The organism is Bacteroides sp. 1001136B_160425_E2, assembly GCF_015559655.1.
GTDB classification, from domain to species: Bacteria; Bacteroidota; Bacteroidia; order Bacteroidales; family Bacteroidaceae; genus Bacteroides; species Bacteroides luhongzhouii.
The window spans coordinates 181,742-297,084 of record NZ_JADMQH010000006.1 but is presented as its reverse complement, the minus strand read 5'-3'; the positions used below and the strand labels follow the sequence as shown (position 1 = coordinate 297,084).

The 115,343-nt window shown below is 39.8% G+C and carries 89 protein-coding genes and 4 tRNA genes (2 of these 93 running past the window's edge); 30 read left to right on the top strand and 63 right to left on the bottom strand.

From position 1 onward, the window contains the following. Positions 1-26, top strand: partial view of a GtrA family protein gene (locus I2I04_RS08295; protein WP_143258523.1) — the 3' portion only. It extends 364 nt beyond the left edge of the window; 26 of the gene's 390 nt are visible here — the last part of the coding sequence; its start codon lies beyond the left edge, outside the window; it ends in the stop codon at positions 24-26. 173 nt (positions 27-199) lie between these two features. Here I2I04_RS08295 and I2I04_RS08290 read toward each other — a convergent pair whose 3' ends face one another. The 10 genes from I2I04_RS08290 to I2I04_RS08245 form a co-directional block, all read right to left on the bottom strand. Further along, positions 200-1,084 carry a carbon-nitrogen hydrolase gene (locus tag I2I04_RS08290; protein ID WP_143258522.1) on the bottom strand — a complete coding sequence of 295 codons (885 nt, stop codon included), beginning with the start codon at positions 1,082-1,084 and terminating at the stop codon, positions 200-202. Positions 1,085-1,113: 29 nt separating this feature from the next. Continuing rightward, positions 1,114-2,229: an agmatine deiminase family protein gene (locus I2I04_RS08285; RefSeq protein WP_143258521.1), complete on the bottom strand. Its 1,116-nt coding sequence runs from the start codon at positions 2,227-2,229 to the stop codon at positions 1,114-1,116. Between the two features lie 77 nt (positions 2,230-2,306). After that, on the bottom strand, positions 2,307-2,849 hold the full coding sequence (locus I2I04_RS08280; protein ID WP_195654770.1) for a ferredoxin domain-containing protein: 543 nt from the start codon (positions 2,847-2,849) through the stop codon (positions 2,307-2,309). Positions 2,850-3,291: 442 nt separating this feature from the next. Next, entirely contained in the window at positions 3,292-3,819 is a 528-nt protein-coding gene (locus I2I04_RS08275) for a GIY-YIG nuclease family protein (RefSeq protein WP_195654769.1), read from the bottom strand. A gap of 92 nt (positions 3,820-3,911) precedes the next feature. Next, positions 3,912-4,274 (bottom strand): hypothetical protein, encoded by a 363-nt coding sequence (locus I2I04_RS08270; RefSeq protein WP_229126954.1) that lies wholly within the window; start codon positions 4,272-4,274, stop codon positions 3,912-3,914. A 41-nt stretch (positions 4,275-4,315) separates the two neighbouring features. Then, complete coding sequence (locus tag I2I04_RS08265) at positions 4,316-5,422, bottom strand: CFI-box-CTERM domain-containing protein (RefSeq protein WP_195654767.1); 1,107 nt, start codon at positions 5,420-5,422, stop codon at positions 4,316-4,318. Positions 5,423-5,437: 15 nt separating this feature from the next. Then, the gene (locus I2I04_RS08260) at positions 5,438-6,538 is read right to left on the bottom strand and encodes an SPFH domain-containing protein (protein ID WP_195654766.1); all 1,101 of its coding nucleotides are present in this window, start codon (positions 6,536-6,538) and stop codon (positions 5,438-5,440) included. Between the two features lie 4 nt (positions 6,539-6,542). After that, the gene (locus I2I04_RS08255; RefSeq protein ID WP_195654765.1) at positions 6,543-7,031 is read right to left on the bottom strand and encodes a hypothetical protein; all 489 of its coding nucleotides are present in this window, start codon (positions 7,029-7,031) and stop codon (positions 6,543-6,545) included. A 384-nt stretch (positions 7,032-7,415) separates the two neighbouring features. After that, a complete protein-coding gene (locus I2I04_RS08250) occupies positions 7,416-7,607 on the bottom strand; it encodes a hypothetical protein (protein WP_229126953.1) in 192 nt (63 codons plus the stop codon). Between the two features lie 70 nt (positions 7,608-7,677). After that, the gene (locus I2I04_RS08245) at positions 7,678-8,589 is read right to left on the bottom strand and encodes a helix-turn-helix transcriptional regulator (RefSeq protein ID WP_195654763.1); all 912 of its coding nucleotides are present in this window, start codon (positions 8,587-8,589) and stop codon (positions 7,678-7,680) included. Positions 8,590-8,744: 155 nt separating this feature from the next. Here I2I04_RS08245 and I2I04_RS08240 point away from each other — a divergent pair, with 155 nt between their 5' ends. From I2I04_RS08240 to I2I04_RS08205, 8 genes are all read left to right on the top strand, one after another. Continuing rightward, positions 8,745-9,365 carry an ATP-binding cassette domain-containing protein gene (locus I2I04_RS08240; protein WP_195654762.1) on the top strand — a complete coding sequence of 207 codons (621 nt, stop codon included), beginning with the start codon at positions 8,745-8,747 and terminating at the stop codon, positions 9,363-9,365. 51 nt (positions 9,366-9,416) lie between these two features. Next, positions 9,417-10,211, top strand: coding sequence for an ABC transporter permease (locus I2I04_RS08235; protein ID WP_143258514.1), 795 nt, complete (start codon positions 9,417-9,419; stop codon positions 10,209-10,211). Then, positions 10,208-10,486 carry a hypothetical protein gene (locus I2I04_RS08230; protein WP_195654761.1) on the top strand — a complete coding sequence of 93 codons (279 nt, stop codon included), beginning with the start codon at positions 10,208-10,210 and terminating at the stop codon, positions 10,484-10,486. The genes I2I04_RS08235 and I2I04_RS08230 overlap by 4 nt, the downstream gene beginning before the upstream one ends. A 410-nt stretch (positions 10,487-10,896) precedes the next feature. Next, a complete protein-coding gene (locus I2I04_RS08225; RefSeq protein WP_143258512.1) occupies positions 10,897-11,991 on the top strand; it encodes a Nif3-like dinuclear metal center hexameric protein in 1,095 nt (364 codons plus the stop codon). A gap of 5 nt (positions 11,992-11,996) precedes the next feature. After that, the gene (locus tag I2I04_RS08220; RefSeq protein ID WP_143258511.1) at positions 11,997-12,827 is read left to right on the top strand and encodes a zinc ribbon domain-containing protein; all 831 of its coding nucleotides are present in this window, start codon (positions 11,997-11,999) and stop codon (positions 12,825-12,827) included. A gap of 168 nt (positions 12,828-12,995) precedes the next feature. Continuing rightward, positions 12,996-14,393 carry an efflux transporter outer membrane subunit gene (locus I2I04_RS08215; RefSeq protein ID WP_195472783.1) on the top strand — a complete coding sequence of 466 codons (1,398 nt, stop codon included), beginning with the start codon at positions 12,996-12,998 and terminating at the stop codon, positions 14,391-14,393. 32 nt (positions 14,394-14,425) lie between these two features. Then, positions 14,426-15,559, top strand: coding sequence for an efflux RND transporter periplasmic adaptor subunit (locus I2I04_RS08210; RefSeq protein ID WP_185911490.1), 1,134 nt, complete (start codon positions 14,426-14,428; stop codon positions 15,557-15,559). A gap of 141 nt (positions 15,560-15,700) precedes the next feature. Then, complete coding sequence (locus I2I04_RS08205) at positions 15,701-18,856, top strand: efflux RND transporter permease subunit (RefSeq protein WP_195654760.1); 3,156 nt, start codon at positions 15,701-15,703, stop codon at positions 18,854-18,856. Positions 18,857-19,021: 165 nt separating this feature from the next. On the opposite strand, the gene I2I04_RS08200 is transcribed toward I2I04_RS08205, so the two are convergent. Continuing rightward, on the bottom strand, positions 19,022-19,471 hold the full coding sequence (locus I2I04_RS08200; RefSeq protein ID WP_143258508.1) for a type I restriction enzyme HsdR N-terminal domain-containing protein: 450 nt from the start codon (positions 19,469-19,471) through the stop codon (positions 19,022-19,024). Positions 19,472-19,534: 63 nt separating this feature from the next. On the opposite strand from I2I04_RS08200, the gene I2I04_RS08195 reads away from it, so the two are divergent. The 5 genes from I2I04_RS08195 to I2I04_RS08175 all read left to right on the top strand — a co-directional run bounded on the left by I2I04_RS08195 (position 19,535) and on the right by I2I04_RS08175 (position 24,788). Beyond that, positions 19,535-20,311, top strand: a complete 777-nt coding sequence (locus I2I04_RS08195) for an AMP nucleosidase (protein WP_004312914.1) — start codon at positions 19,535-19,537, stop codon at positions 20,309-20,311. A 24-nt stretch (positions 20,312-20,335) separates the two neighbouring features. Beyond that, a complete protein-coding gene (gene holA, locus I2I04_RS08190; protein WP_143258507.1) occupies positions 20,336-21,355 on the top strand; it encodes a DNA polymerase III subunit delta in 1,020 nt (339 codons plus the stop codon). Positions 21,356-22,565: 1,210 nt separating this feature from the next. Continuing rightward, positions 22,566-23,036: a helix-turn-helix domain-containing protein gene (locus I2I04_RS08185; RefSeq protein WP_195654759.1), complete on the top strand. Its 471-nt coding sequence runs from the start codon at positions 22,566-22,568 to the stop codon at positions 23,034-23,036. Between the two features lie 76 nt (positions 23,037-23,112). After that, on the top strand, positions 23,113-23,889 hold the full coding sequence (locus I2I04_RS08180) for a dihydroorotate dehydrogenase electron transfer subunit (protein WP_143258505.1): 777 nt from the start codon (positions 23,113-23,115) through the stop codon (positions 23,887-23,889). Then, the gene (locus I2I04_RS08175; protein ID WP_195472785.1) at positions 23,877-24,788 is read left to right on the top strand and encodes a dihydroorotate dehydrogenase; all 912 of its coding nucleotides are present in this window, start codon (positions 23,877-23,879) and stop codon (positions 24,786-24,788) included. The genes I2I04_RS08180 and I2I04_RS08175 overlap by 13 nt, the downstream gene beginning before the upstream one ends. A gap of 216 nt (positions 24,789-25,004) precedes the next feature. Here the strand turns inward: I2I04_RS08175 and trmD are convergent, their stop codons facing one another. Then, on the bottom strand, positions 25,005-25,682 hold the full coding sequence (trmD, locus tag I2I04_RS08170; protein WP_143258503.1) for a tRNA (guanosine(37)-N1)-methyltransferase TrmD: 678 nt from the start codon (positions 25,680-25,682) through the stop codon (positions 25,005-25,007). A 75-nt stretch (positions 25,683-25,757) separates the two neighbouring features. Here trmD and ligA point away from each other — a divergent pair, with 75 nt between their 5' ends. Both ligA and dapA read left to right on the top strand, forming a co-directional pair. Then, complete coding sequence (ligA, locus tag I2I04_RS08165; protein WP_195654758.1) at positions 25,758-27,758, top strand: NAD-dependent DNA ligase LigA; 2,001 nt, start codon at positions 25,758-25,760, stop codon at positions 27,756-27,758. A gap of 59 nt (positions 27,759-27,817) precedes the next feature. Next, complete coding sequence (dapA, locus tag I2I04_RS08160; protein WP_004312921.1) at positions 27,818-28,711, top strand: 4-hydroxy-tetrahydrodipicolinate synthase; 894 nt, start codon at positions 27,818-27,820, stop codon at positions 28,709-28,711. Positions 28,712-29,081: 370 nt separating this feature from the next. On the opposite strand, the gene I2I04_RS08155 is transcribed toward dapA, so the two are convergent. The 6 genes from I2I04_RS08155 to I2I04_RS08130 form a co-directional block, all read right to left on the bottom strand. Next, a tRNA-Arg gene (locus tag I2I04_RS08155) sits at positions 29,082-29,155 on the bottom strand. Between the two features lie 22 nt (positions 29,156-29,177). After that, positions 29,178-29,251, bottom strand: a tRNA-Arg gene (locus I2I04_RS08150). 20 nt (positions 29,252-29,271) lie between these two features. Next, positions 29,272-29,345 (bottom strand) — tRNA-Arg (locus tag I2I04_RS08145). 79 nt (positions 29,346-29,424) lie between these two features. Next, positions 29,425-31,725 carry a patatin-like phospholipase family protein gene (locus I2I04_RS08140; protein WP_195654757.1) on the bottom strand — a complete coding sequence of 767 codons (2,301 nt, stop codon included), beginning with the start codon at positions 31,723-31,725 and terminating at the stop codon, positions 29,425-29,427. Between the two features lie 171 nt (positions 31,726-31,896). Beyond that, a complete protein-coding gene (htpG, locus tag I2I04_RS08135; RefSeq protein WP_008640245.1) occupies positions 31,897-33,942 on the bottom strand; it encodes a molecular chaperone HtpG in 2,046 nt (681 codons plus the stop codon). A 133-nt stretch (positions 33,943-34,075) separates the two neighbouring features. Further along, positions 34,076-36,604, bottom strand: a complete 2,529-nt coding sequence (locus I2I04_RS08130; RefSeq protein ID WP_195654756.1) for an ATP-dependent Clp protease ATP-binding subunit — start codon at positions 36,602-36,604, stop codon at positions 34,076-34,078. A gap of 354 nt (positions 36,605-36,958) precedes the next feature. Here I2I04_RS08130 and gyrA point away from each other — a divergent pair, with 354 nt between their 5' ends. After that, on the top strand, positions 36,959-39,535 hold the full coding sequence (gene gyrA / locus I2I04_RS08125; protein ID WP_195471327.1) for a DNA gyrase subunit A: 2,577 nt from the start codon (positions 36,959-36,961) through the stop codon (positions 39,533-39,535). Positions 39,536-39,567: 32 nt separating this feature from the next. Then, the gene (locus tag I2I04_RS08120) at positions 39,568-40,782 is read left to right on the top strand and encodes a tetratricopeptide repeat protein (RefSeq protein WP_185911489.1); all 1,215 of its coding nucleotides are present in this window, start codon (positions 39,568-39,570) and stop codon (positions 40,780-40,782) included. A 246-nt stretch (positions 40,783-41,028) separates the two neighbouring features. On the opposite strand, the gene I2I04_RS08115 is transcribed toward I2I04_RS08120, so the two are convergent. The 19 genes from I2I04_RS08115 to tsaD all read right to left on the bottom strand — a co-directional run bounded on the left by I2I04_RS08115 (position 41,029) and on the right by tsaD (position 58,562). After that, on the bottom strand, positions 41,029-42,150 hold the full coding sequence (locus I2I04_RS08115) for a universal stress protein (RefSeq protein WP_195654755.1): 1,122 nt from the start codon (positions 42,148-42,150) through the stop codon (positions 41,029-41,031). Positions 42,151-42,227: 77 nt separating this feature from the next. After that, positions 42,228-42,518 carry a hypothetical protein gene (locus I2I04_RS08110; protein WP_004295969.1) on the bottom strand — a complete coding sequence of 97 codons (291 nt, stop codon included), beginning with the start codon at positions 42,516-42,518 and terminating at the stop codon, positions 42,228-42,230. Positions 42,519-42,645: 127 nt separating this feature from the next. Beyond that, positions 42,646-43,479 carry a tetratricopeptide repeat protein gene (locus I2I04_RS08105; protein ID WP_195654754.1) on the bottom strand — a complete coding sequence of 278 codons (834 nt, stop codon included), beginning with the start codon at positions 43,477-43,479 and terminating at the stop codon, positions 42,646-42,648. A gap of 18 nt (positions 43,480-43,497) precedes the next feature. Continuing rightward, positions 43,498-45,330 carry a BatD family protein gene (locus I2I04_RS08100; RefSeq protein WP_195654753.1) on the bottom strand — a complete coding sequence of 611 codons (1,833 nt, stop codon included), beginning with the start codon at positions 45,328-45,330 and terminating at the stop codon, positions 43,498-43,500. A gap of 31 nt (positions 45,331-45,361) precedes the next feature. Then, on the bottom strand, positions 45,362-46,081 hold the full coding sequence (locus tag I2I04_RS08095) for a tetratricopeptide repeat protein (protein ID WP_185911643.1): 720 nt from the start codon (positions 46,079-46,081) through the stop codon (positions 45,362-45,364). Between the two features lie 8 nt (positions 46,082-46,089). Next, positions 46,090-47,118, bottom strand: coding sequence for a VWA domain-containing protein (locus tag I2I04_RS08090; protein WP_143260322.1), 1,029 nt, complete (start codon positions 47,116-47,118; stop codon positions 46,090-46,092). Between the two features lie 45 nt (positions 47,119-47,163). Further along, the gene (locus I2I04_RS08085; RefSeq protein WP_143260321.1) at positions 47,164-48,147 is read right to left on the bottom strand and encodes a vWA domain-containing protein; all 984 of its coding nucleotides are present in this window, start codon (positions 48,145-48,147) and stop codon (positions 47,164-47,166) included. Positions 48,148-48,196: 49 nt separating this feature from the next. After that, positions 48,197-49,285 (bottom strand): BatD family protein, encoded by a 1,089-nt coding sequence (locus I2I04_RS08080; RefSeq protein WP_143260320.1) that lies wholly within the window; start codon positions 49,283-49,285, stop codon positions 48,197-48,199. Further along, the gene (locus I2I04_RS08075) at positions 49,285-50,154 is read right to left on the bottom strand and encodes a DUF58 domain-containing protein (RefSeq protein ID WP_143260319.1); all 870 of its coding nucleotides are present in this window, start codon (positions 50,152-50,154) and stop codon (positions 49,285-49,287) included. The genes I2I04_RS08080 and I2I04_RS08075 overlap by 1 nt, the downstream gene beginning before the upstream one ends. A gap of 83 nt (positions 50,155-50,237) precedes the next feature. Continuing rightward, complete coding sequence (locus tag I2I04_RS08070; protein WP_004314364.1) at positions 50,238-51,233, bottom strand: AAA family ATPase; 996 nt, start codon at positions 51,231-51,233, stop codon at positions 50,238-50,240. Positions 51,234-51,468: 235 nt separating this feature from the next. Next, a complete protein-coding gene (locus I2I04_RS08065; protein ID WP_195654752.1) occupies positions 51,469-52,818 on the bottom strand; it encodes an HU family DNA-binding protein in 1,350 nt (449 codons plus the stop codon). Between the two features lie 13 nt (positions 52,819-52,831). Beyond that, the gene (locus I2I04_RS08060; RefSeq protein ID WP_004314362.1) at positions 52,832-53,104 is read right to left on the bottom strand and encodes an HU family DNA-binding protein; all 273 of its coding nucleotides are present in this window, start codon (positions 53,102-53,104) and stop codon (positions 52,832-52,834) included. Beyond that, positions 53,097-54,407, bottom strand: a complete 1,311-nt coding sequence (gene rimO, locus I2I04_RS08055; RefSeq protein ID WP_195471334.1) for a 30S ribosomal protein S12 methylthiotransferase RimO — start codon at positions 54,405-54,407, stop codon at positions 53,097-53,099. The genes I2I04_RS08060 and rimO overlap by 8 nt, the downstream gene beginning before the upstream one ends. Next, the gene (gene ftsY, locus I2I04_RS08050; protein WP_143260316.1) at positions 54,404-55,363 is read right to left on the bottom strand and encodes a signal recognition particle-docking protein FtsY; all 960 of its coding nucleotides are present in this window, start codon (positions 55,361-55,363) and stop codon (positions 54,404-54,406) included. The genes rimO and ftsY overlap by 4 nt, the downstream gene beginning before the upstream one ends. A 138-nt stretch (positions 55,364-55,501) precedes the next feature. Further along, the gene (locus tag I2I04_RS08045; protein ID WP_004295982.1) at positions 55,502-55,660 is read right to left on the bottom strand and encodes a DUF4295 domain-containing protein; all 159 of its coding nucleotides are present in this window, start codon (positions 55,658-55,660) and stop codon (positions 55,502-55,504) included. Between the two features lie 17 nt (positions 55,661-55,677). After that, positions 55,678-55,866: a 50S ribosomal protein L33 gene (gene rpmG / locus I2I04_RS08040; RefSeq protein ID WP_002560155.1), complete on the bottom strand. Its 189-nt coding sequence runs from the start codon at positions 55,864-55,866 to the stop codon at positions 55,678-55,680. Between the two features lie 21 nt (positions 55,867-55,887). Further along, positions 55,888-56,148, bottom strand: a complete 261-nt coding sequence (gene rpmB, locus I2I04_RS08035; protein ID WP_004314359.1) for a 50S ribosomal protein L28 — start codon at positions 56,146-56,148, stop codon at positions 55,888-55,890. Between the two features lie 122 nt (positions 56,149-56,270). Next, complete coding sequence (locus tag I2I04_RS08030) at positions 56,271-57,503, bottom strand: competence/damage-inducible protein A (protein ID WP_195471337.1); 1,233 nt, start codon at positions 57,501-57,503, stop codon at positions 56,271-56,273. Positions 57,504-57,542: 39 nt separating this feature from the next. Next, positions 57,543-58,562, bottom strand: a complete 1,020-nt coding sequence (gene tsaD, locus I2I04_RS08025; RefSeq protein ID WP_143260314.1) for a tRNA (adenosine(37)-N6)-threonylcarbamoyltransferase complex transferase subunit TsaD — start codon at positions 58,560-58,562, stop codon at positions 57,543-57,545. A gap of 200 nt (positions 58,563-58,762) precedes the next feature. Between tsaD and I2I04_RS08020 the strand changes: the two genes are divergently transcribed. After that, on the top strand, positions 58,763-63,217 hold the full coding sequence (locus I2I04_RS08020; protein WP_195654751.1) for a translocation/assembly module TamB: 4,455 nt from the start codon (positions 58,763-58,765) through the stop codon (positions 63,215-63,217). A 169-nt stretch (positions 63,218-63,386) separates the two neighbouring features. On the opposite strand, the gene I2I04_RS08015 is transcribed toward I2I04_RS08020, so the two are convergent. Next, the gene (locus tag I2I04_RS08015) at positions 63,387-63,824 is read right to left on the bottom strand and encodes a PepSY-like domain-containing protein (RefSeq protein ID WP_143260312.1); all 438 of its coding nucleotides are present in this window, start codon (positions 63,822-63,824) and stop codon (positions 63,387-63,389) included. A 321-nt stretch (positions 63,825-64,145) separates the two neighbouring features. Between I2I04_RS08015 and I2I04_RS08010 the strand changes: the two genes are divergently transcribed. Genes I2I04_RS08010 through I2I04_RS08000 form a run of 3 tightly spaced genes read left to right on the top strand, consistent with a single transcriptional unit; the run spans position 64,146 to position 66,993 of the window. After that, entirely contained in the window at positions 64,146-65,297 is a 1,152-nt protein-coding gene (locus tag I2I04_RS08010) for an NEW3 domain-containing protein (RefSeq protein WP_143260311.1), read from the top strand. 3 nt (positions 65,298-65,300) lie between these two features. Next, positions 65,301-66,044, top strand: coding sequence for an ABC transporter ATP-binding protein (locus I2I04_RS08005; protein ID WP_143260310.1), 744 nt, complete (start codon positions 65,301-65,303; stop codon positions 66,042-66,044). Next, positions 66,037-66,993, top strand: coding sequence for an ABC transporter permease (locus tag I2I04_RS08000; protein ID WP_007752792.1), 957 nt, complete (start codon positions 66,037-66,039; stop codon positions 66,991-66,993). The genes I2I04_RS08005 and I2I04_RS08000 overlap by 8 nt, the downstream gene beginning before the upstream one ends. Positions 66,994-67,121: 128 nt before the next feature. Here I2I04_RS08000 and I2I04_RS07995 read toward each other — a convergent pair whose 3' ends face one another. The 5 genes from I2I04_RS07995 to I2I04_RS07975 form a co-directional block, all read right to left on the bottom strand. Beyond that, positions 67,122-68,396 carry a sensor histidine kinase gene (locus I2I04_RS07995; RefSeq protein WP_195654750.1) on the bottom strand — a complete coding sequence of 425 codons (1,275 nt, stop codon included), beginning with the start codon at positions 68,394-68,396 and terminating at the stop codon, positions 67,122-67,124. 21 nt (positions 68,397-68,417) lie between these two features. Further along, positions 68,418-69,095 (bottom strand): response regulator transcription factor, encoded by a 678-nt coding sequence (locus I2I04_RS07990; RefSeq protein ID WP_143260308.1) that lies wholly within the window; start codon positions 69,093-69,095, stop codon positions 68,418-68,420. Between the two features lie 214 nt (positions 69,096-69,309). Then, positions 69,310-70,803, bottom strand: coding sequence for a proline--tRNA ligase (gene proS / locus I2I04_RS07985; protein WP_143260307.1), 1,494 nt, complete (start codon positions 70,801-70,803; stop codon positions 69,310-69,312). A 170-nt stretch (positions 70,804-70,973) separates the two neighbouring features. Continuing rightward, positions 70,974-71,402: a DUF2867 domain-containing protein gene (locus I2I04_RS07980; RefSeq protein ID WP_195654749.1), complete on the bottom strand. Its 429-nt coding sequence runs from the start codon at positions 71,400-71,402 to the stop codon at positions 70,974-70,976. A 126-nt stretch (positions 71,403-71,528) separates the two neighbouring features. Continuing rightward, positions 71,529-71,601, bottom strand: a tRNA-Gly gene (locus tag I2I04_RS07975). Positions 71,602-71,939: 338 nt separating this feature from the next. Between I2I04_RS07975 and I2I04_RS07970 the strand changes: the two genes are divergently transcribed. From I2I04_RS07970 to I2I04_RS07950, 5 genes are all read left to right on the top strand, one after another. Beyond that, positions 71,940-73,352, top strand: coding sequence for a TolC family protein (locus I2I04_RS07970; protein WP_143260305.1), 1,413 nt, complete (start codon positions 71,940-71,942; stop codon positions 73,350-73,352). 6 nt (positions 73,353-73,358) lie between these two features. Continuing rightward, on the top strand, positions 73,359-74,345 hold the full coding sequence (locus I2I04_RS07965; RefSeq protein WP_195471350.1) for an HlyD family secretion protein: 987 nt from the start codon (positions 73,359-73,361) through the stop codon (positions 74,343-74,345). Between the two features lie 22 nt (positions 74,346-74,367). Continuing rightward, positions 74,368-75,552 (top strand): ABC transporter permease, encoded by a 1,185-nt coding sequence (locus I2I04_RS07960; RefSeq protein ID WP_195654748.1) that lies wholly within the window; start codon positions 74,368-74,370, stop codon positions 75,550-75,552. Then, the gene (locus I2I04_RS07955; protein WP_195654747.1) at positions 75,536-76,720 is read left to right on the top strand and encodes an ABC transporter permease; all 1,185 of its coding nucleotides are present in this window, start codon (positions 75,536-75,538) and stop codon (positions 76,718-76,720) included. Before I2I04_RS07960 ends, I2I04_RS07955 begins: the two co-directional genes overlap by 17 nt. 228 nt (positions 76,721-76,948) lie before the next feature. Next, on the top strand, positions 76,949-80,935 hold the full coding sequence (locus tag I2I04_RS07950; protein ID WP_195654746.1) for a two-component regulator propeller domain-containing protein: 3,987 nt from the start codon (positions 76,949-76,951) through the stop codon (positions 80,933-80,935). Positions 80,936-81,065: 130 nt separating this feature from the next. Here the strand turns inward: I2I04_RS07950 and I2I04_RS07945 are convergent, their stop codons facing one another. The 9 genes from I2I04_RS07945 to I2I04_RS07905 form a co-directional block, all read right to left on the bottom strand. Then, positions 81,066-81,578: an ECF transporter S component gene (locus tag I2I04_RS07945; protein WP_195471358.1), complete on the bottom strand. Its 513-nt coding sequence runs from the start codon at positions 81,576-81,578 to the stop codon at positions 81,066-81,068. Positions 81,579-81,592: 14 nt separating this feature from the next. Beyond that, complete coding sequence (locus tag I2I04_RS07940) at positions 81,593-83,482, bottom strand: TonB-dependent receptor (protein ID WP_195654745.1); 1,890 nt, start codon at positions 83,480-83,482, stop codon at positions 81,593-81,595. Positions 83,483-83,513: 31 nt separating this feature from the next. Beyond that, entirely contained in the window at positions 83,514-83,933 is a 420-nt protein-coding gene (locus tag I2I04_RS07935) for a DUF1893 domain-containing protein (protein WP_195654744.1), read from the bottom strand. 8 nt (positions 83,934-83,941) lie between these two features. Then, positions 83,942-85,345: an aldo/keto reductase gene (locus I2I04_RS07930; RefSeq protein ID WP_195654743.1), complete on the bottom strand. Its 1,404-nt coding sequence runs from the start codon at positions 85,343-85,345 to the stop codon at positions 83,942-83,944. A gap of 19 nt (positions 85,346-85,364) precedes the next feature. Continuing rightward, positions 85,365-86,873: a 4Fe-4S binding protein gene (locus tag I2I04_RS07925; RefSeq protein WP_195654742.1), complete on the bottom strand. Its 1,509-nt coding sequence runs from the start codon at positions 86,871-86,873 to the stop codon at positions 85,365-85,367. Between the two features lie 187 nt (positions 86,874-87,060). Beyond that, entirely contained in the window at positions 87,061-88,164 is a 1,104-nt protein-coding gene (locus I2I04_RS07920) for an MBL fold metallo-hydrolase (protein ID WP_195654774.1), read from the bottom strand. Between the two features lie 148 nt (positions 88,165-88,312). Continuing rightward, a complete protein-coding gene (locus I2I04_RS07915) occupies positions 88,313-90,937 on the bottom strand; it encodes a carboxypeptidase regulatory-like domain-containing protein (protein WP_195654741.1) in 2,625 nt (874 codons plus the stop codon). Between the two features lie 124 nt (positions 90,938-91,061). Next, entirely contained in the window at positions 91,062-92,036 is a 975-nt protein-coding gene (locus tag I2I04_RS07910) for a FecR family protein (protein WP_143260291.1), read from the bottom strand. Between the two features lie 98 nt (positions 92,037-92,134). After that, positions 92,135-92,683, bottom strand: coding sequence for an RNA polymerase sigma-70 factor (locus I2I04_RS07905; protein WP_143260290.1), 549 nt, complete (start codon positions 92,681-92,683; stop codon positions 92,135-92,137). A 731-nt stretch (positions 92,684-93,414) separates the two neighbouring features. Here I2I04_RS07905 and I2I04_RS07900 point away from each other — a divergent pair. Then, the gene (locus tag I2I04_RS07900; protein ID WP_195471373.1) at positions 93,415-94,038 is read left to right on the top strand and encodes an HAD family hydrolase; all 624 of its coding nucleotides are present in this window, start codon (positions 93,415-93,417) and stop codon (positions 94,036-94,038) included. Positions 94,039-94,072: 34 nt separating this feature from the next. Continuing rightward, complete coding sequence (locus I2I04_RS07895; RefSeq protein ID WP_195654740.1) at positions 94,073-94,882, top strand: SDR family oxidoreductase; 810 nt, start codon at positions 94,073-94,075, stop codon at positions 94,880-94,882. 149 nt (positions 94,883-95,031) lie between these two features. Here the strand turns inward: I2I04_RS07895 and I2I04_RS07890 are convergent, their stop codons facing one another. From I2I04_RS07890 to I2I04_RS07880, 3 genes are read right to left on the bottom strand one after another with little or no spacing between them, the layout of a single operon-like run. Then, on the bottom strand, positions 95,032-95,760 hold the full coding sequence (locus I2I04_RS07890) for a DUF6064 family protein (protein ID WP_074559025.1): 729 nt from the start codon (positions 95,758-95,760) through the stop codon (positions 95,032-95,034). An 11-nt stretch (positions 95,761-95,771) separates the two neighbouring features. Further along, positions 95,772-96,257: a threonine/serine exporter family protein gene (locus tag I2I04_RS07885; protein WP_004306108.1), complete on the bottom strand. Its 486-nt coding sequence runs from the start codon at positions 96,255-96,257 to the stop codon at positions 95,772-95,774. Between the two features lies 1 nt (position 96,258). Continuing rightward, the gene (locus tag I2I04_RS07880; protein WP_004296023.1) at positions 96,259-97,026 is read right to left on the bottom strand and encodes a threonine/serine exporter family protein; all 768 of its coding nucleotides are present in this window, start codon (positions 97,024-97,026) and stop codon (positions 96,259-96,261) included. Between the two features lie 77 nt (positions 97,027-97,103). Between I2I04_RS07880 and I2I04_RS07875 the strand changes: the two genes are divergently transcribed. Then, entirely contained in the window at positions 97,104-98,366 is a 1,263-nt protein-coding gene (locus I2I04_RS07875; protein ID WP_074559024.1) for an MFS transporter, read from the top strand. Between the two features lie 103 nt (positions 98,367-98,469). Here the strand turns inward: I2I04_RS07875 and I2I04_RS07870 are convergent, their stop codons facing one another. The 8 genes from I2I04_RS07870 to I2I04_RS07835 form a co-directional block, all read right to left on the bottom strand. Continuing rightward, complete coding sequence (locus tag I2I04_RS07870; protein ID WP_143260287.1) at positions 98,470-98,721, bottom strand: hypothetical protein; 252 nt, start codon at positions 98,719-98,721, stop codon at positions 98,470-98,472. An 83-nt stretch (positions 98,722-98,804) separates the two neighbouring features. Beyond that, entirely contained in the window at positions 98,805-99,356 is a 552-nt protein-coding gene (locus I2I04_RS07865) for an RNA polymerase sigma factor (protein WP_074559022.1), read from the bottom strand. Positions 99,357-99,532: 176 nt separating this feature from the next. Beyond that, positions 99,533-102,643 carry a DUF6298 domain-containing protein gene (locus I2I04_RS07860; protein ID WP_195654773.1) on the bottom strand — a complete coding sequence of 1,037 codons (3,111 nt, stop codon included), beginning with the start codon at positions 102,641-102,643 and terminating at the stop codon, positions 99,533-99,535. 30 nt (positions 102,644-102,673) lie between these two features. Continuing rightward, on the bottom strand, positions 102,674-104,356 hold the full coding sequence (locus I2I04_RS07855) for a polysaccharide lyase (protein ID WP_195654739.1): 1,683 nt from the start codon (positions 104,354-104,356) through the stop codon (positions 102,674-102,676). A 58-nt stretch (positions 104,357-104,414) separates the two neighbouring features. Further along, positions 104,415-108,845 carry a two-component regulator propeller domain-containing protein gene (locus I2I04_RS07850; RefSeq protein WP_410489769.1) on the bottom strand — a complete coding sequence of 1,477 codons (4,431 nt, stop codon included), beginning with the start codon at positions 108,843-108,845 and terminating at the stop codon, positions 104,415-104,417. Between the two features lie 74 nt (positions 108,846-108,919). Then, on the bottom strand, positions 108,920-111,574 hold the full coding sequence (locus tag I2I04_RS07845; protein WP_143260285.1) for a glycoside hydrolase family 2 protein: 2,655 nt from the start codon (positions 111,572-111,574) through the stop codon (positions 108,920-108,922). 186 nt (positions 111,575-111,760) lie between these two features. Next, on the bottom strand, positions 111,761-114,043 hold the full coding sequence (locus I2I04_RS07840) for a DUF5703 domain-containing protein (RefSeq protein WP_195654737.1): 2,283 nt from the start codon (positions 114,041-114,043) through the stop codon (positions 111,761-111,763). Positions 114,044-114,076: 33 nt separating this feature from the next. Next, positions 114,077-115,343: the 3' portion of a sialate O-acetylesterase gene (locus I2I04_RS07835; protein ID WP_195654736.1), read on the bottom strand. Its footprint extends 167 nt past the window's final position; only the last 1,267 of its 1,434 coding nucleotides appear in the window; its start codon lies beyond the right edge, outside the window — the gene reads right to left on this strand; its stop codon occupies positions 114,077-114,079.

Genomic DNA, 115,343 nt, shown 5'->3' with positions numbered 1-115,343 from the left:
CCAACAAGAAAATAACTTTTCAATGAAATAGTTATTAAATATAATATATAGGAAGGGCACGGAGTTTTTAATTTAGATTTTAACTCTGTGCCCTTCTTATTTTCTTATTGTAGGGATATTTACTGAATATCCTTTCTTATTTTCTTTAGGTAATAAACTTTATATAGAGAACTTCTGCAATAACTTTCAGTAGTGAACTTTAGTCGAGGAAGCGTTTGGTAAGTCCTTCGTATTCGTCAATCCGACGATCACGGAGGAAAGGCCACCAACGGCGGACGTTTTCCGAGCGTTCCATATCTATTTCCACTACAATGTTTTCCGGATGATCGTTTCCGGCTTGTGCCAGGAATTCTCCTTGCGGTCCTGCTACGAAACTGTTTCCCCAAAATAGGATGCCGTTTGTCTGTCCGGAAGGATCGGGCTCGTGTCCTACACGGTTGACGGAGATGACAGGAAGACCATTGGCAACGGCGTGGGCACGCTGCGAAATAATCCAGGCGTTGAGTTGGCGGGCTTTTTCGTCGTCCGTGTCACTGCTTTCCCAGCCGATGGCGGTAGGATAAATTAAAAGTTCCGCACCTTTCAGTGCCATCAGGCGGGCAGCTTCCGGATACCATTGATCCCAGCATACCAGTACGCCCAGCTTTCCTAAAGAGGTTTGAATAGGTTCAAAACCGATGTCTCCGGGAGTGAAATAGAATTTCTCGTAGTAAGCCGGATCATCGGGAATATGCATTTTCCGGTATTTTCCCGCAATGCTTCCGTCGCGGTCGAACACAACAGCGGTGTTATGATATAGTCCGGGGGCACGTTTCTCAAAAAGAGAGGTGACAAGGACTACTTTATTGGCGGCTGCCAACTCGGAATAAAAGCCTGTGGATGGTCCGGGAATAGGTTCAGCCAGATCAAACAGGTTGGTGTTTTCTGTCTGGCAGAAATAAAGTGAATTGTGTAGCTCTTGAAGCACAATCAGTTGCGCACCGTGAACAGCGCAAGCCTCGATACTCTTTGCGAGGTTCATCAGGTTGACCCGAATATCTGCGGTATTGGATTGTTGGATGATTCCGACTTTTATCTTTTTCATGATGAATAATTACTTGATTGATTCATTTGTTATTTTATAACTCCCAATGGGTATTGCATGGTGACACAATGCAGAGAACCGTGTTGCTTAATCAGGGCACGGCAGTCTATTCCGATTATCTGATGTTCTGGAAATGCTTGTTGTAACACTTCTCTTGCTTTTTGGTCATTCGCCGGCTGATGGTATGTCGGGTAGAGAATAACTTCGTTCATAATCAGGAAGTTGGCGTAAGTTGCGGGCAGGCGTTCGCCGTCTTCTTCGATCTTGTCCGCCATCGGTAAGGCTAACAGGCGATAGGGTTCTCCTGCTAAGGTGCGGAATGTTTTCAGTTGTTCCTCCATTGCAAGTAATGCTTCGTAGTGTTCGTCTTCTTTGTCGTCGCATTTCACGTAAGCAATGGTGTCGGTAGAACAGAAACGTGCCAGGGTGTCGATGTGGCTGTCGGTGTCGTCACCGGCAAGATAGCCGTGGTCTAACCAAAGAACCTTTTGCAGGTGGAAGGTTGATTTCAGGTATTCTTCTATCTCTACCTGGTTCAGTCGCCCGTTCCGCTGGGGAGAAAGCAGACATTCGGAGGTAGTGAGCAGTGTGCCCATTCCGTCGCTTTCGATGGAGCCTCCTTCGAGAACGAAGTCGAGGTGGTCTACATACTGGCCTTTCAAGGCTCCGGCTTCTACCGCTTGTTTGGTGATTTGATTATCCAGTTCGGAAGCAAATTTCAGTCCCCAGCCGTTGAATGTAAAGTCGAGCAGGGAAGGGGTGCCGGTGTCTATCATGGTGATAGCTCCGTGGTCGCGTGCCCATGTGTCATTGGTGGCACATTCCAGAAAGCGGACATTACTCATGTTGACGGTAGCGGCTATCTGTTTTTTCACTTCTTCCGGTTCGGGAGTGACAATCAGTAGTAACTCTCGCTTCGCTATTTCTCTGGCTATGTTTATAAAACACTCTTGCACTTCTGCCAGCATGTATGCCCAGTCTGTACCGGCGTGTGGCCATGTCAACTGTATACCACTCTGCATATGCCATTCGGCGGGCAAATGAGGTGCTCTCATTTCTACCTGCACGGTCATGTTTTTGCCGAAATTCAACTGCAAATCTTTCTCCGAGCCACTTGGGCTGGGAAGTCCAACCATGATTCCCATTAGACTATTATCTATTTAGTTATTTATAAAATCAGTTTATTGTCTGCGTCAGTCGTCAATATACTTGTTACGCATCATTACGTATTTGTTTCCTGCTTTGGCTTCCGGTCAAAGAACGGATTCTTAGAGGATGCACTTACAGGGATGGCCATTACCATCTTGCAGTCTTTCAGCAAGTTCAGGCGTTGTGCTGCCAGTCCGGCAGAGAACATCACACGTGTGTCTACACGAAAATCGGCTGCCGTAGCGCAGGCGGAACCTATGGCGATACCTACATCTATGCTGTTCAATGCACAGGGAACTCCTTCAGTGCGTCCGGCACAAGTGGCGAAGCCGCAATGACCACAGTTCAAGCCTTGTGTCTGCTCGCGTGTTCCTATCAATACAACACATTCGGCACTTAAGATGTTGTCGGCATCACGAAGGAAAAATTTCATTCCGTGTTCTTCTACCATAGCTATCATAGTGTCCGATAGTTGTTTAATCTCTTCATCCGTGATTAGGGCCACTTCGATAATATCGATTCCTTTTCCTTTCGGAGCAGTACGCGCAGCCGTCATCATCTGGCGGGCTACTTGTAATACATGCTCATGACGGGCATCTCTTTCGTTCAGTATCATAACTTTTCTTGAATTAATTAGTGAGGCAAAGATAAATGAAAATTGGTAAAACGGAGCGAAATGATGAAAGAAATAGGAGTTATGTTCTATTTATCTAGATTGATGATCTCTTCATTTACACAACCGATGTAACGGTGGTTGTAATAAGAGGTTGGGCGTTACCCATGTAAACCCGTTGACGGAATTAAATTAGTCTTACGTTAAAACTCCCGTTCCCAGATAGGAAACTGGCGTTTCTACGTAAAACACTCCAATTATTCCCATAGCTTTGCATAAAGGAATCAAGGCTTTTTTTGATTATACGACGTGTTGCATATATTTTATCTACAACACATCTGCCACAGGTATCTGCAACGATACACCTATTTGCAAATTAGCGTATTACATGCGTTTTGTTGCAGGTGGCAGATGTGTTTTTTATAGATAGGCAAAAAACTTTCATTCATTTATTAAAGTTGGTCTTATTTCGCAAAGTTTTTAATAATGCTCTGTATTCTTTATTAACTGAATTTTTATTCCCTAATATATTTAGTGGTGGATTGTAATCGTTTATAAATTCCTGTTCAAGAGTTTCTATTTGTTCCTTTTTTCTGTTTTCCACACTATAAAACAGTAATAGATTTTCTCTCATCCATTGTGACAGTGTTTCTTCATCATTTTCGTTGAATTTAGTTTTTCCATTGTCAGAATTGTTTTTATCTCTTGGTATTTTAGAAAATCCCATTAGGCTACCGATAGATTTACGAAGAGTTGATCTTCCCGCATTATTTCCTATAAAATGTTGGTAGTAGTCACGTTTTCTAATACTTATGTTACTAATTCCGGTGTATATTATCGGATAATGATTGTTATTATAATCTATATAGTGGAACTCAGGAGTGACTTTTATTGGAGCTAGTTGAGAAGTAGGCCGCAGAACAATAAAGTAATTTCCTGGAAGATCAGGAAGGATTGATTCACAATCTTTCATAGGATCAAAGAGTTTGAATGAGTTGTTCATTATTTTGATATTTCTTTGAATTGGTTAGTAGTTACTGTATTATATTTGTATGTTGACAATTATTAAATATTAGTGTATTGTGATATGAGTTCATCCAATATCCTTTTTTTCTTATCATTGGATAATTCATCCAAACAAGATATAATACTACTTTTAGCTTCAATAAGATCTCTGTCTTCTAAAAGTTTTAAAAATAATTCTTTGTCTATTTCAACTGGCTGATATAGATATAGTTTTGTACTTTGCATATCAATAAGATCTATTGATTTTGAAAGAACTTTTATTGATACTGAATCAATAATCTTTTCTATCATCTCATGCTGTTCAAGTGATTCCAAATCACTGTTACTTACAATCTTTAAACTTCTATTCGTATTGCTTTCTGTATTTTCAATACGCAAAATAAAATTTGTAGAATCTTTCATTTTGTTAGAATTTATATCATTTATACTTATCAACTCATCATTTAGTGTTTTTTCCTTAAATGTTTTATCCATTTATTTAATAATGAACGAATGAATTTGTTGATGAACTTTGCATTTTTCAATTTCTCTGCAATAGGAGGGCTTAAATAATAATACATTTTAATGAACCATCTCCCTAAATAAGATTTTTTCAGGGTGTTGTCTCTAAACTGACGAAGAATTATTACCTCCGGTGCTTCATAAGAACCATAAACAGCAGTTGCAATGTAACAACCTTCGTTTTTAGGAGGTGAATTATTTACTCGTCTTCTTGGAGTATTTGGTTTAGGTGGTAATTGGTTTAAATTAAGATTATCAGAACTAATCTCTTGTGTCAAATATTTATCAGGTAATCCCCGTTTAATCTTTTCTAAAATATCTTTCCAATATTCCAATCCTTCATCTGAAAAATACATATTATAAGTCTTGTATCTTTCATTTAACGCCAATCCACATGTAATCCATCCTTTGGCTATTTCTACCGTTATTTCTGCAAATTCTTCGTTTTTCTCTATTTCTTCATCAGGAACGGCAAAACGTAAAGTTGGTATCTGAACCATATTTTCATATGTAGACATCAAAATAAAATCCTCTTTTAGCATTCGTTCTGCAGCGGTTGATGGATATAATTTTCTATAAGATTCGTATAAGTCCTTTTGTATTTGTAAATCCTGTAATAATTCGTTATAGGCATTTTGAAGATAAAATGGACTTATTGATAGAAGAGCTATATATACTTTATTTCTTATTTCTGATGAGGTAGTGAGTTCTAAAGCCTTATTACCAGCTGCAACCATTTGATAACAATTGTAACCAGGCATACATCCTATACCCGACATTTTTAATTCCCAAGCGTCAGCATTTTGAGAGTCTATTTCCAATATTTTATTGGCATAGTCATACGCTTCTTGTCCATTGCCCATCTCTGTAGCTGCGAACCCTATAGATAAATATTTTTCTATATCACCAGACCTATCAATCTTGATTTTGTTGATAGCTTCTTGAATCTGCACTTTTGATCCACAGTAAGAGCAGAAACCACTTTCTCTACTGTTATCTAATTGAATTGACGCACCGCAATTGGGGCATTTTATATCTATTAAACTCATAATATAGTATTTTTATTATTGAGGAATGGGTGGAGGACAATTCTTTGCATCAGTATCAACAAACTCTTGGAATGTACTAAGAGGTTGCCAATCTGGCATTCCCTTTTTCCATGCTAACAGCTTAAGTACATAGGAGTCCTTAGCCAATGCATTACGAATTTCTTGTTCTGTATATGGTCCTTCTTGCTTTCCATTTACAACAAGATAATAGGATATGGTGGACGGAATTGGTGGAGGAGTAATTTCGCTGTTTGACAGTAATTGTTGATTTATATGTTTTCCTATATTCAAAGATGCGCCAAACCCTAAACCGGCATTTATAAATGCTGCCCCAGTTCCACTTTCATTTTCAGCAGCTTTATCCATTACATCAAAAGAACGTTCCAATGAATAATTATCTTTACCTGTAATCTTTAATCTTGCAGAAAGATTTTTAGCTTTTTTTATTTCAGTTAAACTAGCATCGTTTTCTGGAATGTTGATTGAAATAATATTGAATAATATGATTTCAACTCCATAGTCTGCGAAATAAGGTTTAAGTTCATTTTCGCAATAAGTGGAAATTTCTTGTAAATGTGTTAAGATTTCCAAAACCGGAATTTTGTCGGAGATAATTTTTTTAGCAATAATATCTGTTAGTTTCATTAATAACAATCCTCTGAAATAAGATTGTAACTGTTGTTCATCAAAATGAGGCATATTACCAACAAAACTAGACAAAAACAGCTCTGCATTACTGATACAAAAGCCATATTGTCCGTAGGCTCTTACGGGAACAATGATTTCATATTTTGGATCTTCAAGTTGAATCGGTGTTTCAGTACCCCATTTCAAACTAAGACGTTGTAGCGTATTAACAAACCAAACATCTGCTTGAAAAGGAGAATCACTGCCAAATGGGATATTAATTATCTTGTTCAGTAATGGAATATTCTTGGTTTTCAATGTATATGTACCATCAGTGAACTTATCACAAACCTTGCCTCCTTTTACAAAGAAAGCGATTTGTCCAGGATAGACTACTAATTGTGTTCCCCAACGTAAATCGCATGAAGGGAATTTGTGCACTATTACCCCTTCTTGCTGTTCGTATTTAACAATGTCAATTATAGCCATATTCTTAATCTTTCAAATTGGCAAAAGGACGTTTCCCTTCATGTTCTTTCTTGAATTCTTGAATCATTTGGCTTTCCACTTCTCTTGGGTCTTCCTCGGACAGCGTTTTCCAACAAACAATTAAGGAATGAGCATCTGCTAATTGCCAAATATAGCGTCCTCCTTTGTGTCCGATAGGTTTTCCCTGACCAAATTTGATATATTGTTCAATACGAGATTTTAATGTAGCACGATTATTTTCTCCTCCTGCTTTTCCAATATACAGGATGGAAGAATTATCTACCCATTTCTTCTCTAATTCCGCAATCGCAATATTAGGGTCTTTTTGCTTAAAGAAACCTCCAGTCCCTTTCGGCATAAAATGAGGTTTTTCCATGTTTTCTCTCAGTACAATGTAAACTCCTTTTTGAGAAGGAATCAAGGTACTGTCTTTTATCAATTCTTGAAAAGTAATGAAACCGCTGAAACCTTTGGCGCGTAATTCGTTTTGCATAAATATTATGATTTAAAAAGTTGGTTATAAGACTCCACCATTATAACCGCATTATAAAAAGAAAGTGTGGAGTCGTCTGTTTATCTATCGGGAGGTTCTGGTAAACCTAAGGAACAAATAAACAATACCCCACACTTGTATAGATATGCGCATAGGTAACACATACGAAAATACAAGTGATGAGTGTTATTGTTATCCCTGTTCCTTTTGAAATTTACCAGATTTCCCGAATAAGGATAAAAGCAAAACACTTTCATCTAATAAAATGTAATGTCATATAATTGCTTATGATGACAGTGCAAATATAGATATATTTTGCAATATAACACTCTAGGGTATTGTTTTTTTTAGGTTTAAGTATAGTCTTCGTTAACAATCAATCTCTTACTCTATCAAATCTATCTCATCATCCATTTCTCCATTCTCATTGTCATATAAATAAGATTCAGGTATATAGTCAGACAAAACCAGTTTTTCATTCTGTGTTTCGTTTTCAATTTCTTCTGCAAGATCAATATTTACGTCAATATCATCGCAACAGGCGTAGTTGTCGCGATATTGTTGATTACGTTTCATTTCTTGCTGAAAAAAACTGCTACCAAATAATGCTTTAAATAGATTCATAGTTTTAATGTTAAACGTTATGTTATAAATGCCTTTTTATTGCTTCCTCATAAATTCTCCGTATCCGTTCCCGAAGATGTGACGGCTCAATTACTGTAAGTGAACTACTACGTGAGAGCAATGCCATTACAAAATCATTAGTAATACGAAGGCGTAATCTGATTCGAAATTCCATCTCATTGTCCGTAATGATTTCTTGTGAATGATGCAAAGGAATCGATTTCAAGAAACTGCCATCTAATGCACTATAGCTTAGTTCAATATTTTCTACTGGAATATCTGTCTGATTCCAGATGCCGTAGCTGTCTTTAAATAAGTTGTTTGCATCAATATTCATATTCCTTTTGAAGGTTTCCTCATAAAGGATTTTGAGATTGCGGATACAGTCTATATTGAAAGTTTTTAATATGTTGTTGTCATAGGCGAGGAGATACCATCTTTGCTGGTCTTCTTTCAGATAATAAGGTAAGACTTTCTTTTTGCGTACTTTGTCTCCTTCACGTACATAAATATAACTGAATTCTACCGGGTGAAAGAATTTAATGGCTTTTATCAATGCCGGAAGACATTCACTGTCGTTTGGTCGATGATGTTCGGCAAGAACATAGGTGTGTAGGTTGGAAGTTTTGTCCAAAGCATTCAATAGGTCGAAGTTTAGCAGAAGCCGTTCGTACTGCTCCTTTTTCAAATCGTCTTCCTCATTGATATAATAACCGTTTTGTTTCTTATCAAAACAGATGCGGATACCAAATAGATCTTCTATATCTTTGAAGTCTCGCTGCAAAGTTCTTATGTCTACAGGTGTTCCATCTCGTTCTTCCATGCGATGTGTCACGTAGTTCTCCAATTCTTTACGCGGCACATACTGTTGCGGTCCTTTTAATTTATTGATAATGACCAGCAATCGTTGCATTCCTTCCCGTTTCTTGCCCATATTTGGTATTAATTTTAATTATCAAGAGCAAAGATAATGTCACGTGACGACAAAACATGTCGTTCTAAGAAAATTTCTAAGAAAACAAAGGGATTTTGATACGTATGCCCTTGTTTTTTTATACTTTTGGTGAAATTTTCAAAAGGTACGATTAAATGCTACATATTGAGAACATTTGTATTGCTTTTGGGACAGAGGTTCTTGTTTCCGGTTTTAATATGAAATTGGAAAGGGGAGAAACCGCTTGCATTGTAGGGCAATCCGGCTGTGGAAAAACTTCTTTGTTGAATGCGATAATGGGTTTTGTTCCGTTGAAAGAAGGGATAATCAGGGTAGGAGGAATGGTGTTGGATAAATCGACTATTGATACAGTCAGGCGGCAGATTGCATGGATTCCCCAGGAATTGGCATTGCCTTTTGAATGGGTGAAAGAGATGGTAGCTCTCCCGTTCGGACTGAAAGTGAACCGTTCTGCCCCTTTTTCGGAAGAAAGGCTTTTTGCTTGTTTTGATGAATTGGGACTGGAACATGAATTATATACCAAGAGAGTGAATGAAGTGTCGGGCGGCCAGCGTCAACGCATCATGCTCGCTGTAGCGGCTATGCTCAATAAACCTTTGATTATTATAGACGAACCGACCTCTGCTTTGGATGCCGATTCGACCGGTAGAGTCTTGTCTTTCTTCCGGCGACAGGCAGAAAGGGGAACAGCAGTGCTGGCCGTATCGCATGATAAGGACTTTGCTTCGGGTTGTCATTATTTAATAGAATTGTAACGATTGGAGAGAACTCTAACACGAATCGGATAGAATTGTTAAGAATACACTGTGGGAACGATTGATATATCATATTATAATCTTTTTATAGGCTTGCTTCTGCTTGCCATTCCGTTCTTTTATCTTTGGAAGTTTAAAACGGGACTACTGAAACCTGCCCTGATTGGTACAGTACGGATGATTATCCAACTGTTCTTTATCGGCATGTATCTGAAATATCTCTTTTTATGGAACAATCCCTGGATCAACTTCCTTTGGGTGATAATTATGATATTCGTAGCCGGACAGACAGCACTGGTGCGTACCCAGTTGAAACGTCGTATCTTATTAATCCCTATTACGGTAGGATTTCTTTGTAGTGTTGTATTGGTAGGCTTGTACTTTATCGGTATTGTTCTTCAATTGGACAATATATTTAGCGCCCAATACTTTATTCCGATATTCGGTATCCTGATGGGTAATATGCTTTCGAGCAATGTGATAGCTTTGAATACTTATTATAGCGGATTGAAACGTGAGCAACAGTTGTACCGTTATTTATTGGGAAACGGAGCAACAAGGCAGGAAGCGCAGGCTCCATTTATCCGACAGGCCATTATTAAATCCTTCAGTCCGCTGATTGCGAACATTTCCGTGATGGGATTGGTAGCTTTTCCAGGCACAATGATCGGACAAATCCTGGGAGGAAGCAGTCCGAACGTTGCCATCAAGTATCAGATGATGATTATGGTGATTACTTTTACGGCATCTATGCTGTCGCTGATGATAACTATTTCATTGGCTTCACGCCGATCTTTTGACGCATACGGGAAATTATTAGAGGTAACCAAAGAACCCCGAAAATGACAGTTACCGAGCAGATATTCCGTAAAGTAGCTGAAATATCTATTCCACATTTTTTTATAATAGTGGAGTTTTCGGCATCCGGCACTGAAATGCCGGAACATATCGAATCGTTCCTGCGGGAAAAGCACGAAGCAATTCTTCGTGGAGCCAGCGGACGTAAATTTATCTATAAAGAAGGAGAGTGGCGGCTTATTTTCACTTTCTTTCCTACCGACAGGGTAGTAGACGAACGGTATGCGCTGAAAAACAAAGTGCAGATGAAAAGCAAAAGCTAGACACGAATAACGGGTTATCTTTGCTTTTAGCTCTGGTTGTTGAGCATATTATCCATATTTGCCCGATGAAAACAGCCAAAAGGCAAAAAGAATATACACTCTCTTTGCCTATTACCTATTGATAAAACTGAAAAATGAAATCAATTGTTTAATCTGAAACCGATGTGGATATAGTTAGAGTTTAGCGGAAGTCTTTCAGTTCTTCCTGTAATTTCTGGCGCATGAAGAAAATACGGCTCTTTACCACCTACCAAGTCTTTTCTGAAACTTAAACTTTTCATATGTGGTGTTTTATATCTTTTACGGTGGTCTCAAAAAATGGATAACGATAAATTCTCTAAAAAACGACCGTTTAGTATGATTATTCCTTTTTTATTTATTATATTTGCAGCCAAATTTTCTACCAAATAATGAAAATTAAGCAAATAGTAAGCGCCCTTGAACGATTCGCGCCTCTGCCATTGCAAGACGGCTTTGATAATGCCGGCCTGCAAATCGGATTGACAGAAGCGGAAGCAACAGGGGCTTTGTTGTGTCTTGACGTTACTGAAGCTGTGTTGGATGAAGCGATTGCGTTGGGATACAATCTCGTCATATCTCATCATCCGCTGATTTTTAAAGGATATAAATCCATTACGGGCAAGGATTATGTGGAACGCTGTATATTGAAAGCAATAAAGAATGATATTGTAATCTATTCAGCACATACGAATCTGGATAATGCACAAGGTGGGGTCAATTATAAGATAGCCGAAAAAATCGGATTGAAGAATTTGAAAGTGCTTGAGCCGAAAGAGAATAACTTGGTCAAGTTGGTGACTTTTGTCCCTTACGCACAAGCAGACGCGGTACGTGAAGCATTGTTTGCCGCCGGATGCGGAAATATAGGTGACTATGATTCATGTAGTTACAATCTGAAAGGAGAGGGAACTTTCCGTGCAAAAGAGGGAACGCATCCTTTCTGTGGAACAATCGGAGAACTGCACCACGAAGAGGAGGTGAGGATTGAAACGATTCTTCCTTCCTTTAAAAAGGCGGAAACCATCAAAGCTTTATTGGCTGCCCATCCTTATGAGGAACCGGCATTCGACATTTATCCGTTGGTGAACGATTGGTCGCAGGCGGGGGCGGGAATTGTCGGTGAATTGGATGAATCGGAGACAGAGCTCGAATTTTTGAGACGCATCAAGAAGACATTCGAAGTGGGGTGTCTGCGTCATAACAAGCTGATGGGAAGAGAGATACAGAAAGTAGCATTGTGCGGTGGTGCAGGTGCATTTTTGCTTCCACAGGCGATCCGGTCGGGAGCAGATGTTTTTATTACCGGCGAAATTAAATATCATGATTATTTCGGCCATGAAGAAGATATTCTGATGGCAGAGATTGGTCATTACGAAAGCGAACAATATACAAAAGAAATTTTTTATTCCATAATCCGGGATTTATTTCCTAATTTTGCACTCCAATTGAGTAAAATAAATACGAATCCCATAAAATATTTATAAGTAAAATGGCTAGAGAAGCAAAAAAAGATCCGAATGAGTTGACGGTAGAACAGAAACTGAAGACACTGTTCCAACTGCAAACAATGTTGTCTAAGATTGATGAAATCAAGACATTGAGAGGTGAACTTCCGTTGGAAGTGCAAGACCTTGAAGATGAAATTGCTGGTTTGAGTACCCGTATCGACAAGATCAAAGCTGAAGTGGATGAACTGAAATCTGCTATTGCCGGCAAGAGAGTAGAAATCGAAACAGCAAAGGCTTCAGTAGAAAAATATAAGTCACAACAAGACAATGTTCGCAACAACCGTGAATATGACTTCTTGACGAAGGAAATCGAATTCCAGACACTGGAAATCGAACTTTGCGAAAAGAGAATCAAAGAATATTCTGCTGATAAAGAAGAAAAAGAAGCTGAAGTGACAAAGAACGATCAGATTCTAAACGAAAGGCTGAAAGACCTGGAGCAGAAAAAGAGCGAACTGGATGAAATTATCTCTGAGACCAAACAGGAAGAAGAGAAATTGAGAGACAAAGCTAAAGACTTGGAAACTAAGATTGAACCACGTCTGTTGCAGTCTTTCAAACGTATCCGCAAGAACTCTCGTAATGGATTGGGTATTGTGTATGTACAACGTGACGCATGTGGTGGTTGCTTTAACAAGATTCCACCCCAGAGACAGCTGGATATCCGTTCTCGTAAGAAAGTAATCGTTTGCGAATATTGTGGACGTATTATGATTGACCCGGAATTGGCTGGTGTACAAATCGAGCACAAGGTGGAAGAAGCTCCGGCAACTACTACCAAAAGAGCTATCAGAAGAAAAACTGCTGAATAAAGAAAGCGGTTAAGTAGTAAGTAAAGTTACTATTTTGATATATAAAGTAAGCCCTGCAACAATGCGGGGCTTTTTTGTTTTAGCAAGTGCCCATATGGGGAATCGAATCCGGTAAACAAACTTACCCTTTAGTTGTTATCTTTTCATTTCATAAAAACCTGAACTGATATGAGTATACGAATGTGGGGCACATCGCTCCTTATGTTTCTTTCGACTGTAACTGCGGTTGGACAGACTGCAAACCGTTATTTGAAAGCTCCGCTCCCTAACGATTGGGAAGAGAGCGGGGAAGTGTTTCAACAGATACTTCCGGTGGATGACCATTGGTGGAAGTCATTCCAAGACGCCAAACTGGACTCTTTGATAGCTCTGGCAGTAGATCGTAATTATTCCGTTGCGATGGCAATTAACCGTATAGCCGCCGCCCGTGCCAATCTTTGGATAGAACGCAGTAATTTCTTTCCTTCCATCGGACTGAATGCTGGGTGGACTCGTCAGGAAACAAGTGGAAATACCAGTTCGCTGCCTCAAACAACGGATCATTATTATGATGCTTCGCTAAGTATGAGTTGGGAGCTGGATATCTTCGGCAGTATCCGTAAGCGGGTAAAAGCACAGAAAGAGAATTTTGCCGCCAGTAAGGAAGAGTACACGGGCGTTATGGTTTCGTTGGCTGCAGAGGTAGCCTCAGCCTATATCAATCTAAGGGAATTGCAACAAGAGCTTGAAGTAGTGAAGAAAAATAGTGCTTCGCAGGAAGAAGTCTTGAAAATCACGGAAGTACGTTATAATACCGGGCTTGTTGCCAAGCTCGATGTGGCACAGGCTAAATCTGTGTTGTATAGCACGAAAGCCTCCATTCCTCAACTGGAAGCGGGTATCAATCAGTATATAACGACATTGGCCGTTTTGTTGGGAATGTATCCGCAGGATATTCGCCCGGTTCTCGAATCCGGCGGAACGCTGCCCGATTACATGGAACCGATTGGAGTGGGGATGCCTGTTGATTTGTTATTGAGACGGCCTGATGTACGAGGTGCGGAATTGAGCGTGAATGCACAGGCAGCATTGCTCGGAGCCTCGAAAGCGGATTGGTTGCCGAAAGTTTTCTTGAAAGGATCATTTGGATATGCCGCCCGTGATTTGAAGGATCTCACCAAAAGTAAAAGTATGACTTATGAAATCGCTCCGTCATTGAACTGGACTATTTTCAGCGGAGGACAACTGGTGAATGCAACCCGACTGGCAAAAGCGCAACTGGATGAAGCGATCAATCAGTTTAACCAGACGGTTTTGACTGCCGTACAGGAGACTGACAACGCTATGAATGCTTACCGGAATTCAATCAAACAGATTGTCGCCCTGCGGGAAGTGCGTAATCAAGGAATTGAGACATTGAAACTTTCACTGGAACTGTACAAGCAGGGGCTCTCGCCTTTCCAAAACGTACTCGATGCGCAACGTTCTCTGTTATCTTATGAGAATCAGCTGGTGCAGGCACAAGGGAGTTCACTTTTGCAACTGATAGCCCTTTACAAGGCTTTGGGAGGCGGTTGGAGAGAATAAAAATCAATCAATAAATATATAACCTAACAGATATGAAAAAACTGATGTATATCTTTCTTGCACTGCCTATATTGACGGGTTGCAAGGAGAAGAAAAGTACAGGAGCGATGGGAGGTATGCCAACTCCGGAAATTAGCGTGACCAAACCCATAGTGGAGGATATTACTTTGACGAAAGATTACCCGGGTTATCTGACAACTGAAAAAACGGTGAATCTTGTGGCTCGAGTGAACGGAACTTTACAGTCTACCTCATATGTCCCCGGAGGACGGGTGAAACAGGGGCAACTGTTGTTTGTCATTGAACCTACCTTGTATAAAGATAAGGTGGAGCAGGCAGAAGCAGAACTGAAAACCGCCCAGGCGCAACTGGAATATGCCCGTAATAATTATAGCCGTATGAAAGAGGCTGTAAAGAGTGATGCTGTCAGTCAGATACAGGTGCTTCAGGCGGAATCGTCTGTGGCGGAAGGGGTTGCGGCTGTCAGTAATGCGGAAGCAGCTTTGAGCACTGCCCGTACAAACTTGGGATATTGCTATGTTCGTGCGCCGTTTGATGGCACTATCAGTAAAGCGACGGTGGACGTAGGAAGTTATGTAGGCGGCTCGTTGCAGCCGGTCACATTGGCCACTATTTATAAGGATAATCAGATGTATGCTTACTTCAATGTAGCTGATAATCAGTGGTTGACGATGGCTATGGATAACCAGCAATTACCGGTCAATCTTCCGCAGAAAATAATGGTTCAACTGGGAAAGGAGGGGACTGAAACTTATCCGGCTGCCCTCGACTATCTTTCACCCAATGTAGATTTGAATACAGGTACGCTGACGGTTCGTGCCAATTTTAATAATCCGAAAGGGATATTGAAGAGTGGGTTGTATGTAAGCATTACTTTACCTTATGGAGAAGCTAAAAATGCAGTGCTGGTGAAAGATGGTTCTATCGGGACCGATCAGTTAGGCAAATATTTATATGTTGTAAATGATTCGAATATAGTTCATTACCGGCATATTGAAATAGGGCAGTTGGTCGACGGCACTTTACGGCAGGTAGTGGGGGGGCTTTCTCCACAGGAACAGTATGTCACAGAGGCTTTGATGAAAGTCAGAGACGGAATGAAGATAAAGCCTCTCCCTGATTCTCTCCCCAAAAGAGAGAAGTAGAGTCTCTTTGGTAACTGATTGACTAACAAATGAAATCAATAAAGGTGATGTACTTAAAACCGATTAATTAACAAAAGTAACTTTCTTGTTCCCTCTCTTTGGGAGAAGGTTGTGGAGAGGCTGCTTTTAAACCTATATATTATGTTTTCTAAGTTTTTTATCAACCGACCGATATTTGCTACTGTTCTTGCCCTGCTTATTGTAGTAGCCGGTCTGATTACACTCAATATATTGCCTGTGGCGCAATTTCCGGAGATCACGCCGCCAACGGTGCAGGTCTCTGCCGTTTATCCCGGAGCAAATGCTGAAACTGTTGCTCAAACAGTGGGTATTCCTATCGAACAGCAGGTGAATGGCGTAGATGGTATGCTTTATATGTCTTCCAATTCTTCTTCTTCGGGAGCATATTCTCTGACCATTACATTCGCTGTCGGTACGGACATCGATATGGCAACTGTGCAGGTACAAAACAGGGTAAGTATCGCGCAATCATCACTGCCGGAACCGGTAGTAGTGCAAGGAGTCACTGTGCAGAAACAGTCTTCAAATATTGTGATGTTCCTGACAATGACTTCGCAGGATTCTGTATATAACAGTCTGTATCTGACTAATTATGCCAAACTGAATTTAGTAGACCAACTGACACGTGTCCCTGGAGTGGGTGCTGTGAATGTTATGGGAGCGGGGGACTATTCGATGCGCATCTGGCTCGATCCGGAGGCTATGCGTATACGGAATATTTCACCGCAACAGGTTTATCAATCTATCCAGTCGCAGAATGTGGAAGTATCTGCCGGATATATCGGTCAACCTATCGGGCAGGATAATAATAATGCTTTTCAGTATACATTGAATGTCCAGGGGCGATTGAAATCTCCGGAACAGTTCGGCAATATTATTATTCGTCGCGAACAAAACGGAGCGATGCTTCGCCTGAAGGATATTGCACGCATCGATTTGGGTTCTGCGTCATATAGCGTAGTGTCGCGATTGAATGGAAAACCTACGGCAGCTATTGCTATTTACCAGCAACCGGGTTCCAATTCGCTGGATGTCTCCAAAGGAGTGAAGGCTAAAATGGAGGAATTGGCGGCAAGTTTCCCGAAAGGAGTTTCGTATAATGTCACTTTGGATACGACCGACGTGATTCATGCTTCTATTGATGAAGTGATGGTCACATTCTTTGAAACGACTTTGCTGGTGATTCTCGTTATTTTCCTGTTCCTGCAGAATTGGAGGGCTGTGATTATTCCTTGTATTACCATCCCGGTATCGTTGATTGGTACATTTGCCGTGATGGCGGCATTTGGTTTCTCTATCAACACACTGACGTTGTTTGGGCTGATTCTGGCAGTTGCCATTGTGGTAGATGATGCGATAGTGGTGGTGGAGAATGCTTCGAGGTTACTGGAAACCGGGCAATACTCACCTCGCGAAGCAGTGACGAAAGCGATGGGAGAGATTACAGGTCCGATTGTCGGGGTAGTGCTTGTACTGCTGGCTGTGTTTATTCCGACGATGATGATTAGTGGAATTTCGGGACAGTTGTATAAGCAGTTTGCATTGACTATTGCTGCTTCTACCGTGTTGAGTGGTTTTAATTCGTTGACATTGACCCCTGCGCTCTGTGCGTTGTTTCTTGAAAAGAGTAAACCTTCTAACTTCTTTATATACAAGGGTTTCAATAAGGCTTATGACAAGACGCAAGGAGTGTATGACAAGATTGTCAAATGGTTGCTTCAACGTCCCGGAATGGCTCTCGTTTCCTACGGTGCCTTGACTGTTATTGCTGTATTGCTCTTTATGCATTGGCCGTCTACTTTCATCCCGGACGAGGATGACGGGTATTTTATTGCTGTTGTTCAGCTTCCACCTGCAGCTAGTCTTGAGCGTACGCAGGCAGTGGGAGAAAAGGTAAATGCAATTCTAGATTCTTATCCGGAAGTGAAAAATTATATTGGTATTTCCGGTTTCTCGATAATGGGTGGCGGCGAGCAGAGTAACTCGGCAACTTATTTTGTGGTACTGAAAAACTGGGATGAAAGGAAAGGGAAGGAGCATACGGCTGCTGCCGTAGTCAACCGTTTGAATGGTGAAGCGTATATGACTATTCAGGCTGCGGAAGTATTTGCGATGGTTCCTCCGGCTATTCCGGGACTGGGTGCTTCCGGCGGCTTGCAACTTCAGTTGGAAGACCGGCGTAATCTGGGACCAACGGAAATGCAGCAGGCTATCAATGCGTTGCTTGCTTCTTATCATTCTAAACCGGCTTTAGCATCTGTGTCCAGTCAGTACCAGGCAAATGTTCCGCAGTATTTCTTGAATATCGACCGTGATAAAGTGCAGTTTATGGGGATTGCCTTGAATGATGTTTTCTCTACATTGGGCTATTATATGGGAGCGGCTTATGTAAATGATTTTGTTGAATTCGGTCGTATCTATCAGGTGAAGATTGAGGCACGGGATCAGGCACAGCGTGTGATTGATGATGTCTTGAAACTAAGTGTGCCGAATGCGGCAGGAGAGATGGTACCTTTTTCTTCTTTCACCAAAGTGGAGGAACAGTTAGGACAGGATCAAATAAACCGTTATAATATGTATTCGACTGCTTCTCTGACTTGTAATGTTGCTCCGGGAAGTAGTACCGGGCAGGCCATACAGGAAATGGAAGCATTATTTAAGGAACAGTTGGAAGATGAGTTTGGGTATGAATGGACTTCTGTGGCTTATCAGGAAACACAGGCAGGAAATACGACTACCATTGTACTGGTGATGGCTTTAATTGTTGCTTTCCTGGTACTTGCTGCACAGTATGAAAGTTGGACCAGTCCGGTGGCAGCCGTTATCGGATTGCCGGTAGCATTGTTGGGGGCCATGATTGGCTGTCTGATTATGGGAACTCCGGTCAGTATTTATACACAAATCGGTATCATTTTGCTTGTTGCGCTTTCGGCAAAGAATGGAATTTTGATTGTGGAATTTGCCCGTGATTTCCTTGCCGAAGGTAATTCGATTCGAGAAGCTGCTTTTGAAGCGGGACATGTCCGCTTGCGTCCGATCCTGATGACATCTTTTGCTTTTGTATTAGGTGTGATGCCATTGTTGTTCGCCACCGGTGCAGGTGCGCAAAGTCGTATAGCATTGGGGGCCGCTGTTGTGTTTGGTATGGCTATGAATACTTTATTAGCTACCGTTTATATTCCTAATTTTTACGAATTGATGCAGAAATTGCAAGAGCGGTTCAGTAAAAAGAAAGCAGATGATGGTGGGGGGAAAGATGCTGCAGCGCAGAAGTAAAAAGCTGTTTGAGACTGTCTGAAAGGGTAGTTGGTATAGTGACGCTATCTGTTCGGGATGGCGTCACCATAGTAGGCAAATAGCGTCACTATCTTGAGGGGATAGTGACGCTATTTTATTCTTGTTGGCAAGTCTGTTTTTTTAAGGCGAATGCAGCGGATTATTTTATAAAGAATGGTAATCAGGAATATCCTGTAGGAACGTATAACTCTGATGTTCATAATCCATACGGCAGCAATAATGTTGCATTCCATTGCTGACAATCAGATAATCTACTTTCAGTACCATATTATACCGGGTGATCTGGTCGAAAACGGCCTGCGTTATTTCAATATGTGGTGCTTTATATTCTACAATCATCCGGGCTGATAAATCCCTCCGGTAAAGTACTGTATCACATCGTTTGGTAGTACCGTTCAACTTAACCATTACTTCATTGGCAAGAAGCGCAGTCGGATATCCTTTGTGTGCAATAAGAAAGTGAACAAAGTGTTGCCGTACCCATTCTTCAGGGGTAAGGGCGACATATCGTTTACGAATAACATCGAAAATTACATTTTTTCCGTTTCGTACGTTTATTTTAGTGTCGAATACTGGTAGGTTTAACGATAACATTTATTATTTTTGTAAGTTAAATAATGGTTCCCATTATTGGGAGCACAAATTTAATAGATAATTATGAAAACAAAAGAAGAAATCGTAGCTAATTGGCTGCCGCGTTACACAAAACGTAACCTGGAGGATTTTGGAGAGTATATTCTGTTGACTAACTTCAACAAGTACGTCGAGATTTTCGCAAATCAATTTAATGTTCCTATTTTAGGAAGGGACGCAAATATGATTTCTGCTTCTGCCGAAGGCATCACAATGATTAACTTCGGTATGGGAAGTCCCAACGCAGCTATCATCATGGACTTGCTGGGTGCTATTCGTCCCAAAGCATGTTTATTCCTCGGAAAATGTGGTGGTATCGACAAGAAAAATCAGCTTGGTGATTTGATTCTTCCTATTGCGGCTATCCGTGGGGAGGGAACTTCCAATGATTATTTTCCTCCTGAAGTTCCTGCGTTGCCTGCATTTATGTTGCAGCGTGCCGTTTCTTCTTCCATCCGTGACAAAGGCCGCGACTATTGGACCGGTACTGTATATACCACCAACCGTCGTATTTGGGAACATGATGATGCGTTCAAAGAATATCTGACAAAGACACGGGCTATGGCAGTCGATATGGAAACTGCAACTCTGTTTAGTTGTGGCTTTGCCAATCATATTCCTACCGGTGCATTATTATTGGTATCCGATCAGCCAATGACTCCAGACGGAGTGAAAACGGATAAAAGCGATAATTTGGTTACCAGAAATTATGTAGAAGAGCATGTTGAAATTGGCATTGCTTCTCTGCGTATGATTATTGATGAAAAGAAAACTGTTAAACACTTGAAATTCGACTGGTAATCCGGTCTTTCTGAAAAAATATATATGGCAAAACAAGAATTGACCTGTGATGACATCCTCAAGGAATTGAAAGCAAAGCAGTATCGCCCTGTCTATTACCTGATGGGAGAAGAGTCGTATTATATCGACTTGATTGCAGATTACATAACGGATAATGTGTTGAGCGAAACGGAAAAAGAATTCAACCTGACTGTTGTGTATGGTGCTGACGTGGATGTGGCAACGATTATAAATGCCGCAAAGCGTTATCCCATGATGTCGGAACATCAAGTAGTAGTAGTTAAGGAAGCGCAAGCCGTGCGCAATATGGAGGAGTTGTCATATTATCTTCAAAAACCTTTGCTTTCCACTATCTTAGTGATATGCCATAAGCATGGAACGTTAGATCGTAGAAAGAAGTTAGCTGCCGAGGTGGAAAAAACAGGTGTATTGTTTGAGTCTAAAAAAATCAAAGATGCGCAACTACCCGGTTTTATCGCTTCATATATGAAACGAAAAGGGGTTGATATGGAGCCAAAGGCTACTTCTATGCTTGCTGATTTTGTAGGCTCGGATTTAAGTCGTCTGACCGGAGAACTTGAAAAGTTGATTATCACTTTACCTGCCGGACAGAAACGTGTTACTCCTGAACAAATAGAAAAGAATATCGGCATAAGCAAAGATTATAATAACTTCGAATTGCGCAGTGCTTTAGTGGAAAAGGATATATTGAAAGCGAACAAAATAATAAAATATTTTGAGGAAAATCCGAAAACGAATCCGATCCAAATGACGCTTTCTCTATTATTTGGCTTTTACTCCAACTTGATGTTGGCTTATTATGCACCGGATAAATCAGAGCAGGGAATTGCAAATATGCTAGGATTAAGAACTCCGTGGCAGGCTCGGGATTATATGGTAGCAATGCGAAAATATAGTGGAGTAAAGACGATGCAAATTGTTGGAGAAATACGATATGCTGATGCAAAATCTAAAGGAGTTCAAAACAGTTCTATGACAGATGGGGATATTCTTCGCGAGCTGGTGTTTAAAATTTTGCATTAAATCGAATTAAGAATTACATATAATATCAGACATATACTTTTACCATAGATAGAAATGGGGAGTATATGTCTTTTTTACATTCCCATAATTATACTTTTCTTCAAAAGGACTCCCACTATTTTCTGTGATTATTTTACAAATAGATTTAGTTCTTTCATCGTTTTATAGAGTTACTGTTTGGCTAATCACACAAACAGTTTTTTTTATTTTATATTATCCTATCTTCAAAAAAAGCATTTTCATTAAAACTGAAGCTTGAGTTTTCTAATGAGAAAAGTTTACTGATCCTTGAGTTTTATCAAAAAAGCATTTTGGATTTTGATGCTACCGTTTTATAGTGAGAATGGAGATTTTCTCTTTTTCTAAAGCTGGCCATTAATGTCATTTTGATAGTTCAGGTTACATTTGATTGTTACAGAATGATTTTTTTCTAGTTTAATAGAAATGCAAATTCACTTTATTGAGGTTAAATTATTGTATATCATTTATTTATGTGAAAAATAGGCCTTCTAGAATCGAAAAAAAATAAATAACTGGAGATTGGTACAGAAATATCGCAAGGATTTGCTTTTTAGAGAAAATTGTAAAGGATGATTAGATAAAAATAGCAATATACATTGGTAAAGCATGAAGTTGATTCCTTCCTTTTATTGCTTTTGCAACTATCAATATTTACTTTTGTATATTATATCTGTTACCGATGTGTAAAGTATTAATGTGAATATTATACAAGTGTGATAAATATTGGATGTTCACAAAAGTATATTCAAGCGATTACAAGACTAATATTCCATATATAAATGTAGTTATATAGCTATTAACAAATAAGGATTATGTATTTATTTAATTGTAAATCAGTGTGATATGTGTTGTTGTGTCAATTTGTACTATAAAAGCCTCTTTTAAGTGGCATGTATATTTGTGAATAATGGCGTCTGATTTATAACTATAATGCTTATATCTCTATATATCTGTATTTTATGTCTAATTGTTTAATTAAAGATATATGTCTATATTTACTCTTTTTATTTGAGTTACAAACGTGATATTCGATTTGTATTACATGATATACTTTTGTAATATCTGTATTTTTATATTTGTAATTTGCTTTTGTGAATATAAATATTTACCTTTGTATTATCAATGATATGACACGTATTTTTGTGAATTAGCTGCATAGCACATACAATTGTAATAAAAAGAAGGTAGTATGGAAATAAAAGACAGAATCAGAATGATAATGGAAAGAGAAAAAGTTCCTCCTAGAGTTTTTGCTGAAACAATCGGAGTACAACAATCTACTCTCTCTCATATTTTAAATGATCGGAATAAACCCAGTTTAGAGGTCGTAATGAAGGTTCATCAAAAGTATGACTATGTAAATCTTGAATGGTTGCTTTATGGAAAGGGCGAAATGATGGTATCTCATGAAGAGACTTCTTTTTCTTCTTCTAATAGCGATTATCTGCCTTCTTTATTCGATGAGAATCTCATAAATTCGTCCAATGAGCCGGCTATTCTGGAAAATCGCAAGGAAATGCCATTAAGAAACGCTGAAAATGCCCCTAAAGAGATTGTAAAACAAGAGATTAGGTATATAGAAAAGCCTGCTAGGAAAATCACAGAAATAAGAATATTTTTCGATGATAATACCTATGAGACGTTTAGGCCTGAAAAATAAAGAGTAAAATCGGTGGTTTGAGCAATTTCCTGTATCTTTGTACCCGGAATACGAATTTATACTTTTATATCCATACATGAAGAAATTTATTTTAGATCTGACAGTGACCGAGAATATCAGATTGAATGCAAACTATGTATTGCTAAAATTGACGTCTCAGTCATTACTGCCCGAAATGTTACCTGGGCAGTTTGCGGAAATCCGGGTGGACGGTTCGCCTACTACATTCTTGCGTCGTCCTATTTCTATTAATTTTGTAGATAAACAGCGAAATGAGGTCTGGTTTCTGATCCAGCTGGTTGGTGATGGAACAAGATGTCTGGCAGAGGCTAATTCCGGTGATACAATTAACGTGGTGCTTCCGCTGGGAAATGCATACACAATGCCTCAGGAGGCTTCTGATAAGCTCTTATTAGTTGGTGGAGGTGTCGGAACAGCTCCCATGTTGTATTTAGGTGAGCAATTGGCTAAAAAAGGCCACAAACCTACGTTCCTGTTAGGTGCCCGTAGCGACAAAGATTTGTTGCAGCTGGAAGAGTTTGTCAAATATGGAGAGGTATATACTACTACGGAAGATGGTAGCCATGGCGAAAAGGGATACGTAACTCAACATTCTATATTAAATAAGGTACGATTTGAGCAGATTTACACTTGTGGTCCTAAACCAATGATGGTGGCTGTGGCAAAATATGCCAAAAGTAATCAAATAGAATGTGAAGTTTCTTTGGAAAATACAATGGCTTGTGGTATCGGAGCATGCTTGTGCTGTGTGGAAAATACGACAGAAGGTCACTTGTGTGTATGTAAGGAAGGTCCTGTTTTTAATATAAATAAATTACTATGGCAGATTTGAGTGTAAATATTGGTGAATTACAAATGAAGAACCCGGTAATGACAGCATCCGGTACATTTGGATATGGTGAAGAGTTCTCTGATTTTATTGATATAGCGCGAATAGGTGGTATTATTGTAAAAGGAACGACTCTTCACAAACGTGAAGGGAATCCTTATCCACGTATGGCAGAGACTCCTTCGGGGATGTTAAACGCTGTAGGACTGCAAAATAAGGGTGTTGACTACTTTGTAGAGCATATATATCCCCGTATAAAAGACATTCAAACGAATATGATTGTAAACGTTTCGGGGTCTGCTATCGAAGATTATGTAAAAACAGCTGAAATCATTAATGAACTTGACAAAATTCCTGCTATAGAACTAAACATCTCTTGTCCCAATGTGAAGCAAGGAGGTATGGCTTTTGGTGTGTCAGCAAAGGGAGCATCAGAAGTAGTGAAAGCAGTGCGTTCTGCTTACAAAAAGACACTTATCGTAAAACTCTCTCCAAACGTTACGGATATCACCGAAATAGCTCGCGCAGCAGAAGAAAGTGGTGCAGATAGCGTGTCATTAATCAATACATTGCTGGGTATGGCAATTGATGCGGAACGTAAACGCCCTATTTTATCAACGATAACAGGAGGAATGTCGGGAGCTGCCGTAAAACCTATCGCATTACGTATGGTGTGGCAAGTTGCTAAAGCGGTAAATATTCCTGTCATTGGTTTGGGAGGTATTATGGACTGGAGGGATGCTGTCGAATTCATGCTTGCAGGTGCGACAGCTATCCAGATTGGTACGGCAAATTTTATAGATCCTGCTGTTACGATTAAGGTGGAAGATGGTATAAATAATTACCTGGAAAGACACGGGTGTAAGTCAGTAAAGGAAATTATAGGTGCGCTTGAGGTATAATTGAAAACATACAATAACCATTCGCACTGTATCTGCAAGAAAAATGCTATTTGCCTTTTGAATAAAGGAAGAATAAATGGGTTGAAAATAGCAGATGAAAAATAAATTAGTGTTTGAAGATATTAGCAATAAGCAAGATTTTTAAACTGAAGGCAAAATAAAAACGACGGTGAGGATTTACATAATCTTCACCGTCGTTTTTATTTACACTCTATTTTACTCTCCCAATAAGTCGGGACGAAGTTTTCTGGTACGTTCTAGGGATTGTTGTAGTTCCCATTCTTTGATTTTTGCTTCATGACCGGATAATAGAATCTCGGGAACTTTCCATCCTTTATAATCCGCTGGTCGCGTATATACGGGTGCTGCCAGCAAATTGTCCTGGAAAGAATCGGAAAGTGCGGACTGTTCATCAGAAATGACTCCAGGGATGATACGTACGATAGCGTCCGCTATTACCGCGGCTGCCAGTTCTCCTCCTGTTAATACGTAATCTCCAATGCTGATTTCTTTAGTAATCAGGTGTTCGCGGATGCGGTAATCAATACCTTTGAAATGTCCGCAAAGAATAATGAGATTCTGTGCCAACGAGAGGCTGTTTGCCATTGGCTGTTTGAATTGTTCTCCGTCAGGGGTCGTGAAAATGACCTCATCGTAGTTGCGTTCTGCCTTTAAGGTATTGATGCAACGTTCGATGGGCTCTATTTTCATAACCATTCCGGCAAACCCTCCAAAGGGATAATCATCGACACGGCGATATTTATCTTCGGTATAATCACGCAGATTGTGAATATGTATTTCTGCAAGTCCTTTGTCTTGAGCTCGTTTCATGATAGAACAATTGAAGAAACCTTCAATCATTTCGGGTAAAACTGTTATAATATCAATACGCATAATCTTTTAATTTTTCGCAAAAGTACAAATATTCAAAGATAAACATGTATTTTTGCCTTAAACAATCGAAGAAATATGGATATAAAGGAAAAAATAGAGGAATTGCGTGCCGAACTTCATCGGCATAATTATAATTATTATGTGTTGAATGCTCCTGAAATCTCGGACAAAGAGTTTGACGACAAGATGCGTGAACTTCAGGATTTGGAACAGGCACATCCAGAATATAAAGATGAAAATTCGCCTACGATGCGTGTAGGTAGTGATTTAAACAAGAATTTCACGCAAGTGGCTCATAAATATCCTATGTTGTCACTGGCAAATACATACTCGGAAGCGGAAGTGACGGACTTCTACGACCGTGTCCGTAAGGCATTGAATGAGGATTTCGAGATTTGTTGTGAAATGAAATATGACGGTACTTCTATTTCACTGACTTATGAAGATGGAAAGTTGGTTCGTGCCGTCACCCGTGGTGATGGAGAAAAGGGGGATGATGTGACGGATAATGTGAAAACGATCCGTTCTATTCCGCTTGTATTGCATGGTGATAATTATCCTGCCTCTTTTGAGATACGTGGAGAAATTCTTATGCCATGGGAAGTGTTTGAAGGGCTGAATCGAGAGAAAGAAGCACGTGAAGAGCCGCTTTTTGCCAATCCGAGAAATGCGGCTTCCGGCACACTGAAATTGCAGAATTCTTCTATTGTGGCTTCCCGCAAACTGGATGCCTATTTATATTATTTGCTGGGTGATAACCTGCCTTGTGACGGACATTATGAAAATCTTCAGGAAGCGGCAAAATGGGGCTTTAAAATCTCTGATTTGACGCGTAAGTGTCAGACGTTAGAGGAGGTTTTTGAATTTATCAATTATTGGGATGTAGAGCGTAAAAATCTACCGGTTGCCACAGATGGGATTGTTCTAAAGGTGAACAGTTTGAGGCAGCAGAAGAATCTGGGCTTTACGGCTAAGTCTCCTCGATGGGCTATTGCTTATAAATTCCAGGCAGAGCGTGCGTTAACCCGTTTGAATAAGGTGACTTATCAGGTAGGAAGAACCGGAGCTGTCACGCCGGTAGCTAATTTGGATCCTGTGCAGCTTTCAGGAACAGTTGTAAAACGTGCGTCCTTGCATAATGCGGATATTATTGAGGGACTTGATTTGCATATTGGAGACATGGTTTATGTGGAAAAAGGCGGTGAAATTATTCCTAAGATTACAGGGGTGGATAAAGATGCGCGTAGTTTTATGCTTGGTGAGAAGGTCCGGTTTATTGTTAATTGTCCTGAATGTGGCAGTAAATTAGTCAGATATGAAGGAGAAGCCGCTCATTATTGCCCGAATGAAACAGCGTGTCCTCCTCAAATCAAAGGCAAAATAGAGCATTTTATTAGCCGAAAGGCTATGAATATTGATGGATTAGGGCCGGAAACGGTGGATCTGTTCTATCGATTGGGGTTAATTGAAAATACGGCCGACTTATATAAACTTACAGCTGACGATATAAAAGGTTTGGATCGTATGGGTGAAAAATCGGCAGAGAATATCGTAACGGGAATTGCGCAAAGTAAAACAGTTCCTTTCGAGCGTGTAATCTTTGCTTTGGGAATCCGCTTTGTTGGTGAGACTGTGGCCAAAAAGATTGCGAAGTCGTTTGAGAATATCGATGATTTACAGCAGGCAGATCTTGAGAAATTGGTCAGTATCGATGAAATCGGAGAAAAAATAGCTCAAAGTATACTTGCTTATTTTGCTAATGCGTCTAATCGTGAGTTAGTTAATAGACTAAAGGAGGCTGGACTGCAACTTTACCGCACAGAGGAAGATTTGAGTGAATACACTGATAAGTTGGCAGGACAGTCTATTGTTATTAGCGGTGTGTTTATCCATCACTCACGTGACGAATATAAGGAGCTTATCGAGAAAAACGGAGGGAAAAATGTTGGGAGTATTTCCGCAAAAACAAGTTTTATACTGGCCGGGGATAATATGGGACCTGCGAAGCTCGAAAAAGCAAAAAAACTGGGAATAACCATATTAAGTGAAGACGAATTTCTGAAACTTATATCGTAAGATAAGAAAAATATTCGTACTTTTGCGGCTAAATAAATTAGAGATTATAATTAAAACTCATGATACAGACTAAATTGAAAGGAATGGGGGTAGCACTGATTACTCCTTTCAAAGAGGATGAGAGCGTTGACTATGACGCGTTGATGCGTATGGTGGACTATCTATTGCAGAATAATGCGGATTTCTTGTGTGTGCTGGGAACTACAGCTGAAACACCGACTCTGACCGAGGAAGAAAAGAAAACTATAAAAAAGATGGTAATTGACCGCGTCAACGGAAGAATTCCTATTCTGTTAGGTGTAGGTGGTAATAATACTCGCGCTATTGTAGAAACATTGAAAAACGATGATTTTACAGGGGTTGATGCTATATTGTCTGTGGTGCCGTATTATAATAAACCTTCTCAGGAAGGTATTTATCAGCATTATAAAGCGATTGCGGAAGCTACGGAGCTCCCCATCGTATTATATAATGTTCCGGGACGTACGGGTGTAAATATGACTGCTGAAACTACGTTGCGGATTGCCCGTGATTTCAATAACGTAGTTGCTATTAAAGAAGCATCCGGCAATATCACGCAAATGGATGATATTATTAAAAATAAACCGGAAAACTTTAATGTAATCTCTGGAGATGATGGTATTACCTTTCCTCTCATAACATTGGGAGCTGTTGGTGTGATTTCGGTAATTGGTAATGCTTTTCCTCGTGAATTTAGTCGCATGACACGTTTGGCGCTTCAAGGAGATTTTGCCAATGCGTTGACCATTCACCATCGATTTACGGAATTATTTAATCTGTTATTTGTCGATGGAAATCCGGCAGGCGTAAAATCAATGTTAAATGCTATGGGGATGATTGAGAATAAGCTTCGTTTGCCACTGGTTCCTACTCGTATTACTACATTTGAGGCAATACGCAAGGTTTTGAATGAATTGAATATTAAATGCTGAAAAAAGATGGGCTCTTGGCTAGTTCATAATAAACATCGAAGTGTTTAAAATAAATATCCCAATGATTGAACTCAATCATTGGGATATTTATTTTAAATCAGCCTATGATTTTTTATTCCCCTTCACCTTTCTTCTGAATACTCTAACCATGTGTTTTTGCTCTGTAAAGCGGCGCTTTAGACATAGAAAAGCATAGCTTTAGATAGGCTAAAGCTATGCTTTTTCAATTGTTATTAAGGGGGCGGGATTGGCCCGAATAAACTTAGGGCATCAACTAATGGCATGTTTTCAGGCTGAGCCATAATGGTTGATTTCTTCGATGAAATGGGGTGAAAAGTAAAATCCTCCACATAAAATGCAGAGGATTTAGTGATCGCGACAGGATTCAAACCTGTAACCGGCTGATCCGTAGTCAGCTACTCTATTCAGTTGAGCTACGCGACCATTTTGTTAATTCAAGAAAAAGTGACCGCGACAGGATTCAAACCTGTAACCGGCTGATCCGTAGTCAGCTACTCTATTCAGTTGAGCTACGCGGCCATTCTGTTAATTCAAAAAAGTGACCGCGACAGGATTCAAACCTGTAACCGGCTGATCCGTAGTCAGCTACTCTATTCAGTTGAGCTACGCGGCCATTATTTTGTTTTAACGGGTGCAAAGATACGGACTTTTCCCGAACTAGCAAGCTTTTCAACGACTTTTTTTGTAGAAAATTATTCTATGAACCGATAATTGAATAATTGCCAACCTATACTCAGTCCGACATTCCACTCCCTTTTCGGTGAGCTATAATGATTTACATATGCAGAGATGTCTCCAAAAGGTAATTGACATACAACAGAAATTTCTCCTAAATATTCAAACTTGGAGAAAGCTTTTCCATAATATGCTTTATTCAACGAGTTTCTTTCGATTGGATAAATGGGCATAAAACCATAAAATTCTCCCCGAAGATGGAATATTTGGTTTAAACGGTAAATAGGCCGAATACCAGCTCCTACAAATTGATTGGCACGAAAGGCTTCGTTGTAGGTCAATTTACTGTGTAGTGTGGGAGAAAACTCTCCAGCCTGCATCATTGTGGCCGTATAGTTCTCGGAAAAGTTTTTAGAGGCATATAATGCCTTCAAATACCACCCTAAAACCCAATGTTCACTCATATTATGATATTTTTCTTTCATGTATGATAATTGCAGCCATGAGTGATGGTCTTTATTATTGTTGGCGGTGGTACTTCCTTCGCCAGGGTAGAATCGTTCTTTTCCAACGAATATCTGGGCAACAAGAGCTTCTCTGTATCCACGTGTGGGGTATTGTTTAGAATTTAGGGTACTTCCATTAAAGCTGATTGATCCACCGAATAAATCATAGCGACTTTTGTCAAATTTGTCATTTCCAAAGTCAATCACACTTTTTTGAAAATATTTATCTTCTATTTTGGCTATTCCGACCCCAAACTCTGCTCGTTTACTCGAAAGGAAAGGTAATCCGACCTGCAATTTTAAGAAACGTTCGTCTTTCTGATTAAAGGCGGGTTTATTATTTCGCGAGAAAAGTTTGTCTTTCTTGAAATAGTCGAAAGTACTGATTGAGCCTATAAGGCGGTATGAGGTAGGAATAGCAGTGGCGAAGTCAATCTTTGCCATAAACTGCACGTTATTATATACTTTTCCGAGTTGCCCGTCGAGGATAAACTCTTTGGCATAGTAGTTTAAATCCTGATAGCTAAGCCCCAGATAGATCTGATTGGAGTTGGAAGTGGATATATTTCCTCCCAACCGCACAGCAAAATTATTTTCTAATTTCACCTTTAAATGTAGATCGTAGGTGTCGTCTTCCGGATTATAAATTGCATGTGGTATAATTTCGGAAATCATTTTATCAGATAACAATCGGAAATAACCTTGTTTTAAATCCTCATAAGTGAATTCTTTGTTATCTGATTTATGAAATTCTCTTTTAATATATACTTGTTGTTGTGGATTAGCTCCGTCAATGATGATATTTTTAAAGCGTAGTTCCGGGTAATTACTCCGGTATACCATTCTTCTTAAACGTATATTGTCCAGATTTACACGCCGATGGATACGACTTTTGATTGAATCCATCATACTGATGGTTCGATTATATCCTATATCATGTAATTCGTCAATGCGTTGAAAATCCATTAGATTGACATTGTCATATTTAAACGTCATTAAAATCCCCATAGAATCCGGAATGGAATAGTCGGTTTTCTGCATCACCATATTCTCAATTTGACTCATGAGGTCATTTTCTTTGGGTTTAGTGGGATTGGTTGACACGACGCTTCCTATGATGACATCCGGATGAAAATCATCTCTCATGACATCTGTAGGAAAATTATTATAAATACCTCCGTCATAGGCTAATACATTGTCTATTTCAATAGGCTTAAACATGAATGGGAAACTCATGGAAGCTCTTACAGCATCTCCTAAATCTCCTTCCTTCATGACTAATTGTTTTTTGTTATATACATCGGACGCAATGCAACGGAAAGGAACAAAAAGTTTATCAAAATCTCCCTTACAAGCAGCTGTGGCACGTGCGTACAGGTCTACAAAAACGAGATTCATCTGAATCGGATTGACAACACTGGTAGGCAGGAATTGAGGTTTCAAACTTTTCAGTGAGTCTTTGAATGAAAAACGAATATTGAAAAATTCGGGAGTGGGAAGATTCTTTTTGAAGTGATATACATATTTTTCTTCCACTTCTCCGGAATACCATCGTTTAAAGTCTTCCGACTTGAGAAGTTCTACCATGTCGTCAGGAGAGTATCCCATGGCATATAAAGAACCGATAATGGCTCCCATGGAAGTGCCTGCAATGTAATCAATAGGAATGTTGTTTTCTTCTAAAGCGCGAATGATACCGATGTGCGTCATCCCTTTGGCGCCACCACCGCTTAATACAAGTCCTACTTTTTGGGCATGGATAGCCGGAATAATCAGCCATAAAGTAATTAACACTAAAAAAATCTTTCTCATAACCCAAATCAAACAATTGAATTTTTTGTCTATTAAGTGTTCAAATATATACAATACTTTTCAATTAATCGATATTTTACCGATCGTTTTAAATTGAAAAAGAGCATTACAACGTGTATTTAACGTTGAATGCTCTTTCTTGAAGTATGTGTAATGTTTAAAGGGGCGATATTAAATCAATTCTATGCTACGTTTTACGAAGTTATTCAAAGCTTCACCTCTTAGCATATTGTTTTGCAATAAAGCCAAATCGATCAGCTGGCGGATAACTTTATTATTGCTTGCGTAGCCGATAAAGATAGCTTCTTTCTTGCTTTTCAGATCATCCCATTTCTTGTCCAGATTGTTTAGTTCATCTTTTTCTGATGTGGGGATTTCTTCTTCTTTCTTATCTTTTTGTTTGTCCTTCAACTCATTACGTTGTTTGTTGACATTATCCATTTCAGAAAGTATCGGAGCTACTTCTGCTTGGCAAGCGCTTTCTTCTTCATTCAATACCTGTTTTATCAACTTATGGTCTGAATTCAGAATGAGATTAAACATATCAGGCATTTCGCCATAGAAACTCATTCCAGCCTGAATATTCGCCATTTCTTTCATACGACGCATATATTCGCTTTGAGTAATCATGACTGGAGCTGAATTTTCTCCTAATGCCTGTGTCATGACATTGAATTCAACTTTATCCATTTTAGGCAATTGACTCTTGAAGGCTGTTGTGATTGCATCCTGTTTATTGGCTTCCAACGTTTCACCTTTCTTATCTTCTTTTACAATAAGATTGTCAACAACATCACTGTCTACACGAGTGAAACGAGATTTTTCAAGTTTTTGTTCTAGCATGCTCACCATAGCTACATCCAACTGGCCATCCATGAGCAGAACATTGTATCCTTTGTTGGTGGCAGCTTCAATATAACTATATTGCTCATCTTTGTTATTTGCATACAGATAGATTAGGTTTCCATCTTTATCTGTCTGATTATCTTTAATAAGGGTTTGATACTCTTCAAATGTATAATGCTTGTCATTTGTATCGGTGAAAAGGGCAAATTTTTGTGCTTTATCATAGAAATCCTCTTGCGTTAGCATTCCATAATTGATAAATATTTTTAAATCGTTCCACTTTTCCTCAAACTGCTTACGATCATTCTTGAATATAGACTGCAAACGGTCGGATACTTTCTTTGTGATATATGTTGAAATCTTCTTAACGTTCGAGTCGCTTTGCAAATACGAACGGGAAACGTTCAACGGAATATCCGGAGAATCAATTACGCCATGTAACAAAGTCAGGAAGTCCGGCACAATACCTTCAACCGAATCTGTAACATATACCTGGTTGCAATATAACTGAATCTTATTCTTATTTAATTCAATATTGCTTTTTACCTTCGGGAAATAGAGGATACCGGTCAAATGGAATGGATAATCAACATTCAGGTGAATCCAGAATAGTGGTTCATCAGACATCGGATATAGCTTGCTATAGAATGATTTGTAATCTTCATCCGAAAGTTCGCTAGGTTTACGTGTCCATAAAGGAGTGGTATCATTGATTATATTATCTTCGGCTGTTTCTACCTGCTTGCCGTCTTTCCACTCTTTCTTTTTCCCAAATGCAATAGGAACAGGAAGGAAGCTGCAATATTTTTTCAGAAGTTCGGAAATACGTGCTTCTTCGAGGAATTCTTTGCAGTCATCATCAATGTATAAGATGATGTCTGATCCACGATCAGCTTTTTCTATTTCTTCAATAGTGAATTCAGGGCTACCATCGCAGGTCCATTTGACGGCTTGTGCACCGTCTCTGTATGATTTAGTAATAATTTCTACTTTCTTTGCAACCATAAAAGCAGAGTAGAAGCCAAGTCCGAAATGTCCGATAATGGCATTTGCGTCATTCTTATATTTCTCCAAGAAGTCGTTAGCTCCTGAAAAGGCTATTTGATTGATGTACTTTTCAATTTCCTCTGCAGTTAAACCGATACCACGGTCGGAAATAGTAATGGTATCTTTGCCCAATTCAACGTGAACGGTTAAATCACCCAGTTCACCCTTGAATTCGCCAATAGAAGCAAGCGTATTCAGCTTCTGAGTGGCGTCTACTGCATTGGATACTAATTCGCGCAGAAAAATTTCATGGTCACTGTACAAGAACTTTTTAATGATAGGGAAAATGTTCTCTGTTGTAACCCCAATATTACCTTTTTGCATAATACGTATATTTTTTAGTTTATCTATTGATTAATTTTAATTGATGTTTGTTCAGATAGAGACAAAAAAAATGCCAGACCCGAAGGTCTGACATTATGGCATATTATTTTATTTTCTTATTCAGGAAATAATCTTATTCCGGAGTGACAACTTTCATCTCCAATTCACCTTTTTCTTTATTAAGAGATACTTGAATAGTATCTCCCTCCTTTAAAGAGGAGGAAATGATGAGTTCGGATAAACCATCCTCCAGATAAGTTTGAATTGCTCGCTTCAAAGGACGGGCGCCATATTGTACGTCATATCCCTTACCTGCGATAAATTCTTTCGCTTTATCTTCAATAACAAGCTTGTAACCAATAGATTCTATTCTATCATACAATCCTTTCAGCTCTATGTCTATAATCTTTGTTATCGCTTCCAGAGAAAGTTGATCAAACGTGATTATTTCATCTACACGATTGATGAATTCGGGCGCGAATGATTTATTTAGAGCTTTCTGTATTACACTTCGCGAGAATTCTTTATCATCCAGGCGGTTTTGTGTCGCAAAACCAACACCGCGTCCAAAGTCTTTCAGCTGACGGGTTCCTATATTGGAAGTCATGATAATAACGGTATTTTTGAAATCTACCATTCTGCCATAACTGTCAGTCAAACGCCCCTCATCCATTACCTGAAGCAAGATATTGAATACATCCGGATGTGCTTTTTCTATCTCATCAAGCAATACAATTGAATATGGTTTACGGCGTACTTTTTCTGTCAACTGACCACCTTCTTCATATCCTACGTATCCCGGAGGTGCTCCGACCAAGCGTGAAACAGTGAACTTCTCCATATATTCACTCATATCTATACGAATCAGTGCATCAGCAGAACCAAACATATATTTGGCTAACTCTTTTGCTAAGTGAGTTTTACCAACTCCTGTCGGGCCTAAGAACATAAATGTGCCAATTGGCTTATTAGGGTCTTTTAGGCCTACACGGCTTCGCAGAATAGCTTTAACCAGCTTTTCTATCGCTGTATCTTGTGCGATGACTTTAGCTTGCAAATCTTCTTTCATACCTGCGAGCTTGATACCTTCAGCCTGTGCCATCCGTTGTACCGGAATGCCTGACATCATTGAGATAACATTGGCAATTTCTTCTGCGTCAACAGTTTGCCTGTTTTCTTTCAGGTTGGCTTCCCATTCTTTTTTCATTTCATCCAATTGGATAGAAAGCTCTTTCTCCTTATCACGGAAGCTAGCGGCAAGTTCGAAATTCTGCGATTTCACAGCTTCGTTTTTTTTGCTTTTGGCCTCTTCGATCAGTTTTTCTTGTTCTTCTATCTCTTTAGGCACATTGACATTGGTAAGATGCACGCGTGAACCGGCTTCATCTAAAGCGTCAATAGCTTTATCAGGGAAATTACGATCTGTGATATAGCGGTCTGTCAGCTTGACACATGCTTCCAATGCTTCATCCGTATAATAAACATTGTGGTGATCTTCATATTTATCTTTGATATTACGCAAAATCTGCAAAGTTTCCGCAGCAGTAGTCGGTTCTACTATTACTTTTTGGAAACGACGTTCCAAAGCACCATCTTTCTCAATGTTCTTACGGTATTCATCAAGAGTGGTAGCACCAATACATTGTATTTCTCCTCTTGCCAATGCTGGTTTTAGCATATTGGCAGCATCCATAGAGCCTGCCGCAGAGCCTGCGCCTACAATCGTGTGGATTTCATCAATGAATAATATTACATTCGGATTTTTTTGTAATTCATTGAGAATGGAACGAATACGTTCTTCAAATTGTCCGCGATATTTGGTTCCTGCTACAACAGCGGTCATATCAAGAGCAACAACTCGTTTATCAAACAGAATCCGCGAAACCTTTTTCTGAATGATTCTTAATGCAAGACCTTCAACAATCGCTGATTTTCCTACACCAGGCTCACCAATCAAAATCGGATTATTCTTTTTGCGGCGGCTTAAGATCTGCGCTAAACGTTCGATTTCTCTCTCTCTGCCGACAACGGGATCCAAGCGTCCTTCTTCTGCCGCTTTTGTCATGTCAGTACCGAAATTGTCAAGTACCGGCGTGTCATTAGACGGCTTCTTAGAAGCGGTTTGTGCCTGTTGGCGTTCGTCCGAACCACCTCTGCCGGAACGAGGAGAAGACATTTCTTCGTCATCATCATCGTCTTCCGTAAAACCCATGCCAGAGTTTATGTCTGGTTGCAATGTAGCTTGCTCCAGTACTTTCACATAATTTATATCGTTTGCTTCAAGTACGGAAGCTGCCATATTGTTTTTTTCTCTTAAAATAGCCAATAATACATGTTCTGTATCAGCAATGTTACTTTTCATTCCACGAGCTTCTAAAATACACATTTTTAATATCTTTGCCGCATCATTAGATAACGGTATCTCTGCATCGGGCAATAACATATCATCAGCTTCTGCCTTCAGCTGAGCTTCAATCTGTTGCTTTATAGCAGCTAGATTGGTGTTGAGTTTAGACAATATCTCGATAGCTTTTCCTTCACCGTCACGGAGGATTCCCAGAAGCAGGTGCTCAGGGCCTATATACCTACTTCTCAACCGATTCGCTTCTTCCTTACTATAGACGATAATGTCGGAAACTCTTTGTGAGAATTGATTATTCATACTTTTCCTTTTCTTCTAAGGGTTATTCACTGGCAAATATACGCATTAATCAAGTTTGTATTGCAATATTTGCTTTATTTCTTATATCTACAAATGGCGTGCCATAAAAACGGTGTATTTGCATTATATATATAAGGTATAACAAATATCAAGCTCTTTTTTGCCGATGTTATCTATCTTTCCATATTATATTTATCGTTTTTATCTTTTTATTTTTGAATTTTAAAGTTTAGTGGATTGTCGTCCCGGTCATGATAAAACTTTCTTTCTAAAAACTTTCGTATATCGGGGAAAAGTAGTACTTTAGCGTGGTTTTTTACAAACCGTAGAATGTATAATTAATAATCATTTTAAATGCTTGAACAAGACAGAATTATAAAGATTAACATCGAGGAGGAAATGAAGTCATCGTACATTGACTACTCCATGTCGGTCATCGTTTCACGTGCCCTTCCGGATGTTAGAGATGGATTTAAGCCTGTTCACCGTAGAATTTTATACGGAATGATGGAATTGGGCAATACTTCAGACAAACCTTATAAGAAATCAGCCAGAATCGTGGGTGAGGTACTTGGTAAGTACCATCCTCATGGAGATTCTTCTGTTTATTTTGCAATGGTGCGTATGGCTCAGGAATGGGCAATGCGTTATCCTTTGGTAGATGGACAGGGAAATTTTGGTTCTGTAGACGGTGATAGCCCTGCAGCTATGCGTTATACAGAAGCTCGTCTTAATAAGTTGGGTGAAGCAATGATGGATGACCTGTATAAGGAAACCGTCGATTTTGAGCCTAACTTTGATAATACGCTGGTAGAACCTAAAGTTATGCCAACACGTATCCCGAATCTTCTGGTGAACGGAGCATCCGGTATCGCTGTAGGTATGGCTACCAATATGCCTCCTCATAATCTTTCGGAAGTAATTGAAGCATGTGAGGCATATATTGATAATCCGGAAATAACGGTAGAGGAACTGATGGAATTTGTCAAAGCACCAGATTTCCCTACTGGCGGGTTTATATATGGTGTGAGTGGTGTACGCGAGGCATATTTGACTGGGCGAGGACGTGTAATTATGCGTGCGAAAGCCGAAATCGAAAGCGGACAGACACATGATAAGATCGTAATAACCGAGATTCCTTATAATGTAAATAAGGCCGAGTTGATTAAGTATATAGCTGATCTTGTAAATGATAAGAAAATAGAAGGTATCTCAAATGCCAATGATGAGTCTGACCGTGACGGTATGCGTATTGTTATTGACATAAAACGTGATGCAAATGCAAGTGTAGTGTTGAACAAACTCTATAAAATGACAGCTTTGCAGACATCTTTTGGCGTAAACAATGTTGCTTTGGTTCATGGACGTCCAAAGACGTTGAATCTGAGAGATTTAATTAAATATTTCATCGAACATAGGCACGAAGTTGTTATTCGTCGTACTCAGTTCGATCTTCGTAAAGCGAAAGAGCGTGCGCACATTCTTGAAGGTTTGATAATTGCTTCGGATAATATCGACGAAGTAATTCGTATCATTCGTGCAGCAAAAACTCCTAATGACGCTATAACAGGCTTGATTGAACGATTCAACCTGACAGAAATTCAGGCTCGCGCAATTGTAGAAATGCGTTTGCGTCAATTGACAGGTCTGATGCAGGATCAGCTTCATGCGGAATACGAAGAAATAATGAAGCAGATCTCTTATTTGGAAAGTATTTTGGCGGATGATGAAGTATGTCGTCAGGTAATGAAAAATGAATTGTTGGAAGTTAAAACGAAATATGGAGATGAACGTCGTTCTGAAATCGTTTATTCTTCAGAAGAGTTTAATCCAGAAGACTTCTATGCAGATGATCAGATGATTATTACAATTTCTCATATGGGTTATATCAAACGTACTCCGTTGACTGAATTCCGTGCACAAAATCGTGGGGGAGTAGGCTCGAAAGGTACGGAAACCCGTGATGAAGACTTTGTAGAACATATCTATCCTGCTACCATGCACAATACCATGATGTTCTTTACACAAAAAGGTAAGTGCTATTGGCTGAAAGTATATGAAATACCTGAGGGAACGAAGAATTCTAAGGGACGTGCTATTCAGAACTTGTTGAATATTGATTCAGACGATAATGTAACTGCATACTTACGTGTGAAGAGTTTGGAGGATTCTGAGTTTATTAATAGCCATTATGTATTGTTCTGTACTAAGAAAGGTGTAATAAAGAAGACATTACTTGAACAGTATTCTCGTCCTCGTCAGAATGGTGTAAATGCCATAACTATCCGTGAAGATGACAGCGTTATTGAAGTTCGTATGACGAATGGAAACAATGAAATCATCATTGCCAACCGTAATGGACGTGCAATTCGTTTCCATGAAGCCGCAGTTCGTGTGATGGGACGTACAGCAACAGGTGTACGCGGTATTACATTGGATAATGACGGTCAGGATGAAGTAGTAGGAATGATTTGTATCAAAGATTTGGAGACAGAATCTGTGATGGTAGTTTCTGAACAAGGATATGGCAAACGTTCTGAAATAGAAGACTATCGTAAGACGAACCGTGGCGGTAAGGGTGTGAAGACCATGAATATTACCGAAAAAACAGGTAAGTTGGTAACAATCAAGTCGGTAACCGATGAAAATGACTTGATGATTATCAATAAGTCTGGTATCACCATTCGCTTGAAAGTGGCTGATGTTCGTATTATGGGCCGTGCTACTCAAGGCGTTCGTCTGATAAATCTAGAAAAACGTAACGATCAGATTGGTTCGGTATGTAAGGTTATGACAGAAAGTCTTGAAGATGAAATTCCGGCAGAAGAAGCAGAAGGAACAATCGTGAGTGATTCGAATGCTGATGCTCCTGATATTGCTGATGCAGCAGACGTAAATGAAAACGAAAGCAACAACGAAATCGAGGAATAGACATAATATTAATAATTAATCAAACAACAATCATGAAAAGAGTATTATTTTCGATGGTTTTATTGATGGCTGTTAGCTTCTCATTTGCACAGATGAAGAATGTGAAAGAAGCAAAGAGTATGGCTAATGACGTAAAACCTAATTTTAAGCAGGCTGAGCAGCTTATTAAAGAAGCTATGAAGAATCCTGAAACGAAGGATCTTGCTGACACATGGGACGTTGCTGGATTTATTCAGAAACGTATCAACGAAGAGCAAATGAAAAATGCTTTTTTGAAAAAACCGTATGATACATTGAAAGTGTATAATAGCATTCTGAAAATGTATGAGTACTATACTAAGTGTGATGAATTAGCGGAAATACCTAATGAAAAGGGGAAAGTTAAAAACAAATACCGGAAAGCAAATGCTTCAAGTATGTTGGCTGAACGTCCTAATTTGATCAATGGTGGTATTCAGTATTTTAACTTGGATAAGAATAAAGAAGCCTTGAAATTCTTTGCAACATATGTTGAATCAGCTTCTTATCCGATGCTAGCTGATAAAGAATTGGCTAAAAACGATACGCTTCTTCCGCAAATTGCATATTACGCAACATTAGCTGCTGATAGAGTAGGCGATAAAGATGCGATTATTAAATATGCTCCTTCAGCTTTATCTGATAAGGATGGTGGCAAATTTGCAATGCAGTTGATGGCTGATGCTTATAAGGCTAAAGGTGATACTGCTGCATGGATTAAGGCATTGGAAGAGGGGATCCTTAAGTTCCCTGGAAATGATTATTTCTTCGCTAATTTGGTTGATTATTATAATAGCTCTAACCAAGCTTCAAAAGCTATGGAGTTTGCTGATAGAATGTTATCTAATGATCCAAACAATAAGTTGTATTTGTATGTAAAAGCATATCTTTATCATAATATGAAAGAATATGATAATGCAATCGAATACTACAAGAAAGCTATTGCGGCTGATCCGGAATATGCAGAAGCATACTCTAATGTAGGTTTGGTATATTTGATGAAAGCACAGGATTATGCCGATAAAGCAACAACAGATATCAATGATCCTAAATATGCTGAAGCGCAGGCTGTGGTTAAGAAATTCTACGAAGAAGCTAAACCATTCTATGAAAAGGCTAGAGCTTTGAAACCTGATCAACAAGATTTATGGTTGCAGGGTCTTTATAGAGTTTATTATAACTTAAATATGGGACCTGAATTTGAAGAAATCGATAAACTAATGAAGTAATTAATATCGTTTTCAGGAAAATTATAAGTCTGAAAAATATGGGAAGGTTGCTAGAAATAGTAACCTTCTTTTTTTCGCATAATTCATATTGTTGGGGGGAGAGATAATCAACACACACATTTATGGTAACTTTCTTCAATTGATAAAAATTAAAAAGGAGCAATATAATAACATTGCTCCTTTTTAATATTAAACATAATATTAATTATTCCCTAATCGTAAATGCCCATTTTTTGCTTGATTTGATCAGCTGTTAATAACAAGTAATGGTGTATCAGAATGAAAAATCATTTTTCTAGCAATACTTGGATTAAATAATCGAGCAAATATATTCCTTTTGTAAGAAGTCAAAGTAATTATATCTATTTGATTATCTTTGATATACTGATCAAGTCCTTTTAACAAATTATCGTTCATTACTACATCATAATGAATTTCAAGCCCAGGATATTGCTTATGAAAATATTCTTTTATGCCGGCTAGTTTTATTTCATTCCAAGTATCTTTGGAATCAGTAAGATGTATTAAAGATACAGAAAAATGGAATGATTTCCAAGTATTAAAGAATGCTTCGAAAGCAATTAAATCTCTTTGATCAAAATTGGTAATAAAGGCGATCCGTTTTACTTCACTAAACTGTTTAAATGGTGTGTTTTCGGGAATGGCCAGTATAGCTGTGCGGCTTCTATCAATAACTTCAGCCGTTACACTGCCAATCAAATCAATATCTTTCTGATTCTTTCCCCGAGTGCCCATGATAATAACCATGGGACGCTGTTCCTTAGCATATCTTAAGATTTCTTCTTCTGGAATACCTTCACGTAAGATACAGCTATATTTAATGTTGGGAAAATTCCCCGATGTGACTTGTTCTTTTATCTTCTCTGATAAAGCATTGAGGTCAGAATGAACTTTTTGAATAATCGTTTTTACGGATTCTTCATCTCCAATCTGGTAATTGAAAACATCTCCATATGGTAATGATGAAGCATACATAGGCGTAAAATAGACGTGCAACAAAATGACTTCCGCATTTTCCGTTTTTGCTAGGTTAAATGCAAATTCACACGCTTTCATCGAATAATTAGAGAAGTCGACGGGAATTAAAATCTTATTTGACTTATTTTCTGTTTTAGGCTCCTTCTCTCCCACTATACTTTCAGACAGCCATGTAGAACTTTCTGTTATTTTCAAAGCACGTGGCAGATCGTTTTCCTTTATGCGTAAACGTACCCCCGAAGAAACAACCGGTTGTATTTGATTTACGTTATGAATGTATGTTTCTATACCTTCATTTTCCAAGACATTCTTTAAGATCTGCGCTTTGGTGTATGTCAGAATGGCTAGGGTTACTAATTTGTCTTCCATAAATGTACATTTTATAAAGTGAAAACAAATAAGAAATCCCAATTGTTTGATTCAATTGGGATTCAGTTTGTTATATTTTAAACTTGCACAGATTCGGTAGCCTGTTCTTTTTGCATACTCATATTCAATTCATCTAGGATTTTTAAAGCCCGATCAAGAACGGTCGTATCATCCAACATTACAAGCCCACCATCTGGACCGGGCTCAAGATGTATTCCGACACTTTTTCCCTCTTTGAAATTGTGTCCTCCGAAGAAGTTTCGTACTGTATCTACGTGTAAACCAAGTTCGTCTGCTATTCTATGCATGCTACCGCTAGGCAATGAATCTTTAATTTTACGAAGTTCATTAAACGTTATTGTTCTCATGTCTCATAAATTTAATGGTTAATATTATGTGATTTTTTATCACGCTATAAACTTAAGCAAAAAAAAAGATAAAACAAATTATTTGCTTATCTTTTTTTCTTGAATTTATAAAATCTATTAATGACCTTTATATTACCTCAATAGCAGAAGCTGGTACCCATCCAACTTTTCCATCTTCCAGCCGAATTTCTTTCCATTCTTTCATAGAGTTGTCTTTGACGCTTACCTTCCTCCCTTCATGGAGGATAAACAAGCTGGTACCACTCTCGCTTGGAGTACTTCGAACTGTTACACTTGGGTTCATTACTATAGCTTCATTTCGATTGACTAAATGTTCTTTTTGTTGTGAAGCGAAAAGATTAGAGCAGATGGTGACAACCAGAAAAACAATTCCTGATATGAAGCCTACTTTCTTTAACCCAATCTGTTTTGAGAATATAAAAAAGTAAAGAGCTATAATCAATAGAATAAAGGAAACAATACCCCATGTGGCCCATGCATCTACACTCATGCTATTTGTCAGAGACTTGATCCATGAAACAAAGAATACTTCAGGAACAGGCTCAACTTTGTCTATTGTCTTTGTGCGTGCCACTTCAAGATTAGCACGTATATCGCCATTTCCTGGTTGCAATAACAGGGCACGCTCATAATTTAAAACAGCTTTCGCTATCTCTCCTATTTTATAATAACTATTTCCCAGATTGTAATAAATGTCAGCAGCCTCTCCATTTTTTAGTAATGCTTCATATATCTGAATAGCTGCTGCATAATCTTCTTTTATATATGCGGAATCGCCTTCAGCTTTTGTGGCATCTTCCAGTGTGCTACTGGAGAATGTGGTATGTGAAGCGTGGATAGAATCAACTCTATTCGTTTGTTTAGAATTGATGTTTAACGTATCTTGTGCAAAACAAGTAAGTGACATTGATAATAATATAAAAAATAATATCTTTTTCATGACACAATCTCTTCTGGGTTAATGTTTTATTGAATTCTCCATTTTGCTTATTACTTCTATTGAAGAAGAATAAACTTTATCCATAGCTTGATTTTCATCACCTGGAGCAAACCGAGCAAATTCACAATCATTCAATGCATTCAGGAATTCTTTGATCAGTTCTTCATTTACTCCATGATTTCTTAGCTTCTCTTCAATATTATCTTTAGATAAACGAGATACCGGAATATTCAGTTTGTCACTTATATATCCCCACAGTGCCTTTAAAACTTCATCATAGAAAGCATCTTTCTTGTTTTCTGAAAGTAATTTTCCAGCTAACTTCATACGTTTTGTTGCCACTTTATTGGCTTTCTTCGTACGCATTTTAGCTACGTTCGCATTTTCAGCAGCTTGCTTACGATAAATAATAAAGAAAATAATAAAGGCAAAAGCCGGAATGATATAGAATAGCCAATATGCCATTGAACCATAGAAGAAACTTCCTTTAGGTTGGAGAGTAACTTCGTTTTGTTTAATATAACGGATGTCTTCACCTAATACTTTCAAATCCTCTTTATTAGTGAAGTTAGCAATTACTTGATCTGCATTACCAGTACCCTTTTCAACGTTTACTACATAGTCTTCTGTTTTCAGTGTTTTATAAGATTTGGAGCGAATATCAAAATAACTGAAGGATACTCCTGGAATCTTATATGTTCCAGCATGTCTAGGAATTGCTAAATATTCAATCACCTTATTACCTGTAAGTCCTTCCCGGGTTAATCTGACTTGATTGTCTACTTTGGGATCGTATACTTCAAAGTCATTTGGGAATTTGATTTCCGGATTAGAAATTAACTTCAGGTTACCTGTACCGGATATTACTAATTTAATAGTAATAGCATCATTGGTTTTCAGTTCCTTGTTGTTGATGGATGAAGAAATATTGAACTCTCCCACTCCACCGGAGAAATCTGTCGGTTTACCAGCAGGAAGCGGATTGACATTTATTGCTATTTTAGGAGTGGAAATGGATTTTTTTATTTCAACGACATTACTTCCTCCGTTGAAGAAGGCGTCAAAAGGATCATCAGATTGTACAGGTTTACCGACTGTCATCTGGAATTGAGCAGGATCAATATATAGTTTTCCTGATTGTTGAGGGAAGAGAACGAACTGACGATAAACTGTTGTATAGTAATTACGTCCTTGATAATGTTCCGGAGTCCATCTCGCGTTTGTAGTCATTTCGATTTCTTGAGAATGGAAACCTTTAAAATCGGGTAACTTTGCATTATTCAGTTGTAAATTGGATTCTCTGGTGTATATTTTATAGGTCAGGACAAATGCTTCTTGTTCATACACATTCGTTTTACTGGCACTTGCTGTAATAAACAAGTCTTGGTTAGAGACACCTGTACCTGACGAGGAATGTATAGAAGAGCTACCGCTACTATTGCTTTGCCCGTTATTACTACCTTGATCTTGTGGCAATACTTTAATTCTTACTGAATTGGATACCATTTGATCGCCATCAGCTATAATTGAAGCTCCGGGTATTGTGTATTCTCCGGCATTATTTGCCATTAATATATATGTGAATGTAATACTACTAGTAGATGTAACATTACCATTCACTATTTGAGTATTACTTTGTTGTGAACGGCTTGGCCCCATCAACACATCAAAGCCTTTGATCGATGGTGCCCGGAAATCTTTCACTTTTTGTGTAGTTACAGTATACGACAGCCTGAATTGGTCGCCTACCACCACTGCGTCAGGAGCAGAAGCAGTAAAAGACACTTTATCAGCAAGCACCTGAGTGCTATATGCTATCAATGCCATCAATATAATAATCAGTTTTTTCATTGCTTATGAAATTTATATCATCAACTTTATATTACCAATCTTTTTCTAAGCGACCACCTTGCATAACTTTTTGTTGCTTTTTCACTTTGTCCTGCACATCTTTTTCATCCTGCATTACAGAATTCAGCAATTGTTCAGCATTCTCCTTTGACATCTGATTATCTTGTTTCTTTTCTGACTTTGGTGGTTGCTGCTGATCTTTCTTTTCATCTTGTTTCTGATTCTGATTGTCTTTATTCTGGTCTTGTTTTTGATCTTGCTTTTGTTGATCTTTATTCTGATCCTGATTTTGGTCTTGATTCTGCTGATTTTGTTGATCTTTCAACATTTTCTGTGCAAGAGCCAAATTGTACCGGGTTTCATGATCGGCAGGATTATTACGCAGCGACATTTTATAGGCATCCACAGCCTTTGCATAATCTTTACCAGCTTGGAAAAGTACTCCCATATTGTGGTAGATATGGGCGAGCTTCATTTTATCCTTTTCTATTTTGCTGGCTGATACGTATTGTTCCATAGCATCCTGAAACTTTTGTTGTTGCGAAAGGGTATTTCCCAAATTATACATAGATACTGTAGACTTGGGATTTGCTTCCAAAGCCTTCCGGTAGTTTACCTCTGCGTCAACAAATACACTATCATTAAACAGGCGGTTTCCCTTACGGATATAGTCGCGTTCTGCTTTCTGAGCCGAGACACCGGCTGCTGCTAGCAGAAATACAGCGAATAGAATATATTTATTTTTTAACATACGCATAACTATTTCTTATTAGAAAACAGGTGAATGTTCTTAAATAAAGGATTTTTGCGATCCAAAATTAAGATTTCTGCCAATAACAATAGTAGAATAACCCATGCAATAGCCTGGAATTGTTCGTTAAACTCTGTATATACTTTCGACTCTACATCAGACTTCGCCATTTTGTTCACTTCTTGATTAATCGCTTTTTGGGCTGAATTAGAGTTGTCTACTCGTACATATATACCTTTTCCTTCCTTAGCAATTTCCTGGCACATAGCTTCATTCAAACGGGTAACGATTACATTACCTTCCCGGTCGCGGCGATAATCATTTGTACCTTCTACCGGAATGGGAGCACCGTCAGGCATACCTACTCCCAATACACTAACTTGAATACCTTTTTCTGCAGCAGCTTTGGCAGCTTCTACTGCACCACCCTCATGATTTTCACCATCAGTAATAACAATAATAGCACGTCCTACCCCTTCTTGCGGAGTGAAACTACGAGCGGCTAAATTGATTGCTTCCCCGATAGCTGTACCCTGTTTAGAAATTAACGAAGGATTAATGGACTCTAAAAACATCTTAGCGGAAATATAGTCACTTGTAATTGGCAGCTGAGTAAAAGCGTCACCTGCAAATACAATCATACCTACTTTATCATTATCAAGTTCATCCACTAATCTGGATATTAGTCTTTTTGCTTTTTCCAGACGGCTAGGCTGTACATCCTGAGCTAACATAGAGTTTGAAATATCCAAGGCTATAATTACCTCTACTCCTTTACGCTTAACCGTTTCCAGCTTAGAACCGAATTGGGGGCGTGCCAGTAATACAGAAAACAAGCCAATAGCAACAAAAATAATCCAGAATTTTACATCCGGACGATATTTGGATACATCAGGCATTAATTGAGCCAACAAAGTCGGGTCCCCGAAGCGTCGGATATTCTTTCTCCTCTTGTAATTGGAATACAAGTAGAAAGCTGCTAAAAAAGGTAATAGCAGCAATAAATATAAATATGTAGGTTCTCCAAATCGAAACATCTTCTTACTATTTTATGATTGGCAAATAACGATTGACAAACATTCTTATGGAATTTTTTTGAGTACCGAATTGCGTAATAGTACTTCAAGCAAGACACAGAGGAAAGCAGCTAGTGCAAACCATTGATACTCTTCATCTCGTTTACTATACTCTTTTACATTCAGTTTAGTCTTTTCCAGTTTATCAATTTCTTCATATACTTCTTTTAGTTTCGAGTTGCTCGTAGCTCGGAAATAGTTACCATCCGTTGTTCCGGCAATCTCTGTCAATGTCTTTTCATCAATTTCTACCGGCATACTTACATATTGTACAGTATTCCCGACTGGATAAGGATAAGGAGCCATTCCATTAGTACCTACCCCGATAGTATATACACGAATACCAAAACTTTTAGCTATTTCAGCCGCTGTCATTGGCGAAATATCTCCCTTATTATTAGTACCATCCGTCAATAAGATGATAACTTTGGATTTCGCTTTGCTATCTTTTAAGCGAGTCACAGCATTAGCAATGCCCATACCAACCGCAGTACCGTCAGTGATAAGGCCGCATTTGATGTTATGTATCATATCCAACAATACGGCATGATCTACAGTCAGCGGACATTGAGTGAAGGTTTCTCCTGCAAATAATGTAATACCGATATTATCATTAGGACGTCCGTTGATAAATTCTGCAGCTACATCTTTGGCGGCTTCAAGTCTATTTGGCTTTAAATCTTCTGCCAACATACTGGTAGAAACGTCGATAGCCAGCATAATATCAATTCCTTCTATCTCACTGTTCTGCCACTTATTAGTAGTTTGCGGGCGTGCAAGAACCAAGATTACCAACACTAAAGCAAGGCAGCGCAGTAGAAATGGAACATGCAACAAATAGTTCTTATAACTCTTAGGCGTATGTGCATATACCCGGGCATCTGAAATTTGAAGAGTTGCTTCACTTTTCTTTTGCTTCAGGATATACCATACAATATACGGTATAAGCAATAATAGCAAAAACAGATATTCAATATTGGCAAAAACCATTTTATTTATGATTTAACAGTTTACTATTTAGTATTAAGCTATACATTCTTTATACAAAAAGATTGTATAACTGCAGACCTATATATATAAAGGTACCAACCAGTGCTGCTGATAATAGTGCAATTCCGCAAATCAGCATAGCTTTAACACGTAAAGAACGTTTCTCAATAATAGTGATTTCCGTTGGTTGCGGTTTCTGGTTTTCCTCTTCCGGTTGTTTTGTCTCATTGATAAAATCGATGGCATTAATCAAATTAGCATCGTTTTCATTCATCTGAGGATCATGCTTGGCAAACTTCACTAAATCAGCGGTTTGGAATAAAAGTTTCAAGTCTGATATAGCCTCTTTATCATTCAACTCCAATAGCTGGTCGATTATCTCAGAAGAAGTCATTTCCAATGCGTTAAATCCGAAACGATCCTTAATATAGGTACGAAGCGTATCAGTTAGTTCGGTATAGTACTCCTTCGGCTGTCCTTTCTGCCAAATTTTCTCTGCTTTGATACGTTCTATCTCTTTCATTGCAGCCTGATGTGGAGGTAATTTAGGTTCAACTTTTATTTTACGGATAATAGGTTTATTATCACGTATACGAATAATGAGATAGATCAGTAAACCAAGCAAAGGTAAAGCCAAGAATGAACAGGCAATTAATCCATACCAGTCTTCCCATGCAAAAGGAGCTTTCATCACAGGTTTCTGCCCAAAGAACTGGTCTGGATGTAATGTGTCAACCGGCATCGAATATACTTTCAATGCTAGAGCTTTGGATTTATATACTTTACCATCTACGGTAACCGGCATTGGTGGTAGATAATATAGAGCAGAGTCAAAAGAAGTAATAATATATTCCTGAGTAATCAACATTCGTTGACGATCATTCAGGAATTGAGTATCCGGTTTGACTGTTTCTATAATTTCCACACCTTTTACCAGTGTATCGGCGTAAGCAGGAAAAATAGCACGTTGTTTGGCATCCATAGCTACTTGCAATTGCACTTTTGCCTGTTCGCCAATCAGTATCTGCAATGAATCAATTTTTGCTTCTACCGTGACAGACTGTGCTACTGCTTTACCGACAGACAATAGACCTAATAATGCTATCAGAATAATATTTTTATTCATCTTTGATTCCATTAATTTCGTTTGGCAAATAAGTTCAACAATGCCTTTACGTAATCCTGATCGGTTCTGACAGATACAGCATCCACGTTACTTTTAGTAAAAGTATCGTTAAGTTCAGTCTGCTTTTGTATCCACCAGTCACGATGTGCCCGGCGTACAGCTTTGGAAGAGGTATCGATCCATTGTTCATGTCCAGTTTCTGCATCTTTGATTCGCATCAGTCCTACTGGGGGGAGATCACTAACCCTCCTGTCATATACTTGTAATGCTACTACATCATGTTTTCTATTAGCAATGGTCAGTGCATTCTTAAAGCTTTCCTGATCAATAAAGTCTGATAAGATAAATGCAGTACAACGTCTTTTCATCACGTTTGTCAAATATTCTAAGGCAAGACGAATATTTGTACGACGGCTTTCCGGCTGAAAATCAATCAATTCGCGAATAATATATAAGATATGTTTACGGCCTTTCTTGGGAGGAATAAACTTTTCTATCTGGTCTGAAAAGAAAATCACACCTATTTTATCATTGTTCTGGATAGCAGAGAAAGCAAGCGTGGCAGCGATTTCCGTCACCATATCCTTCTTCAACTGCTTGATCGTACCAAATTCCAAACTTCCGGAAACATCGACCATTAACATAACTGTCAGTTCGCGTTCTTCTTCAAATACTTTCACATAAGGTTTATTGAAGCGCGCAGTCACATTCCAGTCTATGTCACGTATATCATCGCCGAATTGATATTCACGGACTTCCGAAAATGACATACCCCTACCCTTGAAAGCCGAATGATATTGGCCTGCAAAGATATTGTTAGACAATCCTCGTGTCTTTATTTCAATTTGGCGAACTTTTTTTAGTATTTCACTTGTTTCCATTTATACAGTAGTTAAGTAGTAAGTAGTTAAGTAGCCATGTATAGATATTAATGACTACTTATTGACTGTATTATAACTACAAATTAGGGCACTTCAACCTTATTCAAAATCTTACTGATGATTTCGTCCGAAGTCATATTATTAGCTTCAGCTTCGTATGTCAATCCAATACGATGACGGAGAACATCATGTGCTACAGCACGTACATCTTCTGGAATTACGTAACCGCGACGTTTGATAAATGCATATGTGCGAGCAGCCAAGGCCAGATTGATAGATGCACGAGGTGAACCTCCGAATCCGATCATATCTTTCAGTTCCTTGAGATCATACTTTTCAGGGAAACGGGTTGCAAATACAATATCTACAATATAACGTTCAATCTTCTCATCCAGATACACCTGACGAACAACCTTACGTGCTTCAATAATTTCATCCGCTTTGAGAATAGGCTTCACATTAAACTTCTCACCATTGATATTTTGGCGAATAATCAGTTTTTCTTCTTCCAGCTTCGGATAATCAATGACAACTTTCAGCATGAAACGGTCAACTTGTGCCTCAGGAAGCGGGTAAGTTCCTTCTTGTTCGATAGGGTTCTGAGTAGCCAGTACAAGGAAAGGTTCCGGTAATATGAATGTTTCTTTACCAATAGTAACCTGACGTTCCTGCATTGCTTCCAGCAAAGCACTCTGTACTTTAGCAGGAGCACGGTTGATTTCATCAGCTAATACAAAGTTTGCGAAAATTGGTCCTCGCTGCACTTTAAAAGATTCATCTTTCTGACTGTAAACCATTGTACCGATAACGTCGGCAGGCAATAAGTCTGGCGTAAACTGGATACGGCTATACTTCGCATCAATCAAAGAAGCGAGTGTTTTAATAGCCAAGGTTTTCGCCAAACCAGGCACACCTTCCAAAAGAACGTGACCATCGGAAAGTAATCCGATAAGCAGTGATTCAACCAAATGTTTCTGACCAACAATGATTTGGTCCATCCCTGTCGTAAGATTGGTAACGAAAGCACTTTGTCTTTCAATCCGCTCATTTAGCTCGCGGATATCAATTGATTCAGCCATAAATACTTAATATTTTATTATTTAAATCCCTTTTATTTTATGTAAGCCTTGCCTGTGTCATAAGGCTTCCTATTTTGCCCTCAAAAGTACGCCATATAATTAACGATTGCAACTAATTTTTATTAAAAAACAATGCGAAATCTTTAGATTAAGGTACTTTCATACGCTTTTGTACATCCATAACATTTCACCCGATCAATACAAGATTTGCATGATCGGGTGAATATATTGCTATTTATTCTTTTATAAGTTCCGGTATTTCAATTGTTGTGCCATATGGTACGTTATTGGGGTTCTTAATAACCTTTGGGTTGTGCTTTACAATGTATGGCCACATTGCTTTTGTACCATAAAAACGCAAGGATACCCTAGTCAAAGTTTCTCCTTCTTTGATTGTATATTTCGTTTTGGTTCCTGTGATTTTATAAGATGCTGAATCTAAATAAACAGATGTAGCAGGTTGCTGTGGAGCTGTCTGGGGTTCTGCTTTGGCAGGAACAGTTTCTTCTTTTTGAGCAACAGGTTGTGTGGTCGTAACAACTTTAGGTATATCAGGAGTTATTTCCTTTATGGTATCCTTCCGTTCAATTGTATCGGAAAGTTGTGCTTCCGGTTGAACGGGTTGAGTTGTCACAGGTGGCATATCCAGGGCGTTCTTGTCAGATGAAGAGGAAAATAAATCCGGGTAATAAATGAATAGGATAACACCTCCACATAATAACAAAACGATTACAATAACAGCTATTAAATAAGGTACAGGAGATTTTTCCTTCACTGGAGCTGTTTTTTTAGAAGTCTGCTGAGATACTTGTTCTGATTTGATCGGTTTAATCGTTTCTTTTTTAGCAGGAGGTATTGTAGGAGCCACAGGTTGCAGATTTGCTTTCATAAGCTCTTGTTCTATAATTTTCTCGGCAGTGATCTCCTCTTTTTCTTCTATTATAGGTGCTGCTGGTCGTTGTTCTACAATTGCTACTTCCTCCTCCGGGACTTCTTCATCTTCCTGCTGTTCGACTTTTTTTTCGATATCAGTTTTTGTGATGGTCTCTTTAGGCTCTGATTGCTCAATAGATGGTTGAACAGTTATTTGCTCTTCCTTAATCAACTCTTCTTCTGAAAGCTCATCATCAGTGCCTTCATATTCCTTTGTTATAGGGGAAGCTGTATTCTCACCAACCTCATTCAAGGCAGTTTGTACTGACGCTTCCTCTCCAGCTTCTTCTTCCTCTGCATTTTCTATTGGAGTATCTTCCAAGATTGTATTTTCATTCAATACAACAGTCTCAAAGTGTGCGAAAGGCTTATTTATTGTATCTCTTAGATTTGCATCCGGAGAAAATGAGACTTTCGTATGTCCCTTTATCTGGAAACGTTCTCCTGTGTTGACATTGACACTTTCCCGGCTATCTACATCAATAAGTTTGAAAGTTCCCAATCCTTTGATTTTTACAGTCTTCTCGTTCTCCAAAGCTTGTTCTATCAAGAGAAAAAACTCTTTAACAAACGCTTCGGCGTCTTTCTTGGTCATGCTATGTTTGGCTGCCAATAAGTCAGTAAGGTCTTGAATTGTTAGTCTTTCATTCATAACGGGAAATTATTTATTTAAACTTATCTTTCAATGTATTGCTAGGTCTATAAGATAGCACTAATTTGGGTGGAACCAACATGCGTTGTTTGCTTGCCGGGTTAATTGAAATTCGTTCCGCTTTCTTTTTTACTTCAAACGAGCCGAATCCTTGAACTGCAATCACATTACCTTCTTCCAATTCTTGTGTCATGCTGGACAACAAAGAACCTATCAATTCGGAAGTATCCTTGATTGTGTATCCCAATCTTTCCGCTAGTTCGGATGTAAATTCCTTATTATTCATAGTCATTTATAATCTTTGCATATAAATCAAAATCGTCTGCATTCGTTACTTCTACCTGATAAAACTGTCCGATCTTAAGTTCTCTCTCTGAACGATTGACCAGCACTTCCGGATCTACTTCCGGTGAATCAAATTCTGTTCGTCCAATATAATAATCTCCTTCCAGACGGTCGATGATAATTTTCATCTGTTTGCCGATTTTTTCCGTACTTAATTCTGCCGAGATACCTTGCTGGATGTCCATCAATTCATCAAGTCTGGCTTGTTTGACCTCTTGTGGAATAGAATCTTCGTATGTTTCTGCAGCATAAGTTCCTTCTTCTTCGGAATATGCAAAAGCTCCCATCCGATCAAAACGTACTTTGCGCACAAACTCTTTAAGCTCTTCGAAGTCTTCCTCGGTTTCTCCCGGATGTCCTACCATTAAAGTTGTTCGCAGGTGAATGCCCGGCACTTCTTTACGAAACTGTTCAATCAGTCGGTAAGTATCTTCTTTGCTCACTTGCCGGCGCATTAATTTCAACATATTGTCACTGATATGCTGAAGAGCAATATCCATATATTTACATACATTATCGCGTTCACGTATAACCCGGAATAAATCCGTTGGGAAATGTGCCGGATAGGCATAATGCAACCGAATCCATTCCACGCCAGGAATATCGGAAATACGTTCAATCAGTTCCGGAAGCATTTGCTTCTTATACCGATCGATCCCATAATAAGTCAATTCCTGTGCGATCACCTGAAATTCTTTCACGCCTTGCGATACCAGGTATCGTACTTCATCCAAAATTTCCTCCATTGGTTTGGAGACATGGTGTCCTGTAATAATGGGAATGGCACAATAAGAACATTTGCGGTCACACCCTTCTGAAATTTTCAGGTAAGCATAATGCTGGGGAGTTGTCAATGTCCGTTCGATATATAACTCATCATGATAGACCTTTCCTAAATCTTGCAAAAGCTCCTTCCAGTTGAACTTGCCATAAAATTTATCTACTTGCGGTATTTCAACAGCCAATTCCTTAAGATAACGTTCGGAAAGACAACCCATCACGAAAAGTTTCTTTAAATCCCCTTCTTCTTTTCTTTCAGCAAATTCCAGAATCATATTTATGGACTCCTCTTTGGCGTCACCAATAAAGCCGCACGTGTTAATTACTGCAATTTCTCCTTGTGGATTTTCAGTATCATGGGTTACGCTATATCCGACTTCTTCCAGTTGGCGCATTAACTGCTCGGAGTCAACCAAATTTTTAGAGCATCCTAAAGTGATAATATCTATTCTCTTTCTTTTCATGCGTTCTCTCCAAACAAGGAATCAACGAATTCATTTTTACGGAATACTTGCAGGTCTTCCATACCTTCACCTAACCCGATATATTTAACAGGAATCTTGAATTGATCGGAAATGCCAATCACAACACCACCTTTAGCGGTTCCGTCAAGTTTAGTGATAGCCATAGCAGTAACTTCGGTTGCCAGAGTGAATTGTTTGGCCTGTTCGAATGCATTTTGTCCGGTGGAACCGTCCAATACCAATAAAACTTCATCTGGTGCATCGGGTACAACCTTCTTCATCACATTCTTGATTTTGGTCAACTCGTTCATCAAGCCCACTTTATTATGCAAACGGCCAGCTGTATCGATTATAACCACATCTGCGTTATTGGCAACGGCAGAACTAAGAGTGTCATAAGCCACAGATGCAGGATCCGCTCCCATTTTCTGTTTGACAACAGGAACTCCTACCCGTTCTCCCCAAATCATTAATTGTTCTACAGCTGCAGCACGGAAAGTGTCGGCAGCTCCCAAATAAACCGATTTACCTGCTTTTTTGAATTGATAAGCCAGCTTACCAATAGTTGTAGTTTTCCCTACTCCATTCACTCCCACAACCATGATGACATAAGGTTTCCTTGTGATGGGTACGTCAAAATCAGCTACATCATTCGAGTTGTTTTCGGTAAGCAAAGCGGCTATTTCGTCACGTAATATAAGATTCAGTTCTTGAGTATTCACATACTTATCGGCCGCAGCGCGTTTCTCGATGCGTTTGATAATATTTAAAGTTGTTTCTACACCTACGTCAGATGTGATCAGTACTTCTTCCAGATTATCCAACACTTCATCGTCTACTTTTGACTTACCAGCCACAGCACGAGCAATTTTACTAAATACGCTCTCTTTGGTTTTAGATAATCCTTTATCTAAAGTTTCCTTCTTCTCTTTTGAAAAAAAACTAAAAAATCCCATATTGACACTTGTTTGTATAATACATTTGCTACAAAGATATAACAAAGGATTGGAAAAGTAAAAAAAGAAGCAATAAAAAATCCCCTCATTGTTTGCCAATGAGAGGATTTTGCAGTTATAGCGTATATGCTATTTCGATTATTTTTTGAAAAAGTCTTGTACTTTTTCGTTCGGAACCATTTGCTCATCAAAAACGTATGCTCCAGTTTTCGGAGATTTTACCATTTTGATAACCTTGGTATAAGCACGACCTTCTTTAGAACCTTCGTGCAAACTTGCTACTGTTTTCTTTGCCATGGGTTATACTACTTTTATTATTTAATTTCCTTGTGTACTGTTACTCTCTTCAGAATTGGGTTGTATTTTTTCAACTCAAGTCTTTCTGTAGTATTCTTTCTGTTCTTAGTTGTGATATAACGAGATGTTCCCGGCATTCCACTGTCTTTGTGTTCTGTACATTCCAGAATCACTTGTACTCTGTTACCTTTTGCTTTCTTTGCCATTGTAAGTTTTCTCCTCTACGTTTAGCCGATTACTTTAATGCTTTTCCAATCACAATAACCTTTAGCCACTGCTTCAGTCAGCGCAGCATCCAGTCCTTTTTTGTTGATAATACGCAACCCATTAGCGCAAAGGCTAAGGCTGATCCAACAATCCTGTTCTACATAATAGAACTTTTTGTTAAACAAGTTCAAATCAAAGGTTCTTTTAGTTCTTCTCTTTGAGTGTGAAACATTGTTGCCAATCATGGCTTTCTTTCCGGTAATTTGACAAATCTTCGACATTTCTATCTTATTTTTATAGTTTTATATCTATACTTATTTCAAACAGGACGCAAAGTAAGCACTTTTATCCGTATAAAACAAGAATTTCTTAAAATAATTCACTTCTAGGCACCTATTTTTCTTTATTTGAGTAAATCACGGAGCATTAATAGGGCATTATTGCCAGCTCTTTCAATATTCATGCTTCTTCCGCGGTTTGTTTCCTGTTTGTAAGTATGAATTTCGTTTTTATAACCAGCAGCTATCCAAACAGTTCCCACCGGTTTCTCCGGAGTACCACCTCCGGGGCCTGCTATCCCTGAAGTAGCAATAGCACAGTCTGTTTTTAATGCTTTCATCGCACCTTTTACCATTTCAATCACAGTTTCCTCACTGACAGCTCCATGTCGTTCCAAAGTTTCGGAGGAAACGTGCAAAAGCCCCATTTTCACTTCATTAGAGTAGGCCACTACACTTCCATTAAAATATTCAGAACTGCCGGCGATGGAAGTCAACCGTGCGGCAATACTGCCCCCGGTACAACTTTCTGCGGTGGAAACGGTCAATTTCTTCTTTTTTAAAAGCTCACCGACTATAACCTCCAATGGTGTATCTTCTTCACTGAAAATATCTTCGCCAAGTATTTCCTCTAATTTTAACTTTTCACGTTCAAGAAGAACTTTTACTTCTTCTCTGTTTTGTCCTCGTCCTGTCAGTCTAAGACGGATAATGCCAAGTTTGGGTAGATATGCCAATTTAATGCATTCTGGTAAAGCGTTCTCCCACGATTCTAACTTTTCGGCTAATACAGATTCCGGATAGTGCTGTACAAGAAATGTTTGATGCATAATAACATCCGTTTGAAATCTATCGTGCAGCTTAGGTAACACGCTTTCTGTCATCACAGCAATCATTTCTTGTGGAACGCCCGGCATGGAAACAAGTATCTTGCCATCCCTCTCGAACCAACTGACAGAAGCACTTCCCACAGGATTATTTATTACCGTACAATTTTTCGGAACCATTGCCTGGCTTTTATTGAGTGCATTCATTGGTATTTTTCCTGCCAGTACCCGTTTAACGTTTTCGAATACTTCTTCGTTGAAAACCAGTTCTGTATGGAAGTATTTGCATAAAGTCTGTTTGGTAATATCGTCTTTGGTAGGGCCGAGTCCTCCGGTTACTAAAACAATATTCACCCTTTTCATCGCATTATCAATCGCTTCCATGATTTCTTCTTCCCGGTCACGGATTGAAACAATACGAAGAACTTCAATGCCTATTTTATTTAATTCCTGCCCCATCCAAGCAGAATTAGTATCGACAACCTGCCCTATCAGCAGTTCATCGCCAATGGTTATTATTTCGGCAAACATACTTCTTAGTTTTATCCTATTATATATAAGGTATACTTATTATAATGTTACACGGGAATAAGCCGGAAGATCAATAGAACAAAAGTCCTTATCCAGGTATTTGAAATATCCGGTAATGGCAATCATTGCTGCATTATCGGTAGTATAACTGAATTTAGGGATGAAAATATTCCAACCATATTTCTCGGCGTGTTCTCGGAAAGCATTGCGTAATCCGTTATTTGCTGAAACTCCTCCGGCTACTGCTATTTCATTAATTTTATATTCTTTGGCAGCTTTCCGTAATTTATCCATCAGAATGTCCACTACAGTAGCTTCCAATGATGCTGCAAGGTCTACTTTATGGTGCTCTATAAAATCCGGATCATCTTTTAGCCAGTTGCGTAATGAATATAAAAAGGAAGTTTTCAATCCGCTAAAACTGTAGTCTAAACCGGGAATATGCGGTTTGCTGAATGTAAAAGCTTTCGGATTTCCCTGGCGTGCCAACTTGTCAATGATTGGTCCACCCGGATAGCCAAGTCCCATCACTTTAGAACATTTATCAATTGCTTCACCTGCCGCATCGTCAATAGTCTGTCCGAGGATCTCCATATCATTATAGGCTTTTACCAATATGATTTGTGAATTTCCTCCAGATACCAGCAAACAAAGAAATGGGAAAGCAGGCTTTTTTTCTTCTTCTCCTTCCACTTTAATAAAATGAGCTAAAACATGTCCGGTCAAGTGATTAACGTCAATCATTGGAATATTCAAAGAACGAGCAAACCCTTTTGCAAAGGAGACTCCGACAAGCAAAGACCCCATCAATCCTGGACCACGAGTGAAAGCTACTGCACTCAACTCTTCTTTGGTGACACCGGCACGTTTTAATGCTTCATGTACTACCGGTACGATGTTTTGTTGGTGTGCCCGTGAAGCCAATTCGGGTACTACTCCGCCGTATGCTTCATGTACGGCTTGACTTGATACCACATTTGACAGCAAATAACCATCCTTGATTACGGCTGCCGACGTATCGTCACAGGAGGATTCAATTCCTAAAATTATTGCACTCATAAGTATTTAAACTATTAAACGGTGCAAAAGTAATCATAAAACTACGATTCGTAACGAACTATTTTATATTTTTGTTCGCAAAATAAAAGTTATCGCATATCAGAACGCTGAAAAAGACTGTACGCTGGGTAGTTGGTATTGTACTGGGAGTATATATCGGAACTATTGTTTTGCTGAATATACCGAGCATTCAGCAAACAATGAGTGTATTTGTGGCTAAAGAACTTTCCGAAGTTTTAAACACAAAGGTAGTGATTGGTAGAATTAATATCGGTCTATTGAACCGTATTATTATTGATGATGTATTGCTTGACGATCAAAATGGTCAGGAAATGCTCAAAGTCACCCGTTTATCCGCCAAGTTTGATATTATGCCTTTCTTTAAAGGAAAGATATCCGTTAGCAGTGTTCAGCTCTTTGGATTTAATATCAATCTCCGGAAAGAGACTCCGGAATCTCCTCCTAATTTTAAATTTGTTTTGGATGCTTTTGCTTCCAAAGATACGGTAAAGAAAGAAAATTCACTTGATTTACGAATTAACTCCATCCTGATTCGTCGTGGAAGGATGTCCTATCATGTGTTATCGGAACAGGAAACACCGGGAAAGTTTAACGCCAAACATATTCAGCTTCAAAATATCATAGCCAATATATCGCTGAAGGCCTTAAGTAAGGACTCTTTGAATTTAGGAATCAAGCGATTGAGCCTTGATGAAAAAGCTTCCGGCTTTTCCTTGAAAAAAATGAGTTTGAAACTGGTTGCCAATAATAAGCAGACAAACATTGATAATTTTACTATAGAGTTACCCGAAACATCTCTTAAGCTGGATACCATTCATTTAGAGTATGATAGTTTGAAAGCTTTTGACCGTTTTACAGAACAAGTGCATTTCTCTTTCCGTACTTTGCCGTCGCAAGTTACTCTAAAAGATATTTCTCCTTTTGTCCCTATCCTATCGCATTTCAAGGAACCGGTGGCATTGGATATGGAGGTGAAGGGAACTGTGGATCAGTTGACTTGTTCGCATTTGGAAATTACGGCCGACGACCGTCAGTTTCGCCTGCGAGGGGATGTGTCACTTCAGGATTTGTCGCGTCCACAAGATGCGTATGTATATGGAACACTTTCCGAGCTTTCGGCCAATACTCGTGGAGTCGGCTTCTTAGTGCGTAATTTGAGTTACAATTATAATGGAGTTCCTCCACTTCTCGAACGTTTGGGAAACGTAAGTTTTCAGGGAGAGATTTCAGGATACTTCACGGACCTAGTTACTTATGGGCGATTACAAACGAGTCTTGGATATGTAAAAACCGACTTGAAATTGAGTTCTGACAAGGCTAAAGGACTGTTTGCATATTCCGGTGCTATCAAAACTGAAGATTTCCAGCTGGGTAAGTTATTGGATAATGAGGAGCTGGGAGAAATCACTTTCAATTTGGACGTACATGGCCGGCATATTGCCGAGCAGTTGCCTGCCGTGGAATTGAAAGGATTGATCGCTTCGGTAGATTATAGCAGATATAGATATGAGAATATCACATTGGATGGAGAATACAAACAAGGTGGATTTAATGGTAAAGTAGCGTTGGATGACCCCAATGGATCGATTTATCTGAATGGAGATGTAAATGTTGCATCCAAAGTGCCTACTTTCAATTTTCTTGCAGTAGTCAATAAAGTGCGCCCACATGATTTGAATCTTACGACCAAATACCCAGATGCGGAGTTCTCTTTAAAGCTGAAAGCTAATTTCACGGGTGGATCAGTGGATGAGATGATTGGAGAAATCAATGTGGATAGTTTGGAGTTTACAGCTCCGGATAAAGCATATTTTATGCAGAATATGAATATTCGGGCTACAAAACAGAACGGTGAGAACCAACTAAGATTGACTTCTGAATTCTTGAAAGCAAGTATAGAAGGTAAATTCCAGTACCACACATTACCTGCCAGTATTCTGAATATTATGCGGAAGTATGTGCCATCTTTGATATTACCTCCCAAGAAGCCGATTGAAACACATAACAATTTTCAGTTTGATGTACATATATATAATACGGACATTTTATCTACAATTTTTGATATACCGTTGACAGTGTATACTCATTCCACATTGAAGGGATATTTCAATGATGCCTTACAACGCTTGCGTGTAGAAGGATATTTTCCCCGTCTGCAATATAAAAATAACTTTATTGAGTCGGGCATGATCCTGTGCGAGAATCCTGCTGATCATATTCGTGCACGGGTTCGTTTGACTTCTTTGAAAAAGAAAGGGGCAGTCAATCTATCCTTGGATGCACAGGCTAAAGATGATAATGTCAGTACGACATTGAATTGGGGGAATAATGCTGCAGTGACATATAGCGGGCAATTGGCTGCCGTTGCCAAATTTCTACGTACAAGCGGAGAAAAACCATTGTTGAAAGCGATGGTAGATGTGAAACCTACTGATGTTATTTTAAATGATACTCTTTGGAAGATACATGCTTCACAAGTGGTGGTCGATTCAGGCAGGGTGGATGTGAATAACTTCTACTTTAGCCATCAGGATAGATATGTACGTATTAACGGCCGGCTCTCCGAGAATCCTAAAGATACTGTAAAGGTTGATTTAAAAGATATAAATATGGGATATGTATTTGATATTGCAAGCATATCCGATGATGTGAATTTTGAAGGTGATGCAACGGGAACAGCTTATGCAAGCGGAGTGCTAAAGAAGCCTATTATGAATACCCGTTTATATATAAAGAACTTTTCACTTAATCAGGGTCGCTTGGGTGATTTGGATATTTATGGTGAGTGGGATAACGAAAATAGAGGTATCCGGTTGGATGCATCCATTCAGGACATATCCCCTTCTCCGTCACGCGTCACAGGTATTATTTATCCATTGAAACCCGAGAGCGGACTTGATTTAAATATTGAAGCAAATGAATTGAACTTAAAATTCCTCGAACATTATATGAAGTCTATTGCCAATGATATTAAAGGACGGGGGACAGGAAAAGTACATTTCTATGGAAAATTCAAAGGATTGAATTTGGATGGTGCGGTTATGACAGACGCTTCCATGAAGTTTGATATCTTGAACACACATTTTGCTGTAAAAGATACGATTCATCTGGCTCCTACCGGATTGACATTTAATAATATACATATATCCGACATGGAAGGACATACGGGGAGAATGAATGGATATTTGCATTTCCTGCATTTTAAAAACTTAAACTATCGTTTTGAGATACAGGCAAATAATATGCTTGTGATGAATACGAAGGAATCGACAGATATGCCTTTCTATGGTACGGTATACGGTACCGGAAACGTATTACTTGCCGGAAATGCCACACAAGGACTGGATGTAAACGTGGCTATGACAACAAACCGAAATACTACCTTTACTTATATTAATGGTAGTGTAGCATCGGCTACCAGTAATCAGTTTATTAAGTTTGTAGATAAAACACCCCGTCGTACTATTCAGGATTCTATTCAGATAATCTCATATTACGAACAAATACAGCAAAAACGCCAGGCAGAAGAAGAACAGAAAACGGATATCCGTTTGAATATTCTGGTGGATGCAACTCCCGATGCTACTATGCGAATTATCATGGACCCTATTGCCGGAGACTATATCAGCGGAAAAGGTACGGGAAATATTCGAACGGAATTTTATAATAAAGGTGATGTGAAGATGTTTGGTAATTATCGGATTAATCAGGGAGTATATAAATTTAGCTTACAGGAAGTAATCCGTAAGGACTTTATAATCAAGGATGGAAGTACAATAACGTTCAATGGTGCACCTCTGGATGCTAACATGGATATACAAGCTTCATATACAGTGAATTCGGCTTCTTTGAATGACTTGATACCAGATGCTTCGGCTATTATCCAACAACCCAATGTACGTGTAAATTGTATCATGAATTTAAGTGGTATGCTGGTACGTCCGACTATCAAGCTGGGTATAGAGCTTCCAAATGAAAGGGATGAAATACAAACATTGGTACGTAACTATATCAGTACAGAAGAGCAGATGAATATGCAGATCCTTTACCTGTTGGGTATTGGTAAGTTTTATACGGAAGATGCACGGAATAATAATCAAAATTCTAATGTGATGTCTTCGGTGCTCTCATCTACCCTCTCCGGCCAGTTGAACAATGCACTTTCACAAGTTTTTGAAACGAATAACTGGAATATAGGTACGAATTTGAGTACGGGTGATAAAGGTTGGACGGATATGGAAGTGGAAGGTATTCTGTCGGGACAATTATTAAATAACCGTTTATTGATAAACGGAAACTTCGGTTATCGGGACAATCCGATGGCTAATACTAACTTTGTAGGAGACTTTGAAGCAGAATGGTTGATTACCCGTTCGGGAGATATCCGCCTGAAGGCTTATAATGAGACGAATGACCGCTATTATACTAAAACGAATTTGACTACACAAGGAGTAGGTATCATGTATAAGAAGGACTTCAATAAATGGAGTGATCTATATTTTTGGAATAAATGGCGGTTGCGTAATAAGCGCAAACGGGAAGAAGCAGAAAAGGTGAAACCGCAACAGACGGACAGTATCACTGATAAAACAGCTAAATCGGCAGTAAAGAGAAATCATTCGCAACAGCAATAAACAATAAACAATAAACGATGACATGATTCCAAGCGGATATGTCATCGTTTATTATAATGAGAATTATGTGATCGGGATCATGTGAATCTTTGATATTCCGTTATGAATGATATCCACTTCCGTATATCCGAAATCCCAGTCATTTCTATCTTGTTCTATTTTAAAAGGTTTAGAAGTCAATATCAATCAAATTGAATTTCAAGTCGAATTTCAATTCCGTACGGTTGGACAGTTTTACTTCATAATCTTTTTTATCCCTCTCTATTTTCAGGATTTTAGCATCGGGGTAATTGGTCGTTACATATTTTTGAATTGTTGCAGGGATAATAGCTGCAGGTACCGCACTATATTTGCAATTCACTTCTTTCCAGTTACCTTTGTTATCAAATTCTACTTTATCACCATTAGTGAAAATCACTTCATAACTTTTATAGAAGAAATCACTTTCCATTTTGGCTAATGCCACTTTGCTGTCGGCAAAATGCTGTTTGATAAACTGTTGTGCCTGTTGTGGCATTTGAGTTACCTGAATAGGTTTGTCGTCATCTGCACGAGCTACTGTTTGCAAAGTAAAAAGACATACTAATAAGAATACTAACTTTTTCATAATCGTTGTTTTTTAAATATTGGTTTTTACTACTATTATTAATTTCACATTGCAAAGATGAAAGGAGAATCTGAAAAGATTTGGGAATTTTGAGAATTATCGAAAAAAAAATCTCATAAAAATATAGTGACGCTATCCGGTTAACATAGCGTCACTATATATAAAGGATACCGTCACCATCCTATAAGGATAGCGTCACTATAATTTCTTCCTGAAATTAGATTCTTTATGATTCTTTTAAAACTACTAATATACACATCGTTTATTTTTGCACACACGAATTTGACAATATTCATATAAAATAACCATAAGAACTTTTTTATGACTATGAGAACAAATTATTTTTTATTGTTAGCTATTCTATTGGGGGTTATTCCCATGAGTTACACACACGCTAATGATTCAATACCTAAAAGCGTGATTTTGTACACACCTTACACAAAAATTTCCGTATCACCCGGAGCGTCAATTGATTATAGTATTGATCTTATCAACAACACAGACCAGTTGACGAATGCTAATCTTTCTGTCAGCGGATTATCAGCAAGTTGGAAACACGAAATGAAATCCGGTGGCTGGAGCCTTAGCCAGCTGTCGGTACTTCCCAAAGAGAAAAAGACTTTTAATTTAAAAGTCGAAGTCCCATTAAAGGTGAACAAAGGCAACTATCATTTTGTGGTATATGCCGGAAACGCTAAACTTCCTTTGGATGTGGTGGTTGCTCAAAAAGGAACATACCAAACTGAATTTACTACTGACCAGCCCAATATGCAGGGAAATTCGAAATCAACCTTCACTTTCAGTGCTACTTTAAAGAATCAGACCGCCGATCAGCAGCTATATGCTTTGATGGCCAATGCCCCCAGAGGGTGGAATGTAGTTTTTAAGCCGAACTACAAACAAGCCACTTCTGCACAAGTAGAAGCAAACAGTACACAGAATGTAAGTATAGATATTACCCCTCCTGCCAATGTCGAAGCCGGCAGCTATAAGATTCCGGTACGTGCCGCTACAGGTTCAACTTCTGCCGAATTGGAACTGGAAGTAGTTGTCACCGGTTCTTATCAAATGGAACTGACTACTCCTCGCGGGTTATTGAGCACAGATGTCACAGCTGGTGATGTGAAGAAAATAGAGTTGGAAGTAAGAAACACTGGTTCCTCATTACTGAAAGATATTCAGTTGTCTGCCAATAAACCTGCAGACTGGGAAGTTACTTTTGAACCTTCAAAGGTTGACGCATTAAAAGCTGGAGAGACATCAACAGTAATGGCTACTTTGAAGGCTTCTAAAAAAGCGCTGCCCGGGGACTATGTGACTACTATCATGGCTAAAACTCCTGAAGTAAATGCCGACGCGCAGTTCAGAATTGCGGTAAAAACTCCGATGATATGGGGATGGGTAGGTGTACTTATCATCATTGCTACTATCGGTGTGGTTTACTATCTGTTCCGTAAATATGGAAGGAGGTAAATTATGGGCGAACAAGTGATCGTACTTACCGATTTGACCAAACAATATGGTAATTTCACTGCTGTAGATCATATTCGCCTGAATATCCGAAAAGGGGAAATCTTCGGATTGTTGGGACCAAATGGTGCCGGAAAATCAACTACTATTTTAATGATGCTAGGATTGACGGAGCCTACTTCGGGAACTGTTGAAATCTGTGGAATAAATTCCACCACACATCCTATTGAAGTAAAAAGGAGGATAGGTTATTTGCCTGAAGATGTAGGATTTTATGATGATATGACAGGACCGGAGAACTTGATTTATACAGCGCGATTAAATGGTATTCCTGATAAGGAGGCGAAAACCAAAGCTATGGAACTGATGAAGCGGGTAGGCCTTGAAGACCAGTTAACCAAAAAGACCGGAAAATATTCTCGTGGTATGAGACAGCGGTTGGGATTGGCTGACGTGCTTATTAAAAATCCGGAGATTATTATCCTCGATGAACCGACTTCAGGAATTGACCCGGCCGGTGTTCAGGAGTTTATCGAACTGATTCGCTGGTTGAGTAAAGAAGAGGGGTTGACTGTACTTTTCTCTTCCCATCACTTGGATCAGGTACAGAAAGTGTGCGACCGGGTTGGTTTGTTTAGTAATGGCCAATTACTTGCGTTGATCGATATGGCAGAACTGAAAGATAAGAAACAGGAATTGTCTGATATTTATAACCATTATTTTGAGGAAGGAGGAGAAAGACATGAATAAAGTCAATCATCCTTTTTGGGTTATCGTCAACAAGGAAATTTCCGACCATGTCAAAAGTTGGCGTTTCATTATATTAATAGGTATTATAGCGCTTACCTGCATGGGGTCGTTATATACGGCACTCACAAATATTGGTGAAGCTATCAAGCCTAATGACCCAGACGGTTCGTTTCTTTTCCTGAAGTTGTTTACAGTTTCAGATGGGACTCTTCCCTCTTTTGTTCTGTTTATTAACTTCTTAGGACCTTTATTGGGAATCGCTTTGGGATTTGATGCTGTCAACTCCGAACAAAATAAAGGAACATTGAGCCGTATGCTATCCCAGCCTATTCATCGCGATTGCATTATCAACGCGAAGTTTGTGGCAGCTCTAATTGTAATAGGCATTATGCTGTTTGTATTGGGCTTTTTGGTAATGGGCTGTGGATTGATTGCCATTGGCATTCCTCCTACAGCAGAAGAGTTTTGGAGAATTGTTTTCTTCATCATAACCAGTATCTTTTATGTAGCATTTTGGCTGAATTTAGCTATTTTGTTTTCACTCCGTTTTCGTCAGGCGGCGACTTCTGCATTGGCATCGGTGGCTGTTTGGTTGTTCTTTAGCGTATTTTATACCATGATTGTTAATTTGGTGGCAAAAGGTTTGAGTCCGTCACAGATGGCGTCGCCTTATCAGATTATCAGTTATCAGAAGTTTATTTTAGGGTTGATGCGTTTGGCTCCGAGTGAATTGTTTAATGAAGCTACTACTACATTATTGATGCCTTCTGTTAGAAGTTTGGGACCATTGACTATGGAACAGGTGCAGGGAGCTATTCCTAGTCCGCTTCCGTTGGGACAAAGTCTTTTAGTCGTATGGCCGCAACTGACGGGACTGATTGCAGCAACAGTCATCTGCTTTGCTATCTCTTATATCATGTTTATGAGGAGAGAAATACGATCCCGATAATTACTCACCATAAAAGACGCAGAGGACACGGAGAAATAAGTTAAATGAATATACCTGGTGGCTCGGATGATGATGACCGATGGGGTATTCACTTTTATTCCGTGTCCTTTGTGTTTTCTGAATAAAAATTATTGTCTGGAGATTTCGAAGCAGTGCTCTTTCTGTTCGAAGTAATATCTTATATTCAAGTGTTGCAGACGACAGATAGAATCGGCTATTGCTAACCCCAAACCTGTAGATCCTTCCTTTTTAGTTCCTTGATAGAAACGTTCGAAGATATGTTCCCTTTCCAACGGATTTTCTACTCCCGAATTTCGGAAAGTAATGCTGTTTTTGGTGACAGTGATCCGGATATGTCCCCCGTCAATGTTATGTACAAATGCATTTTTTAGGAGATTCGTGAGTAAAGCAACAGCCAAAGATTCGTTCATTGTCACATTGAAAATGTCTTGTTCATCGATAGTCGCTTCTATGTTACGATAATCGTAAACTTCTTCGTAATCTTGCAGATACTGTTTGAGAAGTCCATTTAGTTCCAATTGCTTGGTATCCGTAAACTGGCCATTGTCAATTTTGGTAAGCAATAGTAGAGATTTATTTAATTTAGTGATGTATTCTAAAGTCTGATGGGTTTTCATCAGCTCTTCCAGTTGTTTTTCTGATAACGAATCATCTTCCATCAACATTTCCAATCGGTTGCGGCAGATAGCAAGTGGAGTTTGTATTTCATGTGAAGCATTTCCGATAAATTGTTTTTGTTGTTCGAACATCTGCTCCGTACGTTCTACATAACGAATTGCAGCCTCATTTAATTTTCGGAACTCCGTGATCTGGGTTTCGTTACTCAACGGCTTATTCTTTTTTCCTGTTTGATAACCATCCAGCCAATGAAGAAGTACATAGAGTGGTCGCATATTCCGATAGAACACCCATACGGAAATGACAATAATGCAGAATAACAGAGCTACATACAAAAATATAATCCATACTTGGATGGCATCTCTCAAATCATCTTTTTCAATGCTGGGTGTCGATACTGTCAGTTCGTGGTATCGCCCTTCATCGTCTTTAAAGATAGTAGTAAGAATACGTGCCGGTTCGGTTTCCCCTTTTTCTTCAATATATACCATAGAGTCTTTATACTGAATATCCTCCCGGCTTTCCGCATACTCTTTGCTTATTTCCATCATGTAATATTGATTGTTGGAGCCATTGGTTTTAGAAGGCAACTCCTCTCCTGCTAATGCCCGGACAATAATGGTTTCCGAATAATCTTCCAAAGCGTCATCCATTTCATCGTTGACTTCATCGATCATCGTAACATAAAAAAAGATAGCCCAGACTGTTAATATCAGGGTCAAAGCAAGTGTAATACGAAGAATGATGTAATATATTAATTTCATGGACAATAATCTCTTTCTTTTTTATTCTACTACCATTTTATACCCAAATCCATAGACTGCTTTGATTTCAATATTTGCACCCGAATCCTTGAGCTTTTTGCGAAGATTTTTAATCTGCGCATATATGAAGTCAAAATTATCGACCTGATCGATATGGTCTCCCCATACTGACTCGGCCAAAGTGTTTTTATTGATTAATCTTCCGGGACGATTGATAAAATATAACAGGATGTCATACTCTTTTCTATTTAGCTCCACTTCTTGGTCGTTGACAAATACACGATATTTATCCGGCTCTATCCGTACATTGCCTTGGCGGATATCAATCTCTCCGTCATGCTGATGGCGACGAATCACGCTTTTAATTCGTGCGTTTAGTTCAACCAAATGAAATGGCTTCGGTAAATAATCGTCTGCCCCCAGTTCTAAACCTAAAACTTTGTCTTCCAAGGAGTCCTTTGCGGAAATAATAATTACGTTCTCTCGCTTATGGAGAGCTTTCAGTCGTTCAAGAAGATCGAGTCCGCTTCCGTCTGGTAGCATGATGTCCAATAAGATACAATCATAGTCGTAATCTTCAATTTTGCGTATAGCAGAATTAAAGTCACCGGCTGTTTCCACAACGTAACGTTCTTTTTCAAGTGAACATTGAATCAGTTCTCTCAAAGAGGGTTCGTCTTCTACAATCAATATCTTCATAATTTTGTCTCCTTTCTTTTTTGCATACTACAAAGAAAAGGGATATTTCTGAAATAAAACTGAAATGGATTGAAAAAAGAGTTTGAAAATAACTATTGAATGTCCAATGAACTATTAGGACAGGCAACAAATTATATAATATGGAAGGAAAAAAGAAAAGGATGAAAGCGATTGAATCGTTCCCATCCTTTTTATAATTACGCGCGGATTCTATTTAATAAGAACGTGCAAATATCACGCGGCAAGCAGATGGTTTACCTGTTACCATACATTTACCCGGTTCTTTATCTCCCGGAACAAATGACTCGAACGGAATACAACGAATGGTTGCTTTGGTTTCTTCCTTAATCTTTTCTTCTGTTTCAGTAGTTCCATCCCAATGAGCCAGAATAAATCCACCTTTTTCGATTTTTTCTTTAAATTCGTCGTAGGTGTCTACTGTTGTAATCTTGGAGTTGCGGTAGTCCAATGCTTTCTTGTAGATATTAGCCTGCATTTCTTCAAGCAAGTTCTGAACATACGTTTCAATGCCTTCACAAGTAATCGTTTCTTTTTCCAGTGTATCACGGCGCATCACTTCCATAGTGTTATTTTCAAGATCACGACCACCCATAACCAAACGAACAGGTACACCTTTCAATTCATAATCAGCGAATTTGAAGCCCGGACGTTTGTTATCTGCATTATCATATTTCACAGAGATACCCAATGCTTTCAACTTAGCTACAATGCCTTCTACTTTAGCATTGATTTGTTTCAGTTGTTCGTCATTCTTATAGATAGGAACGATCACTACCTGAATCGGAGCCAAATGTGGAGGTAATACCAAGCCGTTGTCATCCGAGTGAGTCATAATCAATGCACCCATCAAACGAGTAGAAACACCCCATGAAGTAGCCCAAACGTACTCCATCTTATTTTCTTTATTAACGAACTGAACATCAAATGCCTTTGCAAAGTTTTGTCCCAAGAAGTGGGAAGTACCACTTTGCAATGCTTTTCCGTCCTGCATCATGGCTTCTATTGTGTAAGTGTCAAGTGCGCCTGCAAAACGTTCATTGGCTGATTTCACTCCCTTTACAACAGGAACGGCCATATATTTTTCTGCAAATTCACCATATACATTCAACATTCTGATTGCTTCTTCCTCTGCTTCTTCGCGGGTAGCATGAGCGGTATGGCCCTCTTGCCACAGGAATTCGGCAGTACGCAGGAAAAGACGGGTACGCATTTCCCAACGGAAAACGTTAGCCCATTGGTTGCAGAGAATAGGCAGGTCACGGTATGACTGAATCCAGTTCTTATAAGTATTCCAGATGATTGTTTCTGATGTCGGACGGATAATTAATTCCTCTTCCAATTTAGCTGCAGGATCTACTACAACTCCTGAACCGTCTTCTGCATTCTTCAAGCGGTAATGTGTTACTACGGCACACTCTTTCGCAAACCCTTCTACGTGTTCTGCTTCGCGGCTTAAGAATGATTTCGGGATTAATAGCGGGAAATATGCATTTACGTGTCCTGTTTCTTTGAACATGTCGTCCAATTGACGTTGCATTTTCTCCCAGATAGCGTATCCGTAAGGCTTAATCACCATACATCCGCGCACGGCAGATTGTTCTGCCAAATCAGCTTTTACCACCAAATCGTTATACCACTGTGAGTAGTTTTCACTACGTTTGGTAAGGTCTTTCAGTTCTTTTGCCATTATATTTTTCTATTTAAAGTTTTCTTGAGTGTTAAAACAGGTTGCAAAAATACGAAAAATGCATGAACTGCCCTATTCTTCATGCATTAATTTTCTAAAGTCATGTGCTTCTATAGTACATATCTCATTTTTCATATTCGTTATATAATTGCATCCGCGACCATGCTTGTTCAGTATAGTGCCTTTTTGAGAACTAAAGGCACTATGACCCGATGAAAAGGTTTTATACAAAAGAAATAAGCTTTTCCTACCCGATTATGGTATTTTACTAGTGTGGTAACCTCAATCATTTGTTTTCCTGTTTCCAATGGTGTAATGAAAATATCAACATAAAACAGTAAATGTTTATCGTCTTTTCTTAGAATGGCTTCTTGCTTGTCTTCCTCTATAATAAGTTCTTCACTTTCAATAGCTTTAGTTTCTATACCGAAGGGTTTAACTAAACAGGCCCTTATTGCATACAACATTTGGAGCCAAGCGGGGTTATGAGCAAAGACTTTTAAAATAATATCTTTAGGAGACAGATAGTTTTCTGTAACTTCTATGGAAAAACTGTCACTGTAATCTACGGGGAGATATTTCTCTATTTTCTTAGCCATATTGGTTATTTGATTAGGTTTATTCTACAAATGTTTAGTTAGGTTTACTTCGAGATAAAACCATAGAAAAAGGGGGAAATAAAAAATCAGGCAGTTTATTTAAGATAACCACCTGATTTTCAAAAGAGCGGTAAACGAGGCTCGAACTCGCGACCTGCGGCTTGGGAAGCCGCCGCTCTACCAACTGAGCTATTACCGCGTATTTACTACATTTCTCGATTCAAAATATCTTGTGAAATGGTGATGCAAAGGTAAACATAATTTTTATATCTCAAATAAAATCGTAGAAATTTTAATGCAAGAAAAAAGTGATAGTTTTAGTCTCTAGCAAAATAAATAAGATTTAGAAACAAATAGATGCTTTATGAACTGTTGGGTAGCTTCCTTCTAAAGGAACGGAGCTTTTCATTTAAAAATAGAATATCTTATAAAAGAGTATTGAAACCCTCTTTTGTTGTATTGATATATTTTTTCTAATGAACAAACCTCTCTTTTCATCTGTTAGAATATCTCAAATTCAGATATAACCTAACCAGTATGAAAAAAAATAAGCGACTTTGTATACTATTGACTTTGTGTTTTTCCATCGGTCAGATAAATGCACAGACAGCATTAAGTTTCGAAGAATCACTGCATCTGTTGAATCAAGGAAATCAAAGTCTGAAAATAGCAGATAAGAGTATTGAGATTGCGAAGGCTGAACGTGATAAGTTGAATGCTTTCTGGTATCCCAGTCTTCAGTCTACAGGTGCGTTTGTACACATGTCGGAGAAGATCGAAGTCAAACAGCCTTTGTCGCAGTTTACTGATCCAGCTAAAGACTTTGTACATTCCATTATTCCGGATGACCAAATCATTTCGTCTATACTAGATCAAATTGGGGCAAATACCCTTATATTTCCTTTGACTCCAAGAAATTTGACAACTGTTGATTTATCAGCCGAGTGGGTACTCTTTTCCGGTGGTAAGCGTTTTCGTGCTACCAATATCGGAAGAACGATGGTCGATTTAGCACGAGAAAGCCGGGCACAGGTATCGGCTAACCAGCAAACCCTGTTGGTTGAAAGTTATTATGGGCTTCGGCTGGCACAACAAATAGTGACTGTTCGTGAAGAAACTTATAATGGATTGAAGAAACATTATGAAAATGCCTTGAAATTAGAAGCGGCAGGAATGATTGACAAAGCAGGCAGGCTTTTTGCCCAAGTAAATATGGACGAAGCCAAACGTGCATTGGAAGCTGCGCGGAAAGAAGAAACAGTAGTGCAAAGTGCTTTAAAAGTTTTGCTGAATAAAAAGGATACAGATAGCAATATCATTCCTACCTCTCCACTTTTTATGAATGATTCACTACCGCCTAAAATGCTTTTTGATCTTTCTGTAAACAGCGGTAACTATACACTCAACCAATTACAGTTACAACAACATATTGCCAAACAGGAAGTACGGATTGCTCAAAGCGGATATCTGCCGAATATAGCCCTTTTCGGAAAACAGACCTTGTATTCGCACGGTATTCAGAGTAATTTGTTGCCACGTACCATGGTAGGTATTGGCTTTACATGGAATCTCTTTGACGGACTGGATCGTGAAAAGAAAGTACGGCAATCGAAATTGACGGAACAAACACTGGCTTTAGGGCAGATGAAGGCTCGTGACGATTTGGCTGTTGGTGTAGATAAGCTTTATACGCAATTGGAAAAGGCACAGGATAATGTAAAAGCTTTAAATGCCACAATTGCTTTAAGCGAAGAACTGGTTCGTATCCGAAAGAAATCTTTCACAGAAGGAATGGCAACTTCTACTGAAGTTATTGATGCTGAAACCATGCTTGCCAGTGTAAAAGTAGCTCGCTTGGCAGCGTATTATGAATATGATGTGGCACTTATGAATCTGCTCTCGCTTTGTGGCACACCAGAACAATTTGCAAACTATCAACCTAAACCGTAACAAACAATGAAACCAACTAGTAAAACCCTATCATGGGCTTTTGTCATCATTCTTCTGGCTGTCGGTATTTTCACCGGCCTGGGAGTTATATTAATGCATAAACAGTCGCTGGTCCTGCAAGGGCAGGCTGAAGCAACAGAAATCCGTATCAGTGGAAAACTTCCCGGTCGTATCGATACTTTTTTCGTTCAGGAGGGTGATTGGGTACACCAGGGCGATACTCTTGTCGTTATTAATAGCCCTGAAGTACATGCCAAGTATCAACAAGTGAATGCATTGGAACAAGTAGCAGTACAGCAGAACAAGAAAATAGATGCCGGAACCCGTCGTCAGATTGTGGCTACCGCATTGCAGTTATGGAATAAAACGAAGAGTGATCTTACCCTCGCTCAAACAACTTATAACCGTATTCTCACTTTATATAAGGACAGTGTTGTCACTTCTCAAAGAAAGGATGAAGTGGAAGCGATGTATAAAGCGGCTGTAGCAGCCGAACGCGCCGCATATGAACAGTATCAGATGGCTGTAGATGGTGCACAGAAAGAAGATAAAGCATCAGCAGCCAGTATGGTGGATGCTGCGCGAAGCACGGTGGAAGAAGTTTCGGCCTTGCTGGTCGACTCCCGATTGACAGCTCCGGAAAGCGGACAAATAGCAACGATCTTTCCTAAACGCGGAGAATTGGTTGCACCGGGAACTCCCATTATGAACTTGGTGGTTATGGATGATATACATGTCGTTCTTAACGTACGGGAAGATCTGATGCCACAGTTTAAAATGGACGGAACATTCGTAGCAGATGTACCTGCCATCGGTAAAGAAAATATAGAGTTCAAAATCTATTATATAAGTCCGTTAGGTAGTTTTGCTACCTGGAAATCAACCAAGCAGACCGGAAGTTATGACCTACGTACATTTGAGATTCATGCGCGTCCGACCCAAAAAGTAGATGACTTGCGTCCCGGTATGTCCGTGTTATTGACTTTAGACTAATTGACATCAAATAAACCAAAGAATGGATGAATCGCAAACATATTCCCCTTTTCGTTCCGTATTGTTAAGAGAATGGCAGCGAATGACTTCGCGGCGCCTTTATTTTGGCGTCTGCATTGTCTTGCCGTTGTTCACCCTTTTCTTTATGGCTACTATTTTTGGCAACGGACAGATGGAAAATATTCCTATCGGTGTTGTCGATCAGGATAACACTGCTACTTCCCGGACTATTGCCAGGAATATCTCTGCTGTACCGACTTTTAAAGTAACAAAGCATTTTGCAAATGAAGCGGCTGCCCGTGAATCTGTACAAAAGAAAGAGATTTATGGTTATCTTTCCATACCTCCCCAATTTGAGCAAGATGCTATCACCGGAAAGGATGCAACACTCTCCTACTATTATCACTATGCATTATTGTCGGTAGGCGGTGAGTTGATGGCGGCATTCGAAACATCATTAGCTCCGGTGGCTCTTTCCCCTGTGGTGATGCAAGCCGTGGCTCTCGGAGTAGAACAGAATCAGATTACCACCTTTTTATTGCCAGTGCAGGCTAATAACCATCCGATATATAATCCAAGTTTGGATTATTCGGTATATTTGAGTCAGCCCTTTTTCTTTGTTTTGTTTCAAGTCTTGATCTTGTTGATTACTGTTTATACGGTCGGCATTGAAATTAAATTCCGTACAGCAAATGCTTGGTTGACGACTGCTAAAGGCAATATAGTAACTGCTGTTTTGGGCAAGTTATTGCCTTATACCATTATATATATTCTGATAGGGTGGTTAGCTAATTATGTTATGTTCGGTATCTTGCATATTCCTTTCCAGGGGAGTTGGTGGTTAATGAATATTATGACTGTGCTTTTCATCATTGCGACACAGGCTTTAGGGCTGTTTTTATTTTCGCTGTTTCCGGCAATTTCACTGGTGATAAGCGTAGTCTCTATGGTAGGTTCTTTGGGAGCTACCTTGTCCGGGGTGACCTTTCCGGTTCCCAATATGTATCCTTTGGTGAGGGATGCTTCCTACTTGTTTCCCGTCCGCCATTTTACGGAGATGATGCAAACCATGCTTTATGGAGGCGGTGGTTTTATTCATCTTTGGCCATCGGCTGTGATACTTTGTATCTTTCCGTTGCTGGCCCTATTGTTGCTTCCCCATTTAAAACGAGCTATAGAAAGTCATAAGTATGAAAACATTAAGTAAGTTACAACAGTTATCATTCATCATTCGTCGTGAATTTCTAGCTATCAGTACCAGTTATGCTGTTCTGCTTGTGTTGATGGGAGGAATCTTTGTCTACGGATTACTCTACAATTACATGTATGCACCGAATATTGTAACCGATGTTCCTGTTGCCGTAGTCGATAATTCGCATAGCGAATTGAGTCGTGATTTTATCCGTTGGCTGGATGCTACTCCCCAAGCAGAGATTTATAGTCAGGCGATGGACTATCACGAAGCAAAAGAATGGATGAAAGAAGGCAAAGTACAGGGAATTCTCTATTTGCCTCATGATTTTGAGAAGCGAGTGTTCCGGGGAGATGAAGCCGTATTTTCCCTTTATGCGACTACTGATGCTTTCCTGTATTTCGAAGCTTTGCAGGGGGCTTCATCACGTGTCATGCTAGCTATTAATGACAAATACAGGCTGGATGAAGCGGTATTTCTTCCACCACAAGGGTTGCTTGCCGTAGCTATGGCAAAACCGATCAATGTAGAAGGAACTGCACTTTACAATTACACGGAAGGCTATGGTTCCTATCTTATTCCCGCAGTTATGATGATTATAATCTTCCAAACTTTATTGATGGTTATTGGTATGCTGACTGGAGAAGAGCACAGTAGCAGAGGAATCCGCGTTTACTCTCCTTTTGGATATGGCTGGGGAGTTGCCATTCGTATAGTGGCGGGAAAAACATCCGTATACTGTGCTCTTTATGCTATTTTTGCTTTCTTTCTATTAGGTCTGCTCCCCCACTTTTTCAGCATTCCTAATATTGGGAACGGATTATACATTGTACTATTATTGATTCCATATCTGATGGCGACCTCTTTTCTAGGATTGGCAGCTTCCAGGTATTTTACGGATTCAGAAGCTCCCTTACTCATGATCGCCTTCTTCTCTGTAGGATTAATCTTTCTTTCCGGAGTTTCCTATCCGATGGAACTAATGCCTTGGTATTGGAAAGTTGCACATTACATTCTTCCGGCTGCACCGGGCACACTTGCCTTTGTGAAATTGAATTCTATGGGAGCCAGTATGGCGGATATCAGACCGGAATATATAACCCTTTGGATACAAGTACTTATTTATTTTATAATAAGTATATGGGTTTACAAGAAGAAACTGGAATCTGATCCGATTCATTAAATTAACAAAAACAAAACATGTGCTAATTATGACACATGATCAAAGAATACTTTCAAATAAATCAACTTCTCGATGTAAATAATCAATTTTGGAAATAAAAATGTTTCTAAATGAATGTTTTATCGGAGAATCTCTTCTATTTCTTTGCATTTTTCATTGCTTTTGTCTAGTTTCGTTAACTGTTATATTTATATGATTGTTAGAAGTAGTTTAAAAACAACTGTTTATATGAGATACATTATATACATCCTCCTCTTTTTTCCGATTTGGGTTACAGCACAGACATACAAATACATAGGAATAGAAGATGGTTTGAGTAACCGCCGGATATTCAATATTCAGAAAGATGCCCAAGGCTATATGTGGTTTCTTACGAATGAAGGCATGGACCGTTACAACGGTAAAGATATAAAACACTATAAATTAAATAAAGAAGGCACTACTTTGGATGCTCCCATACGCTTGGGATGGTTATATACAGAACCACATATCGGTATATGGGTGGTTGGCAAACAAGGACGAATCTTTCAATATGAAACCGACAGAGACGATTTCAAAATGGTATATAAATTACCGGATACCTCTGAAGCAATAAGTTGTGGTTATCTGGACCGCAATAATAATATCTGGTTATGTCGTAAAGACACTGTATTACTGTATAATATGAAAGACGCTCATGTAGTTCAATTTCCCAATGTGTTACACAGTAGCATTACGGCAATAGAACAAGTAGATGAGCACCATTTCTTTATAGCAACGGAGACGGGCGTACGATATGTCAAACTGGAAAATGGTGTTTTAGAGGCTATGCCTGTTGAAACACTGGACTATTTTCATGCACAGGTGAGCGAACTGTATTTCCACCGGCAATCAAAAAGATTGTTCATTGGTTCATTTGAAAGAGGAGTTTTTGTGTACGATATGAATACACAGGAAATTATACGTCCGGACGCTGATCTTAGTGATGTAAACATAGCTCGTATCAGCCCATTGAATGAAACAGAGTTATTGATTGCGACGGAAGGAATGGGAGTGTATAAAATTAATGTAAATACCTGTGAACTGGAAGATTACATTATTGCCAACTATCAGAGTTATAATGAAATGAATGGAAATAATATCAATGATGTTTTTGTAGATGAAGAAAAGCGGATATGGCTTGCCAACTATCCTACAGGAATTACGGTGATTGATAATCGCTATGAAAATTATCATTGGATGAAACATGCTATGGGTAATGCACAATCATTAATCAATGATCAGGTACAAGCGGTTATCGAAGATCATGAAGGTGATCTGTGGTTTGGAACTAGTAATGGTATTAGTCTTTATAATTCAAAAACAGGTCAGTGGCATTCATTTCTAAGCTCTTTTAATCATCAACTAAAGGACAAGAATCATATTTTTATTACTCTATGTGAAGTGTCTCCTGGTGTTATATGGGCAGGAGGATATACTTCCGGTATTTATAAAATAAACAAAAAAACTCTATCAGTTGAATATTTTTCTCCTTACCTTCTTTCTCATGTCAATATGCGTCCGGATAAATATATTCGTGATATAGTTAAAGATTCGAGAGGGTATATCTGGTCGGGAGGCTATTATAATCTAAAATGTTTTGATCTGGAGACTAACAATGCACGTTTATATCCGGGATTGAATTCCATTACATCAATTGTTGAAAAAGACAAAGATAATATGTGGATCGGAACTGCTATTGGGGTGTATTTATTGAATCGAAATACTGGTGAATATCAGTATATTGAAATGGAGATAGGCATTACTTATATTAATACGCTTTATCAGGCAGATAATGGGCTGTTATATATCGGGACAAATGGTATGGGAGTATTTATCTATAATCCTCAAAATATGACTTTCGAACATTATTTTTCTGATAATTCTGCTTTAGTTTCAAACAGAATATTTACAATATTGCCGGAAGTGGATGGACGTATAATGATGAGTACGGAGAACGGAATAACCTGTTTTTATACTAAAGAAAAGATATTTCGTAATTGGACCAAAGGAGAAGGCTTGTTGCCTGCATACTTTAACGCAGCAGCAGGAACGGTGCGTAAAAATAAAAACTTTGTATTCGGTAGTACGGATGGAGCAATTGAACTTCCGATGAATGTGAAATTCCCGGATTATAAGTTCTCCAGGTTGGTATTTAGCGACTTTCATCTGTCTTATCAACCTGTTTATCCGGGTGTCAAGGATTCCCCTTTACAGAAGAGTATTGATAGGACAGATGTATTAGAGCTGGCATATGATGAAAATACGTTTTCATTTGAAGTTTCTACAATCAATTATGATTCTCCCGGAAGTGCATTATATTCATGGAAATTAGAAGGGTTTTATGAGAAATGGACCCAACCGGGAGCAAATAATTTGATTCGTTTCACCAATTTGCCTCCGGGTAAATATACCCTTCATGTGCGTGCAGTATCTGGAGAAGAACATGACATTGTTTTTCAGGAACGTACTATGAAAATTATCATCACACAACCTTATTGGTCGAGTTGGTGGGCTATCCTGTGCTATATCCTATTGGTAATCGGGGGATTTTATTTTATTCTGCGTGTGATAAATCTAAGAAAGCAAAAGAATATATCTGATGAAAAAACGCAGTTCTTCATCAATACGGCCCATGATATACGTACTCCATTAACTTTAATAAAAGCACCTTTGGAGGAATTATTGGAAGAAGAGACGCTTACCGACAATGGAATAACCCGTACGAACATTGCATTGAGGAATGTGGAAGTTCTTTTACGACTGGTCAGCAATCTGATTAATTTTGAGCGAACAGATGTATATTCCTCTAAAATGAGTGTTTCCGAATATGAATTGAATACCTATATGAATGAAATATATGATTCATTCTCTTCTTATGCGGCCATTAGGCGTATTGAATATACATATGAGAGTACTTTCAGCTATATGAATGTATCGTTTGATAAGGAGAAGATGGATTCTATTTTGAAGAATATAATATCGAACTCGCTAAAATATACTCCGGAAAATGGAAAGGTCAGCATTTCCGTATCCGATACGAACGATTCATGGAAAGTGATAATCAAGGATACCGGTATAGGTATTCCTGCCAGTGAACAAAGTAAGTTGTTTAAACTTCATTTCCGTGCCAGCAATGCCATTAACTCTAAAGTGACGGGTAGTGGTATCGGATTGATGTTGGTAGGAAAACTGGTCAGCCTTCATGGAGGTAAAATTAGTGTGGAGAGTGTTGAGCATCAAGGTACGACAATCAAAATTGTTTTTCCGAAAAAGAATAAGACCTCTGAAAGTATCAGTGATGAAGCACCCTCTAAGTTTGAAGCGTTGGCTCCTGTACTGCCCGCTCCGAATGTTCCGGCAAAGACAACCGTTACGATAGATGATCCGAATTTGCGACGGATTCTTGTTGTAGAAGACAATGATGAGTTACGCTCTTATCTGGTCAGCTCATTATCTTCTATATATAATGTACAAGCTTGCGCTAATGGAAAGGAAGCATTGATTATTATCAAAGAATTTTGGCCGGAACTGGTTCTTTCTGATATCATGATGCCGGAAATGCGGGGAGATGAATTGTGTGTTGCTATCAAAAGTGATATTGAGATTTCACATATTCCTGTGTTGTTGCTCACAGCTTTAGGGGAAGAAAACAATATTCTGGATGGACTGTCGATTGGCGCGGACGAATATCTCATCAAACCTTTCAGCGTGAAAATATTACGGGCGAATATCGCCAATTTATTGGCAAATCGGGAGCTGTTGCGTATGAGATATGCTAATCTGGATATAGAAGTGAAATCAATGGTTCCGTCTGCAAACGGTACCAACAGTCTTGATTGGAAGTTTATATCAAATGCAAAGAAAATTGTGGACGAGAATATAAATAATCCGGAATTTTCCGTTGATATACTTTGCGAATCAAGCGGCATGAGCCGTACCAGTTTTTATTGTAAGTTGAAAGCGTTGACAGGACAGTCTCCGACTGAATTTATCCGGGTGATGCGTTTGAAACGTGCTACACAGTTGTTGAAAGAGGGCGGATATGCTATCAATGAAATTTCAGACATGGTTGGATTTTCTGATACTAAATATTTCCGGGAAGTATTCAAAAAATACTATAAAATGAGTCCGAGCAGATATGCTAAAGAAGGAGGAAATCCCACTGTTGATCTGGAAGCTGACGAAGAAGATTGATCAATAAAAAGCGAATAGATAAGTTTTATTTTAAAAAGTTCTCCTCCATTATAATATCTATAACAGAGGAGAACTTTTTTTCTTTAAGAATTATATTTTCTTCTTGGAAAAGTGGTTATTAACCAGAATGTTATTTGCGAATCAAATATCGAATGAATAAATAACCTCCGAATACTTGCAGACACATTCCGGGAATTCCAATACGGAAATCCTGAATGGCATTGTAGAAATTACCTATATATATCCACTCTCCCAATGTTCCTACAACTTGATAAGTAAGTACCACGCCAACCAATACCGGTATGGAAATACGTCCGAAGTGTTGTGTAGCCCAACCGGCGGCAATGGCGAGTAATACCGATTTTAATAAAATTGCAGGCAATACGACCGGCATCGGCATACCAAAGAGCAAGGAGTTGATAATAGGTGAAAGAACAGCGGTCAACAGCCCCACCTTCCAACCATACTTGGCAGCTCCGATCAGCGTGAAGAAATAAATAGGCAACCAGGTTATTCCTCCTTGAGGTATGAGATGAAAAAATTGGGGAAAAAGAATGTTGCCAATGATGAATAACAAGGCTGCCAAATAAGTTTTCACATCGCTATAGTTCAGCGAATAGAGTTTTACAGTAGTCGATTCCATATTCGTTTTATTATTTAAAAGTTCAAATTAATACCACCCATAAACGTGGCTTTAGGCATGGGATAACCTGCATTTATTTCATAGCGTTGCGCCAGCAGGTTTTCTCCTTTCACAAAAAGATTAGCGAAACGACAGAGACGATAATTTCCCCGAAGGTTCCATAAGACAAAACTATCTTGTTGTTCGTTGTTTAATATTACAGAAGTATAAAGTCCCTTCACATATTGTATACCCGTTGATACACTCCAACGTCCGGAAGTATAATCGAGGCCTGCATACAATTTATGTTCGGGAGCAGCAAGAACAGGATTTTCCATGTGAAGCCAGCTATAATTGGCATTGACATTCCAATGTGAATTTATGCGATAACCAATGTTGGTTTCCATACCCCAGTTTTCTATTTCGCCGGAATTAATATTCAATGGAGGAACCAAACCGTTTGACATAATCACATTATCCCCATTGATATAATAAAGGTTGACTCCGTAGGATAACGCGCCTTCCAACAGACGTTGTGAGTATGAAAGTTCGTAACTTATCAGTTTCTCCGGTTTTAGTTCCGGATTGGCAGGAGGAAACATATACATTTCACGAATTGTCGGATTACGGTATCCTTTGCTAACCATTGCTTTAAGTTCCCCATTCTTCGGTAAATGAAAGGCCAATCCACCTTGTGGAATCCATTCAGTACCTACATGCGAATGATGGTCTACACGAATACCTGCGTCCAGTGAGAACCAACTGCTGATATCCTGACGGAAATCAACGTATCCGGCAAATTCATCCATTTGCTTGTCTACTCCCGGAGTATGTTCACCTGTAGCTATAACCTTGTTCCACGATTCACCTCCAAAGTGCTGATAATCCATTCCTATGGTCAAACGGTTGCCGGTAAAGAGAGTGGCACTTTGATACCACGATACCCCCAGCATCTTATCTTTGGAGTTGAAATGTGACTTTTGCGGTTCTTTTCCTATCTGATAACCATCATTGATTTTATGCCGTCCCCAGTTATAGAAAAAGCTCAAAGCCCCCGAAGTCTTCTCATAATGATTCTCTAAAGCAAACGAAGTCATTCCACGAGTGATGCGTGAATCGTTGTCGATTAATGGTACCTGAATAGTCCCCGGATTAGAAGCATTAAAGTGAGTCACGTTTACATCTCCCCATAACTTCCAGAAAGAGCTGATATCATAGCCTAATTTTGCATATCCACCATATTGCTCGAACTTCATATCGGGGCGATGTCCGTCCGTACGATTATAGGAGCCGGTTACGACACTACTGAAACGTCCCTTTTTGACACGGTTGGAAAATTCAGTCTGTAATGTGTTGTATGAGCCGTATCCCACTTGCATATTTGTCTTTACGCCTTCTTCCTGTTCCTTGCGGGTGACAATATTAATCACTCCACCCATTGCATTCGAACCATAAAGCACGGATGCGGGGCCTCGTAACACTTCTACTTTCTCCGCCATCATAGATTGGTAAGCATCCGCTATCGGATGTCCCATCAACCCCATATACTGTGGATGACCATCAATCAATACCAATAATCCTGCTGTCGGACTACCACCGATACCTCGCAGACTCATGCCTCCCGCAGCTCCGCCGGATACACCGTACCCCATGACGCCACGACTGGTAGTGAATAATCCCGGCACCTGCTCCGTCAATAACGGCAACAGAGAAGGTTCATATCTTTTCTCAATCTGTTGTCTACTGACTACGGAAATCGTCATCGGAAGATGACGTACATCTGTCTCATTACGTGTCCCGGTGACTACAACTTCATCAATCACATAATTTCTTCCGACCTGTGTACTGTCTCTCTTAGTTTGTGCCATTCCCGAGAGGGAAAGCAAACTACCGAACAGGAATAAACAGGCTGTATTTCTTCTCATACTTTATTTCGTGTTTCAGTTATCTCTTTTTTTACTTCCTACTTCTGATTTTTTCCAGGAAATCGCGGATCAGCGGTAATATTTCTTCTGCTGATTCCACTTCGCTACACATTGTTTCTACAGGACATACTCCCGTACGATCGCGGTTCCGGATAAAAGCAACTTCCTGCGCAAAATCAACTTTCACATTTGATTTCCGGAATAGCTCCAAAGCCTTAGTACTGATAATATCCGTATATAATTCCTTTATACCACCCAGAATCATCAAGGCGGCAGCTCCCTTACCAACCACTTTATCGGCAATCAAAGCTCCTTTAAGGAATTCCGGTTCCTGTGTTAGCAAATCATAGAGATCGGCTACGCCGCGTTGAGTGAAAGTGCGGATTTTTCCTTCGTTGGCAATGGTACAGGAATATCCTCTCGTATGTAATAGATTGATTAATTCTTCCATCGTTTCTTTTATAAAGTACCTTGTTTCAATTGTTCTACAAACAGGTCTATCCGGTGCAGTTCTTTCGGAATATCAATGTTTTGCGGGCAATGAGCCACACACTGATTGCAACCGATGCAATGACTTGCCTGTCGAAGTTTGGGCACGCTACGGTCATATCCGACAAGAAAAGCGCGTCGGGCTTTCGCATAATTTTCATCCTGTCCGCTTCTGGCGACATTACCTTCATTGACACAACGGTTGTAATGTAATAATACAGCAGGTATATCCAGCCCATACGGACATGGCATACAATATTTGCAGTCGTTGCAAGGGATAGTAGGATACTTCAGCATTAATTGTGCCGTTTCTTCGAGGAATTCTTTTTCCTCCTCTGTCAACGGTTCCAAAGGAGAATAAGTGCGAAGATTATCCTGCAGATGCTCCATGTAAGTCATACCACTTAATACAGTCAAAATATCCGGGAATGAACCGGCAAAACGGAAAGCCCAGGAAGCGACACTGTTTTCCGGACGACGTTGTTTGAGCCGTGCCACCAGATTATCATTCAGCTTGGATAAACGTCCTCCCAAAAGTGGTTCCATAATGATGGCAGGAATCCCCCGTTTGGTCAGTTCGCCATAGAGATATTCCGCATCCGTATTTCGAGTATTGGTCTCTTTGGCATGTTTCCAGTCTACATAATTGAGTTGTATTTGTACAAAATCCCATTTAAATTCATCGTGTCGTGAGAGCAGATAATCATATACCTCAATATCACCATGGTAAGAAAATCCGAGATTCCGGATACGTCCGGCTTCACGCTCTTTAACCAGAAAATCAAGTATTCCGTTATCCAGGTATCGTCCTTTAAGGGCTTCCATTCCTCCCATGCCGATGCCGTGGAGCAACATATAATCAATGTAGTCGACTTGTAGCTCCGTAAACGATTTGTGGTACATCTTGAGCGAGGCTTCGCGAGACCATGTATCAGGAGAGAAATTAGACAATTTGGTAGCGATGTAATATTTATCACGGGGATGGCGACTCAATGCAATACCTGTTGCCTTTTCGGAAAATCCTTGTACATACGCCGGAGATGTATCGAAATAGTTTACTCCATGAGCGATTGCATAATCTATCAATCCATTGACGGCATCCTGGTCGATAACCTCACCATTACCGTCGGGAGCAGGTTTGAGCGGCCAACGCATACAACCATATCCCAAAAGCGAAACACGGTCACCGGTGGTTGGAGATGTGCGGTAAGTCATTTTATCGGTGGGCACCTCTCCTTCTCCTGTCGCGCTACTTGAAGAAGTAGTCCCCTTTGAAGAGCATCCGTATAGCAGACCTGTCGATGTGGCTGTACTGATACCTACGATCTTAATAAAATCTCTTCTATTTATATCTTTTTTATTTTTTTCTTCCATAATCTTATACTGATTTAGATCAAATAATTCTGTGCATCTGATGTCCGCTCACATAAATGGCACTAAAAGGACGGGATGGACAAAGGTTTTCACACGCTCCACAACCAATGCATTTTTCTACATTCACTACCGGAATCTTCAGAGAATCCGCTTTGTCAGGATCGGAAGCCACCATTTGTATGGCACCTGTCGGGCAATGGCGGGCACAGTTGCCACACTCCATTCCATCCGTCAAAGGCACACAGTTCTCTTTAATCCATACGGCATGTCCGATCTGAATAGCCGATTTCTCGGCAAGACTGGTCAAATGAATGGCACCAGCCGGACAAACCTCCGAACACTTGGTACATTCGGGACGGCAATACCCGCGTTCATACGACATCTCCGGTTGCATCAACGTCATCAGATTGTCTGAAGGACGCAACACCTGGTTGGGGCAAACAGATACACATAATTGGCAGGCCGTGCAATGTTGAGTGAAATTACGTGCGCTTAATGCACCGGGAGGATAAATCGGATTTTCTCTGTTCGGGATCTTCTTATCCTCAATAGTGGCTAACCCGCCGTCCACTTTCTTTTCCTGTGCTTTCAGGACAGAAGTTGTCGCTAAGATAGCTGATGCTGAAAGGAAACTGCGGCGGGTATTATCAATCTGTTCGGTAGTGACAGACTTTGCTTTCATATCTTCGCTTGTAGCTGTTTCGTTTTTTGGTATCCGTCGAGAGTATTTGATGGCTCCATGCTTACACTTTCCGATGCAATCCATACAAGTCACACAACGACTATAATCAATTTCATGAGCTTTTGAATTGATACACGATGCTTTGCAATTACGGGCACATAAACCGCAACTATTGCATTTGGAAGTATCAATCACCGGTTTGAATATCGCATATTTGGATATAAATCCCAATACAGTACCCACCGGACAGATGGTATTGCAATACGTCCGTCCATTACGCCACGCCAGAATGAAAAGGACAATGAGAGTAACAACGGCAATAATCAGCGTTGGAAGGCTCTTCATCCATACATCTACCTCATAAAAAGCATAACTATCCATTCGTTCGGCAAAGTATGCCAACAGGTTGTTTCCCCATTGCCAAACCGGCGCGAAAAGGCTGGAAGCTATCCGTCCATAAGCACTATACGGAGCCAGCAAGATGGCCAAAGAATTCAGCCCTGCAACCATCATTATAATGAACACGCCTAAAACGCCATACCTCAACCACTTCATTGCCGGTGAATAGCGGAATCGGTTTTTCTTTTGCTTACCGGATATCCACGAAACGATGTCCTGAAACACTCCCAGCGGACAGATAACGGAGCAATAGATACGCCCGAACAGGAATGTAAGCACAACTAAAAACAATACGACACCTATATTCAAGGCTAATAAAGCCGGCAGAAATTGAATTTTCGCCAACCATCCGAACCATGTGTGCAATGTACCCGTGAAGTCGAGAAAAAGCAGGGTAATAAGCGTAAAGCACACAATAGCGGCTGAAAGTCTAATAGTACGTAGCATAAACTTTTTAATTTTCAATTTATAGTAGTTATCTCTAAATGTCCAAAACAGTCTGGATTGAACCTGATGTATTTCAACGTTGCAAATTTAATCAGGGAAATTTGTTTTTCAACTATACAGATTACAGAATGTTTTACCAATTTTACTGATAATAGAAAAGAAACGTTTAACCGTATCGGGTAAAGAACTATTTTTCTAATGTCACGACCTCTCCGATCTCCGGAATCAATACATTCAGGGAATCTTTATTCTTCATCTCTTCTGCATTCTTCAAAGGCTCGTCCCAGCGATGTTTGGCTAACGCATATTTAGAATGATGTACGGTCAGGACTTTCTTCGCTTTTAAGTCTCTGGCTGTCTGTGCCATATATTGGGGCATGAGATGAATTAAGCTCCACTCTTCGTTATATTGCCCGTTTTCAAGGATTGCAAGGTCGATATCGGGGAAACGGTTGCCTATTTCCGCATAATGCGTATCATATCCTCCGTCTCCGCCAATGTATATCTTTTGTGAAGGAGCTTCCAACAGGAAAGAAGCCCAAAGTGATTGGTTGGCAGTAAGTCCGCGGCCGGAGAAATGACGGGCTGGCAAACAATGTATCATAAAACCGGGAGCAAGACGTGCATCTTCATTCCAGTCAAGTTCTACTATACGCTCTTTGTCGAATCCCCAGTATTCAAAATGTTCACCGACACCCAACGGGCAAATTACTGCTCCAATCCGGTCTTGTAGTTTTTTGACCGTGTTGTAATCCAAATGATCCCAATGATCGTGACTAATCACCAGATAATCAATCTCCGGCATATCATCCGGTGTATAAAGTTCCGTACCTTTGAAGGGCTTGTTGACAAAAGATACGGGAGAAGCGATACAGAATACCGGATCAACCAATATTCGCTTTCCCCCCGTTTGAATAAGATAAGATGAGTGTCCGAACCATACCAATATTTCTTCATTACGGTCAATCTTTCGTAAATCCGTCTTTATTGTTTTGACGGCCTGTTCGGGACGCAGACCATCTATCTTTCTGAAAATGAACTCCCAGATTCCCCTAAAACGCCCCTTATCGGAAGTCATCAATAGGGTCTCGTGCAGGTTTTTAAATTCTCCGTTTCTATAATTAGGAGATTTCATGACTCTCTCCAGCCGTTCCCCGCGAGGAGTTCTGCCGAAGCTGGGTTGATTGATAAAAACAATGACTGACACAGCCAGCAACGCTATTACAGCTAATATACATCCTACAATCATACGTGTTTTGAATTTCTTGAATATAATACGCATATAGTTAATAACTAAATTATTTCACGCAGCAAATATACAGGTATTCAGGGAGCTCGTTAGTATATAGATTACAGATTGTTATACCATAATTACTGAAAGCAGTTGTCTGTTGGGTGTCAGTCTATTGTGTGAACAAACCTTTTTCTTATTCAGTTCTTTAGAAATAAATTTTGTAGCTGATGTTCGGGATCAATCCCGATCCGTCTTTTTCTTCTACTACACTTGTTCTTTCATTGTATTCATAGAAATGCATTCCGGTGCGCATACCTACATTCAGTATCTTTAGAGAGAACTCATGAGACACTCTTTTCTTATTGATTCGGAAGCTGATAGAGACATCACCGTTGATGGAAGGATTGAATCGTTTGGTATATGCCTTGCTTTCGTCAAAAACGATGTCGCGTTCTTCCTGGCTTTTTTCTTCATCCACAGGAGTATAGCGTCCTCCTCCTTGAAAAAACAGGCGTCCGTTTATACTTAATACATTTTGTTTGAGCCTGCCGACCATCCATTCTTTTCCGGCGAGCAAGTTCACTAAATAACTTTTGTCCAGTCTTGTATTTCGCCAGATACGGTCTCCTCCCCTATACTTCGACTTGAATAATGAACCTGTAATCATATAGTAGAAACCATTTTTCATGTACTGCTCCAATGTTATATCTATTCCATAGTTTTTCGCTGTTCCGGTGCTTGTCAGGATCCGGTCTAAATAGAATTCTTCGTAATTAATAATCGAAAAAGAAGAATTCTTTTCCACCGGTATATGGAACAGGTGTTGATAATAGGGTTCTATTTTCAGATGCAGACTCTGATTGATATTCCAGTCATAAGTAAATCCGAAATGATGTGCTTTAGAAAAATCCAAGTATCGGTTTGACTCCTTTTTACCATTGATTACCTGTTCAACAAAGTAATAATCGAGCCTTTCCCTATGGCTATGCAAACCGTAAGCTACTGCTAAAGAGTGTGCAGGATTTATTTCCCATTTGAGCGCGACTCTCGGTTCTATCGACCAGTTCTTGTTTAAAGTAAAGTATTGTCCGGTAACTCCCAAACTGGTTGTCAGGTTATTGCTCAAATTGATTACCGAACTGCTATACGCCGAAAGAACTGTACTTTCTCCACTACCTCTCGAAAGCTGCTCCATTGGTTGGTTTAATCCAAAAGAAGGACTGACTTTATAATCAAGATCATATTTAAGTTCCGTAATGGTAATCCCTGTTCTATTGGTATGCCTCGAACTGAATTTCTTGTTCAGATAAGAATTGAACACAAAATTCCATCTGCTGTTTTGAATATCTCCCACTTGTACAATGGTTCCATCGTCAGTCTGTAAGTCGACTAGTGAATGATCTTTAGAATAGGTTGCAGATAGAGAAGAACGGATATAGGTATTTTCATTAATTACATATTTATGAGTTAACCCGCCTGCCAGTTTATCCAATTTGTTAGATCCCGACGATCGGTCTCCCATTGTTTCCCATTCGGAACGATCCAAAGCCTCTGCCTTGTTCCTGTCGATCAATCCTAATCCCCAGATCGAGAAGGTTCCGGCTTTACGTGTGGGAAAATTCAGTTTAAAGGCTAAATCCTGATATTTCAGGTTAATGTCATTGCCCGATGCCAGTGAAGTGGTGGAAAAACGGTAATTAACCAGGTAGGAACTTCCCCGCTTTTTATTGATAGGACCTTCCGAAGCCAAATCTATCCCCATAAGTCCAACCTGAAAAGCGTGTTCGTACTTCTGATTATTACCATTTCGCAGATGCATATCAAAAACTCCTGATAAGGCATTGCTGTATTCTGCGGGGAAAGCTCCGTTGTAGAAATCGGAGTTGCCGATGACTTGCGTACTCAAACCAGACAGGAATCCTCCCCCCAAGCCTGATAAATCGGCAAAATGGGTAGGATTAGGTATTTCAATTCCCTCCAGTCTCCATTGGGTAAATTGTGGAGCGTTTCCCCGAATGGCAACCGCATTGGTGCCAACATCTCCCGCTACTCCTGCAAATGCAGAACTCAACCGTGCAGGATCGTCAAAGCCATTGGCAAATCGTGACGCTTCTTCGATACTAATCATACGTCCTCCTGTGATGGTCATCGGGTTGACAGTCCGGTCTTTTTTTATTTCCGGTTTGACAAGCACTTCAGCCAAATCCTGCACATTTTCATCCATGGGAATCTCTACAAATACTTCTTTGGATGAAGTGACAGATACTTCGGTGATGATACTTGAGCGATACCCCATGAAAGTTGCCTGAATATTATAACGTCCTACCGGGACATTATTAATTCGGAAATTTCCCCGTTCGTCAGTCGAACCTCCCCGTGAGGGATCTTCTGTTATACATACGGAGGCATATTCTATCGGTGTATTGGTTTTGGAATCAACAACGATTCCTCTTATGGTTTGAGTCAGCTTTTGTGTATCATTGTTGGCGGGCCTTTGCTTGTTATCCTGCAAAGAGATAATAATATGATATCCTTTTATTTTATATGCATATCCCGTTCCTTTCAATAGTTGGATCATAGCTTTGTCGACAGCTACATTTTTGAGAGATAAAGATTGCTTCTTTTCGATATCCAGCTTCGATTGTTCATAAGCGATGCTATATCCGGTTTGTGTCTCTATTTGTGCAAAAGCCTCTTTTAATGAGATATTTTTATTTTGTATGGTAATCTTTTTTTCTTTATTCTGTGCAACAGTTGTAAGAGAGAGAAAAGTAAAAAATAAAAAAATGGCGAGCTTAGCTGCCCGTTTCTTCGTATTTATTCGATTCATTATTCTATATTTGTATGTTGATACTTCATTTTACGTCACTTGTTGAATGAGGGTAGACATTTCAGAACTGGGAAGAGGGTCTCAAGCAGCTTCCCGGTTCTTTTTATTCATAGGCTGTTTCTTTTTATGGTTGGGTTACTACTATTTTCTTTTCATACTGCTGATAATCAAATCCGATTATATCTTTCAATATATTCAGAATTTCATCCAGGCTTTCATCTTTCAGAAACTTGACTGTATATCGTTTCGATGTAGGGATATTTGCTGTATTATCAATCGTGGTGTTATAGTGCCTTTCCAGGGTTCGGAATATTTCTCCGGCACTGGCATTGGTAAAGACCAGTTTCCCTACCATCCAGCAGTTGGTATCATTCGTATTTATCACTGATATATGGATGTCTGATGATTTTTTGTCGTATGTAAGTTGTTCATTAGGCTTTAGTATATGGGGAGGTTGCGCTTGAACACTCACTTCCACCTTACCGCTAGTCAGGGTAGTTGTTATTTTCTCATCATTAGGATAGGCTTTCACGTTGAATCTGGTTCCAAGAACTTTCACCGAAAGTTGGGAGGCTTCTACTATAAAAGGACATGCAGTATCTTTTTTGACAGAGAAATAAGCTTCACCGTCAAGCATGACCAAGCGTTTATCTTTGGCAAAAGTTTCCGGGTATAAAATGGTACTTCCCGCGTTCAACCATACTTCCGAACTGTCCGGCAATATCAGGCGTTTCTGTTCTCCGTAGGCAACGGATACTTCTATCATTTCGTTTTGGAGAGAAAGATAGTAGAACATTCCTCCTGCAAATAAAAACAAAGGAACAATAACAGCAGCAATACGAGCGAACTTCTGATAAGAAGCTATGTTGGTCAGATGTTCCTTATTATATCCCGTTCTTAAATTTACCCGTTCCAATGAAGCATAAGTATTCGAATCGGCTTCTACGTCCAATTCATTCCAATAATCCAATGAAGCTTTAATTTTCGCCTGCTGATTTTTATCTTTGATGATCCATTTCTGCACTTTCTCTTCCGTTTCAGACGGAAAGCGGGCGGAGAGGAACATTTTGATGATTTTACTGATATTACTCTTCTTCATTTTTGCTGCACTTTACTATATATACAGTTTGGTGGCAAAAAGCTCAATAAGAAAATGAATCTTTTTTTGAAAAAAGCAGGATAAAGACAAAAATGCTCCTATAATAATGATACCAAAAAACAGGAAATAGCCTTCCGTATTTCTTTCAAAGCAAGGCTTAACTGGCTTTCAACATTTCTTTTGGTAGTATTCAGGCGTTCGGCAATCTCGGCATTGGATAATCCTTCGTTACGGCTCAATGTATAAATCATTCTCCGTTGTTCGGGCATTCCCCCAACAAGTTTGTCAATTAGCATTTCCAGTTCCTTGGCAATAAGGTCTTCTTCGGAAGTAGAGCTATATTCTGTATCCAGGTTGTTCAGATAGGCATCGCTCACATATTTATGTTTCAGGAAGTTGATGGCTGCATTTCTTGCAATGGTGTGCAAATAAGAATTGAATGATTTAGACGTATCAATGGAATGACGATTGATCCAAAGATTGACAAATAAATCCTCTGTCAGCTCTTCCGCATCGGGTTCCGATTTTATATATCCGTCAATGAATGTTTTGGTTTTGTTGTAGTATGCTATAAAAATAGTCTCAAAGGCCTTGTGATTCCCATCCTGAAAGGCCTCCAGCGTTTTTATATCAATGTTATTATTCATACTATTTCCCAACTTTCATTTCATTAGGACAAAAGAAACAATAATTTATCTTATATGAATGCTCTTTTTGGAAATATTAATGATATTAGAAGGATTTATTTTATTTAATGGCCGATAAAGTACAGAAGACATTGACCACAAACTGGTATGTACTATATGTTGCCTAAACCCTATTAGTAACTAGGAGAATTTATTTATTCTGCAGTGCTATTGTTTCTTCAATTTTAGCTTATTTCTGTATGGTTTATCCATCTTAGACAGAAGAACAAAAGAATATGTTTCCTGTATAGTCGTTTGGGGTAGTTCCTTTCTTTTGTTCTTTCACCTGTATTGTTCCATTTGTTCCATATATTGTGGGAAAATAGTCTCCCATATTATGGGAATTTATTTTCTTAATATGAGAGAATACTTTCCCATAATATATGGGAATAATAGTACTAACGTACATTGTGATGAAACAATGCAATCATTTACCATCTCAAGACATCAACAAACAAGTCGCTTCAAGGAAAGGTGAAAAGATAGATAATAATCGGAATTTATTCCTCCATAAGCATACAAAAAGTATAGTGACGCCATCCTGCCCTTATAGCGACACTATCCGGGTGTTATAGTGACGCTATTTGACACGGATAGCGTCACTATGTTTTTTTGACAAATATCAAGCCGTTGCGGGCTATTAATTAAGAAGATAAGCCGTATCTTTGTAGCAAACAAGAAAATTATATATCATGATTAAAAACATTGTATTTGATTTTGGAGGAGTGATTGTAGATATTGATCGTGACAAAGCGGTTCAGGCATTTATCAAACTGGGACTGGCAGATGCTGATACCCGGCTGGATAAATATCACCAGACTGGAATTTTTCAAGAACTGGAAGAAGGAAAGCTAAGCGCGGATGAGTTTCGGAAACAACTGGGGGATTTATGTGGCCGTCCATTGACGATGGAGGAAACCAAACAGGCATGGCTGGGCTTTTTCAACGAAGTGAATCTAAATAAACTCGACTATATATTGGAATTGAGAAAGTCATATCATGTGTATATTTTAAGTAATACCAATCCTTTTGTTATGTCGTGGGCATGCAGCCCCGATTTCTCATCGAAGAAAAGGCCGTTGAATGATTATTGTGACAAATTATATTTGTCTTATCAGGTCGGTCACACGAAACCTGCACCGGAAATTTTCGAATTTATGGTGAATGATTGTAATATCATTCCTTCCGAAACTTTATTTGTAGATGACGGTGCTTCGAATATCCATATAGGCAAGGAACTTGGATTTGAAACGTTCCAACCGAAGAATGGTGCGGATTGGCGGGAAGAAATGACTGCTATCTTGGAGAAACGATAATTGAGCAGTTAGTATCATACCGCAAATAAGAAATATGCAACCACAAGTCATACTTATCACCGGAGCATCTTCCGGATTCGGCAAGATTACCGCTCAAATGTTATCGGAACAAGGGCACATCGTTTATGGAACAAGCCGGAAACCTGCTGAAGACATGAATCATGTAAAAATGCTTGTTGTCGATGTTACCAATTCCCTTTCCGTATGTCAGGCCGTAGAGCGGATTCTATTGGAGCAGGGACGGATTGACGTATTGATTAATAATGCCGGAATAGGTATTGGCGGCGCATTGGAACTTGCCACTGAAGAAGAAGTGAATATACAAATGAATACAAACTTCTTCGGCGTAGTGAATATGTGTAAAGCTGTATTGCCATCTATGCGAAAGGCGCGAAAGGGCAAGATTATCAATATCAGTTCTATCGGTGGTGTAATGGGAATCCCCTATCAGGGATTTTATTCTGCTTCGAAATTTGCAGTCGAGGGATATAGCGAAGCTTTGGCTTTAGAGGTTCATCCGTTCCATATAAAGGTTTGTGTAGTAGAACCGGGAGACTTCAACACCGGATTTACTGATAACCGGAATATCTCCGAACAGACAAGACTGGATGCCGATTACGGAGAGAGTTTTCTGAAATCATTGGAGATTATAGAAAAAGAAGAACGTAATGGATGCCATCCGCGGAAGTTGGGGGCTGCCATCTGTAAGATAGTGGAACGTACCAATCCTCCTTTTCGGACGAAAGTAGGTCCCTGGATACAGGTATTGTTTGCGAAGAGTAAAAAATGGTTGCCTGATGCAGTGATGCAGTATGCCTTACGGATATTCTACGCAATTAAGTAAACGATACGATATAAAAAAGAAATTGTTCCACAAGTTCCTAAAAGAAAAATCGTCCTTACTACAGTCTATCTCGTAATAAGGACGATTTTATAAGATCAAGGCTTTTTTGAACGGCCTCTTTTCGGTTTGAATATCTTTATGTGTCCGGATCAGTTCTTCGGAACTAATTCCAAAAACATGGTAGTAGTCAGCAACACGGCCAGTCCGACACAAACACTTATCAATAGCCAATTGATATATTTTGCTTTCGGCTTGGTGTCGGCATGCAGATTATTCAGGAAATACTCCCTGAAGAAAAGATACAGGCCGGGGATTGTGGCACTTGCCAATAAGAAATCTTCCGGAATCTGAAAGAAATAAGTTTTGGATAATCCGATCAGTGACCAGTGGCAAAGGAACAATACCAAAAACATATTGACCTTTTGCGCAAACAGCAATAACAATCCGATAGTAAACACAACTACCGAACAAGGCATGACCGGAGAAGTCATTTCCGGGAATGAAAGACCGCGTGCCAATGAAACCAAAGGATATATAAAAGGCATTGCCAACAGGACATAAGACAGCAGATCATATTTGTGAGTACGTTCAAAGGTAGTATATCCCGTAATCGCATCCCAAATCCAAATGATAGCCATAACGCCCCAAAACATAGCCATTACGCCATTATAGCTACGTTCTTCACAATAGATATAATAGTAGACTAGAGAAATCCACGTATACAGACCTATCATATAGAACTTCATCGCCATTTTCACCCACGGACGTGGTTTGCCGATAAGCAATCCGGTCAATGCAATACCAATCAGAATGATAACTATCTGGAAAAGCCAGGTAGCTGAATTATAATATGCAATTGTTCTCCAAAAAATCTCCATAAAAGTTCGTTTTAGTGTCTTGTTAATGAAAAGGCTCTATGTGGGAACAGGAACATCGGGAACGTAGCTCCTACCGCCAACATAAAAATCACTGTACTTGCTATCAGAGTATTAGAGAAGAACATCGACATAAACTTATCCAGTTTATCCGGATCATTCACATTTTGCAGACACATGATAAGTGAAAATACCATGTTGTATGCAAACTTTCCCGGAATCATAGGAAGTAACGCCGGAATGTACAATACCGTCATCGGACAATATACTTTTTTCCCTAACCACAAACTGCCGAAGCCGATGACTAATCCGGCAAACAACGAACCGGTGGCAATATCCATGCCTAAATAGTTCATTAAACAAAAACGACAGGCGTGTCCCAATGCTGCCAGTATGGCAATCATCTTGAATGCACGTAAAGGAGGATCGGAAATCGCACCAAATCCTATACCAGCTACTGCTGCAAAAAATCCATCAGTAAGAATGTCAAGTGCTATCATATCAAATTAAACTGTTTTTTACCATTAATAATGTGAAGGAAAGTCCGATAGCGATGCTGACAATCAACAAAGAAGCCTCTGTCAGACGGGCAAATCCTGTTAAAACGTACCCTTCTACTACATCAATCACGCCATTAATCAAGGGAACCCCAGGCACAAGATAAAGCACGCTGGTTGCCATTGCGATCTCCGACGTTGTGTCGAAAATCAGCGCGGTGGAAGCACACAGGGAAGCAACAAAAGCCGAAACAATAAATACAACATAATGATTGATCTTTTTCGCTTGCATTTGTTGTTTCAGGTAGAATCCTGTAATGGTAGCCGAGAACACAATTCCCATCGAAATTAAATCACCGCCGAACAATTTACAGAAAGACGCATTGGCAAATCCTACCAGTAGTAAAACGAAAAGCGGATGTATCCGCGGAGCAGAAATAATCTTCTTGTATTTGTCTTTCAATTCTTCCAATGACAAATGATTGTCTACTGCTTCCCAGCTCAATGCGCTTAACTCTGAATTATGTTCAAAACTGATCGGGTGTGCAGGAATGTCTATAACCTCGTTACAAGCTTCGTTTGTTTCTTTATCTATAATAGTCAGAATGATGTTTCTATGAAATACGCTTAATTTGACATCTAGTCCGAAAGCCTCTCCAATACGCTTTGTGTTGCGTACTACCCGCGAGGTGTGTACTCCGGCCCCCATTAAATGGGCTGAATATTCTGCAATAAATTTACCTATGGATAATAAAGATTCGCCTGTCTTCATGAATATGATATTTTTAAATCGGGCGCAAAAGTACAAAAAAAATAGATACCTTTGCCGTGATTAAAAATAAAAAATGCATGAATAACCAATTTACGCATCCAAAAGAGAGAATACGTTTTGCCATATTGACTTTTTTCTTTGCCCAAGGACTTTGTATGGCAAGTTGGGCTAGCCGAATCCCTGATTTTAAAGACGTTTTTGCTGCAAATTATGCTTTCTACTGGGGATTGATTTTATTTATGATCCCTGTCGGAAAATTTGTCGCAATCCCCTTGGCTGGCTATCTTGTTTCGAAGTTAGGAAGCCGGAGCATGGTACAGGTCAGCATCTTGGGATACGCTTCATCCCTGCTTTGTGTCGGACTGGCTCATGAGGTCTATCTTTTAGGCTTTCTGCTCTTTTGCTTCGGAGTGTTCTGGAATTTGTGCGATATATCATTCAATACACAAGGTATTGAGGTGGAACGTTTGTATGGTAAAACCATTATGGCCACTTTTCATGGAGGATGGAGTCTGGGGGCATGCGCAGGAGCACTTATCGGCTTCGTGATGATTTTGGCAGGAGTCTCCCCCATCTGGCATTATACACTGATATTTATAATCATCCTTATAATTGCACTTTCCGGGCGAAAATATTTGCAGGAGAGCGCACCGCAGGAAGCGGAAGTTTCTGATACAAAGACGAAGGAAAGAAATACAGCCAAAGCTCCCAATGGCTTTCGCCTGTTATTTCAAAAACCGGAAATGTTGCTTTTGCAGTTAGGACTTGTCGGACTGTTTGCGCTGATTGTAGAAAGCGCGATGTTCGACTGGAGTGCCGTTTATTTCGAATCAGTGGTTCACGTACCTAAATCATTGCAAATCGGTTTTCTTGTATTTATGATTATGATGGCAACGGGCCGTTTCCTGACTAACTACGCTTATCAACTTTGGGGAAAGAAGAAAGTCCTGCAACTGGCGGGCAGCTTTATCTGTATCGGCTTCTTTGTTTCTGCCCTGTTAGGAGGAGTTTTCGAAGCTATGGCCATGAAAGTAATCATCAATTCTTTGGGTTTCATGCTGGTTGGCTTGGGTATTTCCTGCATTGTGCCTACTTTGTACAGCTTCGTGGGAGCCAAATCAAAAACACCGGTCAGTATTGCACTCACCATTCTGTCAAGTATCAGTTTTATAGGTTCGTTGATTGCTCCCCTACTTATCGGTGCCATTTCGCAGGCGTTCGATATCCGTATCGCTTATATGCTTATCGGCATATTGGGTGGATGTATCGTATTAATAGTCAGTTTCAGTAGCGCTTTCGATATTCGGGAGTCCGCAGCGAAACCTGAACCGGACAAATAAAAACGCAGTCTTTCACAGTGTTTAAAGCTAAACCTCCTGTGAAAGACTGCGTCAATCTTTTAATGCCTTAACTAACCTAACTACTTTATCTTAACTAACCTATCTACAAAATACTCGAAAAATCTTTTATACTACTAATGATCCTATCTTTCAATTCGTTATTTTCAACTATTGAGAAGTCACAGTCTACATTTGCCGGAGCCAATAATATCGCTTTAGCTTCTTCTGCATCTGCCATCTCTTCCGGGTGCTCTCTGAAATAAGTTTCCCATTGGGAAGCTGATTGCGGAGTTACACCTAGCACATAGTTGATAAAATCATCATCCGTCAAAAAATCCATTACCTTTGAGCACATATCGCATCCTTTTTAAGCGTTTACATAAGTAGGACGGCATTATCTTGTCTATGTACTCAACCAATTTACCTTTTTTACTAAAATTAACTCGCCAGACTACGCAACTTTGTCAATCCGCGATGCATCAGGTTGCGTACAGACTGATAATTCATATTCATAATCTCGCAGATATCCTCGTATTTCTTTTCTTCTATATAATATAATGTAAGCGCTTCACGCTGACGGGGAGATAATTGATCCAGCAGACGTTTAACCAATGAAAATTCATTATTGCGTTGCTCTTTTGCCATATAATCATCTTCTACATCTGTAGGAGTGGATAAGCTAACTTCTTCTACTACCGTATCAGACATATACATACGTCTGCGAAGTTCATCACACAACTTATTCTTTAAGGAGATGAATAAATAAGATCTCAAATTATCGATTGTTCCTAATTCATCTCTCTTTGTATAGAGTTTCACGAAGATGTCGTGAATGCAATCTTTCAGTAACTCTTTATCAATGGTCAACTTCAATCCGTAATTAAAAAGGACGTTGATGTGCAAGTTATACAGCTGTGAAAAAGCTGCCATGTTTCCCGCTTGAAAAGAAGCGAGTAAAGTGTCGGTTGAATTATTAGTCTGTTCCATCATAGCATTAATTCGATTGATTTGATGTTGCAAAACTAAGCAGTATCGACCGTAACATTAGGTAAAATCTGGTTTGTGGATTGAAAAAACAAGTATCATGTTTTATAACACTCTTTTACGAGAAATTACCTATAAAAAGCAAAAATCCCGTTGAATAGTCTTCAACGGGATTTTCTGTTTTATAGCTTGTGAAACCAATAAATACCTTCTTTCTTATCTGGTACCTTTAGATTGTATAAATCGTTTATTTTCAATGATTTATTTATTGTTTCAATCTTTCCGGAAGCTGGATGAATGTACTTTAATGCATACTTTCCGGACGATAATTGAACAGGAATTTCTGTTCCGGACTTGGAATAAATGATACTTCCAATATCAGATTTTACCATTTTCTTATACTCATCCGTATTTGTTTCTTCCACTTCCATTGCTGCTGCATCTTTCAAGAATGCTTTATCTGTGCACGGAATTACAGGACATGAACCTCCTGCCATGAATACAGCCCATCCCATAGCCGGATAATTCTGTGCATAGAATGTCACTGCCTTTTGAGGAAATTTCTGACGATACTCATTGACAGCTTTATATGCTTCTGTGAAAGTCACCTTTCCTACTTTCATCTTACGCATGTGTTGACGTGGTGCCATATTTTTTCCACCTTCCGGCGCAAAGATTCCATCCGTCTTATAATGCCAATACCGGATATCAATAATATCTACTACGGCAGCGCGTTTGGGATCTGCAAGGATTGCATCTTGTACATCTTTCGTTGTACTTAATGCTACTTTCGCTTTCTTTCCGGTTTCAGTTTCCCATTCGGCTATCATGTCTAACCAAAATTGTACGAAGTGCAACGGACCTGTAAATTCGGCACTTGTCAACTGAATAACATTCGAATTGTCCGCGAAGTTATTCAAGCACTGACGGATATATTGTCTGTGCAGTTCACGGCGAACAGGATGACTGATATCATAGAACATATCTGCTACAAAAATTCGTTTGTCTCCGGCAAATGGAGCAGGTTCAGGAAATCCGGTCTGATTGATGTTATTGCTGCTTCTCCATGGAGAATCCACCCAATGTGCACCGGCTTCCAGTATATTGTGCTGGAAATAGTTTTCATGGAATAATAACAATCCGTCCTCATTCCCTTTTTCCGCAAATTCTTTTAAGCGACTCCAGTACCATGCATTAGGGCGTTTTAAATCATATTTGCTCAATCCTTCCCATGCTGTCCCCTGACCGCTACGACCGAATGGCTGTTCATAGAAAGGTCCCCATACATCACCATCCCGACGGCGAATCCGTTCGTGGTCATCCCGGCGACGGTCATACCAAAGGCCGTAATTCTGATCGAAAACAAGAATGTTTTTCTGTTTCATAAAATCGACTACAGAATCAATGCGGTCGGTTAATCCCAATCCTTCGCGTCCCGGCACAAAGCGGGTAATGGCCGGACTTGCCTTTTTTAGATAATTGGTTTTGAGCTTTCCGTTCCACCAAGGGGTGGTATGACTGCCTCCAACCAATAGAGCACCGTCCATCTGAATACGTCCATTGGTTACTGTTACTTCCGGTTGAGTTAATAATTTAGAAGAAGAATTTGCATGTGCAGCGCTCTTTTTCTCTTTAATGTCATCGATTGATTTTACTCCGGTTGATGCCACTGAAGGAGCAAACTTGTTATCACCTATCCAATGTTCCAACGTCAACCGTGGTATATATGCCTCTTTAGCGAGTTCCATAGCTACTTCCACTGTAGGACTACTGGTTGCACTTGTATTTCTGGGCAGAATACGTGCACGTTCCGCACATTCTTTGTTCAACCGTTCTTCCAATTGAGCATAAAAAATACTGCGAGGTTGTACATGATTGTTGGATTGTGCCCATTCACCATCACCGGAGAATTGTGCCCAACAACCGTATGCACGGTTCATCGCATCTTTTGCCGGGGCATAACATTCGATTTCCGCTGCGGTACATTGCCAAAACAAGCTGTTTGCCGTATTCCAACCGGCTCCGTTTTTATCTTGTCCCAAATTCTTGAAAGTCAGATTATGACCGTCGATATTTACTATGTCAAACAATAGTCCGCACGCCCAGGCATCAATAGAGCCACTGAATCCCAAAGATTCATACGAATCACATTGCACAAAAGCATTGGGACCGGCTGCGCAATATCCGGCAGCAAAGTCATGAATACCCTGTTCCGAATAGCAGCGCTGAAATAAAGTTTGTTGTCCCAGCGTATGGAAAGTGCAACGACGCATCCCTCCGATTTCTGAAACGGGTTCTTTCGATATACAGTCTTCAACGGTAATTTTGGAACCTGTACGCTGAACAATTACAGCGCTTCCTGCAAAATGCTTGAAGTTAACCAGTCTCACCCAACAGTTTTCCGCATCTTCAATGGAGATACCTGTCCAGCAATGATCCTCGTCTTTAGGATAACGCTTGTCGTATTCAGAAATCAATGTCATATTTTCTACGCCACAATTGTAAATACGTCCGTTCCATTGATAAGTCAACAGGGAAGAAGTTCCATAGTTGGCATCCAAAGCTACGGTCAGCGGAGCATCCAATGTTACCTGGTTGCCGTTTACTTCGCAGACTGTTCTGTCCCAAGTCAGATCCATGTCACCTTCTTTCCATCCCAAAGCGCTGATACCTCCTCCAAAAATATCACAACCTAAAGAGGCAATCCATTCTTTGCCGGAAGGACGGGTAACCATGACACGATCTCCTTTTTTCAGAGAAACACCCAAAGCGACTTCCAATGTTCTCGCGTTTACCGGAACATAGTGGGAAAGCACCTTCAATGTATCTTGTACATTCAGATCGTTCCTTCCTTCCATATAGATAAGCGCACCTCTGTCTACGCCCTTTTTCAGCAGTATTGTTTTTTCTTTATCCGTTCCCCGCAACACAATTCCGGATGCGGAGATACGGATACTGCCGGACAGGGAAAACTCTCCCTGATCGAGTAATACGGCTCCCCGAAAACCGGAAGCGTCAGGAGTCAGCGAAGCTACATAATCAATGGCACGTTGAATACGCGCAGTATTATCTCCGGCTTTCCAGGGTACAAATACCACATTGCGGACAGAAGGAATATCCTGTTCGGAGGATTTATATCCGCATGTAGAGAAGTCGAGAATCCGGTTTCCCCGATCATCATTCAGGTAAGTGATCTGATCATTCTTAACTTGTAAAGCAAAGGTTTGCGCATAACTTTGCACAAACCCAACGCTCAATAATCCTAAAAGGATCGTTCTTAGTTGTATATTCATCACAATAAACTTTATCATCTTTTCATCCGGTTATAACAGACTTTTCCGTTTAGACAATGTATCGTAATTGTTCTTCAAGTCTGTCCAGTCCACTTTCTTCCTGGTGTCTATACCATTGATGTATTTTTCAATATTGGTATATCCGTCACCGTTGCAGTCCATGTTTGCGTCAGCCGGGTCGTTTGGATTCAATCCGTTGGCAATTTCCCAAGCATCCGGCATACCGTCGCCGTCCGAGTCTACTACCGCTTCACCTTTATATTCGGGCAGTCCGCCTACCTGACGAATATCTGTGATAATACCTTGCTTATAAGAATCAGCCGGTAACCGTCTCTTCACGTAAGGAGAGACAAACTCCGGTGCATCTTTCGCATAAATGGCTTTTCCTGTTTGTACGGTTTTAATGACACGTGCATCCACTGCGTCACGTTTCGGGAAATTGGCTCCTACATTATCTAATACAAAGTTATAAGCTTTTTTGGTATCCATTACAGTTACCGGTGGCATTTTGAAAGCCTCGTCCGATTTAATTAGCGGCAAAAACTTTGTGGCATCTACCTCTTCTTTAAGTTGTACGCCTCCATCCCAGTTATCTTTTGTAACTTTGGCATTGCCGTGGATAATATTTCCGTTTACGTATGCTTTTCCGAATGAAAGCGGTCTGTTTTTGTCACGTCCCGCTTCCGGTTTGAGAATACGATAAGAGATCGGTTTACCTATCGGAGTGATCGGACCGGGTTTGAAGTAGTTGTTTATCATATTGTAGAAACTGTTGTGATCGCCTCCGTCTACGGAACGGTTCCACCAGTTGAAAACAACATTATTGACGAAGTTAAAATCGCCGTCCATACCTACCGAACTATTCCGGCTGATGTTGGAAGCAAAGAGGTTACGGCAGAACATACTGTTATGACCACCGATAGTTGCACCGAAAGCATGATTGTAGGTATCTAATGCTTCAGAGAAAATAGAATTCTGGATGGTAATGTTTACCGTCGGCAGTTTCAGTCCGTGTCCGTCTGCCCCTCTGTTGTATACATGACGGTAGATAGACATATTTTCATCCAATCCCCAACTGGCGGAGCAATGGTCTATCATGATATTTCCAACCGCATTCCCTCCTACTGCATCATCACGGAAAGCTACGTCCTGCGCACCGCGACGGAAGCGCATGTGGCGAATCACGACATCGTGTGTATCGATCAGGAAAGATTGTCCGGTGACGCAGATACCATCTCCGGGAGCCGTTTGTCCGGCAATCGTTACATAAGGGGCACGTACACTAATCGGGCTTTTCAAACGAATCACTCCCGCTACATTGAATACAATAATACGTGCACCTCCTGTTTCGCAGGCTTCACGTAGTGTTCCGGGACCGGAATCTTCCAGCGAAGTGACTACAATCACTTTACCTCCACGACCACCGGGAGTATACATGCCTCCGCCTTCCGCTCCGGGGAAAGCCGGGATATTACTTTTTATCAAATCTTCGGGTTTGGAGGCCCAAGGCTTATAGGGACGACCTTTCTTTGCTTCTTCTAACACTATCGGCAAAGCTTTTTCCCATGCCGCATCCGATTTCCGTTCAAACTCCGCTTCTTGTTTTGCTCCTCTTGCTTTTACCGAGTCCGGAATCACAGGATACTGGGCTGCCACAGGTAGTACACAGGCAACCAGCATCCACGCTGATAATACTTTCTTAATGTTGTTCATTCTTTCGAATCTTAATTAGGTTTCTAAAAGGACGATTAAGAAAGCATTTTGTAATCGGTTATCTCTCTCCTTTCCGCCATTCATTCATATATTCGCGAGGGGACTGATTATATTTTTTCCGGAAACACTTGCTATAGTAACCCGAATCTTTGAATCCGACAGCAAAAGCAATTTCGGAAACACTTAAATCCGTATTTTTAATCAGCTCGATAGATTTATTCAAACGGATCTCCTTTACCAGGTCGACGGGTGCCAGGCCGGTAAGACTCTTCAGTTTCTTGAAGAATGCCGAACGGCTCAATCCGATACCGGATGCTATGGTGTCAATATTAAAGTCACTATCATCCATATTTTCTTCAATGACCTGATGTATCTTTTCGAGGAACTGTACGTCTTTCTTGACTAAAAATTGTTCGTAGCTGTCTTCTTCGGTCGTTGTCTGGTTTTCCATTTGCTGACGGATTCGTTCACGGAACAGTTTCCGTTCGGCAAGTAACTGGTCGATACGTGCCAACAGATATTCCTTACTGAAAGGTTTGGTGATGTAGGCGTTCGCTCCTAAAGTGATAGCTTTGGTCTTGGCACCTTCATCATTCTTCGCAGTTAGAATAATGACAGGGATATGACTGATTTGGAAATCTTTGCGAATAGATTGCAACATTTCAAGTCCATCCATTTCAGGCATCATCTGATCAGTTACTACAATATCCGGATGATACAGATGTACTTTCTTCAAACCTTCTACTCCGTTATTGGCAATATGGATATTGAACTTGTCTTCCAACTGAAGCTTTATCAACTGACAAAGGTCTTTATTATCTTCCACCAACAGAAGGGTCGGTAATGAAGCATCGATTTCCGGTTCTTCTTCCGTACTGTCTTCGGATGTGGCATTTGCAACAGGATTTTGTTCCACAGAAACAGGAACTGTCTCCGTATCTCCCACATAAAAGTCTACTTCCGACGGGCGGTAATGTTCCTTATCCATCAGGAGTTCCACTATAAACACCGCCCCTTGTCCTTCGGGACTTTCGGCACGAATCTGTCCGTGATGCAGATTGACGATCTCTTTTGAAAGTGCCAATCCGATACCAGTGCCCTGATAATAGGAGTTTTTCGCGTTCTCTCCTTGCGAGAAGCGTTCGAAAATCTCGGTCAGTTTATTTTGTGGAATACCTACTCCATTATCTTCTACCCGTACATAACAACGTTTACCGTCGTCTGTCAATCCGGTAGTTATATAAATACTTCCTCCGGAATGAGTGAATTTGAATGCGTTGGATATGATATTGCGGATAACAATGCTCATTTTTTCCTTGTCCGCCCATACCATAATTGGTTCATCCGGCAACTGGAAAGTAAAACTGATTTCGTTTTCTTCGGAAAGTACCCGGAATTCTTTTTGGAAAGAAGCTATCATCTCATTAAAATCAATTAATGACACATGTAAACGCATCTTGCCGTTCTGAATCTTCCGGAAATCAAGTATCTGATTTACTAATTGCAACATCTGATTGGTGTTCTTTTCCATCAGTTCCACATATTGTAGTCCTTTCGGGGAGAGCTTTTCGCGTTCTCTCAGTTCTTGTATCGGACCTTTTATCAATGTCAAAGGAGTCCTCAATTCATGGGAAATATTGGTAAAGAACTTAATTTTCATTTCTGATACCTTCTGTTCGATATAAATATCATTCTTCATTTTGAGCATGAAGAAGGCCAGGCGCAGACTGAAATAGAGAGCTGCCAAACCTAAAATTACATATATAAGAGTTGCCCACCAGCTTAACCACCATGGCGGAAGGATAGTGATGGTCAATGTGCAGTTGGAAACCAGCTCCGGATTGGCTTCATCTACGGTTTCTACACGGAATGTATAGTCTCCGGGAGGTACGTTGGTATAAGAGGCGATACGGTTTTTCCCATTATAGTGCCATTCTTTTTCATATCCTTCAAGTATATATCGGTAAGATACCCGGTTCTGATTGTAGAAATTTAATGCGGCAAATTCAATCGTGAACATGGATTGATTGTAGTTCAGCTGGATTGCTTTGGCATATGTAATGGATTCTTTCAGGATCGGACATTCGCGAAAACTACGCAAATCATGGTTGGAAACTTTAAAGTCAACAATACGTGTATCGTAGTTTGTATGCAATGTTTCCAGTTTGTCGGGAGAGAATGCCAGGATTCCCTGCCGGGTACCAATCCACAAGTCTCCATTCAAGGTACGAAGGGCGCTACCTTCTTCCAATTCCACGTTCAGAAAACCGTCGTATTTGTCGTAGTTACGAAATTGTTCGGTAGCTTTATTGAAACAAGACAAGCCAATTTCCGTTGTAAACCATAAGTTACCGTTTTTATCTTCTACGATGGATTTGACTACATCGTTATTCATTCCTTCGCGTATGCCATAGGATTTGAAGATCGGTTCACGTTTTTCTTTATCATAGCGGACTAATCTATTCAAACCGCCTCCGAACACACTTACCCAGATTTGCGAATCAGTATCTTTGTAGAGTACATAAATATCATTATCCGCTACATTTGAATTTTCGCTGACCTGGCGGTACGTTTCAAACTGGATCTGTTCGGGGGCAGTGAAATGTCCGTCGAAAGACATCAAGCCATCCATTGTTCCTACCCAAATACGTCCGTCTTCATCTTCCGTCATGGTACGCACCTCCATATAAAGACCGTATGCAGGATATTGTTTCAAGCCATTGTATTTATGTATAAAGGTAATTGCTCCTTTTTCTTCGGAAATTAGATTCAGACCTCCTCCCAGTAATCCTACCCAAATGCGCCCCTGGCTGTCCTGATAGGTAAAGTACACATCGTTGTTACTGATAGAATTCGGATTTTTGGGGTCATTGATATAACGGGTAAAACGCAACCCGTGCGGTGAATTCATGTCCGGTTCGGCTTTGACAAGCCCGTTTCCTTTGGTGGAAAACCAAAGATTACCGTCTTTGTCTTCCATAATATGATATACGGCTCCCAACAAGTAATTCTTATCCGAGAAGATTTGTTTCACTTGTCCATTACGGTCCAGGCGATACAGGGCTTGCCAGCGGGTTCCTACCCAAATATCCCCATTTTGTGCCTGAAAGAGAGCACGTATTCCCTGATTCCAAGAAGTCGTTCTCTCGGGCACTACCGGAGATGGAGAAACGTCTGTCAGCAGTTGGAATTGCTTCTTGGGGAAATTAAGCCTGTATACTCCGCTGCTCGTAGATGCCAGCCAAAGGATGCCATCTTTATCCAGCAGAAGATGGAAGAAAAGCTGATTGGGAAGATCGTCGGAGAAAGGCTTCAATTGGTTGATACGGGTCATTTCCAGTTTCTCCCTGTCGAATAGAAGAATTTCCCCTCCCGGAGTCATAAAGAACATGCCCTGTTCGCCGGCATCCTGCATTTCAAAATTGCCGATTGCGTTCTGATTGGGGAATGTAAAGCGGTGATGGCTCCTGTTCAGGGGATCATAATAGGTCAATGCCTGGTTACCCTCCTGAAACCATACCTTATCATATTTATCATAGAATATAATTCCATTGTCCTTTTCGGGGATGGTAAAGGGGAGCTTGGTCAACTGCTTGTAGCCGATATTGTACTCGTATGCTCCTTCATTGGTGGTAATGTACATCAGACCGGATTCCGTTACCAACAAATTAAAAACCGGCTGTTTGATTTCCGGTATCTCGTAACGGTTGACAACTCCGTTTTGCGGATCAATACTATAAATGCGACCATTTTTATCTCCCAACCATAAAAATTTGGAGTTATAGGAGGCACAAGTAAACTGATCCGGATTGGCAGATACCTTTTTTTGTATAAAGTCGGCAGGTTTGTCTTTCAGTGCTTCCCCTTTCCGTAGGGACAGAATTTGATAATCCATACCGATCCAATTGATAAACTCTGATGTTTCGCAGAATATGTTGTGTTTCAGACGCATATCGTACACGTTCACGTTAGGATGCGAATCATGCAATTGTTTCATCGTTATTTTACCTTCCTTATCGGTGTACGCACGCAAAAGACTTTTATCTTTTGTCAGCAACAGCACGTCGCCGTCTTCGGTCGTCTGAATCTTGATAATCTGAATGTTCTCGGAATATTCTTTCACATCATCATAGACGGCATGAAAGCTCTCATGCCGTTTGTCGAACAGATAGAGTTTACGGTCGATAGTCTTAATCCACAGAAAACCATTCTTATCTTCTACGATACGCTGAATCTTACGCGGCGGAATATCTGTGGAATAAAAACCGTCATGGTTATCGTAGGAACGGAATTTACTTCCGTCAAAACTACATAATCCATACCAAGTTCCGAACCAGATAAATCCGTCTTGTCCTTTTAATGTGCAGTTTACGATATTATTGGGCAAACCACGTTCAGCGGTGTAGTGTTCTACAATCATATTTGGATAGGCAAAAGCACACATGCCTATCATGGATAGGATTAGTATTAGAATATTCCGTTTTCTCATTGATGGCTATAATTGGAATTAAACGTATTCAAAGATAGTCTTTTTTTTTGAATAGTGCAATTACTTTTATCATACTATTTTTCAGTTCCGAATTCAGTCTGTTGGCGTTCTACTTCATCTAACACCCGTTGGCGTTCTTCCTCTGTCAGTTGTACTTTTCCTTCAGATGGTTCTTTGCCCGGGTTCGTATTGAGAGTGGACGGTGTTGTCCTTTGTGTTTCGTAAGCTTGTTCATCATAGCAGAAAGGGAGTTCTGCAGGAACGCTTTCCAGTTCAATATCAGTAGCTGTCGGAGCTTGAGTGCCCTCAAACTGTACGCGGGCTTTCACCTTTATTTTTCCGGCTTTCCGGGTAGAACGAATTAACACCGGAGCAGAGCCGAACTCCACCGCACGGGGATTGGCGCCAATAGTAGCATCTCCGATGATTTCTCCTTCACCTTCTACTGTGAAAACGATATTCTCTTTTGCCAGACGGCGCACATTTCCACTATCATCGGTTACTTCAGCAACTACGACGATAAAGTCAGAACCGTCAGCTACCAGGTTCACTTTTTGAGTATCTACATAAAGGCGTAGTTTGGTGGAACGTCGGGAAGGCATTTTCTTTTGAGTGCATACCACTTTTCCGTCGATGATCCCTTCGGCAACCATGTTCACTTTTTGCCAGTTCTTTTGTGTATAGCTATATCTGCGTGCTTCCCAAAAGTCCCAGACATTCTCAAATACAACGGGGGCATTCGGCATATGCCCTTTGGCATGAACTACCGGTTTCGTCCAGGTTTTCGTTCCATCATAAATAGAAAGACGGACCGAATCACAGTTTGTGAATACAACTACGTCTTTATCGGAGAACTGCGACATTTCATGAGCAATGGATATCATCGGGCCACATTCTGCCAATGGGTGTTGGAGATTGGCAGGCGACTGGCTGCGAAATACTTCATACGCATATTTCTTCTGACGGAAAGCATCATAAATACCGCCCCAATAAGGATCCGGATGGTAGCCACGCTGATGGTCGAACGGATGCCATTGGGCGCCACCGATAAACAAACCGGTCGTGCGGTACATCTCGTCATAACTCTTTGCCAAAGACATAGCCTGTACCAGTAACGGACGTTCTCCCCAACTGCGGCTGGCACGGTTATTATTGTTGTGAGCATACCAGTCATCTACATTCTCCCCGAATTCACGGGTAAAGATACATTGCTCCGGCTTGTCTTCTTTTTCATCATCACCCGGCCAGCCATAAACAACGTCATAATGCTCTTTCACTCCGGCAGAATGGACATCGGCAGCTGCTACCGGACGTCCCGGATAGGGATATTCTTCTTTGGTAATCTCAAGAGCCTTCAAGGCAAAATCAAGCGGATAGCGGGTTTCATTCAAGATGGGTTCCCACATCAATACGGAAGGGTGATTACGGTCACGACGAATCATTTCGCGGGTATTCTGATGAACCAACTCCCCGAACTTAGGGTCTTTGTTCCAGTACTGCCATCCCGGAGTAGCGACAATCACGAACAGACCGAGCTCGTCGCAGGCATCCATAAAGGCAGGATCTTGCGGATAGTGGGCTACCCTAATAATGGTGCATCCGGCATCACGCAGACGTTTGGCATCACGCCATTGCTGTGAGTTCGGCAAAGCATTGCCTACATAAGCAAAGTCCTGATGGCGATTGGCTCCTACCAGTTGCCCGAAAGGTTTGCCATTCAGCCAGAATCCGTCTTTACCACGGAATTCTGCCAGACGAATACCGACACGGGTAATGCCTCCGTCAATGGATTTATTTCCTTTTTTAATACGTGATTGTACACTATATAAATAAGGTGTATCCGGTGACCAAAGAGTAGGATTCTTTACTTCCATCTGTTGACGGATGGATTTTTTCTCTCCCGGCTTTAAAGAAAGTTTTCCTGAACTGCGTTTGATTACTTTTCCATCCGCATCTGTCAATGTCGTTTCTACAGTGACTGACTCGGAACGGGTGTCGTCATTCTGAACTTCGGTGTTTACATATACCTGCGCACTCTTTTCACTGATCTTATCAAAATGAACGAATACACCTCCACCGCCAACGGTTTGTGAATCAATAGCATCAGTAATAGCTACCGGAGATTTGGCAATCATCCATACATCACGATAAATGCCACCATGATAAGCAAAGTCCAATGTGTATTGACGTTTTCCGGGAGGATAGGATTTGTCATCACTGTTGTCTGTGAAAACAGCGAGCAGACAGGAGTCTCCGGCTTGTACGCCATTGGCAGTCAAGTCTAAAGTAAAAGGTAGATAACCTCCCAGATGTTCCTGGATGCGTTTACCATTCAGATATAGAATCTGTTTGCCCATAGCTGCTTCAAAATGAAGCACCACCCGTTGCCCTTTTGTTTCGGCGGGGAGGACAAAGTGTTTACGATACCAGGCCGGTCCCTGATAATTACGGCATCCGCTGCCTTCGGCCGGCATCAACTCTACGGTATGAGGAGTGGAAACGACGTTCCAGGAACGGTCATCAAAGTTTACCGCTTCTGCTCCCCGGACATCACCTCGGAAAAAGCGCCATCCCGGATTGAAATTATAGACTTGTCGCCCGCTACCGGGAAGCTGGATGAATCCGGCAACCGATGTCTCGGGACGGTAAGTTTCTGTAGCCTGCCCTTTTTCTGTCAAGAAGAATAGCAACAGAAAAGCTGATAAGATGATAAATGGTCTTTTATTCATAATTCTTTATTTATATATTTCATTCGTTAAATGATAATTTATTTTCCACCACAGAGGATACAGAGGTTTAATCTTTTTTATTCACTATAGAGTAACACAGAGTCTCACATATTTATAATCGTATTTGTCGCTCTTCTTTACTTGCGGAAAGAGAGAGAAGAACCCTGTGTCCTCTGTGGTGAACTATCATTTCTCATTTTCAATCATTATGATAATATCCTTTTTTCTACTTTCCGGTAAAACTTTCAAGTCCGTCACTTTTCCGTTTTTGAGAGTGGCTTCTACTGTTGTTTCGCCCGGAGCATGAAGTTTGAAATGTACGTTCCATTCTTTCGGCCATGCTGGGAAAAGGAGTATTTGTTCTCCATTTGTTTGCAATAGCATTTCCTGAAGTCCTATCATGCCGCTACCTCCCCAGTTGTGATCGGGTGTCCAGTCATATCCCGGTCCCCAAAATGCGGGGAAACGATGCGGTCCATTTGATAATTTGGCTAAAGATAATTTCTTTGCTTCTTCGGTCAGGCCTAAACAAGCAGCCCATATATTATCTTGTTTCCATCCGGTATGCGAACGGAACTTGATTGCATCCGGGTCATAAAAGTAGGTATTACGTGCTATATCCAGCTTCTCTTTGCCTACTCCGTAAATCCTCCACGGAAATACAGGGTATAGTTGTGGCGTTTCTACATTATTGATTCGCTCCCAACTTACAGCGGGGGCGATTATTTGTTTTAAAAGCGATGAATCTCCTACTTCTATGTATCGCAATGGAATCGGAGGTATTGTTTTTAGCATCTCCTCTTTCTTTCCATAGGTTTCTAATACAACTTTCAGTGCGGCGATGGTGCTGCTTGCGTTATTGGTCATCTTATATGTTTCACAGGCAGAGCCTGGGAAAAGAATCAGATGTCCGTTGCCATCCAACGCTTTCCGTCCCCGGCAGGAGGCCAGTTGCCGATAATGTTCGTCGAAGAATGTCAGCGAACTCTCGATCAGAGGTAAATAAGGGGTAATATCAGCATTTGCATAGTTCTTTGTTTCCAATATCATTTGGCAGAATTCAAGAACCGTATCCCATTCATATTCCAGCCAGGCATTATATTCCAATCCTTTGTCGAACCAGTCCGGTCGTTTGAAACCATATTCTGCGGGGTTCGGCAAACCGAAATTTTCGGTCTGCTCGCTAAAGCAAGCTCCATCATGTTGCCAATATACACGGCTCCGGAGTTCTGCATTCTTCAACATGCGGTTATAAAAATCAAACTGGGAAGGCATCATATCAAAATCTCCGCTTTTCAGCATTGGCCAGTATACTAAACGTTGATTCTGTGCAGTCATCGTGCCACCTCCCCATTTCCGGTAGTCGGGAGTAAAAGATTGTTTTTCATCGACATGGCAAGGATCAAAGGTGAATAGTCCGCCATTGAATTTAGTCGGTACGCTGCCATAAGCATTACATCCCAGCATATAGCGGAAAAGGGTGTAGTTTACAGTTATTTCTTTTGCTTCTCCTTCTGCTTCGATAAAACTACGTTGCCAAAAGGAATTCCACCACGAACGGGTCTGTTTTTTATCCTGTATGATAGTCTTCGATGAAACTTTACCTTTGGGGGCTATTCTATGCAAAGCTGTTTGTACTCCCTGCTTCCATTCTTCTATTGTTTCTGTCTGGTCTGTATGCAACACAATGCAGAAATGTTCTTTCCTGACTGCTTTGAAAGAACGGAATTTCCAGGCACGATAGTCTGTTCCGGCATATACATCATCCGCAGTACCTGCAAATTCTAAGTTTTCACCAAAAAGAGTTCCTCCGAAAGTCAAGTTTTTCAAAGGATTCATCATTTGAGATTTAACTTCGTTCATCCCTTGTTGAGCCACAACTACATCAAAAACGGTCTGTTCGGGATTGCGATGATAGAACAGAAGTTGATTTGTGTTCACGGAAACACAGTCGGCCTCTGTCACAGAGCCTTTCGGGGGAGCCCATTTGTAGGAACACTGTTGTCCCTCTCCTTTTCTGACAGGTCGTTCCTGATAGCGCCAATTTTCATAAAAGACTTCAGTCTGCAACGGTTGTGCATTTGTTACCTCTACATGTATAACTGGATGAAAAACATCTACCCAAAATTGTATCTGCGTGTTTCCTGCCGCGATTTCTACATATCCGTCTTTCAGCTTCAACTCCTGACGAAAATCTTTAGCGTCTTTGAAAGGATTGGGCGACAGGCGGAGACGTACACGCCCTTGTTTTAACTGGCAGTTGTTTTCGTCGAATGTACCGCTACGGCTCACATAGAACATAACATCACCGTCTTCTACCCATATATTCATCCCAATATCTCCACCACCACAGGGCATAGATTCAGAAGAATTACGACTGGGAGTATTCCAAATGACATTGGCATGCTGACTCCAAAGAGCCGACACGCCAACAAACAGTATGGTTATAATCAGATAAAATCTCTTCATATATTTTTCATCTTTTACCTTGTCTATTTACGATTACCAATCATCCGAACGAAAAGATCCTAAAGGTAATCCGTCGCAATATACATCTCCTTCCACATAGTTTTCAAAACAATATCGAACAGCTACCGGGTGCGACACTTTATCGCTTTTCACCAGCATCTTACTACGTTCTATCCATGCTTTAGCCGGATAAAAAACTTTATCTTCGCCGGCTACCTGAAAGTTTTTCGATTCGAAACAGTTCTTGCCGCTGATCCACATATTGGCACGTTCGAAGCTGACAACTATGGTGTCGTTCTTTATTTCAATGCTTTTATAATAAGGACTTTCGCCATTTACACCTTCCACTCCATACGTTTTAGTTAAAGCCAGAAGTGCCAGACGTTCACCTGCAACCTGTTTCTTTGCGGGATGAATACCTTTTTCCATTCCTGCATCCAGTAATACAGCCATACCGCTGTTAGCTACACGATGTTCTACTTTTGCCTGTGCCTCCCGGAGATATGCCGAATTTATCACATCCTTTCCTTTTTCGGTAATAATCCCGTAATCATACGGAGCTATCTGGCAATAATAAAAGGGAAAATCACCCTGTTTCCATTCGGCACGCCAACCGTTAATCAATCGGGTAAACATATCAGCATACGTATGGGCACGATTCCAGTTATCTTCGCCCTGATACCAAATCACTCCTTTCATGGTCATACCGATTAACGGATGTAACATACCGTTATAAAGCACGGTCGGAGTGCGGTTTTTAGATTTTATGTCGGCTTCCGTTTGAGGAATCTTCGCTTCCGGGAAGGCTTTCAGCCAGTCTGCCGTCATCCATGCTTCACAGGCGGAACCACCCCAGGCTGCTACAACCAACCCAACCGGAACATCTAATATTTCATTTACCAGTCTCCCGAAATAATAGGCTGTTGCGCTGAAATCACGGACGCTGGCCGGGGTTGCTTCTTTCCACGAACCGATAACGTCATTCTGCGGAGTGAATGTAGAAGTACGTTTCACCGTAAACAGACGGATTTGCGGATTCTTGCTGTGAAGAATGTCCATATTGGCATTTTCTACCGGTTGGTTTTTGAAGCCTTTCATCGGCATTTCCATATTACTTTGTCCGGAACAAAGCCAAAGTTCGCCTATCAGAATATTATTCAGTGTCTTTTGGGTTCCATCATCAAAGGTCACAGTATAAGGGCCTCCAGCTTCGGGAGTAGCTACTGCCAGTTTCCATGCCCCATTTTTATCTGCTGTTGCTGCATATTGTTTTCCATTCCAACTAGTGGTCACTGTTACT

What these genes read in the sequence shown, in the direction of transcription:
- I2I04_RS08290 (WP_143258522.1), bottom strand. Translation starts at nt 1,084, where the DNA reads ATGAAAAAGATAAAAGTCGGAATCATCCAACAATCCAATACCGCAGAT.
- I2I04_RS08285 (WP_143258521.1), bottom strand. Translation starts at nt 2,229, where the DNA reads ATGGGAATCATGGTTGGACTTCCCAGCCCAAGTGGCTCGGAGAAAGAT.
- I2I04_RS08280 (WP_195654770.1), bottom strand. Translation starts at nt 2,849, where the DNA reads ATGATACTGAACGAAAGAGATGCCCGTCATGAGCATGTATTACAAGTA.
- I2I04_RS08275 (WP_195654769.1), bottom strand. Translation starts at nt 3,819, where the DNA reads ATGAAAGATTGTGAATCAATCCTTCCTGATCTTCCAGGAAATTACTTT.
- I2I04_RS08270 (WP_229126954.1), bottom strand. Translation starts at nt 4,274, where the DNA reads ATGAAAGATTCTACAAATTTTATTTTGCGTATTGAAAATACAGAAAGC.
- I2I04_RS08265 (WP_195654767.1), bottom strand. Translation starts at nt 5,422, where the DNA reads ATGAGTTTAATAGATATAAAATGCCCCAATTGCGGTGCGTCAATTCAA.
- I2I04_RS08260 (WP_195654766.1), bottom strand. Translation starts at nt 6,538, where the DNA reads ATGGCTATAATTGACATTGTTAAATACGAACAGCAAGAAGGGGTAATA.
- I2I04_RS08255 (WP_195654765.1), bottom strand. Translation starts at nt 7,031, where the DNA reads ATGCAAAACGAATTACGCGCCAAAGGTTTCAGCGGTTTCATTACTTTT.
- I2I04_RS08250 (WP_229126953.1), bottom strand. Translation starts at nt 7,607, where the DNA reads ATGAAACGTAATCAACAATATCGCGACAACTACGCCTGTTGCGATGAT.
- I2I04_RS08245 (WP_195654763.1), bottom strand. Translation starts at nt 8,589, where the DNA reads ATGGGCAAGAAACGGGAAGGAATGCAACGATTGCTGGTCATTATCAAT.
- I2I04_RS08240 (WP_195654762.1), top strand. Translation starts at nt 8,745, where the DNA reads ATGCTACATATTGAGAACATTTGTATTGCTTTTGGGACAGAGGTTCTT.
- I2I04_RS08230 (WP_195654761.1), top strand. Translation starts at nt 10,208, where the DNA reads ATGACAGTTACCGAGCAGATATTCCGTAAAGTAGCTGAAATATCTATT.
- I2I04_RS08225 (WP_143258512.1), top strand. Translation starts at nt 10,897, where the DNA reads ATGAAAATTAAGCAAATAGTAAGCGCCCTTGAACGATTCGCGCCTCTG.
- I2I04_RS08220 (WP_143258511.1), top strand. Translation starts at nt 11,997, where the DNA reads ATGGCTAGAGAAGCAAAAAAAGATCCGAATGAGTTGACGGTAGAACAG.
- I2I04_RS08215 (WP_195472783.1), top strand. Translation starts at nt 12,996, where the DNA reads ATGAGTATACGAATGTGGGGCACATCGCTCCTTATGTTTCTTTCGACT.
- I2I04_RS08210 (WP_185911490.1), top strand. Translation starts at nt 14,426, where the DNA reads ATGAAAAAACTGATGTATATCTTTCTTGCACTGCCTATATTGACGGGT.
- I2I04_RS08205 (WP_195654760.1), top strand. Translation starts at nt 15,701, where the DNA reads ATGTTTTCTAAGTTTTTTATCAACCGACCGATATTTGCTACTGTTCTT.
- I2I04_RS08200 (WP_143258508.1), bottom strand. Translation starts at nt 19,471, where the DNA reads ATGTTATCGTTAAACCTACCAGTATTCGACACTAAAATAAACGTACGA.
- I2I04_RS08195 (WP_004312914.1), top strand. Translation starts at nt 19,535, where the DNA reads ATGAAAACAAAAGAAGAAATCGTAGCTAATTGGCTGCCGCGTTACACA.
- holA (WP_143258507.1), top strand. Translation starts at nt 20,336, where the DNA reads ATGGCAAAACAAGAATTGACCTGTGATGACATCCTCAAGGAATTGAAA.
- I2I04_RS08185 (WP_195654759.1), top strand. Translation starts at nt 22,566, where the DNA reads ATGGAAATAAAAGACAGAATCAGAATGATAATGGAAAGAGAAAAAGTT.
- I2I04_RS08180 (WP_143258505.1), top strand. Translation starts at nt 23,113, where the DNA reads ATGAAGAAATTTATTTTAGATCTGACAGTGACCGAGAATATCAGATTG.
- I2I04_RS08175 (WP_195472785.1), top strand. Translation starts at nt 23,877, where the DNA reads ATGGCAGATTTGAGTGTAAATATTGGTGAATTACAAATGAAGAACCCG.
- trmD (WP_143258503.1), bottom strand. Translation starts at nt 25,682, where the DNA reads ATGCGTATTGATATTATAACAGTTTTACCCGAAATGATTGAAGGTTTC.
- ligA (WP_195654758.1), top strand. Translation starts at nt 25,758, where the DNA reads ATGGATATAAAGGAAAAAATAGAGGAATTGCGTGCCGAACTTCATCGG.
- dapA (WP_004312921.1), top strand. Translation starts at nt 27,818, where the DNA reads ATGATACAGACTAAATTGAAAGGAATGGGGGTAGCACTGATTACTCCT.
- I2I04_RS08140 (WP_195654757.1), bottom strand. Translation starts at nt 31,725, where the DNA reads ATGAGAAAGATTTTTTTAGTGTTAATTACTTTATGGCTGATTATTCCG.
- htpG (WP_008640245.1), bottom strand. Translation starts at nt 33,942, where the DNA reads ATGCAAAAAGGTAATATTGGGGTTACAACAGAGAACATTTTCCCTATC.
- I2I04_RS08130 (WP_195654756.1), bottom strand. Translation starts at nt 36,604, where the DNA reads ATGAATAATCAATTCTCACAAAGAGTTTCCGACATTATCGTCTATAGT.
- gyrA (WP_195471327.1), top strand. Translation starts at nt 36,959, where the DNA reads ATGCTTGAACAAGACAGAATTATAAAGATTAACATCGAGGAGGAAATG.
- I2I04_RS08120 (WP_185911489.1), top strand. Translation starts at nt 39,568, where the DNA reads ATGAAAAGAGTATTATTTTCGATGGTTTTATTGATGGCTGTTAGCTTC.
- I2I04_RS08115 (WP_195654755.1), bottom strand. Translation starts at nt 42,150, where the DNA reads ATGGAAGACAAATTAGTAACCCTAGCCATTCTGACATACACCAAAGCG.
- I2I04_RS08110 (WP_004295969.1), bottom strand. Translation starts at nt 42,518, where the DNA reads ATGAGAACAATAACGTTTAATGAACTTCGTAAAATTAAAGATTCATTG.
- I2I04_RS08105 (WP_195654754.1), bottom strand. Translation starts at nt 43,479, where the DNA reads ATGAAAAAGATATTATTTTTTATATTATTATCAATGTCACTTACTTGT.
- I2I04_RS08100 (WP_195654753.1), bottom strand. Translation starts at nt 45,330, where the DNA reads ATGAAAAAACTGATTATTATATTGATGGCATTGATAGCATATAGCACT.
- I2I04_RS08095 (WP_185911643.1), bottom strand. Translation starts at nt 46,081, where the DNA reads ATGTTAAAAAATAAATATATTCTATTCGCTGTATTTCTGCTAGCAGCA.
- I2I04_RS08090 (WP_143260322.1), bottom strand. Translation starts at nt 47,118, where the DNA reads ATGTTTCGATTTGGAGAACCTACATATTTATATTTATTGCTGCTATTA.
- I2I04_RS08085 (WP_143260321.1), bottom strand. Translation starts at nt 48,147, where the DNA reads ATGGTTTTTGCCAATATTGAATATCTGTTTTTGCTATTATTGCTTATA.
- I2I04_RS08080 (WP_143260320.1), bottom strand. Translation starts at nt 49,285, where the DNA reads ATGGAATCAAAGATGAATAAAAATATTATTCTGATAGCATTATTAGGT.
- I2I04_RS08075 (WP_143260319.1), bottom strand. Translation starts at nt 50,154, where the DNA reads ATGGAAACAAGTGAAATACTAAAAAAAGTTCGCCAAATTGAAATAAAG.
- I2I04_RS08070 (WP_004314364.1), bottom strand. Translation starts at nt 51,233, where the DNA reads ATGGCTGAATCAATTGATATCCGCGAGCTAAATGAGCGGATTGAAAGA.
- I2I04_RS08065 (WP_195654752.1), bottom strand. Translation starts at nt 52,818, where the DNA reads ATGAATGAAAGACTAACAATTCAAGACCTTACTGACTTATTGGCAGCC.
- I2I04_RS08060 (WP_004314362.1), bottom strand. Translation starts at nt 53,104, where the DNA reads ATGAATAATAAGGAATTTACATCCGAACTAGCGGAAAGATTGGGATAC.
- rimO (WP_195471334.1), bottom strand. Translation starts at nt 54,407, where the DNA reads ATGAAAAGAAAGAGAATAGATATTATCACTTTAGGATGCTCTAAAAAT.
- ftsY (WP_143260316.1), bottom strand. Translation starts at nt 55,363, where the DNA reads ATGGGATTTTTTAGTTTTTTTTCAAAAGAGAAGAAGGAAACTTTAGAT.
- I2I04_RS08045 (WP_004295982.1), bottom strand. Translation starts at nt 55,660, where the DNA reads ATGGCAAAGAAAACAGTAGCAAGTTTGCACGAAGGTTCTAAAGAAGGT.
- rpmG (WP_002560155.1), bottom strand. Translation starts at nt 55,866, where the DNA reads ATGGCAAAGAAAGCAAAAGGTAACAGAGTACAAGTGATTCTGGAATGT.
- rpmB (WP_004314359.1), bottom strand. Translation starts at nt 56,148, where the DNA reads ATGTCGAAGATTTGTCAAATTACCGGAAAGAAAGCCATGATTGGCAAC.
- I2I04_RS08030 (WP_195471337.1), bottom strand. Translation starts at nt 57,503, where the DNA reads ATGTTTGCCGAAATAATAACCATTGGCGATGAACTGCTGATAGGGCAG.
- tsaD (WP_143260314.1), bottom strand. Translation starts at nt 58,562, where the DNA reads ATGAGTGCAATAATTTTAGGAATTGAATCCTCCTGTGACGATACGTCG.
- I2I04_RS08020 (WP_195654751.1), top strand. Translation starts at nt 58,763, where the DNA reads ATGAGTGTATTTGTGGCTAAAGAACTTTCCGAAGTTTTAAACACAAAG.
- I2I04_RS08015 (WP_143260312.1), bottom strand. Translation starts at nt 63,824, where the DNA reads ATGAAAAAGTTAGTATTCTTATTAGTATGTCTTTTTACTTTGCAAACA.
- I2I04_RS08010 (WP_143260311.1), top strand. Translation starts at nt 64,146, where the DNA reads ATGACTATGAGAACAAATTATTTTTTATTGTTAGCTATTCTATTGGGG.
- I2I04_RS08005 (WP_143260310.1), top strand. Translation starts at nt 65,301, where the DNA reads ATGGGCGAACAAGTGATCGTACTTACCGATTTGACCAAACAATATGGT.
- I2I04_RS08000 (WP_007752792.1), top strand. Translation starts at nt 66,037, where the DNA reads ATGAATAAAGTCAATCATCCTTTTTGGGTTATCGTCAACAAGGAAATT.
- I2I04_RS07995 (WP_195654750.1), bottom strand. Translation starts at nt 68,396, where the DNA reads ATGAAATTAATATATTACATCATTCTTCGTATTACACTTGCTTTGACC.
- I2I04_RS07990 (WP_143260308.1), bottom strand. Translation starts at nt 69,095, where the DNA reads ATGAAGATATTGATTGTAGAAGACGAACCCTCTTTGAGAGAACTGATT.
- proS (WP_143260307.1), bottom strand. Translation starts at nt 70,803, where the DNA reads ATGGCAAAAGAACTGAAAGACCTTACCAAACGTAGTGAAAACTACTCA.
- I2I04_RS07980 (WP_195654749.1), bottom strand. Translation starts at nt 71,402, where the DNA reads ATGGCTAAGAAAATAGAGAAATATCTCCCCGTAGATTACAGTGACAGT.
- I2I04_RS07970 (WP_143260305.1), top strand. Translation starts at nt 71,940, where the DNA reads ATGAAAAAAAATAAGCGACTTTGTATACTATTGACTTTGTGTTTTTCC.
- I2I04_RS07965 (WP_195471350.1), top strand. Translation starts at nt 73,359, where the DNA reads ATGAAACCAACTAGTAAAACCCTATCATGGGCTTTTGTCATCATTCTT.
- I2I04_RS07960 (WP_195654748.1), top strand. Translation starts at nt 74,368, where the DNA reads ATGGATGAATCGCAAACATATTCCCCTTTTCGTTCCGTATTGTTAAGA.
- I2I04_RS07955 (WP_195654747.1), top strand. Translation starts at nt 75,536, where the DNA reads ATGAAAACATTAAGTAAGTTACAACAGTTATCATTCATCATTCGTCGT.
- I2I04_RS07950 (WP_195654746.1), top strand. Translation starts at nt 76,949, where the DNA reads ATGAGATACATTATATACATCCTCCTCTTTTTTCCGATTTGGGTTACA.
- I2I04_RS07945 (WP_195471358.1), bottom strand. Translation starts at nt 81,578, where the DNA reads ATGGAATCGACTACTGTAAAACTCTATTCGCTGAACTATAGCGATGTG.
- I2I04_RS07940 (WP_195654745.1), bottom strand. Translation starts at nt 83,482, where the DNA reads ATGAGAAGAAATACAGCCTGTTTATTCCTGTTCGGTAGTTTGCTTTCC.
- I2I04_RS07935 (WP_195654744.1), bottom strand. Translation starts at nt 83,933, where the DNA reads ATGGAAGAATTAATCAATCTATTACATACGAGAGGATATTCCTGTACC.
- I2I04_RS07930 (WP_195654743.1), bottom strand. Translation starts at nt 85,345, where the DNA reads ATGGAAGAAAAAAATAAAAAAGATATAAATAGAAGAGATTTTATTAAG.
- I2I04_RS07925 (WP_195654742.1), bottom strand. Translation starts at nt 86,873, where the DNA reads ATGCTACGTACTATTAGACTTTCAGCCGCTATTGTGTGCTTTACGCTT.
- I2I04_RS07915 (WP_195654741.1), bottom strand. Translation starts at nt 90,937, where the DNA reads ATGAATCGAATAAATACGAAGAAACGGGCAGCTAAGCTCGCCATTTTT.
- I2I04_RS07910 (WP_143260291.1), bottom strand. Translation starts at nt 92,036, where the DNA reads ATGAAGAAGAGTAATATCAGTAAAATCATCAAAATGTTCCTCTCCGCC.
- I2I04_RS07905 (WP_143260290.1), bottom strand. Translation starts at nt 92,683, where the DNA reads ATGAATAATAACATTGATATAAAAACGCTGGAGGCCTTTCAGGATGGG.
- I2I04_RS07900 (WP_195471373.1), top strand. Translation starts at nt 93,415, where the DNA reads ATGATTAAAAACATTGTATTTGATTTTGGAGGAGTGATTGTAGATATT.
- I2I04_RS07895 (WP_195654740.1), top strand. Translation starts at nt 94,073, where the DNA reads ATGCAACCACAAGTCATACTTATCACCGGAGCATCTTCCGGATTCGGC.
- I2I04_RS07890 (WP_074559025.1), bottom strand. Translation starts at nt 95,760, where the DNA reads ATGGAGATTTTTTGGAGAACAATTGCATATTATAATTCAGCTACCTGG.
- I2I04_RS07885 (WP_004306108.1), bottom strand. Translation starts at nt 96,257, where the DNA reads ATGATAGCACTTGACATTCTTACTGATGGATTTTTTGCAGCAGTAGCT.
- I2I04_RS07880 (WP_004296023.1), bottom strand. Translation starts at nt 97,026, where the DNA reads ATGAAGACAGGCGAATCTTTATTATCCATAGGTAAATTTATTGCAGAA.
- I2I04_RS07875 (WP_074559024.1), top strand. Translation starts at nt 97,104, where the DNA reads ATGAATAACCAATTTACGCATCCAAAAGAGAGAATACGTTTTGCCATA.
- I2I04_RS07870 (WP_143260287.1), bottom strand. Translation starts at nt 98,721, where the DNA reads ATGTGCTCAAAGGTAATGGATTTTTTGACGGATGATGATTTTATCAAC.
- I2I04_RS07865 (WP_074559022.1), bottom strand. Translation starts at nt 99,356, where the DNA reads ATGATGGAACAGACTAATAATTCAACCGACACTTTACTCGCTTCTTTT.
- I2I04_RS07860 (WP_195654773.1), bottom strand. Translation starts at nt 102,643, where the DNA reads ATGAATATACAACTAAGAACGATCCTTTTAGGATTATTGAGCGTTGGG.
- I2I04_RS07855 (WP_195654739.1), bottom strand. Translation starts at nt 104,356, where the DNA reads ATGAACAACATTAAGAAAGTATTATCAGCGTGGATGCTGGTTGCCTGT.
- I2I04_RS07850 (WP_410489769.1), bottom strand. Translation starts at nt 108,845, where the DNA reads ATGAGAAAACGGAATATTCTAATACTAATCCTATCCATGATAGGCATG.
- I2I04_RS07845 (WP_143260285.1), bottom strand. Translation starts at nt 111,574, where the DNA reads ATGAATAAAAGACCATTTATCATCTTATCAGCTTTTCTGTTGCTATTC.
- I2I04_RS07840 (WP_195654737.1), bottom strand. Translation starts at nt 114,043, where the DNA reads ATGAAGAGATTTTATCTGATTATAACCATACTGTTTGTTGGCGTGTCG.